This is a genomic window from Aeromonas sp. 160P, assembly GCF_055193095.1.
In genome coordinates this window covers 1937986-2051585 of sequence record NZ_JBUXKV010000001.1, presented here as the reverse complement: position 1 = coordinate 2051585, position 113600 = coordinate 1937986, and the positions used below count along the sequence as shown (strand labels likewise).

Sequence of the window (113600 nt, the reverse complement as noted above, 5' to 3'; positions counted from 1 at the left end):
AGACCATTGATGATCACGTGGGGAGCACTCACCTCTCCCTCAACACTGCCGCCCTGCATGATGCGCAGCACACCACCGATGAGCTGGATGGTGCCATTGATCTGACCGCGCACCTCCAGATCCCCCTCAACCTGCAACTCGCCCTTGAAGCGGGCACCGGCTGCAATCACAGTGGCGCCGGCCGACCCAGTAGCCACACCACCTTTGTTTCTTCCAAACATCCGTACTCTCTCCACCAACCACACAAGCAGAACCAGCGGCATCGGCGCCACTGGCCACAGAAAACAGGGCGACCCCAGCACGTAGAGCAGCAAGGCAGCCCCCCAGCAGAGCCAGACAATATAGAGGAGGTCGCTGCGCTCACGCTGTTGCAGTCGCGCCAGCAGCCTCCCGGCCATCTCTCTCATCACATCAAACCTTTCGCAGCATGGCTGCCGACCAGCATGCCATCGACAACCCGGACCATGGTTAAACGACCAGTTGGCGCGAACTCTGAAGTCCCGCTGATTCAGTCCCGATACAGCCGGGATGCATTAGGATTCGAATTGACTCGAAGCGACATACACTTTCTAATTGACAGCCTGGATCCCTATGACCGCTCACATCATGAAAATTCTGTTGGTCGAAGACGACAAGCTGCTCAATCACCACCTCTCCTCTCTGCTGACCGAAGCCGACAATCAGGTCTACAGCACCGACCAGGCCGGGATTGCACTGCACTACGCCGCCGACTATCCCATTGATGTGGCCATCATCGACCTCGGTCTGCCCGATATGGACGGCCTGCAACTGATCCGGCAACTGCGTGAACGGCAGATCCCCTTCCCCATCATTGTGCTGACCGCCCGTGGCAACTGGCAGGACAAGGTCGAAGGACTGGAAGCAGGTGCTGATGACTATCTGGTCAAACCGTTCCAGAAAGATGAGCTGCTGGCCCGACTCAATGCGCTGGTGCGCCGCAGTGCCGGCTTTATTTCACCCAAGGTGAAGGCCGGTGATTATGAGCTGGACCTCTCCCGCAAGGAGCTGACCATCGCCGGTGAAGTATCTGTGCTCACCAGCTTTGAATACCTCATTCTGGAGTACCTGATGCGCAACGCCCGTCAGGTGGTCTCCAAGCAGCAACTGCTCGACCAGCTCTACGGTGATGGCGAAGGGGACCCCAACACCATAGAGGTGATGGTAAGCCGCCTGCGCAAGAAGCTGGATCCGGAAGGGACAATTCAACCCATCTCCACCATCCGGCGTCAGGGCTACATCTTCAACCTCTCGTGTAACTGATGCTGTCTCATCTGCCGCGCCCCATCAAGATGATCCATCGCTCCCTGCACATCAAACTGCTGCTCAGCTCGCTGCTGGTCATCGCGCTGAGCATGGGGTTTGCGGTGTATGCCCTCTATATTGGTCACATCGAGGAGCAGACCCAAAAAGCCAGCGCCCGGATGCAGGAGAACCTGGCCAAGCTGTTCTCCTCCACCGAACCGGACGACAAGGGGCCCACCGTCGAACTGGGGCGAATGTCCCGCAATGCCGGCGATCGCAACCTCGATACCCTGATCTGCCGGGCGGATGGAGACCTTGTCTGGTCCAGCCTCCATATGCCGGAAGTGATCAAGGCCAAACAGACCATCTGCGTTGATTTGATGCGCTACCTTGGGGGGATGGATCTCGACTACTTCTTCAAGAAGCACACCATCAAGAATGGCGAGAGCTACTTCGTCTACAGCCTGCGCTTTATCCGCAATCCCGGCAGCGGCACCACCGCCTACTACGTGGTGATGATCGACTCGGCCAAGCGCTATCACGCCGAATCCCGCGCCTACCTCTACCAGATTGCCCGTCAGGCCCTGCTCGCCTACCTGCTGCTGGCCGGGCTGCTGCTGATCACCACCTTCTGGAGTCTCGGCTCCCTGCGCACCATTGCCCGCCAGATCGACGATATCCGGGCTGGCAAACGGGATGCCCTCTCCAATGAATTTGAGCGAGAACTGGCCCCCTTGACCGACTCGGTCAACCAGCTGCTGGAGAACGAACGCCAGCAGACCCAGCGCTACCAGCACGCCCTCAACGATCTCGCCCACAGCCTGAAAACCCGGCTGGCGCTGATCCAGATGACCACCCAGGAGATCAAGCTGGGGCGGGAGATCCACGACAACATCAACGAACAGATCCTCACCATGGATCAGATGATCCAGTACCAGCTCAGACGCGCCGTCACCGGCCGTCAGCGCCTTGCCAGCAAGGGCTCCGAACCGGTGCCGCTGATTGAAAAGCTGCTGGCCAGCCTGACCAAGGTCTATCGCCACAAGAAGCTGCAAACCCACTTCAAGTTCGACGACGACGCCCTGTTTCACGGCGAACAGGGCGACCTGATGGAGCTGATGGGCAACCTGCTCGACAACGCCTGCAAGTTCGCCATCAGCGAGATCCGGGTGACAGTGTCTCGCCACCTTGAACGGCTGCATATCGAAGTGGAAGATGATGGCCCCGGCATAGACCCAGCCAAATCGGTGCAGATCTTCCAGCGCGGCGTCCGTGCCGACAGCTCCCCCGGACAGGGCATAGGGCTGGCGGTAGTGACCGAGATCGTCCACAGCTACGGCGGCCAGATCCGGGTCGATGAATCCCCCCTCGGCGGCGCCCGCTTTACCCTGGATCTGCCCTGATCGGCATGGCCCTACGCAGCCAAGCCAGTGATTGCCCTACCAAGGCCCCCGACATCGGGGGCCTTGTCTTTTCTGCACGGCGATCGATTTAATTTATTGATACGGAATTGATTATCGCCCTTCTACCATCTCATTACAGGTTACAAGCGGTATGATGGTTTTACGGTAAACAGCCTCTCACGGGAGGTCACGTTAATGATGAATACAATATTATGAAGATCGTTGGAATGTCTGTTCTACCGACTTTATTACAATATATCTAATTAACACTAAGACATGAGATAGGAGTTAAAGTGGCTGCATGGATATTCTATAAAGGGGCGGTCTAAGCTAGATTTAATTTACATCAATATTAACGATATTTAAATTAAGATGCCCCTGACTTAGAAGGGACATCTTAATTTTATTTTTATTTATTTTTTAATTTCGGCCAAATACTTTGATACCACCGGTACTACGTTCAGAACTACCATACACCTTAATGGAGTCTACGCAACGCTCGGAACCCAAGGAACGCCATTCTGTTTCCTTATTCTCGCGAATCTCTCTATTAAAGTTAATGGTGCGCTTACCGCCATTATTGAAAGTAACGACCATACGCTTTATGTTAACATCACGTTCAGCCTTAATCTTTATTGCATCGGTCATCCGACATGCTGGTATGGGGATTGTGGCTACGCGGCCACCATCCAATAGCACGGTACGACCAAGTGTAAACTGCCCCCCAGCATGAACAGTGGTTGCAGCCAGCAGCAATACACTACCAAGCAGGGCTCGGTTAGACATAGAACGACTTAATATTAATTTCATAAACATGATTTCTCCAATAAAACTTAGAGCACCATAATAATAACAACCATAACTGGAGCTGAACGAGCTTTAAATGCAAAATTAAAACCCACTTATATTCACACCTTTATGTGTTACCGGTAACATTAACAACACCACGACAATATATCTTGTATTTTCACGAGCTGATTAAATAGATTCCTATTAAATTAATCAACGCTCCTGGTTTAAACCATATGTTGGCAGCTGACCGGTATGAATTGGTCACCCTTTATTTACTCACAACATAAGCCTTTTATTATACCGAGGCATATTACTCATACATTACGCTGTTGAATAAATCTCATTGTTTCACGGCTGACCATCTGAGCCAGCCAAGCGTGTCAGCTATCGCTAAGGAAGGTGAAGACAAGTCCCTGATGTGAGATCATTGAGCCCCACTTGGAATTAGCGTCCTTCATGTAACAGCAAGATTACCATCAGGCGACGAGCATGCCCCTTATCACGTGTGGCATGGATGATTTTGTGAATGCGGCGCCGTTGTGGTCGTACCTGGGGTGGTAAGATAGGCATCAACTCAGTCCTTTGGGTGTGGCTTGTTTTGTTTGGTGACTAATCAGATCGCACAAACTGGACTGAGTTCCCTTTTTCCGGTGATCTACTATTCTAGACAGCTATTTAGTAAAACATAAAGACGCTCAATAAAGCTAAGTTAGCCCATGCAAAAGATAGGATAAATAATGAAAAAAGTGATATTGAGTGGTTTTATTATCGTACCACTCTCTGATTTGGCAGTCGTTCATGATGAACTTGATAATCATATTTTTCTCACACATTCTGAAGCAGGCTGCCTGATCTTTGAGGTGACTCAAGACCAACTCAATCCATGCCGCTTCAATGTCTATGAAGAGTTTGCTGATCAGGCTGCTTTTCAAGCGCACCAAGCCAGAGTCAAATCCTCCCGTTGGGGGGAAATAACCGTCAATGTCGAGCGTCACTATACAGTGACGGAGATGGCATAAATAACAACCTTGCCGGACTGACCAAAGCGGTCAACCGGCGCAATCCCTGCGCTCTCGCTCATCTCTACCGCGAATGCCCGATTACGCTGCGCTAATCGAGCCTACGTCATTGCGTTACTTCCACTCTTTGTAATTGAGGCCACTATGATCCGCCCATTATCTACCACCGATTTGGATGCCGCCGTCGAGCTCTGGTATCAGGCATCGCTGCAAGCCCACGACTTTATTCCCGCCACTTTTTGGCGCGAGCAACGGGCGGCGATGCGCGATATTTACCTGCCCGCCAGCGAGAGCTGGGTCTATGAGGAGGATGGCCAACTGCTGGGCTTTATCTCCTGGTATCAGGGGTCTGTCGCAGCGCTGTTTATCTCCCCTGACCAGCAGTCACACGGGCTGGGTCGTCAATTGCTCGAACACCTCAAGACACAATATGAGCGGCTCGCGTTGACGGTTTACGCAGAGAATGAGCAGGCGCGCCGCTTCTATTGCCGCAACGGTTTTAAAGAGGGTGAGTCGCAATTGTGCGCGCACAGCGGCCGCCCCGAACTGATGATGCATTGGCAACGGGGATAATCGGATCGCCAATAGTGATGGCGGGCACGCTGTGTCTGTTTTTTGGCCGCCTTGAATGCCATGACGGCATTCTCTACAATGACGCACTTTTTATTCATTTCAGGTCATATCGATGAGCGATACCAACACCAAACCAGCACTGCCGGATCACCTTGCAGGCAACCCGCGTAGCCCACACCATGTTGCTGAGTGCTTCGAACACCACATTGGTATTCGCCTCAACGGCAAAGAGCGCACCGATGTCGAAGAGTACTGCATCAGCGAAGGCTGGGTGAAGATCCCCTCCCCCAAGGCGCTGGATCGCCGTGGTCAGCCAATCCTGATCACCCTCAAAGGCACCGTTGAAGCCTACTATATCGAAGAGGTTTAACCGCCACTGTCTGTTGCCCGGGCTTATCAAGCCAGCGGCGTCAGTCAGCGCCGTTAACGACCAAGGCCACCTCGCGGTGGCCTTGTTGTTTCTGGCGTCGGTTCAGATCCGTTGCTGGGCGGTGCTTATACCCCCAAGCGGTCACGCAGGCTGTACCAGGCAGCGCCCGCGGCGGTGAAGGGGATACGGAACAGGCGGCCACCCGGGAAGGGGTAGTGCGGCAGCTTGGCAAAGGCATCGAAACGCTCCGCCTGACCGCTCAGCACTTCGGAGAGCAGTTTGCCCGCCAGATGGGTGTAGGTGACACCGTGGCCGCTGTCGCCCTGCATGTAGTAGATGTTGGGGCCGATGCGGCCAAACTGCGGCAGCCGTGACAGGGTGAGCAGGAAGTTGCCGGTCCAGGTGTACTCCACCTTGACCCCCGCCAGTTGCGGGAAGGTCTTGAGCATCTTGGGGATGATCAGCCGTTCGATATCCGCCGGATCCCGCGCGCCATAGACCACGCCGCCGCCATAGAGCAGCCGGTGATCACCGGAGGTGCGGTAGTAGTCGAGCAGGTAGTTGCAATCCTCCAGGCAGTAGTTTTGCGGCAGCAGTGAACGGGCTCGCTCCTCCCCCAGCACTTCGGTGGCGATCACCTGGGTGCCGCAGGGCATGCTCTTGGCGGCGAGCGCAGGCACCAGATTGCCAAGGTAGGCGTTGCCCGCCACCACCACAAAGCGCGCCTTCACCGCCCCCTTGGCGGTTTTGACCAGTGCCGGTTGACCCGGGGTGATGCTGGTGACGGCGGACTGTTCGAAGATCTGCCCACCCAGCATGCGGATCGCTTCGGCTTCTCCCAACGCCAGATTGAGGGGGTGGATATGGCCGCCGCTCTTGTCGAGCAGGGCGCCGACGTAGCGATCGCTCGCTACCACCTCGCGCACCCCCTTGGCGTCGAGCAGCTCCAGTTGATCGTTGCCCCACTTTTGCCAGCGCACCTGCTGGGCCTTGAGCTCGTGCAGCTGCTTCTCGGTCTCGGCGGCAAAAACGCCCCCCTGCTGCAGATCGCACTGGATGTGGTAGCGCTCGATCCGCTCGCGGATGATCTGGGCCCCCTCAAACAGCATGGAACCGAGCAGCCTGGCCTGATCCGGCGGGCAGTTCGCTTCTATGGTGTCGATGTCGCGACTGTAGGAGTTGACGATCTGGCCACCATTGCGGCCGCTGGCGCCAAAGCCGACTCGCACCGCCTCCAGCACCACCACCTTGTAACCCTTCTCCACCAGATGCAGGGCACTGGAGAGGCCGGTATAGCCCGCCCCGATGATGCAGACATCGCACTCCAGCTGCTCGGTCAGTGTCGGGTAGGGCGCGTGTTTATTGGCGCTGGCTGCGTAGTAACTGTTTACATGTTCGGTCATGATCCCTGTTTCCTTACCGGTTCTATTGCCAAACTACTGCCTAGATTAAAAGCTCGCCGGGGTGTGGGCACTGACGATGCGACAGGTCTGCCCCGACGGATTGCTGAAACTGTGGGGCTCGCCGGTGTCGATCACATAGCTGTCGCCCGCAGCCAGCGGATAACTCTGGCCCGCCACCGTCAGGATCACCGATCCCTCCAGCACGGTGCCCACCTCCTCCCCCTGATGTTTTACTTGACCGCCAGTGTCAGTGCCGGGGGGATAGGTCTCCAGCATGAAACCGAGCTGGCGACGGTTGTTGCCGTTGTGCACCAGCTTGAGGGAGACCCCCTGACTGCCCAGCTCGATCAGCTGATCAGCCTTGATCACCACCTCGGGGGTGCGGCTCTCCTCCTCGGCGAAGAAGCGTGATAGCGGCAAGCCGTAGACGGTGAGCAGCTTTTGCAGCGAGGCGACCGAGGGGCTCACCTTGTCCTGCTCGATCATGCAGATGGCGCCGTGGGTCAGGCCACTCAACTCGGCCGTCCGCCGCTGGGATAGCCCGAGCTGATGACGTACCGCCGCCAATCGTTCGCCCATGCTCTGCCGACTTGCGTCGTGCTCTGTATTGCCATGAGCGCCATGCAGGCTCTGTGGCCCGCTCATGGCAGACCGCCTTTCATGCTCTGTTTGCGTCCCTGCAACATCAGCACCTCTCTGTTGTTTCTGGTAAACGAGGCGGGTGGTTAAACGCCCCTGGCGGTTAAATCCGGGTGGTTAACATAGCGGACCAGCCTTCCCTAGCCGTTTGCTATGTTACACAGCCTGACCGTTCATTATTTTGCACACACAAATCCGCTACTTCGCTCACAGCTCCCCTTTTGACGGGGTAAACTGCGCTACACAGCCCATTTTCTAGCATGACGCCCCCCAGAAATTCAAATATATTTAACACTTGAAAAACATTTAAGCTCAATTTATGGTCTTCCTGTGCTTATTATTTTATACGGCAGCGGCGCAGGAAGGGTCGGCTCACTCCGGCAACCAGCTGCTCTGACCCACACTCGAGGCTTGCTATGTCAGTAACATTGTCAGGAACAACCACCGACTCCAGCTTGATCACATCCCGCGCCTATATAGATGGTCACTGGTGCGCTGCCGCCAGCGGCCGCACCTTCGAGGTCACCAACCCCGCCAGCGGTGCCGTCATTACCCAGGTGCCCGACATGGATGCCGAAGATACCCGCCGCGCCATCGCCGCCGCCCACGCGGCGCAACCCGGCTGGGCAGCGCTCACCGCCAAGGAGCGCAGCAACCGGCTTCATGCCTGGTTCGAGCTCATCATGGCCAATCAGGATGAGCTGGCCCGCATCATGACCTGCGAGCAGGGCAAGCCGCTGGCCGAGGCCAAAGGGGAAGTGGCCTACGGCGCCAGCTTTATCCAGTGGTTCGCCGAGGAGGGCAAGCGCGCCTATGGCCGCACCATTCCGGGCTTTAGCGGCGATCGCCGGCTGGCCACCATCAAGCAGCCGGTGGGGGTGGTGGCCGCCATCACCCCGTGGAACTTCCCGATTGCCATGATCACCCGCAAGGCGGGCCCGGCGCTGGCCGCCGGTTGCACCATCGTCATCAAGCCTGCTGCCGAGACCCCGCTCTGCGCGCTGGCACTGGCCGCCCTGGCCGAGCAGGCAGGCATCCCCGCCGGTGTCATCAATATCGTCACCAGCCATCAGGCGAGCGCGGTGGGCAACGAGCTCTGCAGCAATCCGGTGGTGCGCAAGCTCTCCTTCACCGGCTCCACCCGCATCGGCAAGCTGTTGATGCGCCAGTGCGCCGATACCATGAAGAAGCTGTCGCTGGAGCTCGGTGGCAACGCCCCCTTTATCGTCTTTGACGACGCCGACCTCGATGCTGCGGTGGCCGGGGCGCTCGCCTCCAAATACCGCAACGCCGGGCAGACCTGTGTCTGCGCCAACCGCATTCTGGTGCAGGCCAGCGTCTACGACGCCTTCGTCCAGAAGCTGACCGCCGCCGTTGCCACCTTCAAGGTGGGGGATGGCATGAGCGAGGGCACCCAGATTGGCCCGCTGATCAACCCCGCCGCCGCCAGCAAGGTGGCCGAGCTGGTGCAACAATCGGTCGCCGCCGGTGCCGAGCTGCTGCTGGGGGGCGAAGCCCATCCCGCAGGTCCCCTCTTCTACCGCCCCACCATTTTGGGCAAGGTGGATAAAACCAACCCCATCCTGCAGGAGGAGATCTTCGGCCCGGTCGCGCCGCTGGTGCGCTTCGAAACCGAAGCCGAGGCCATCGCCATTGCCAACGACACCCCCTACGGGCTCGCTGCCTACTTCTATGGCCGCGATATCGCCCGGGTCTGGCGCGTCGCCGAGCAGCTTGAATACGGCATGGTCGGCATCAACGAGGGGATCATCTCCACCGAGCTGGCCCCCTTTGGCGGGATCAAGGAGTCGGGTCTGGGCCGCGAAGGGGCCGCCGAGGGGCTGGAGGAGTATCTCGAGACCAAATACCTCTGCTTTGGTGGCATTCGCTAAGGCAGCAGAGGGCCAAGGCATCCTATTCACCGATGCCTTGACCACTTAATCCATCGTTTTGATAGATAGATGCAGGAGTTCGCCCGAAGCGGCAAGGGGCTAAATGTGGCCCACAGTGCCCCGCAAGAGGGCTGCTGCAGAGCAAACCATACGCCGCCGAATGTGCCCGATGGGCCAATCGGCGGTGTTGGGCGCCAGATCGCCCGCCACACATTCAGTCAGGGAATATCGGGGGCTGCGGCCCCTCAGGGAGGAAAGATGAGTCAGTCAGAATCAAACAAAGCGTGGCAAGCGCGCCGCGAAGCGGCGGTGGTCAACGGCGTCGGCACCCTGCTGCCAGTCTTTATCGACCGTGCGCAAAACGCCGAGCTGTGGGATGTGGAGGGTAACCGCTATATCGACTTTGCCTCCGGCATCGCCGTGCTCAATACCGGCCACAACCACCCGAAAGTGGTGGCGGCGGTGCGCGATCAGCTTGAAAAGTTCAGCCACACCTGCTTTCAGGTCACCCCCTACCCCGGCTATATCGAGCTTGCCGAGAAGCTCAATGCCCTAGTGCCCGGCCCGACCCCGAAGCGTACCTTGTTTCTCTCCACCGGCGCCGAGGCGGTCGAGAACGCCATCAAGATTGCCCGCGCCCACACCGGCCGCAGCGGCACCATCGCCTTCAAGGGGGGCTTTCACGGCCGCACCATGATGGGGATGGCGCTCACCGGCAAGGTGGTGCCCTACAAGACCGGCTTTGGTCCCTTCCCCGGCGAGGTCTATCACATCCCCTTCCCCGCCGACTATCTGGGGGTGAGTGAAGAGGATGCGATGCACGCCCTCGAACTCTGCTTCAGCGCCGACATCGAGCCGGGCAGAGTGGCCGCCATCATCATCGAGCCGGTACAGGGTGAGGGTGGCTTCTATCCCGCCTCCCCAAGCTTTATGCAGCGGCTGCGTAGCGTATGCGACCAGCACGGCATTGTGCTGATTTGCGACGAGATCCAGAGCGGGTTTTGCCGCACCGGCAAAACCTTCGCCACCGAGTATGCCGGTATCGAGCCGGACATCATGACATTGGCCAAGAGTCTGGCCGGTGGCTTCCCCCTCTCTGCGGTGGTCGGCAAAGCGGAGATCATGAACGCCGCCAAGCCGGGGGGCCTGGGTGGCACCTATGCCGGTTCCCCCATCGCTTGTGCCGCGGCACTGGCCGTTTTGCAGGTGATCGAAGAGGAGCAGCTCAATCAAAAAGCGTTGGCGCAAGGTGAGCAGATTAAGGTGACGCTGGAACGCATAGCTGAGCGTTTTGACTGCATAGGTCAAATTCGCGGCCCCGGTGCCATGGTGGCCATGGAGCTGGTAAAACAGCGTGATGCCCACCAGCCGGATCCCGACCTCACCAAGCGGCTGGTAGCGGAGGCGGGCAAACGGGGTCTGATCCTGCTCTCATGCGGGGTACGCGCAAATGTTATCCGTTTTCTCGCCCCCCTGACCGCCCCTGCCGCCGTGATTGAAGAGGGGCTGCAACTCCTTGAAAAATCACTGGAGGCCGCACTGGCCTGACCAGCAGCAAAGTGACCGCTCACTTGTGCAAAAAAATGCAGTTTTGCCCCCTTTTTTTCTTGTCAGGGGGGCCCTGCAAATGCACAATGCGCGGCCACTGAAAGAACCGATATAACACAAGGTTATCGGTTCTTTTCTAGACAGTGAACAAACCCATAAACGAGGCCGGATCACCCCCGGAAAAGATAGCGAGATTGGCAGCAATCTCCCGACACCAAGTCTAGTGAGGAACAACATGGGGCATCTCTATGCTTTCCAACCGGCCATGGCCGGTGTGCGTCACCCTGGCGCCTTTGATTCCCGGGCTTCCCTCCCGGTTTCGTTGATGGACCGTGCCACTCTGGCACTGCATGAGGAACATGCATAATGGCGGCCCAACAGGTTGGTCTGAAAAAGACCCTCAAACTGTGGCAGGTCGTGGTTATGGGTCTGGCTTACCTCACCCCCATGGCGGTATTCGACACCTTCGGCATCGTCACCGAGATCACCGAAGGCCATGTGCCGACCGCCTACCTGTTTGCCCTGATCGGCATGCTGTTCACTGCCCTGAGCTACGGCCATCTGGTGCGCAAGTTCCCGTCAGCCGGCTCCGCCTATACCTATGCCCAGAAGGTGTTTCACCCCTATGTCGGCTTTATGGTGGGCTGGACCTCTCTGCTCGACTACATGTTCATGCCGATGATCAACATGCTGCTGGCCAAGATCTATCTGGGTGCCCTGTTCCCGGAGGTGGAGCCCTGGACCTATATCTTCGGTCTGGCGGTAGTGATGACCGCCCTCAATCTGCGCGGCATCAAACTGGTGGCCAACTTCAACAGCCTGATCGTGGTGATGCAATTCGCCATCATCGCCATCTTCATCGGCCTGATCGCCTGGGGCGTTCATAACGGTGAAGGGCTGGGCACCCTTGCCAGCAACCGCCCCTTCTTCTCCGAACAGATCCACATTTCGCCGGTATTGATGGGTGCCTCCATCTTGTGCCTGTCATTTCTCGGGTTTGACGCCATCAGTACCCTGTCGGAAGAGACTCCGGATGCGGATCGGGTGATCCCCCGCGCCATCGTGCTGACGGCGCTGATCGGCGGTGTGCTGTTCGTCAGTACCTCTTATTTTTTGCAGCTCTACTTCCCCGATATCTCCCGCTTCCAGCATCCGGATGCGGTACTGCCGGAGATCGCCCTCTACGTCGGTGGCAAGCTGTTCCAGTCTGTGGTGCTGGTTTGCACCACGGTAGCTGTGCTGGCCTCTGGTCTGGCTTCCCACGCCGGGGTATCGCGTCTGCTCTACGTGATGGGCCGTGATCGCGCCCTGCCCGCCCGCTTCTTCGGCTATATCCATCCGAAGTGGCAGACCCCGGCGTTCAACGTGCTGCTGGTCGGGCTGCTGGCGCTCTCTGCGGTATCGCTGGATCTGGAGATGGCACTGGCGCTGATCAACTTCGGCGCCCTGGTGGCCTTCACCTTCGTCAATCTGGCGGTGATTGCCCACTTCTATGTGAAGCTTGGCCGCAACAAAACCCTCAAGGATCACCTGATGTACCTGCTGCTGCCGCTCTGTGGCGCCGCCTGCATCGGGGTGCTGTGGCTCAACCTCGAGCCCTCCTCCTTCGAGCTGGGGCTGATCTGGGCCGCGCTGGGTGCCATCTACCTGTTTCTGCGCCTGACGGTGTTTCGCATACCGCTGCACAGCGCGGATCAGATTGAAATCTCTCAGTAATCTCTGAGAGATCGATCCTGCACGACCAGAAATACCCTGCTAATCAGCTTGATGCGGTTCACCCCTGTTGTTGCAAGAGGGGTGAATCGGCTGTCGGCCATGATGGTCACAAGCACAGTGGCACAATTCGCCACCCATAACGCGCAAGAGGATAAAGAGAAAGGGATCGCGGGTTGCTACTGCCCAGCAGAGGATACGGGGAGAGGGGGACAGCCATGGCACAGCCCTCTATGACCATGCACAGCGTGAATCCGCTTGCCACTGCAGCGTGGCCATACCAGCCAAGACGCCCCCTCAAGCCGGGGACGCCATCAAGGTCAATTAGGATTTTCGCTATAGGTGTATTGCTTGTACTTCTTGTTCTTCTTGCTGCTCGTCGGGCACTTCATCAAACAGGGGGTGATAGAGCACCTCACCCTGCACACCAGCAAAACCACTCTCCTGCAGCTCCATCGCCATGAAACAGTCAGCGGGCACTTCATAGATGCAGTGCAGGCCAAACTCGCTGGCGGGACGGAAACCGAAACGGCTGTAGTAAACCGGATCGCCGAGTACCACTACCCCTTTCCAGTCCATTTCGAGTGCCGTATCCAGCCCTTCACGCACCAGATCAGAGCCAATCCCCTGGCCTTGCCAATCGGGATGAACCGCTACCGGCGCCAGACCGAGCCAGGGCCCTTCCATGCCGTTAATGGTGATCGGGCTTAGCATCAGGTGCCCCATGAACTCGAACTCTTCCTCTTCGACCATGGTCACCACGGCGGCGCCACATTCGCGCAGACGGTTGACCAACTCAGCCTCTTCGGCACGACCGAAGGCGGCACTGACCAGTTCGTAGACCGGTAACATGTCACCGGGGCGCTCGGTTCTCAACATACAACGTTACTCCTCGTACAGCAGAGCGGGCATTATTCCACACAACTGCTGGTCACTCTGAGTACCTTTGTCCAAAAATGGGAGGGTGGACTCAGGAAAACGAGCGGCAAACTGCTGCTGCAGAGCCAGCAGGGCTGTCGGGGTGACCCTGTTCATCGCCTCGCGGTAGGCCAGCCAAAGGGCGGGCGCCTCTTGTGTCAGCCGTTCGAAGGTCAATTCAGGCGCTTGATGCCAACAGCCATCCAGCTCGTCGGCCAGCTCCGGCAGCTCCACCAGCAGCCGTAACTGCTGATAGCGCATCTGCGGCGAGTAACCGTGGCCGCCCAGCGCCTGCGCCATCAATTGGTTGAACCAGTGCAGCCGCGATGCCCGCTCCTCACGGCTGAGCAGAGCTGGCCCCTGACGCTGCAGCGCCGCTAACTGCAGCAGCCATGCCAACCCCTGTTCATCACTGTCTTTCAGCAACACACCGCCAAGATGGGGCAACTGCTCCGGCTCGGCCTGCTCCAGCAGGGCAACGGGGTAACAGTGCAGATCCAGCGACCGCTCAAGATGCGACGGGCAGTGCAGACCGCAGGGCTCCTCCCCGACCCCGATCTCATCCATAAAGAGCGAGATGGCCAGCTTGCCGTTGGTACTCTGCCGATCCGACGTTGCAGGATCACGCAGGATCGCCACGGCGATCCGCTCATCCGCCAGCCATCTTGTCATGTCGGTTTGTAGCGGCACCGGTAGTGGCAAGGTGCGATCAAGTCGCCAGTAGCTCACTTCGCACGGTTGGCGGCCGCTGATATGGCGTCGTCCGCAATAGAACATACCCAATTTTGTCATCACCCGGCCGGAGGCGAGGTTATCCGGCATATGACGGGCGGTAAGGGCTGGCAGTGTCAGTTGCGCAAACGCAAAGCCCTTGACCAGTTCGGCCGCCCGGGTCGCCAGACTGCGATTCTGCCAGGGCACGCCGACCCACCAAGCCAGCTCGCCATTCCAGTGCAAGGAGATCACCCCGACCAGCGGCGCCGAGCAATCCTCCCCTTGCCCCTCTGGCAAGGTGATGGCCCAGCTCCAGCCCAATCCAAGCGCAGCCTTGCGCCAGCTGAGCGCCAGCCAGTCGCGGGCGGCTTCTGGCGGATAGGGGTGGGGAATATTGAGGGTGTAGCGGGCCAGCACCTCGTCGCTGCAGTAGCGCGCGATCTCGCGATCATCGGCAGCCTGCAGCGGCCGCAGCACCACGCCAGCGGCGTGCGAACCTTCGGCCAACGTCGGTATCATCACCCGGCGCGCCAGCAGGCGATTGAGCACGGCCCCCAAATCGTCCCCGGGGGTGAGCGGCAGATCGGCCCCCACCGGACCAAGGGTCAGCAACCCCTGCTCCTTGGCGAGGGTCACCAGCGAGGTGGAAGCACTGATCAGGATCTGGCGGCTGGGATCGCGATGAAAATCCGCCAGCAGATCCCCATCGAGCCAGGCGGCCAGCAAGGCCCCCGGGCAAAGCAGGTCATCAGGGGGACAGATAGCCCACGGGAGCTGGGCCTGATCGAGGGCAGCCGCCGCCTCTTTGCCCAGTAGCAACTGCCAGCGATGGCCTTGTTGCTGCCAGCGCTGCAACAGCGCAGCCCACTGCGGTTGCCACAGACTGGCCTCGATCAGCAACTCCATCAGCAGGCCTGACAGGCCGCAGGCAGCGTCAGGTGGCGGGGATGAGCTTCGATCCGGGCGATCCAGCTGCGAATAGCTGGCCACCCCTGCAGGGAGAAGATCCCCTCCTCTGCCACGTGGGTGTAGGCATAAAGGGCGATGTCGGCGATGGTCGGCGCATCGCCGCACAGGTAGGGGCTCTGTTTCAGTTGCTGCTCCATCACCGCCAGCGCCTGCTCGCCACCGGCTTTCAGCCCGTCGAGCCGCGCCTCCTGCGATTCGGGGCGGCCGAGATAGTGAACGATAAAGCGGGCCACCGCGATGTAGGGTTCATGGCTGTACTGCTCGAAGAACAGCCACTTGAGCACCTCGGCCTGCTGACGCGGATCGGTTGGCCACAAGGGGCTGCCTTGCGCCAGATAGAAGAGGATGGCATTGGATTCCGCCAGCGCATCGCCTTGGCCAATCTCCAGCACCGGGATCTTGCCATTGGGATTCATGGCCAGAAATGCGGGAGTACGGGTATCCCCCGCCTGAATATCCACCGCGACCCACTCAAGGGGCAGCTCCAGCCAGCGGGCCAGCAACCACCCCTTGTAGCAGTTGCCAGAACGCAGATCACCATACAGACGCATACACACTCCTTGTGAAACCGGATTTGAACAGCGCGATCAGGGAGCCAGACGCTCGATATGCCAGCCATCCCCTGCGCGGGTGTAGTAGAAGCGGTCATGCAGCCGGTGTTCGCCACCCTGCCAGAACTCCACCGTCTCGATCACCACTCGGAAGCCGCCCCAGAAACTCGGCAGCGGCACTTCGCCGTTGGCAAACTTCTGCTTGAGCTCGAGGAACTTGGCCTCCAGCACGCCGCGGGCCGAGATACGGGTCGACTGCTTGGAGACCCAGGCGGCGATCTGGCTATCCTTGGGACGGCTGTGGAAATACTTCATCACCTCGAAGGTGCTCATCTTCTCCACCCGACCGGTCACATGAACCTGTCTGTCCAGCGTGTGCCAGGGGAAGAGCAGGCTGATACGGGGGTTACCTGCCAGCTGCTGCGCTTTGCGGCTGCCCATGTTGGTGTAAAACACCATCCCCTGGGCGTCGTAGTGTTTGAGCAACACGGTGCGCTGCCAGGGCTGACCATCGGCATCCACAGTCGCGACCACCATGGCGGTGGGATCGGTCAGTTTGGCCTCACAGGCCTGCGCCAACCACTTCTCAAACAGCACCAGCGGCTCGCTCGGCAAATCAGCACGGTGCAGCCCGCCACGGCAGTACTCACGGCGCAGATCAGCAACATCCATCATCTTGATTTTCCTTCAAATAAATAATGGTTCCACGACCATCAAGAAAATGATTGCAGGCATTGTGCTCCGCCCGTCTGACGGTGACAAGCCATAACGCAGCGGGCAAGTAGCCGCAGCCAGATAAGCGCAAACCTGGCCTCAGCGAGGGTGTTTGCTCATTTGGGAGAAGCTATCACCGTCGAAAACGGGACTTACCCCAACCACACCGTACATAACCACCTTGCACCACATGACCCTTACACCTATCATTGCGCCGGTTTATCTGTTTTAGAATCTTCCCAAACTACTCGGGGGGTTCATCTTTATCTGGCCAAGGTTAATCTCATGCTTAAGTCCCCACTGTTGCCCCGTTTCGGGGATCTGATCGTTGCCATTGTTGACGATGTGCTGGGCCAGGGTCTCACCCTGGACCGCGCCTATGCCCGTCACTTCTCTGGCATCGAACTCAAACCGCAAGAACAGGCAAGGATTGCCCTGGTCACCGGCGATTTGCTGCGTCGCCTCAGTCTTTATTGTGCCCTGACCGGCATTCAGGTGCGTCAGGCCGAGAAGAATGTCTGGCCGCTGCTGCATGCCTGGCACGCTTTTCACAAAATTGACCAGCCTAACCGCCCCACTCTGGATCGTTTCAATGAAGAGGCCTTTCGCCGCCGTTTAACCGAAGCGAAGAAAAATCCGGTGCTGATGGATGGTTGCCCGAGCTGGCTGGAAAAGCTGGGTAGCGAACAGCTGGGCGAAGCCTGGCCTGCAGAACGTGCCGCCCTGGCCTGGATGCCCAAGCGCTACCTGCGGGCCAACACCCTCAAGTGCACCCGTGAAGAGCTGCAAGCCATCCTGGCCAAAGAGCATGTCACCACAATCCCGGTTGAGGGTGTTGAGACTGCGCTGCAGGTCACCTCTGATACCGCCCTGTTCCGCACCAAGGCCTTTGCCGACGGCTGCTTTGAACAGCAGGACGCTGGCTCCCAGCTGGTCGCAGCTGCGCTGGAAGTGACCCCGGGCATGCGGGTCATCGACGCCTGCGCCGGTGCCGGTGGCAAGACCCTGCACATCGCCGCCATGATGCAGGGCAAAGGCCGTCTGCTGGCGATGGATGTAGAAGAGTGGAAGCTGGAGAACCTCAAGCAGCGCGCCCGTCGCGCCGGTGCCCACAACGTGGAGACCCGGGTCATCACCAGCAGCAAGACCGTCAAGCGCCTCAAAGAGACCGCGGATCGGGTACTGCTGGACGTGCCCTGCTCTGGTCTTGGCGTGCTCAAGCGCAATCCGGATGCCAAGTGGCGTGATACCGCCGAGCGTCTGCCGGTGCTGGTAGCACTGCAAGAAGAGATCCTGCAGCGTTACAGCCAGATGGTGAAGGTGGGTGGTCTGCTGGTTTATGCAACCTGCTCCATCCTGCCTCAGGAGAACCGTCAGCAGGTGGACAAGTTCCTCGCGGCCAACGAGAACTTCCGTCTGCGCGACGATCACACCGTGAGCCCGTCCGAGACCGGCTTCGACGGCTTCTACATGGCCCGTATCGAACGGATCGCCTGATCCGCCCCGATGACCATCTAGACAAAAGCGGCTGCCATTGGCAGCCGCTTTGTTTTGGCTTGCTGACATACTCCCGATGGGGTTACAGCGCAGCAATCGCCTCAATTTCGATCTTCACATCCTTCGGCAAGCGGGCCACTTCCACGCAGGAGCGCGCCGGATACATGGCATCGTGCTCGGTGAAAAAGTCGTTGTAGACCTGATTCACCGCGGCAAAGTCGTTCAGATCCGAGACAAACACCGTGGTCTTGATGATGTTGCGTACCAGGGCGCCTGCCGCCTCGACAATCGCCTGCACGTTTTGCAACGAACGCAGAGTCTGCGCCTCGATGGTCTCGGGGATCTCGCCACTCACCGGATCCAGCGGGATTTGGCCCGAGGTGTAGATCATGTTGCCGGTCACGTTGCTGAGAGTTACGCCCTGTACATAAGGGCCGATGGCACCCGGTGCCGCTTTGGTACTGATAACCTGTCGCATCTTTAGCTTCTCCTTGATTTCATATAAGTGGTCAGCCCGGAGCAAACCCGCTCACTCCGGGCACATCAATCAGATCATGTTGGTGAAGGTTCTGGCAATCACATCCTGCTGCTGCTCGCGGGTCAGGGCGTTGAAGCGCACCGCATAGCCGGAGACCCGGATGGTCAGGCTGGGGTACTTGTCCGGATGATCGATCGCATCGAGCAGCATCTCGCGGTTCATCACGTTGACGTTGAGGTGCTGGCCCCCTTCCACATCCCGCTCGTGATGGAAGTAGCCATCCATCAGCCCCACCAGATTGTTCTCGCGATTGGCGGGCTCCTTGCCGAGCGCTCCCGGCACAATGGAGAAGGTGTAGGAGATCCCGTCCTTGGCATATTTGAACGGCAGCTTGGCCACCGAGGCGAGCGAGGCAACCGCCCCTTTGCGATCCCGACCGTGCATAGGATTAGCCCCCGGCGCAAACGGCGCGCCAGCGCGGCGACCATCCGGGGTGTTACCGGTCTTCTGGCCATAGACCACGTTGGAGGTGATGGTCAGGATTGACTGGGTCGGTACCGCATTGCGGTAGGTTGGCAGCGCCTGGATCTTCTTCATGAAGCGCTCGACCAGATCGCAGGCGATGGAGTCGGCCCGCTCGTCGTTGTTGCCGTACTGGGGATACTCCCCCTCAATCACGAAATCGACCGCCAGCCCGTCCGCATCACGCACCGGTTTGACCCTGGCGTACTTGATGGCCGCCAGCGAATCGACCGCCACCGACAGACCGGCAATGCCGCAGGCCATGGTGCGGTAGACATCCCGATCGTGCAGCGCCATCAGCGAGGCTTCGTAGCTGTATTTGTCGTGCATAAAGTGGATCAGGTTCAGCGCGCTGATGTACTGCACCGCCAGCCAGTCCATAAAGCTGTCGAGACTGGTCATGACGGTGTCGTAATCCAGTACCTCGTCCATGATGGGCGCCACTTTAGGGCCGACCTGGATCTTCAGCTTCTCGTCCACCCCGCCGTTGATGCAATAGAGCAGGGTTTTGGCGATGTTGGCGCGGGCGCCGAAGAACTGCATCTGCTTGCCGATCACCATGGGGCTCACGCAGCAGGCGATGGCGTAGTCATCGCTCTCAAAATCGGTGCGCATGAGGTCATCGTTCTCATACTGCAGGGATGAGGTATCGATGGAGACGCGGGCCGCATAGGTCTTGAAGGCACGCGGCAGTCCTTCCGCCCAGAGGATGGTGAGGTTGGGCTCGGGCGCCGGTCCCATGGTCTTGAGGGTGTTGAGGTAGCGGAAGGCGTTCCTGGTCACCAAAGTGCGACCATCCAGCCCCATACCGCCGATCACCTCGGTCGCCCAGATAGGATCGCCGGAGAAGAGGGTGTCAAACTCCGGGGTCCGCAGGAAGCGCACCATGCGGATCTTCATGATGAAGTGATCGACCAGCTCCTGGGCGTCCTGCTCGCTGATGAGCCCGGCCTGCAAATCCCGCTCGATATAGATGTCGAGGAAGGTCGCGGTGCGACCGAGGGACATGGCCCCGCCATTTTGCGACTTCACCGCCGCCAGATAGGCGAAGTAGAGCCACTGCACCGCCTGCTGGGCCGTGCGGGCCGGGCCGGAAATATCGCAGCCGTAGTTGGCCGCCATCTGCTTGATCTGCACCAGCGCCCGCTGGTGCTCGGACAGCTCCTCACGCTGGCGGATCACCTGCTCCAGCTGCTCGCCACGTTCGAGTGCCGGTTGCAGATCGACAAACTGCAGCTCCCGCTCACGAATTAGATAATTTATGCCATAGAGTGCAACCCGACGATAATCTCCGATAATCCGACCACGGCCATAACCGTCCGGCAAACCGGTCAAAATCCCCGATTTTCGGCAGCGCAACATCTCGGGAGAGTAGACATCGAACACCCCCTGATTATGGGTTTTGCGTAATTCGCTGAAGGTATATTCAAATTCGGGATCCATCTCCCGACCATATGCCTCAAAAGAGCTTTTGATCATATTTACCCCACCAAAGGGGTGCAGTGCTCTTTTCAGCGGCTGGTCGGTTTGCAGGCCAACAATTTTTTCCAGCCCCTGTTCGATATAACCGGGTCCGTGAGCGGTAATAGTCGTGGCAATATTGGTATCAAAATCGACTGGCGCGTGGGTCGCATTCTCGATGCGGATCCCTTCCATCACCTTGTTCCACAAAGTAGTGGTCGCCTCGGTGGCATCCGCCAGAAACTGTTCGTCGCCTTCATACGGGGTATAGTTTTGCTGGATGAAATCACGAACGTCTATCTCGTGCTTCCAGTTTTCACCAGCAAAACCTTGCCATGCCTGGATATAACTATCCTGCTCCAATTGTACATCAATTTTCATTCAATAAACCTCATTCACGATTCATGACATTACAGTTGAAATATTCAGGCACACTCGGCCTGACGGATCTGTTGACCCAGACGAATGGCATCCAGCGCGATCATTTTCTCTTCATTGGTCGGAATAACCGCTGCAAACATTGCCGAAGAGTGCGCAGAAATAACCCGGCATCCCATGGTATTTGGCTGTTTATTTAACTCCTCGCTCATGGCGATGCCAAATACCTGCAGGCGTTCGCACACCAGTTGTCTGATAAGGGCCGAGTTCTCGCCAATACCGCCGGTGAAAATTACTGCGTCCAGCTGGTGCAATGAGGTGGCATGGCCGCCAATATGGCGGGCAATACGGTGAACAAAGGCATGGATCGCCAATTTCGCCCCGGGATGCCCTTCGTGATAAGCCGCCTCCAGCACGCGCATATCGGAAGAGAGACCGGAAATACCGAGCAAACCGGAGTGCTTGTTCAAGACCCGTTCGATATCCTCGATAGATTGCCCGGTCTTGCTGGCAATATAGGCCAGCGCGCCAAAATCAATATCGCCGCTGCGGCTGCCCATAATCAGCCCCTCCAGCGGCGTCATCCCCATCGAGGTATCGACGCTCTTGCCATCCTGCACCGCGCAAATAGAGGCGCCATTGCCCAGATGAGCAATCACCAGACCGGCATCGTTACCATTTAGCCCAAGGAAAGAGACTGCCTGCTCAGCGACATAGCGATGAGAGGTGCCATGAAAGCCATAACGGCGCACACCGTAATCCTGCAAATATTGGTAAGGCAGCCCATAGATATAAGCTTCCGGCTTCAAGGTCTGGTGAAAGCCGGTATCAAATACCGCAATCTGGGGTTGCGCCGGAAATAGCTGACGAGCCGCCATCACACCACTCAGATTGGCGTGATTGTGCAGGGGGGCCAAGGGTGACACCTGCTTTATTTTGGCCAAGACATTTTCATCAATGATCACCGCTTCACTAAATTCACTGCCACCATGAGCAATGCGATGACCAACCAGCGCAATGGCATCCAGCAACTCTCGTTTTTTCAATTCAGCCGCAATGGCAGCCAATGCACAGGTATGACTATTTTCGGCTAAGGGGGTGACTGGCTCTTTATCTACTTTCAATTGGGGATGTGCCGTCTCAATACCATCCGCCATACCGGATATCACTACTTCACAGGATTGACTATCCAGTACGGAGAATTTTACCGATGAGGAGCCGCAATTGATAACCAGAACCAACGAATCAAACTTCATTACATTGCCTCGATATAAATAGGGTCGAGTCACTGCAGCCAGGGCATTTCACCCAAGTGTTTAAACCGCGGGTCAAATAATGGATAGCCTTGCCGATGACACAAATATTTGTGCCAACAAAAACCGCTTATTGATCGCGTCTGACTGCACCATCCAGACCCCGCCAAGGAGGCCTGAATGGTTAATGACTTGCAGAAAAGTTTTTCAGAACAGCTTGGAAACAATATTCAGGATGGTCAGCACACCTATGATGGTGACAAACAGGTTGCTGGCCTGACCTTTATATTTTGCCAGTGCAGGTGTCTTGCTCACCGCATACATCGGCAGCAGGCAGAGCAGAGAGGCGATAATGGGCGCACCCATTGCCTCAATCAGGTCAAGGATGTTGGGGTTGACATAGGCGACCAGCCAGGTGGAGCCCATGATGAACAACATACTGATCATGTTCAGCTTTTTAGATGAGACCTTGGTCTTGTCACCTTGATAGCCAAACTTGAGGATCAAGCCGTTTAACCCTTCCAGCGTCCCCAGATAGTGACCAAAGAAAGACTTGAAGATGGCAACCAGCGCAATAATGGACGCCGCATACTCCAGGGTGGTGGCAAACGTAGACTTGCTGCCAGTCATGGAGGAGAAGTGGTTGGCCAGATAGGAGAGCACCGGAATATTCTGGGCCTTGGCCTCTGCCATGTTTTGCGGTGACAGGGTAAACAGGCAGCTGAAGGCGAAGAACATCACCACGGCAACCATCAACATGCTGGCACCGGAGATGATTTTGGAACAGCGCTTCTCGGTAAAATCGCGACCGAACTCGTGCTCATACTCTTCTCGCTTGGAGACGATGAAAGAGGAGACAATCGGTGAGAAGTTGAAGGAGAAGACCATGATGGAGATGCCAAGCCAGACGGTTACCAGAATACCATCGTGGCCGAGCAGGGATATTTCACTCAGATTGACCTGGTCAAATACCGCACTGTTCCAGTAAGGGACTAACGAGAGAGAGATGACAATCAGACTGGCAATAAAAGGAAACACCAGATAGCTCATCACGCGAACCATCAAATCTTTACCGAAATAGATGACGAACGCCATTACTAGCAGGAGCCCAAGGGCGACCACACCCCGATTGAGCGGCACCATTTGCAGTTGATGCTCCCAGAATGCCATAAAGGTATTGGTGATCGTTACACCATATATCCAGAGCAAGGGGCAGATGGCAAAAAAATAGAGGAAAGTAATGACCACCCCGCCCATCTTGCCAAAATGCTCTTCGACGGTCTCGGTGATATTAGCGGAAGGATTACTACCGGAGAGGCACAATCTGGCGAGAGCCCGATGACAATAGAATGCTATCGGATAGGCAAGCACCATCATAATCAATATCGGAATTAAGCCACCATATCCAGCCCGGATGGGGAAAAATAGCACCCCGGCACCGATTGCTGTACCAAATAGGCCCAATCCCCAGGTTGTATCTGTTTTACGCCAAGCGCGGGTATTTTCTTTTTCTTTGCTGCTAGTAACGACACTGTCTAATATCATGACTGCATTCCTTACAGGCTAAATTGACGAATATTGTTCTGTTCGATTATCTCGACTATACGGGTCAGATCGATATTGCCGCCCGAAATAATGCAGACGGTTTTTTTACCTTCAACATAATGCTGTAGTTTACCGCTTAGCAGGGCTGCAGAAGCGAGCGCACCCGCACCTTCGGTGATGATTTTATTGCGCTGGATCATATCGACCATGCTGTGACGAATATCATCCTCAGAAACCAGGACAATATCATCAACCAGCTGCTTGACGATTTCAAAGGTCATGGATCCGGGTCTTGCTACATCACAACCATCTGCCAAGGTGCTGCTGGTTCTATGATTAGTGATAGCACCGGCATAGAAAGAGGCTGCCATACCGTGCACATTTTCAGATTGCACACCGATAATTCTGATTGTCGGATTGATTGATTTAATAGCCATCGCCACACCGGCAATCAAACCACCACCACCAATCGGGACAATGATGTTATCGACATCATACAGATCTTCGATAATTTCCAAGCCAATGGTTCCCTGGCCTGCAATCACTTTGGCATCATCGAATGGGGGAATAAATACCCGCCCTTCCATTTCTACAATTTCACTGACTTTGGCAATGGTGTCATTGAAACTATTGCCATGGAGGATCACTTGGGCTGAATAATCACTGGTTGCCGCAATTTTTGATTTTGGTGCACAGCAGGGCATGACCACCTTGGCATCAATACCAAGCATGGCACTGGAGAGTGATACGCCCTGAGCATGGTTACCCGCCGAACAGGCCACAACGCCTTTTTGTCGGTCTTCCAGACTTAATGAACTGAGTTTGTTGAAAGCACCACGAATTTTAAAAGAGCCTGTACGTTGCATGTTTTCCAGCTTGAGGTAAACCTCACCATGACAACGTTCACTGATGTAATTTGAGGGTAGTTGCGCGGTCTTGTATATATGATTGGTCAGTCTTTTTTTGGCTTCAGTAATATCATGAAGACCAATGGGCAGATTGCTATACATCTTCATCGCAAATCTCTTTTTATTTATTAATTTGTAGGGTTTTACTTCACAGGACGCAGGGATACTAGGTTTTATCAACTGCAATTAATGTGAGCATCAACACAAAAAAACATGCAAAGAGACTAGCTCATTGTGAAATTATCAAAAAATGTGACAGCAGCAACACTCGAATCCCAATGGATTAGAAAATATAATCAGGCACACTGAGATTATATAATTAACAACTAGCAAACAATGCATTAAAGATTAGGTTTTTTAATGCAAAAAAACGCCCTGCGACTCAGTCCATATGAGCACAGATATCCTGCTCGCGATGTGTGCACTGCCTGGGTCGCCGGCAAATAAAAAAGGGAGCCAATATGGCTCCCTTTTCAGCGATATGAACACTCGCTTACTCGGCGGCGGCGTCATCCTGCTTGTACTTGGCGGCAGTTTCCTTGATCAGGGCCTGCAACTCACCGGCCTGAAACATCTCGATCATGATGTCACAGCCACCGACCAGCTCACCTTCAACCCACAACTGGGGAAAGGTCGGCCAGTTGGCAAATTTTGGCAACTCGGCGCGGATATCCGGATTCTGCAGGATATCAACGTATGCGAACGGCTCGCCACAGGACATCAGAGCCTGGGAGGCCTGGGCAGAGAAACCACAGCTTGGTAGCTTTGGGGAGCCCTTCATGAAGAGAATGATGGGGTTATCAGCCAGCTGCTGCTTAATCTTTTCAATAGTTTCCATAGGTGCCTCACTAGAGCGATTTCGGCAGTCATTCTACTGCAATCTTGTCCGAGTACAACCCGACAAAGGGCCGACAATGATCGAATTACCCAAAGAACAGACGCAGGCTTGATCGCGATCATGGCGCCAATCAAGAGTTGTTAGGCCATCTTTGATGCTGCTACAATCCCTTGGCTTTGGGCTACCCAGCCCCATCATTTTAAAAACAACTCTTTTCAGATATAGAAAAGAGTATGCAATGTCTTGCAACCGTCGCTTTCGCACGGACCAGCCAATGGAGAGTAGAAAATGGCATTCGAACTTCCCGCTCTGCCCTATGCAATCAATGCTCTGGAACCGCACATCTCCCAGGAAACTCTGGAATATCACCACGGCAAGCACCACAACACCTATGTGGTCAACCTGAACAATCTGGTGCCGGGTACCGAGTTTGAAGGCAAGTCTCTGGAAGAGATCATCAAGACCTCCAGCGCTGGCATCTTCAACAACGCCGCCCAGATCTGGAACCACACCTTCTACTGGCACTGCCTCTCCCCGAATGGCGGTGGTGAGCCTACTGGCGAACTGGCCGCGGCCATCAACAAGGCGTTTGGTTCTTTCGCCGAATTCAAAGATGCCTTCACCAAATCTGCCATCGGCAACTTCGGCTCCAGCTGGACTTGGTTGGTGAAGAAAGCTGATGGCTCTCTGGCCATCGTCAACACCTCCAACGCCGGTTGCCCGTTGACCGAAGCGGGTACTACCCCGCTGCTGACTGTTGACCTGTGGGAGCACGCCTACTACATCGACTTCCGCAACATGCGTCCGAAGTACATGGAAACCTTCTGGACTCTGGTCAACTGGGAATTCGCGGCCAAGAACCTGGCTGCCTAATCAGCCCCTCTTGCCAAAACGCCCCGCTCTGCGGGGCGTTTTTTATGGTGAGTGCCAAGACAACCGCGCCATAAATACAAAAGGCGCCCAGCGGCGCCTTGTCTCTTCACTGATCGAGATTACTGATCCAGCTCATCCATATAGTCATCGAGATTGGCATCATCAGCCTGCTCTTGCTGAGACTCTTTCAGCTCAGACTGCTTGCCCGTCACCTTGCCCTGATTGTACTGCAGATAGAAATCCTTGGTCAGCGCATAAGGATCGAGGGCATTGTCGATGATCCGCTCCTGATCGATCAGCTTGGCACGTTTTCCCAAGCCATCCAGAGCCCAATGTGCGAACTTTATCGGGAAAGTCAGCAAGGCATAGGGGAAATAGAGGCTATCAATCGTATCGCCGACCAGCTCACGGGTGGTGGTCGGGCCGTAAACAGGCACCATGATATAGGCGCCGTCACCTATATCAGCCTTGCCCAGCACGGTATCCATCTCCAGCTTGTTGCGCTCGAGGCCGGCATGTTTGGCCACATCGAAGATCCCCAGCAGACCGACCGTGGTGTTGACGGTAAAGCGCCCCAGGTTGGTTCCCGCCCCTTTCAAATCGCCAGTGATCAGATGGTTCACCATGCTGCTCGGTTCATCAAAGTTGGCAACAAAGTTGGCAATGCCATCCTTCACCCCCAACGGAATGTAGCGGGCATAGGCATGTACCACAGGACGTGCCACATAAGGCTCCAGCACATCGTAGTTGACCGCCCACATCGCCCGGTTGGCACCTTGAAAAGGGTCACGCGGATCGGTTGCCGTACTGGTAGCGCCCGGATTATTCATGCCGGGATTGAGATCCAGACTCTCTGGGCCTGGTTTCGGGGGGCCACCGGCACACCCAGCCAGCAATAAAGCTGACAGGAGGGTTCCTGAACGAAAATGCATATGAGAGTCCTGACGTTTTATTTTGATTTATCAGAAGTATAGATAACCCGGCCCCTATCCAGGGGCCGGGTTATCCAAAGACATATTAGAGGGCGTGATCGATACGGATGTCAATCGGTGCAGTAGGAATATCAGCCGTCTTGACCGGCACAGATACCCCTTCAAAGGCCCCTTCCTTGTTCATCACATTGCCACCGCGCGAAAGGCGTGCCTTGAATTGCAGCTCCGGGTAGGCGGCCAACTTGCTGCCTTCCATCATGGCATCGCCATCACCCAGCGAGAGGGTGACCGGCAGCGCTGGTCCGGCGATACGCTTCACTGCGATGGGCATTGGCGGACCATTGGGCACCACCGCAAAGACGAACAGATGGGCATCTTCCGGCATCTGAATGCCGGCCGCCAGGGTGATATGGATGGGGAACTCCCCCTCCTTCACCGCAAACTGCTGCCCTGCCCCTGCCACATCGGGCTCACTGGCTGCGCCAGCGTTTGTCACCTCGATGCCCCGCTGCTTGAGCTGCGCGCGGGCATATTCCATGGAGCGCTCGACCATCACGTAGCGGGGAGTTCCTTTCTCCATCAGCGGCAACATGAGTTGCCAGCGGGTCAATGCTGTCTGGAAATCCTCTTTTTGCAGCGCCATGAAGGCATAGACTGACCGAGCTTCGATATTGTCCGGATCCTGCGCGATAGCGGCCTGCAACAGGGCATCCGCTTGCGCCTCATCCCCCGTCATCATCAGCGCCTGGGCGTAGGGCACCGCCACCAGTGACTTTTGTGGGGCAAGGGTGTAGGCACGCTCCAGCGCTTCACTGGCCATCTCGGGGTCATTGCCATCGAGCGCCATCCGCCCCAGTAGCAACCAGCCGCGATAGTCATTCGGTTCAGCCTTGAGACGGGTGCGCAGTGCCAGCGTGAAATCCAGCAGATCCTGCTCGGTCACCTGGGCATCGCGCTCCACCAGAATGCGATTACTGAGCTCCCCCAGACGGCTGCTGGCATCTTGCCAGCGGCTCACCTCCTGCCAGGAACCCAGTTTGTAGTAGAGCCCAAGGCTCACCACCACCAGCACCACCACACCGGGGATCCAGATCAGACTCTTGCCACTGCGAGCGGTCTGTTCCACATCGGGAATATCATCCAGCAGGCTTCGCTGCAGCTCGACCAGCGAATCGGACTCTTCAGCCAATACACCCTGCTCGCGCTCTTCGCCAATCTCCAACAGCCGCTGGCGATAAAGCTGTTTGTTGAGCGCCGAACGACTGATGCTCTGCTTGCCTTCACCACGCCACAGCGGCACAACCAACACCAGACTCACCAGCACCAACAGGGCCGCGATCACTATCCAAAAGGCGGTCATTGTTTCTCTTCCTCTTTGAGCAACTCGGCCAGACGGCGCCGCTCCTCTTCACTAAGGCCATTGTCCGTTTTCTTGGTCAGCACAGGAGCGCGGCGGCTGCGCATCACGACCACGGCGCCGCCGATGAGGATCACCAGCAAGGGGCCCAGCCACAGGATCAGGGTAGAGGCCATCAGGGGCGGGCTATAGAGAATAAAGTTGCCATAGCGGGCCACCATGTAATCCACTATCTGCTCTTTATCCTTGCCCTCGCGCACCATCTGGTAGGTCTTGTCGCGCAAGTCCTTGGCCAACCCCGCATTGGAGTCGGCGATATCCTGGTTCTGGCACTTGGGGCAGCGCAGCTCCTTGGTTAACTCACGAAATATCTGTTCCTGATTATCGCTGTCGAAGGTATAGACATCGATGGCGGCCATGGCCGGGGCTTGTATGGCCAATCCCAACACCAGCAGCAGGGATGCAATTACTACTCTCATCCGGTTCACCTTCACTTCATGGCATCAAAGATGGGTTTGAGGGTCGACGCCCAATTCTCGGGGTTGATATCCCCCACGTGGCGATAACGAATGATCCTCTGACTGTCGATAAAGAAGGTCTCCGGCGCGCCGTAGACCCCCAGATCCAGCCCCAGCATGCCGTCCGGATCATAAAGGTTGACCTGATAGGGGTTGCCCAGCTCCGCCAGCCATTTGATCGCCTTGTCGCGCTCATCCTTGTAGTTCATGCCAATGATGGGAACACCCTGGCCCGCCAGCTGCTTGAGGTAGGTATGCTCGCCGTAGCAGGTCGGGCACCAGGTGGCCCAGACATTGAGCAACATAGGGCGGCCGGTCAGGATGGTGCGATCATGCTGCTTGTCCAGATCATAAATGTCCTGCAGGGTGAACACCGGCACCTCCTTGCCTACCATCACGGATTCGAGCTTGGTGGGATCGGAATAGAGTCCTTTAAACAGAAACACCGCCCCCAGCAGGAATACGATAAAGGGGATCAGGAATAACCAGGTCTTCTTGCTCATGCCTTGGCCTCCTCTTCACGACGGCCGAAACGATAACGCTTGTCGAGCATCGACAGCACCCCACCGATCGCCATAAAGACACCGCCAAACCAGATCCAGCGCACGAAGGGCTTGTAGTAAATCCGTACCGCCCAGGCACCGTTATCGAGCTGCTCGCCGAGCGCCGCATAGAGATCCCGGGTGATACCGGCATCGATAGCGGCTTCGGTCATTGGCATTCGCGACACTTTATACATCCGCTTCTCTGGCTTGAGCAGGGCGACCTGTTTGCCATTCTTGTGCACTTCCAGCACGCCCTTGAAGCCATCGTAGTTGGGGCCGTTTTTCTCTTTGATCCCGGTGAAGACAAACTCGTAATCGGCAAACTGCACCCGATCACCGGCCTGCATCCGCAGATCCTTCTCGATGCTGTAGTTTTGGGTGCAAGCGATACCTATGATGCTGACCGCCAGCCCCACATGACCCAAAATCATCGCCCAGTGGCTGTTGCCCAGCTTGCGCACCCCCACCTGAAACGGGTGCTTGTGGGTAGCACGGATCCAGGTCTCCTGCACGCTGGTGATGATGATCCAGGCCCCCAGACCAATCCCCACCGCCGCCCACGGCTTGAAGGTCTCGGCAAACGTCAGCGGCAGCACAAAGGCTGTGGCCAGGCTCAGCGCCAACGCGAAGATCACTTTGCCTTTGAGCTCCCCCAACTGCTGACGACGCCAGCGGAACAGCGGGCCAACCCCCAGCAGCAGGGCAAACGGAATGATCAGCCAGCTATAGATGTGGTTGAAGAAAGGAGTACCGATGGAGATGCTGCCCAGCCCCAGCTCCTTGTGGACCAGCGGCAACAGGGTGCCAAGCAGCACGGTCAACAGCGCCGCCATCAGCATGACGTTATTGGCCAGTAGCAGCGTCTCGCGGCTCCACAGCTCGTGCTTGCCGTGGCTCTTCACCTGAGAGCCTTTAAAGGCAAACAGCAGCAAGGATGAACCGACCACCGCCAGCAGGAAGCCGAGAATAAACAGACCGCGGGTCGGATCAGAGGCAAACGCATGCACCGACACCAGCACCCCGGAGCGCACCAGGAAGGTCCCCAGCAGGCTCAATGAGAAGGCCGAGAGCGCCAGCAGCACGGTCCAGGCCTTGAAGCTGGCCCGCTTTTCGCTCACCGCCAGCGAATGGAGCAACGCAGTTCCCGCCAGCCAGGGCATAAAGGAGGCATTTTCTACCGGATCCCAGAACCACCAGCCGCCCCAGCCGAGCTCGTAATAAGCCCACCAGGAGCCCAGCACGATGCCGAGAGTCAGAAACACCCAGGCCGCCATGGTCCACGGGCGCGACCAGCGCGCCCAGGTCGCATCGAGACGACCGGTCATCAAGGAGGCGATGGCAAAGGCAAAGGCCACCGAGAAACCCACATAACCCATATAGAGCATGGGTGGGTGGAAGATCAGACCCGGATCCTGCAGCAGCGGGTTGAGGTCGCGACCATCCACCGGGAAATAGGGCAAGGTGCGGGTAAAGGGATCAGAGGTAAACAGCACAAAGGCGGTGAAACCAATCGAGATCAGCCCCAATACGCCCAGCACCCGCGCCACCGCATCCAGCGGTAATTGGCGACTGAACATGGCCACCGCCGCAGTCCAGCCCCCCAGGGTCAGCACCCACAGCAGCAAGGATCCTTCATGAGCCCCCCACACCGCCGAGATACGATAGGCCAGTGGCAGCAAGCTGTTGGAGTTAGTGGCCACATACTGCACGGTAAAATCGTTGTCGATAAAGGCCCAGGTCAGGCAGAGAAACGACAGCAACAACAGCAAAAACTGGGCATAGGCGAGCGGGCGGGCCGCCGACATCATGCCAAGGCGTCCCCAGCTGGCGCCAAGCAGCGGATAGCTCCCCAGCAGCAGGGCGGTAGCAAAGGAGAGGATCAGCGCAAACTGACCTAATTCCGGGATCATGACGGGATTCCTTTCAATTGAACGGTGACAACAGCCGCATCACGAACGGCAAGCAGAGCAGAAAAGGCAAACACCGCAGGGATCACGGCTTGGCTCCCTTCAACTGCGCCTCGGTATATTCGGGCTTGAAATGCATGCCATTGGTGGCATCGGCCACTTCCGGCGGCATGTAGTTTTCATCATGCTTGGCCAGCACCTCGAACGCCTCCACTGTCGTGGCATCCTTGAGGGTGCCCTGCGCGACAATGCCCTGCCCTTCGCGGAACAGATCCGGCAGGATGCCGTCAAACTCGACGGTCACCAAATGACCACCGTTATCCACCAGCTTGAACGCCACCTTGAGGCTCTGGGGATCCCGCTGCACCGAGCCTGGCACCACCAGTCCACCAATGCGCAGACGCTGCCCCTCTTCCGGCTTGATCTTGTCCGGTCCCTTGCCTTGCACCAGCTCGCTCGGGGTATAGAAGAGGTCGATATTCTGGCTGAGGGCATAGAGGATCAGCCCAATCACCAGGGCGCAACCTGTGCTGATCGCCAAGATGATGGTGAGGCGTTTTTTGCGTCTCGGGTTCATAGGGTGTTCTCCATCTGCCGGGCCGCCATGCGACGAGCCTCACTGGCCTGTTTGCTACGCAACTCCCCCAGCAGGCTGCGGGTCTTGATACGAGTCGAAATGATGATGCCGATCAGGCAAGCGAACGTGACACCAAACGATAACCAGACATAAAAGGCGTAACCGCCCATCGCCATAAAGTCACTGAAAGAGGCAAAGTGCATGCTTACTTCTCCTGCTCGGCAAGCTGTTTGACCCAGGGGCGGTGCCACTCCCGCATCAACAGCTCATTGCGAAACCGCATCAGGGTGAGGGCGCCGAGAAACGCGGCAAACGCCAGGATCATGATCAGCAGCGGCCACAGCATCTCGGGGGAAATGGAAGGTTTATCAAACTTGGTGATGCTGGCCCCCTGATGCAGGGTGTTCCACCACTCCACCGAGTAGTGAATGATCGGCAGATTGATCACCCCCACCAGTGCCAGAATGCCAGCGGCACGGCCTGCGACTACCTTGTCGCTGAAGGCGTTGTAGAGGGCGATGACCCCCAGATAGAGGAACAACAGAATAAGCTCGGAGGTCAACCGTGCGTCCCACACCCACCAGGTACCCCACATGGGCTTGCCCCAGGCGGCACCGGTAAAGAGGGCGATAAAGGTGAACACGGCGCCAACCGGCGCAATGGCCGCCACCGTCATGTCCGCCATCCGCAGTTGCCACACCAGACCGATAAAGGCAGCCACCGCCATGGTGGAGTAGGCCCCCATGGAGAGAATGGCGGAAGGCACATGGATATAGATGATCCGGAAGGAATCCCCCTGCTGGTAATCCGCAGGCGCAAACGCCAATCCCCAGACGGTCCCTATCACAAACGAGAGCAGACTAATCACCGCAAACCAGGGCAACAGGGTACCGGCCAGCTGATAGGCCCGCTCCGGTTTGGCATAAGGGTGCAACCATTTCCACATAGCTCACAAAACCTTTTGTTATTAATCGTTTGGCGAGGCCTACCATACCGACCACGGGGCGGCATCAAATACCCCGAAAGCAATAAGCGGCACTATCCTTGATCCATCGCAACTTTATTTTTCAGAACAATGCTCCGTACGGAGCCACCTCTCTCTTGCCCAACCCATCATCAGTTAAGACTGACCCGCAATGCCGCCGACACGGCCAGCGGCGTCAGCGTCAGGGCGCCAACCAACATGGCTGCCAAGATGGCAAGTTGTCCGCCATAGGGCAAGTGCATTCCCGCTGCATCGATGGCAGAGGTAGCAAAAATCAATACCGGAATATAGAGCGGCAGGATCAGCAGACTGAGCAGCACCCCGCCCTTGCGCAGCCCCACCGTCAGGGCAACGCCCACCGCCCCCAGCAAACTCAGCACCGGCGTGCCCAGTGCCAGCGTCGCGACCACCGCCAGATAGGTGTTCATATCCAGCGACAGCAAGATCGCCAGCAAGGGTGAGATCAGCAGCAGCGGCAATCCGGTCAGCAGCCAGTGAGCAACCACTTTCGCCAGCGCCAGCAATCCCAGTGGATGGGGCATCAGCATCATCTGCTCCAGCGCGCCATCACTGAAGTCATCGCGAAACAGCCGCTCCAGCGACAACATCGCCGCCAACAGCGCCGCCACCCAGATAATGCCGGGGGCAATGCGGGCCAGCAGCTTGGGCTCCGGGCCAATTCCTAACGGAAACAGGGTAATAACGATGAGGAAAAACCACAGCGGATTGAGAATGTCGGAACGCTGGCGCAGAGCCATCAGCAGTTCACGGCGGATCAGGTGCATTGCGGCGCGCAACATAGGGTTACTCCTGCAACAAGGGCGTCAAGGAGAAGGGGGTCAGCGACAGGGTTTTCAGCCGTCCCTGCATCAGGGTCAGATCCTGATGGGTAGTGAGGATCACCATGCCGCCCCGATCTGCGTGGGCCAAAAACAGCTGTTCCAGCACCTTGACCCCCTGCTTGTCGATGGCGGTAAAGGGTTCATCCAGGATCCAGAGCGCCGGTTTGGCTGACAACCAAAGCCGCGCCAAGGCCACCCGACGTTGCTGACCAGCGGAAAGCTGCCCGGTTGGATGCTCTTCAAAACCGGCGAGCCCAACCCGTGCCAATATCTGCCAAAGGTCGGCATCCGCATCTGCAGGATGATGTAACTGCTGGTAGAAGGTCAGGTTTTCAAAGGGCGTCAGGGCCGCTTTGACACCGGGCTGATGGCCCAGATAGAGCAGATCGGCATGATATTCATCACGACAGTGACGAATATTCTCCCCATTCCAGCACACCTCACCGGCAAACGGCTGTGACAGCCCAGTCAACAACCGCAACAGGCTGGTCTTGCCAACCCCGTTGGGGCCTTCAATTTGCACCAGATCGCCGGGTGAAACCGAGAAAGAGAGATGTTCAAACAGAGTGCGATCTTCGCGCACGCAGCTCAGATTGTGAACTTGAAGCAGCATGGGGATAGTTTCAGAGACAATGAAGCGGCCTGCATCTTAACACAGTATTGGGATACGTCTTTTCAAAGATGCAACAATTGAGCGGACTGGCGATCAGGATCACAAACCAAAATGCACCCACTACCAGCCACTTAACGCGACCAGAAACAGCGCCGATCCTGCCATGCAGATCCGCCTTTCTGACTCCTCACCCGCCATCTTGGTGTCGAGTGGTTGGGAGTTGGATGGGGCGAGTTGGATGGGGGTTGGACACCCACCTTTTCCTTTTCGCCCAGACGCTGACAATCAATGCGTCTTGCTCAAAAAGAGGGGTGTCCTTGATGTTGCTTTGCCTTGGTTTTGCTTGAGCACCTGATGCTCGGGGGGATGACCTAACGTCATGCAAAGTGAGTGTCAAAGCGAGCAATCATCGCAGGCATGAGCAGTGAATATTTGGCTGCGGTTTTGACGGTCGGCATTTAAAAACTGACTGCTAGCGAACAACATATTCATGCTCTCGCCCTGCCTCCTATGCACCATAAATGTTGCACTTACTATCTGGATTCATGCCTTACCCACCATAAGGGGTGCAATACTTTTGATATATCGAACTGGCGCTACTCGCACTATTGCTGGCGAAATCAAGCGCCACAACAAATGGACGATAATCACTCTTATCCTGTTCCAATTTAGCCTGGCCACAATAATACCGACCAGCACGGCCGCTCACCGCATACAGATTACGATATGCCAGACTCATGTGTTGTTTATTATCATGGATTGTCTTTATCGCCGAGGGATCACTCTGCATTGCCTGTAATATAGCCTCAGCACTGTCAAAATAGCCTTTTTGGAAGTTATCTTCGACCTGCTTTCGCTCGCTGCTGGAAACCGTGGCCTTTACCCGATCAGGATATTGATCGAATCGCGTCATATGTTTTTGAAAACTGCTCAAGTCATCATAAGAGAGCTTGATGACCTGATAGCTTTTCGCATAGGAACACCCGCACAACGCAGTAGTCATCAATAAAACCACACCCATTTTTTTTAACTTATACATATATCCACACTCAGCACTAATAATTAATCGGATGTTTGTTACCACTTGCTACTATTTTTCATCAAAATTCACTTTGCATAGATTCTAAATGGTGGCGGTTTCAGGAGCTGAGTGCAACACGCTATTGGATTACTATCACCTCTGTCATCACTGCAATCGGGCACTTCCAGCTAAATCGTTTACACGGTCGAATATTCATCAGGTAGGCAATTTCATCCTGTTGTGCCTGATTATTGACCGACCAGTCTGCTCCCTTGGGCAAAACTGCCGCCGCCACCCGTTTGTTGGATAAAAGTTGTTGGAGACAAGCTTGCTGGACACCCACCTTTTCCCTTTCACCCAGACGCTGGCAATCAATGCGTCTTGCTAAAAACGATGGGTCTCCTTGATATTGGCCACTCGATGTTTGCCAATACATCGGCAACAACCGCTGGCCTAGCTCAAATCATGGAGCGCCTTGCCAAGGGGCGGTGTGAGGCGCAGATCCGAGAAGTGCACCGCCAGCCCCTGTCGCTCCGGCGTGCAGCACATCACCCCGACAAAGCAGCGCTCGCTGGGCGGGAACGGGGCGAGGCGCAGCAGCGGCCACACCTTGCCATCAGTGGAATATTGCAGGCGCAGGCAGTCGGCCAGCCGGGTCAGCCGCAGCCAGAAGCGGCGTGGATTGCCGCTGAAAATACCGGTAGCCCAATCAGAGCGCGGATTGGTCAGCACGCTGCCGATCATCGGCTGGGCATCGTTGTACTCGATCCCCGCTTTGAGCCAGTGCGCGTCGTCTTGCAGCAGCATCAATCCCGCCTGATCGTAGAGGGTGGTGAACTCCCCCTCGACGCAGACCTGAAAGGTAAACTCCCCCGCCACCTCGCAGCCATAGAGATGCCCGCTGTGGCGCTCAAAACCATACCAGGTGCTGCGCCAAAAATCGGTCTGCTGGTCTGTCACCACCTGCAAGCCATCGCTGGTCTGGCGCCACTCGGTCGGCTCATTGAGCCAGCGCCACTCTTGCTCTTCCATCATCCTGCTCTACTCCCTTTTATCCCGCGAACTCCCGCACAAATGCAGCTTGCCAACGGCCTCGTCCGGTAACGACAGGTCATGGCTGCGCCGCTGCGGAACCCAAAAAAGGAGTCAATAGTGTCGCCATTGCCGCCCCGATACAAGCCTTGTGCACCCACCCTGCATCTGGCTTGGCAATCGGGCAACAAAAAGGGGAGCCATGCTCCCCCGTTGCAAACCGTGGCGCCGTTACTTGCTCTTTTTGAATAGCATGGCGGTGTATTTGCTCTCTTTGGTGCGTGGAAAGTAGCGATCCTTGTAACACTGCTTTTCACTGCTCTCGCAGTGCACACCATTGCTCAAGGTGTAGCTGCCCATATCGACCCCGTCGGTCGCACCGAACATTTTCACCAGTTTGTCTTGCGCTTTGTCGCCCAGATGGATCTGGGTCAACCCCATGGAGATCCCCTGCTGGTCGGCGCAATAGCCCCCCTTCTTATCGCACAACACACCCGACTCGGGGGAGAAAACCGCAGGAGCGGCCTGAGCGGCCCCGGTCAGCAGCAGAGCAATTAGTGCTACAGATACATTTGTCATTTAAACACCTCAATTAACCTTATAAATCAAAGTGTTAATCTATCACCCAAATCCAATAGCAACCAGCTATGCTGCCCCGCAGCCTGCCCTGTGGAATAACCGGCAGAGCCACCATCTGCAGGTACCACCCGGCAAAGCGCCAGCCAGCACCACTGCCACTCGTTTATGGCGCTGGTACATAGCGCGCGGATGCTCAGATAGCTACGTCACGTTGTGACCGGTGAGGCCAGAAAATGTCATTGCAAGAGAACCGGCAGAGCCTATTGAACCAGCCGTGAGGTCCATCTTGATGGTCCATGGCACATATTGGATGCAGGTATCCATGGGCGGTAGCCTGGGTTTTCGTGGGATGACGTAGTGATCAAAAAGGTGGGTGTCCCATTTTTCGCCAACCCCAATAAAATCAAGGGCCATGGGAATCCTGCGCCTTGCCACAGCGATTTATTGAGCCAGCGCATAAAACATGAATTTTCCGATAGTTACGTCACTCTTTGACTGGTGAGACAAGACTCGATTGGCTTAACATGGCCATCCGGTGCCTACTCATCTGCGATGGGCCACTGCCCTCGCTGGTTAATGGAGCATATTGGAAGCTGTAATCCACGGGCGGTAGCGTGGGTTTTGGTGGCGTTACGCCTCACCCAAAAAGGTGGGTGTCCCAAATTTAAAATTTCGGTTCCAAATTTCGGTTAATATAAATAAGGATTATTAAAATGATTTTTGAAGAAAAAGATATGAGAGATTTGGAGAAAGCAGTAAATTTATTGGAGCAAGATACAATCACAGAAAAAATGACTCAGGTTGTTGGAAAACCAATAGATTACTTGATGAGTAAGCTCCCTAAAGGTACTGAAAAACAAATTCACAACCTAGTAGAAAAAGCACTTCACAAGGCTGCAGACGCGGCTCTGGGGAGCTTAGACAATGAGCCAAATCGCGAAGCATCAACTAAAACAAATAAGCTTTTTGCTGCTGTTTCTGGGGCTGTAGGTGGAGCTTTCGGCTTTACTGCACTAGCTATTGAACTACCAATTTCAACGACAATCATGCTTCGTTCAGTTGCTGACATAGCGAGAAGTGAAGGTTTTGATTTAGAAAAAGTAGAGACGAAGCAGGCTTGTCTAGAGGTGTTTGCCTTAGGTGGGCCATCTGAGGGGGATGATGCTGTCGAAACTGCATACTATGCAACAAGAAGCTTTACCGCTGAGGCTATGCAGATACTGTCCAAAGAACTTGCAGAGATCGCTGCAAGACAAGCATCAGCAAATGCATTTAAAAAATTAACACCAGCACAAACAGGGAAGTGGCTAGCTTCTTTAATAGAAAAAATTGCTGCAAGGTTCGGTGTGGTCATCACAGAAAAGGCGGCAGCACAAGCAGTACCGATTATAGGTGCTGTTGCAGGAGCTACATTAAACGCAATGTTCACCGACTATTACCAAGATATGGCTCGTGGTCATTTTATTATTAAACGGCTTGAAAATAAGTATGGCTTTGAGCTGGTGAAAGCTGAATATACAAGAGTTTCAAGTCTTGCTATGGGAGCCTGTAAATCCAATTGTGTAACCGCCCACGAATAAGTAACTTTTTCAAAAGGATACCTTCGTGGGTAAGCAAATGGACCAAGACAAACTCAAAGCACTGGCCGCTGAGCTGGCCAAAGACATCAAATCTGAAAAAGATCTCGGCACACTCACCCAACAGCTGATCAAGCTCACCGTGGAGACCGCGCTCAATGCCGAGATGGACGAGCATCTGGGCTACGAGAAACACGCCCCACAAGGCCGCGGGACCGGCAACAATCGCAATGGCTATTCCACCAAGCGCCTAAAAGGCCACCATGGAGAGGTCACCATCCAGGCGCCTCGTGACCGTAACGCCTCCTTCGAGCCTCAGTTTGTCCGCAAGGGGCAGTCACGCCTGACCCAGATGGACGACCAGATCCTCGCCCTCTACGCCAAGGGCTTGAGTACGCGGGATATAGTGGACGCGTTCAAAGAGATGTATGACGCCGACATCTCGGCGGGGCTGGTATCGAAGGTGACCGAACGCGTCATCGAGCAGGTCCACGAATGGCAAAACCGGCCGCTGGATCCGCTCTATCCCATCGTCTATCTGGACTGCATTGTGCTGAAGATCCGCGCGAACCAGCGGGTGATCAACAAGTCGCTCTATCTGGCACTGGGCATCAATATGGAGGGGCACAAGGAGCTGTTGGGCCTGTGGCTGGCCGAGACCGAAGGGGCAAAGTTCTGGCTGTCGGTCCTGACCGAGCTGAAGAACCGCGGCCTGGAAGACATCCTGATCGCGTGTGTGGATGGTCTCAAGGGCTTCCCTGATGCCATTGCTGTGGAATATCCTCAAACCAAGGTGCAACTGTGTATCGTCCACATGGTCCGCAACTCGTTGCGCTACGTCTCCTGGAAGGACTACAAGGCGGTGACGGCTGAACTGAAGCAGATCTACCAGTCTGCGACGGAGCGTGAGGCTAAGCAGGCGCTGGCGGCCTTCGGCGAACGCTGGGATAGCCAGTACCCGCAGATAGCGCGTTCCTGGCAGAGTCACTGGGTTAATCTGATCACGCTGTTCGATTATCCCCCCGCGATCCGGAAGGTGATCTACACCACCAATGCGATCGAGTCACTGAACAGCGTGCTGCGCAAAGCGACCAAACAACGGAAGCTCTTCCCGACCGATGAGTCGGCGCTCAAAGTGGCGTTTCTCGCGATACAGCAGGCCTCCAAGAAATGGACCATGCCGATCCAGAATTGGAAGCCGGCCCTGAATCGCTTTATTATCGAGTTCGGTGATCGCCTGAACGGTCACCTGTAATGGAGTGGGCAGTTACACAGAATTATTTACAGGCTCTGCTATGGCCTAACAAATGCTTCAAGAGGGGCTGCACGTAGGCTCGATTAGCGAAGCGTAATCGGACGCTCGCGATACAAATATTTCGTGATATTGCCAGTTGCCTTTAGATACCGACTTTCACCCACAAAAATCCCCCATTACTGGGGGATTTTTATTTCTATCGGTTAGCTCGCGGCCAAGGCTTAGCCCACCAAAAACTCCCTTAACCGGGCAAACTCCGCTGGCAAATTAACGGAGAGCAGCGGCAGCTCGGCGTGTTTGGCGAGCGGGCTAGGCAGCGGCACATCGAGACCCAAGATCTCGTCCACCGACTCCTTGAACTTGGCGGGATGGGCGGTGCAGAGGAACACCCCCACTTCGTCCTCGGCCAGCTGCTCGCCCAGCAGATCCCAGGCAATGGCGCCGTGGGGCTCGCAGAGGTAATCCAGCTGATGCAGGCGTTTCAGCGCATCACGGGTTTCGGCATCGTTACGCATGCCAGAACCCAAGGTCTCCAGCGCCCAGCCTTCACGGCGGCACAGCTCCTCTACCCTAGGCCAGTTGTTGGGGCGGCTGACATCCATGGCGTTCGACAGGGTGGCCACTGTCTGGTGCGGCTGCCACTGACCGGTTTTCAGGTAGCGCGGCACTGTATCGTTGGCGTTGGTGGCGGCGATAAAGCGCTTCACCGGCAGCCCCAGCGCCTTGGCAATCAGGCCTGCGGTGAGGTTGCCAAAGTTGCCGGACGGCACGCTGATAACCGCCTTGGCACGGTCGGCTTTGGGCAACTGGGCCAGCGCTTCGAAGTAGTAGCAAACCTGCGCCAGCAGACGGCTGATATTGATGGAGTTGGCGGAGTTGAGGCCAATGGCCTTTTTCAGCGCCTCGTCGTCAAAGGCATCTTTCACCAGCGCCTGACAGGCATCGAAGTCGCCGTCGATGGCGATGGTGCGGATATTGCCGCCGAGGGTGCAGAAGAGCTTCTCCTGCAAGGGGCTGATCTTGCCCTTCGGGTAAAGGATCACCACTTCGATCCCCTCCAGCCCGAAGAAGGCGTGGGCCACGGCGGCGCCGGTGTCGCCGGAGGTGGCGGTGAGTATGGTGATCTTGTCATTTGTTCTAAAGGTGGCGAGACACTGAGCCATAAAGCGGCCGCCGAAATCCTTGAATGCCAGGGTCGGGCCGTGGAACAGCTCAAGGGCATAAGTGCCATCTTTGAGCTTCACCAGCGGCGCCGGGAAAGTGAAAGCAGCGTTGATAAGCTCGCTGACTTTGGCGGCGGGCACTTCGTCCCCCAGCAGGTGGCTGATGATGCGGGCAGAGCGTTCGGCCAGCGGCAGATCGAGCAGGGCATCTACATCGGCCAGCGGTGCAATCACTTCGGGGAAGAAGAGTCCCTGATCGCGGCCCAGACCCTGACGCACCGCCTGCGCGAAGCTCACCTGTTCGCTGTTGTCCTTGATATTGTAAAGATTCATAGCTCGCTTCCTGTTACCCGTGCCCCGGCCATGTCCAGTTTGCAGACCCGGGCAAATCCATCTTCGTTCTGCACGAAATGTGCTTCCATCCAATCTTTCATCCGCTCGGCCTGCGCCAGATCCTTCATCACCACAAACACGGTGGGACCGGAGCCGGAGATACCGGTAGCCAGCGCCCCGTTCTGGGCCGCCTGCGCCCGCACCTCGGCAAAGCCTTCAATCAGCGCCGCGCGGTAAGGTTCGGCAATCACGTCTTTCAATACGCTGGCGGCCAACCCTTCTTGCCCGGTGTAGCTGGCGTGAACAAAGGCAGCCAAGCGGCGGCCATAGGTGAGGCAATCCTGACGGCGATATTGGGCCGGCAGAATGGCGCGGGCGGCGGCAGTCGACACCACTGTGCCCGGGTAGCAGACCACCCAGTACCACTGCTCGAACACCGGAATGCCCTGGCTGATGACGCCGTGCTCTTCCAGCACCAGCTGCATGCCGCCCAGATAACAGGGGGCCACGTTGTCGTAGTGGACGGAACCGGAGATGCGCCCTTCCATCTCCCCCATCAGCAGCAGCATGTCGTGCTCATTAAGCGGCGCGCCGTGGAAGGCGTTGAGCCCTTCAAGGGCCGCCACCACGCTACAGGCGCTAGAACCCAGACCCGAACCGACCGGCAGGTTCTTCTCCAGCACCATTTCGAGCGGCTTGAGTGTCAGGCCGCGCTTCTCCAGCGCCTCGCCATAGGCCACCCAGCAGTCGAACAGGATATTCTTTTTCGGATCGTCCGGCAGCTTGTGGGCGTAGCGGCCCACGGATGAGAGCGCAAACGCTACGTCAGCCGCTTTCACCTGCACCCGATCGCCGAGCAGAGAGCCATCCACAGGGGCGAGCGCCGCCCCCAGTACATCGAATCCCACGCTCAGGTTGGCGCTGGAGGCGGGGGCGTAGGCAACCACGCTGCCGCCTTCAGTCATATAAGAGGGGTACATGTCTGAACTCATGCTTATAGCTCCTGCTTCCAGTTCTGGGTGCGCAGCACGTCGGCAAAGACGCCCGCCGCAGTCACTTCGGTACCAGCGCCATAGCCGCGCAGCACCAGCGGGATCGGTTGGTAGTAGGTGGAGAAGAAGGCGAGCGCGTTTTCCCCATCTTTGACCTTGAACAGCGGCTCATCGCCACCGACCGCCTTGATGGCGACCTTGCACTTGCCACCTTCAATCGACCCCACATAGCGCAGCACCTTGCCCTCACGCTGGGCCGCGGCGAACTGGTCGCGGAACCAGCCGTCGGCCTCCGGCAAACGGGCCATAAAGGCTTCTACATCGCCACTCACATCGAAGCCGGGCGGCAGTGCCTGCTCCACTTCGACATCGGAGAGCTCCAGCGCCATGCCCGCCTCACGAGCCAGGATCAGCAGCTTGCGCGCCACATCCATGCCGTTGAGATCGTCGCGGGGATCCGGCTCGGTAAAGCCGTTGCCGCGGGCGATCTTGGTCGCCTCGGAGAAGGCCATACCTTCATCCAGCTTGCCGAAGATAAAGGAGAGGGAGCCGGAGAGGATGCCGTCGAAGGCACGCAGCTTGTCACCGGCCTTGATCAGGTTCTGCAGGTTCTCGATAACCGGCAGGCCCGCACCGACGTTGGTTTCATAGAGGAACTTGCGGCGAGTCTGGCGAGCGGTGCGGCGCAGCGCCTTGTAGTAATCGAGCGAGCCGGTGTTGGCCTTCTTGTTCGGAGTGACCACATGGAAACCGGCGGCCAGGAAGTCGGCATACTGGACGGCCACCGCCTCGGAGGAGGTGCAGTCGACGATCACCGGGTTGATGATATGGCTATCTTCCACCAGCTTTTTCACCCCTTCCAGCGAGAAGCTGTCGCGGGCTTCCACCAGCTGTTCACGCCAGTTGGCGAGGTTCAGGCCATCCTTGTTGACCGCCATCTGGCGGCTGTTGGCGATGCCGACCACGCGAAGGCCAGTGCCCTGCTCGGCCAGCACCGGTTGCTGGCGGGCAATCTGATCCACCAGCGCCGCGCCGACGCCGCCGACCCCGACCACAAAGAGGTCGATAAACTGCTGGCTGCCAAAGAAGTTCTGGTGACATGCCTTGATGGCTTCCGCCACCTTGCGATCCCGCACCACGGCGGAGATGGAGCGCTCGCTCGATCCCTGCGCAATGGCGACGATATTGATGGAGGCTTGCGCCAGCGAGGTGAAGAAGCGCGCCGCCATCCCCTTGCTGGTGCGCATGCCGTCACCGATCAGGGAGATGATCGCCAGATCGCTGATGATATCCAGCGGCTCCAGCAGCTGGTTTTTGAATTCCAGCTCGAACTCGCGCTCCAGCACCTTGCGGGTCTTCTCCTGGTCATAGCTGTGGATACAGAAGCTGACGCTGTACTCGGAGGATGACTGGGTGATCAGCACGATACTGACCCCGGCGCGGGAGACGGCGGAGAAGATGCGACCGGCCATGCCGACCATCCCCTTCATACCGGGGCCGGAGACGTTGAACATGCACATGCCGGACAAGTCGGAGATGGCCTTCACTTTCAGGTCATCGTCGCCGCTCTCGGGGCCGATCAGGGTGCCCGCCCCTTGCGGGTTGAAGCTGTTCTTGATGAGGCAGGGAATATGGAACTGGGCCACCGGCGCGATGGTTTTCGGGTGCAGCACCTTGGCGCCGAAGTAGGAGAGCTCCATCGCCTCCTTGTAGGAGAGGGTTTTCAGCAGGTAGGCATCCGGCACCAGACGCGGGTCGCAGCTGTAGCAGCCCTCGACATCAGTCCAGATCTCGCAGCACTCGGCATCGACACAGGCGGCCAGCACGGCGGCGGAGTAGTCGGAGCCGTTGCGGCCCAGTAGCACGGTTTCACCCTTGTCGCTGCCACCGGTAAAGCCCGGCATCAGGTAGAGACATCGCTGCTTTTCTGCCACAACAGGACGTAAGCCCTTGGCGGCAAAGCGCACCCGGGAGGCTTCGATATCGACGTGAGCTTCCAGATAGCCGCCGTCGGTGGCCAGCAACTCTTCCGGTACGATCAGATCCACTTCCAGACCGCGTACCCGCAGCAACTCGTGCATAAAGGCGATGGAGAGGTTTTCGCCACGGCTCAGGATGCGCGCCTGCACGTTGTCCGGGCAGAGGCCCAGCAGACGAATGCCCTGCATCAGCCGCTCAACCTGATCCAGCTCGGCAGTGAGACGGGCCAACAGCGCCTTGTCATCCAGCGCCGGATAGGCCGCCTTCAACCCGGACAGCAGGCGGGAGAAGATACCGTTCACTTCAAACAGGGTGGAACTGGCATCCATGCCGCGGCTGGTCTGCTCCACCAGCGCTACCAGATGATTGGTCACCTTGGCAGGCGCAGACAGCACCAGGGCTACCTGAGATTGGCCGTGGGTATTGACCGCGATATCCGCTACCCGTAAAAAACGCTCTGCATCGGCCAGTGAAGACCCGCCAAATTTCAACACTCTCATCGCTTTCTCTCCCTGTAAATCTATGAAATTAAATCTAAAAACCAATCCAACAAAAAGGCCCGTACTGGGTGGGTACGGGCCTTTTTTGATTTCTGTGCTTGTTCGTCAGCGCATCAACCGGCCCCAGTGCCACCTGTGGTGGTACCGGTAATAATGGTGGTGGTGATGACGTTGGTGAATAACTGCATGACGAACACTCGTTGACGAAGCTGGCTTTTAGCAATACCGCGGCGGGCCTTGGGCTGTCAACTTAAACCTCTTTGCTACTCACGCCCAAATCGGCGCGCAAGGTCTTTGCAGAGCAGGTGGAGCATGTTCAAATCCCGCTGCGGCAGCATGGGTACTCGGTCCATCACCCACTGATGCAGTTTTTCATCCTGCGAAACTCCGAGTTCACCCAGCAATTCTGCTGTTTTGCTTTTCAGCACCCGAACCTGCCCGGCGTTATCAAAATTTTCTGCTACTGCAGCGGCGCCGTCGGCGTTCAGCTCATCCATCAGCTGACTCATCTCGTAGGCGTAGAGCATGATCGCCTGCCCCAGATTGAGCGACGGGTAGCTCACCTTGAGGGGCAGATAGCTGATGAGATCGACCTCGGCCAGCTGCTCGTTGGAGAGCCCCGACTCCTCACAGCCAAAGACGATGGCCACCTTGCCAAGGGAGGGCTTGGCGCGGATCTGCTCGCGGATCTCCCCCGGCGTGAGGTAGTGCTGGTAGCGACCGCGCTCACGGGCAGTGGTAGCGATCACCAGATCCATGTCTGCCAGCGCCTCGGGCAAAGTATCGAACGCCTCGGCCTGGGTCAGGATCTCCTGGGCGCCGTGGGCCACCCAGCTCGCCTCCTCCTCTTCATGTACCCGGCTCGCCACCAGTCGCATGGCATCGAATCCCATGGTTTTCATGGCGCGGGCAGCAGCCCCCACATTCGCAGGACGGGCAGGTGCCACCAGGACAAAATAGAGCTTCATCGGGTTTCCTCACAGGCCAGACGGCCTCTTAAACAGTCGCAAAAACAGGGGCGCAATCTACCGTTTATCCCCGAAAATTGCCACTTGAACAGATGTTTGAATGTTGCCATAGTGGCCAGACGTGTGAACAAATTACACGCAATCCTTCGCGCTATCGGCCCGACAGATCACAAGGAAGAGAGAGATGCAGCAGCCATTGGAACAGGCCGTCGCCGAGACTATCTTGCAACGCTTCGAGTCGTTTTACAGCCGGTTTCTCGAGATAACCCAGGGCAGCAAGAGCCGCTTCGAGAACAGTGACTGGCTGGGGGTGCAGCTCGCCGGACGGGAGCGGATCCGCCTCTATGACCACCATGTGGGGGCCACCGCCAGCTCCATCCGCCAGATGATGGGGGAGCATCACGCCACCCAGGAGCTGCTCAAACGGGTCAAGAGTACCTTCAGCGATCTGCTGCCCCGTTGTGACAACTTCGAGGTGGCGGAGTCCTTCTTCAACTCCGTCTATCGGCGGATCTTTCGCCATCGCAATATCCGCGACGAGAACCTCTATATCCACCCCTTTGTCAGCCGTGGCGAAAAACCTGACTTGAGCGCTTTGCTGCGCATCTATCGCACCGATCTGGCCCACCTGCCGCAGACCTTGAGCCAGCTTTTGGGGGATTACAGCTTCACCCTCCCCTATGAGGACAAGCAGCGGGATATTGTCGACATCCACCGCCATCTTGCCGAGAACGGCCCGCAAATCCTCCATGACGAGCCGTTTGCCATCGAGCTGCTCAAAGAGGTGTTCTACCGCAACAAGGGGGCCTATCTGGTGGGGCTGATCCGGGCCCGGGATCAGGTCTTCCCGTTTATCCTGCCCCTGCTCAGCACCGGCCACAGCATCTATGTCGATACCGTCATCTTCGAGCCGGATCTCGCCTCCATCGTGTTTGGTTTCGCCCGCGCCTACTTTATGGTCTATGCCCGCGAACCGGCACTGTTTGTCGCCTTTCTGCGCCAAATCATGCCCCACAAGCCCGATTACGAGATCTACAACGCCATCGGCTGCCAGAAGCACGGCAAGACCGAGCTCTATCGCCACTACCGTCACCATCTGGCCCAGAGCCGGGATCAGTTCATCATTGCGCCGGGCATCAAGGGGATGGTGATGAGCGTGTTCACCCTCCCCTCCTACGATGTGGTGTTCAAAGTGATCAAGGACGAGTTCACTCCCCCCAAGGATGTGAGCCACGAGCAGGTGAAGGCAAAATACCGGCTGGTAAAACAACACGATCGGGTTGGCCGGATGGCCGATACCCAGGAGTTCACCAACTTCGAGTTTCCGCTGGATCGCATCTCGCCGGAGCTGCTGGCCGAGCTCAAGACGGTGGCGCCGTCGGCCCTTACCATCAGCGACGACAAGCTGGTGATCAAGCACCTCTACACCGAGCGCAAGATGATCCCCCTCAACCTCTATCTCGACAAGGCGGACGAGCAGCAGACCCGGCTCGCGCTGGAGGAGTACGGCAACGCCATCAAGCAGTTGGCGGCGGCCAACATCTTCCCGGGGGACATGCTGTTCAAAAACTTTGGCGTAACCCGTCACGGTCGGGTGGTGTTCTACGACTACGACGAGATCTGCTACATGACGGAGTGCAACTTCCGCCAGATCCCGCCGCCGCGCTACCCCGAGGATGAGCTGTGCGCCGAGCCCTGGTACTCGGTGGCCCCCAACGACATCTTCCCCGAGGAGTTCGCCACCTTCCTGCTGCAAAAGCCATTGGTGCGGGAGATCATGTTGCAGTTGCACAAGGAGATGTTCGACGCCAACTACTGGAAGATGCTGCAGAGCAACATCAAGGTGGGGGTGTTCGAGGATGTCTATCCCTACCGGCGCAAGAAGCGCTTCAAGTATCAGCGCGGCGGCTGATCCCGCATCGCCAACACGAATAGCAGAAATGAAAACGGGGTGGCCCAAGCCACCCCGTTTTGCTAACCGCTGCGCGACTTAACTGCCGCGACGGCGGATCACCCCTTCTTGCATGGTGCTTGCCACCAGCATGCCGTCACGGGTAAAGAACTGGCCGCGCACCAGACCGCGACCGCCGCTGGCGCTCGGGCTGTCTACCACGTAGAGCAGCCAGTCGTCGAAGCGAAAATCCCGGTGGAACCACATTGAGTGGTCGATGGTCGCCACCTGCATCCCAGGCTCCCAGTACGACACCCCGTGGGGCTGCAGGGAAGTGAGCAGGAAGTTGAAGTCGGAGGCATAAGCCAGCAGGTATTTGTGGATCCGCAGATCATCCGGCATCTGGCCATTGGCCTTGAACCAGACGTGGCGCACCGGATCCTGCACCGTCGGCCGAATAGGGTCGACCAGAGTCACCGGGCGCATCTCGATGGGCTGCTCGCAGAGGATCTTGTCCCGCAGGGAGGCCGGGATCAGGTTCTCGTAGGGGCGCACCAGCTCCAACTCGCTCTTGAGCTCTTCCGGCGGGGTGATGCCGGTGGGCATCTGCGCCTGATGCTCGAAGCCGTCGGCGGGCACCTGAAACGAGGCGTTGAGGTAGAAAATCGGCTTGCCGCCCTGAATCGCCTTGACCCGGCGGGTGGAGACGGTCTGGCCGTCGCGGATATTCTCCACGTCATAGACGATGGGACGGGTCACATCCCCCGGACGCAGGAAGTAGGAGTGAAAACTGTGAACCTGACGGCCGCTCTCGACCGTCTGCTTGGCGGCTGACAAGGCCTGCCCCATTACCTGTCCGCCAAACACGGCCCGCAGACCGAGATCCTGGCTCTGGCCCCGAAACAGGCCCTCCTCGATTTTTTCAAGCGCCAGCAACGCCAGCAGCTCATCAAGTACCTTACTCATCGTTCACTCCTCTATCAGAGCCGCACAGGCTAGCAAGAGCTCATCCATGGCGCAATCTTTTGGCTGACGGTTAATGACACCCTAATACAAGAAAGGAGGCTCAATAGCCTCCTTGGTTTATTCACGACTCAACCAGACACAATAATTGTCAGTTATTTGAGAAAAGAGCTTTGGTTATACCCATTTCCAATCCCCTCACTTCGGCCAGCCCTTTAAGACGCCCAATACATGAGTATCCCGGATTCGTTTTCTTTTTCAGATCATCAATCATCTGATGACCATGATCTGGCCGCATGGGAATAAGTCTATTATCACCATTTTTCAGCCGACGCTGTTCTTCACGTACTATTTCCAATACCACATTATACATATCGACATCACCATCAAGGTGAGCCGCTTCGTGGAATGTCTTGGGGTTGTCTTCACGTTTGGTGGAACGTAGATGTGTGAAATAAATACGCTCCCCGTAACGCTTGATCATATCAACCAAATCATTATCCCCACGAACACCATACGAACCGGTACACATGGTAATACCATTGACCTGACTGGGAATTCGGTCAACCAGCCACGCAATATCCTCAATGGTGGAAACAATACGCGGCAACCCCAAGATCGGGCGGGGAGGATCATCCGGATGGACAGCTAAGCGGACGCCTGACTCTTCACACACAGGTACGATTTCATCGAGAAAATAGGCCATGTGCTCCCGCAAACGGTCTTTGTCGATATCCTTGTATTTATCCAACTGTACCTGAAATGCCTCCAGAGTATAGCCCTCTTCGGCACCAGGCAAACCTGCGATAATATTGCGAGTGAGCGTCTCTATTTGCTCCACGCTCATACCGTGAAAATAGCTCAGCGCTTGTTGTTGTTCTTCCTGAGAGTATTCATGAGTCGCGCCAGGACGTTTCAGGATATAGAGCTCAAAAGCAGCAAATGCGATATGATCGAAACGTAGTGCACGGGAACCATCCGGCATCTCAAACTCAAGGTCTGTTCGGGTCCAATCCAGCACCGGCATAAAGTTATAGCAAATAGTATCAATACCACAGGCGGCCAGATTACGGATCGACACTTTATAATTATCAATCCATTGCTGATACTGGCCTGAATGTGTCTTGATCTCTTCATGTACTGGCACACTTTCTACCACAGACCAGGTCAAACCATTTTCTTCGATTAAGGTTTTGCGAGTTAGGATCTCATCCTTACTCCAAATCTGACCATTGGGTATATGGTGCAATGCAGTCACAATGCCCGTTGCGCCAGCCTGTTTTATATCGTTCAAGGTTACCGGGTCATCAGGACCATACCAGCGCCATGTTTGTTCCATATGTTCACCTATATTTTTAATGAAGTGACCCGACCGATACTTTATAAAAGATCGGGACACCGATAATAAAATAAATTTATAGTTTACTGCGAGATGTTATTTCGCCTTGACGGAAATACTGGATAGGAACTGAAGAGATATCCATCAAAGTTGGGGTCATCACTATCAGAAAGCTCCATCAATCTGATTTTTACCTTTTCAAGGTGATGCCACATTGTTTTTTTAGCTGCTTCAGGATCCTTCTTGATCATAGCCGACAGTATTGCTTGGTGATCACCAAACCACTCTTGTCGATATGTCAAATCAGTAATTCTTGCGTGCAATTTTTTCCACATTGGATTATTTTCACGAATATCCCAAGACTGCTTAAACAGCTCAACCAATACACTATTTTGTGTTGCTTCTGCGATAGCTAGATGAAAGATATGGTCGCCTTCCTCACCTTCTCCAGAAATCAAATTTTGTCGTTCCAGCTCCAATGCTTTACGCATTTTTGATATATCATGAGGTGTAGCCTGCAAAGCAGCAAATTCAGCAATATTACTTTCCAACAGCTGTCTTGCTTGTAGCATCTCAAATGGTCCAGCAATGCTTTGAGATACATCAATAGATATGTTGTTTTTCTGCTGAGGTAATTGGATTACATACACGCCAGAACCTTTACGAACCTCAATCAGATTTTCCAATTCCAGCATGATCAATGCTTCTCTAACCACAGTTCTGCCAACACCAAGTTGCTCAGCAATGTCACGTTCTGGTGGTAGACGATCCCCAATTTGGTACTGCCCATCCGACAATTGGTTACGGAGAAACAATCCTACCTCTTGATATGGACGTTTTATTTCAATAGTCATCTGAGTAAAGCCTAGCGATAATAGAAGTAATGTTTGCTATCATAGCGAACGCCCCAAATTGGTCAACCAATCATTATGTGTATGAATGAATCAAGATGAACACATCTTCATCCACTAATCATTTGACACCTTTGATTCGCTCTACCATTGCATCTAGCTGAGGATTGTTCTGCTTGATATCAACATACATTGGCTGAACAGCATCAACAAAGGGGGTTTTATCAACATTGCTGAAAGTAACCCCAGCCTTCTCTGCGCTAGCACGCTCTTGTGCTTCTGACTGAGCCCACAGCTTTTTCATCAACTCAGAAGAATTGGTGGCCGCCGTGTATAACACCTGCTGCTGATCCGGGGTCAATTTATCCAGCGTTTTCGTCGAAACAACCAAGACATCAGGCACCATAGTATGCTCATCAAGGCTGAAAAATTTTGCAACCTCACTATGACGACTCAAGCTAAAAGACGGGATGTTGTTCTCTGCTGCATCAACAACACCTTGCTGCAATGCAGTGTACAGCTCACCATAAGCCAAGGGGGTTGGGTTTCCGCCCAAGGCTTTGACCATAGCAATAGCTGATGGACTAGGCTGAACCCTTATTTTCATACCCTTCAGGTCACTTGGTGAGCTAATCGGTTTCTTGGCATACAGACTACGAGCACCGGCATCGTAATAAGTCAGACCAACGAAACCTGACGCTTTTGTAGAATTCAGTATCTCCCGTCCAATATCCCCCTCTTCGACCTTAAATAGATGCTCTTTGTCACGAAACAGATATGGCAGGTTAAATACAGAGTAAGCAGCGCCAAAAGATTCAAGTTCCGCCGCATTACTCTTAACCATATCCAAAGCACCATTTTGCATCAACTCCATCGATTCACGCTGTGAACCCAACTGAGCATCTGGATAAATTCTAATCACCACCTCCCCGCTGGTTTTTTCACGGACTTCCTTTGCCATCTCAGACATTGCCTTATGTACGGCATGATCACGATTATGGTTGTGGCTCAATTTCAATGTTGTTACAGCCATGGCTTGAGATGACCCAAGCAAGAGCAGAGTTCCAATCACTGTACCAAGCAAAGTTTTAGAAGCATTCATAGGTGACTCTCCCATTAGCCAGAGAGCAAAACGGTGTTTGCTAGCACCCTGACTGGTTGACCAAATTAAGGATTTTAGGTTTATCGGAAGCGATAGTGCCCCCTCCACTTAGGGGAAGTCAAAGTAAAAAGCTAGATTGGTCGACCAGGATCACAGTTTAGAGACGTAAGTAGGTCGACCTGTCCTTATGTGACCGCTATCACTGATACATAAATAGTCACTATCCTATACTTACACCAGCCCAATGGAATCTTTGGTCAACCAATCATGAAGATTCCCACCGAAAAGGACTGATAAGTAATGAAAAAATTTATCTTTCATCTAAACCAGACACTCGCAACATTTACAATTTGCTTGTCTGTCTTTTTAGTTGTTTGTGTCGTGTGGCAAGTATTGTCACGCTACATCTTCGCAGCCCCGAGTACCATAACGGATGAGCTATCTCGCTATTTGTTCATGTGGGTCGCAATGATCGGGGCAGCCTATACCACAGGACAAAAAAGACATCTAGCAATTGACTTGCTCGTCATGAAGCTAAGTGGTAAACGAAAGCTTTTGGTAGAGCTCTTCATTCAAATAGCGATCACAGCTTTTGCGGTCATCGTGCTTATCTATGGCGGTTCAGTTCTAACTATTCAAACCTTAGCCGCAGGCCAGTTGACACCTGCTCTCGGTATAGAAATGGGGTATGTATATTTTTGCCTCCCAATCACCGGCATCTTGATGGTGATTTACTCAATATATTTCATGCTTTTACTTGTGACAAAAAAGCAAAATAGTTTCGATATTTTTCCCGAAAATTGTTAATCCGGATTAAGGTGTAATTTATGGACTGGCAAGTCATTCTCACTTTGTTTGGAAGTTTTGGAGTATTATTATTCCTTGGACTTCCAGTGTCATTTGCAATTGGATTATCTTCGTTATTAACTATCGCAATGACATTACCACTTGATACAGCAATCACAGTCGTGGCGCAACGAATGGCTGTGGGGATGGATAATTTTGCTCTATTAGCGATCCCTTTCTTTATTCTAGCTGGCAATATCATGAATCAGGGAGGTATAGCGGAACGACTAATCAACCTAGCGAAAGTTTTAGGGGGCCGTTTACCAGGTTCACTGGCACATGTAAATATCATGGCCAATATGCTTTTTGGAGCCATATCAGGCTCAGCAGTTGCTTCTGCAGCAGCCGTTGGTGGAACTATGGCACCGATGCAGAAAAAAGAGGGTTATGACCCTGCATTTTCTGCCGCTGTTAACATCAGTTCTTGTCCAAGTGGTTTACTCATTCCACCCAGCAACACCTTGATTGTATTTTCCCTAGTGTCCGGTGGAACATCTATCGCAGCATTATTTTTGGCTGGTTACATTCCTGGTCTTTTGATGGGATTAAGCCTTATGGTTGTTGCTGGTATCATTGCCAAACGTAGAGGCTATCCCGTTTCCCCGAAACCAAGTTGTGCCCAAATATGGGATACCACAGTTAAAGCACTCCCTTCGTTACTGCTCGTTATCCTTATTATGGGGGGGATTATTGGTGGGATATTTACTGCGACAGAGGCATCCGCCATCGCAGTCATATACACGTTAGTATTGGCTGTATTAATATACCGAGAGGTATCACTCAAACAGTTACCAAAAATCGTGCTTGAATCTGCGATTACAACCTCGATTGTGCTATTGCTAGTCGGTGCTTCCATGGGAATGTCTTGGGCTATGGCGAATGCTGACATCCCCTATATGATTTCGGATGCTTTATTGGCCATATCTGATAACCCCTTAGTACTGCTGTTGATAATAAATATTATCTTGCTGATTGTGGGAATTTTTATGGATATGACTCCCGCAGTCCTCATTTTTACACCAATATTCCTACCTATTGCGCTAGATCTAGGAATTGATCCCGTCCATTTTGGCGTAATGATGACCTTTAACTTGGCGATAGGTATTTGTACCCCTCCGGTCGGTAGTGCACTTTTCGTAGGCTGCTCGGTTGCAAACATATCTATTGATAAAGTAATCAAGCCATTATTGCCTTTTTATGCGGCCATGTTCATCTCGTTGATGTTGGTCACATATATCCCACAACTTAGCTTGTGGCTCCCTCAGATCTTGCTTGGCTATTGAGCAAAAAGGATAAAATTAAAATGAATATTTCTGACTATGAGCTTAATACCAGAAAATTAAACGCTATGTATCCACGTAATGCACTAAAAAGCCGCATAGTCCATCTTGGTTTCGGCGCTTTTCATCGGGCACACCAAGCCCTGATCACTCATGAGATGCTGGCTCAAAATGGCGGAGACTGGGGGATCTGCGAGGTCAACCTGTTCGGTGGTGAGGAGCTGATCCGTTCGCTCAGAGCACAGGACCACCTCTACACCGTTCTGGAGAAGGGCGCCGAGAGCGTACAACCCAAAGTGATTGGTTCTGTGGTGGAGTCACTGCATCCCACCTTTGACGGCATGTCCGCCATCCTCGAGAAGATGGCAGAACCGCAAGTCGCCATTGTATCCATGACGATCACTGAAAAAGGCTATTGCGCAGACCCTGCCACCGGGCAGTTCAACCCGCAGCATCCGTTGATCCAGCACGACTTGCAGCACCCTGATGCCCCCACTTCCGCCATCGGCTGCATCGTTGCCGCCCTGCGCCTGCGCAAAGAGCGTGGCCTCCCTCCCTTTACTGTCATGTCTTGCGACAACGTGCAGGAAAATGGTCATGTTGCACGTCAGTCCATTCTGGGATTTGCCGAACTGCTCGATGGAGAGCTGGCATCCTGGATCCGTGAGCAGGTCACCTTCCCTTGCACCATGGTCGACCGCATCGTACCTGCAGCCACCCAGGAGACGCTGGCAGAGATTGAGCAAGCCATCGGTGTTTATGACCCCTGTGGCATCGCCTGCGAGCCGTTCCGGCAATGGGTAATTGAAGATAATTTCGTCAACGGCCGCCCCGACTGGGATCTGGCTGGTGCCGAATTTGTCAGCAATGTCGTACCCTTTGAAGAGATGAAATTGCGCATGCTGAACGGCAGCCACTCATTTCTCGCCTATCTCGGCTACCTCGGCGGCTATGCCCATATCGCAGACACCATGACGAACTCGGCCTATCGCCAGGCTGCACTTGACCTGATGCTCAATGAACAGGCGCCGACCCTGAACATGCCTGTTGGTACGGATCTCGATGGCTATGCCCAACAACTGATCGCCCGTTTCACCAACCCCTCGCTCAAACACCAGACCTGGCAAATCGCCATGGATGGCAGTCAAAAGCTGCCACAGCGTATGGTCGACTCCGTCCTCTTCCATCTGAAGAACGGCAGTGATTACCGGCATCTGGCATTGGGCATTGCCGGATGGATGCGTTATGTCAGTGGTGAGGGAAAAAACGGTGAGGTGATCGATGTCCGGGATCCCCTGCTCAACCGCTTCCAGGCGATCTATGCAGAGCACGGTCTCAGCTGCAACGTGGTCAAACCGTTGCTGGCCATTGAAGCCATCTTTGGCCCGGAACTGCCGCAACAGGGTGCTTTTGTCGATGCGGTCACTCGAGCCTATCAAGGGCTGCTTGACCACGGCGCCCGTCACTGCGTCGCTGCGATCTAATCACCATATCTGGCAACGACCGGGCCAAGGGAGAAATGAATAAATGAAGTCTTTCCTGTGTAAGGATTTTCTGTTGAACAGCGACGCGGCACGTCATCTCTATCATGACTATGCCGCCGATATGCCTATCTATGACTACCACTGCCATCTCAATCCACGGGAGATTGCCGAAGATCGCCGATTCGATGATCTTGGCCAGATCTGGTTGGAGGGCGACCATTACAAATGGCGAGCCATGCGCAGCGCCGGTATCCCAGAAGCACTGATCACCGGCAAAAACAGCAGCAGTCGTGACAAGTTCAATGCGTGGGCACAGACAGTCCCGCAAACGCTGGGTAACCCTCTCTATCACTGGACACATCTCGAACTGCGCCGCCCCTTCGGTCTGGAGGGTATCGCCCTGGCGCCAAACACCGCCGACAAGGTATGGGATCACTGCAACGAACTGCTCGCCACCCCGGCCTTCTCCGCACGCAGGTTGATGCAGCAGATGAATGTCCGCATGGTCGGTACCACCGATGATCCGGTGGATTCACTTATCTATCATCGCCAGATTGCCGAGGACCCCGGTTTTGCTATCGAGGTGCTCCCCAGCTGGCGCCCCGACAAGGTATTCAAGATCGAGCAAGCCGGTTTTGCTGACTACATTGGAGCATTGGGTGCTGCCGCCGATGTCGACATTGCTACCTTTGCCGACTTGCTGACCGCGCTGGAACGGCGCCTTGAACACTTCGCCCAACATGGCTGCCGAGCAGCGGATCACGGTATCGAAGTGGTACGTTATGCACCTGTTCCCTCCGACGCGACCCTGACTCAGCTGCTCCAGCGCCGACTGGCCGGAGAGGTGCTGGACGAATCACAGATTGCCGCCTTCTCCACAGCCGTTCAGGTATGGCTCGGCCGTCAATACGCCAAGCGAGGCTGGGTGATGCAGTTGCATCTGGGCGCACAGCGTAATAACAACAGCCGCATGTTCACCCTGCTTGGCGCAGACTGTGGCTTTGATTCTATCGGAGACAAGCCGTTTGCCTGGGAGCTGGCTCATCTGCTGGATGAGATGGATCAAACCGATGAGCTGCCCAAGACCATCCTCTATTGCCTCAACCCTCGTGATAACGAGGTGCTGGCAACCATGGCGGGCAACTTCCAGGGGGGAGGCATTGCAGGCAAGATCCAGTTCGGCTCAGGCTGGTGGTTCAACGATCAGAAAGATGGCATGCAGCGCCAGCTAGAGCAGCTCTCTCAACTCGGCCTGCTCAGCCAGTTTGTCGGCATGTTGACCGACTCCCGCAGCTTCCTCTCCTACACTCGCCACGAATATTTCCGCCGCATTTTGTGCGACATGGTGGGGCGCTGGATCGAACAGGGCGAGATCCCCAGTGACCTGCAGCTGTCGGGGAAAATGATCCAGGATATCTGCTATCACAATGCCACCCGCTACTTTCAACTGCTAGGAGCACAGGGATGAAACGGATTGCCCTGCTCGGGGAGTGCATGATTGAGCTCAATGGCAAGCCGTTTGGCGACATGCAGCAGGCATTTGGGGGGGATACCCTCAATACCGCCATCTATCTCGCGCGAGCCTCCCAACGCAGCAATATTCAGGTGAGCTATCTGACCGCCATGGGCCAGGATCCTCTCAGCCAGCAAATCATGGCCCGCTGGCAACACGCAGGGATCGACACCGCTGCCGTGCTCATCGACCAGCAGCGTCATCCAGGCCTTTATCTTATCCAGCTTGATGAGCATGGCGAGCGCACCTTTCTCTACTGGCGCAATGATTCTGCTGCCCGCTATCTGATGCAGCATCCGCACTTGCCACGGCTCAAGCAGACCGTCAGCAACGTGGATGCGCTCTATCTCAGCGGCATTTCGCTGGCGATCCTGCCAGCGGCAGATCGACAGGCTCTGCTGCAGTGGCTTGGCGAGCTGCACCGGGCGGGCGTTGAGATCATTTTTGACAGCAATTATCGTCCCGCCTTGTGGCAGAGTCCGGCTGACGCCCGGGCCTGCTACCAGCAACTGCTGGCCATCACCGCGCTGGCCCTGGTCACCGATGACGATGAACAGGCCCTGTGGGGGGACGAGGATGTGACCCAGACCCTGCAGCGACTCAAGGCGGCCGGGGTGCAGCAGGCGGTAGTCAAACAGGGGGCGGCTGGCTGCTGTTATCAGGCTCTGCAAGCCGGGGAGCCCGCCATCACTATCCCGACCCAAGCGGTCAGCAAGGTGGTGGATACCACCTCGGCCGGGGACTCCTTCAATGCCGGTTTTCTAGCAGGCCATCTGCAAGGACGAGCGATCGAAGAGTGCGCCCGCATGGGCCACCGACTGGCGGGGATCGTCATCCAGCACAAGGGGGCGATTATTCCGGAAAGTGCCACCCGCAGCGTCACCGATAGCTTCATCAGGCCACTGGCCAGCCAACCGGCATCACACTAAACGAGGTCAACCGAATGTCATCCATTACTGAACAACTGCAAGCCCTGAAAGTGATCCCGGTGATCGCCATCGAGCAGGCTGAAGATATCATTCCACTGGGGGCGGCACTGGCCAATAACGGCCTGCCGGTTGCCGAGATCACCTTCCGCTCCGCCGCCGCGGTCGAAGCGATCCGGCTGCTGCGCCAAAGCCAACCAGAGATGCTGATTGGCGCTGGCACAGTGCTCAACCGCGAGCAGGTGATCGCAGCCAAAGAGGCGGGTGCCACCTTTATCGTCTCCCCCGGCTTTAACCCCAATACGGTCAAGGCCTGTCAGGAGCTCGACATCCCGATCATCCCCGGGGTCAATAGCCCCAGCACCATTGAAGCAGCGCTGGAGATGGGACTGACAACCCTGAAGTTTTTCCCGGCTGAAGCATCGGGTGGTACTGCGATGATCAAGGCGCTGCTGGCCCCTTATACCCAGCTCAAGCTGATGCCCACCGGAGGGATCTCGACTCACAATATCAATGAATATCTGGCCATTCCGCGGGTCATCGCGTGTGGTGGATCATGGATGGTCGACAAGAAACTGATCGCAGAGAAACAGTGGGAAGAGATCGGCCGACTCACTCATGAAGCGGTGGCACAGGTCCAATAGTATTGCCACAGGGCAACGCGCTTACAAAAAAGGCCCGCACCAGATGGTGCGGGCCTTTTACTTGGCCGACTGCGCGCTCTTTGTCAGCGCGCAGTTCGCAACGAGTTGTCGCTTACTTGCTGCCGGTACCCGAGTTGCGGGTAGAGGCTTGCGGCTTGCGACGGGCGGTGGTGCTGCGGGCGCGCGGCTCCATGCCTTGCATATCCTTGTGACGCTTGACGGCGCGGCGGATCTGGGCGGCCTGCTTGTGACGGCTGGTTTTGCCATCTTGTTGCAGGTCAACCTTGGATTCGGTCTCCGGCTGCAGATGCACCAGACCACGCAGGTAGTTCACTTCCGGCAGTTTCAGCTCCTGCCAGCCACCACGGGGGATGCCACGATCCAGGGTCACGTCACCGTACCGGATCCGCATCAGGCGGCTCACCTGCACTTCCTGTGATTCCCACAGACGGCGCACTTCACGGTTGCGACCTTCGGTCAGGGTGACGTTGAACCACTGGTTCAGACCTTCGCCGCCAGCCGGTTTGATCTTGTTGAACTTGGCGGTGCCATCTTCCAGCTGCACGCCTTTGCGCAGGCGCTGCAGCATGGCTTCGGTGATCTCGCCAAACACACGTACCGCGTATTCACGCTCTACCTGGTGGCTCGGGTGCATCAGGCGGTTGGCCAGCTCACCGTCGGTAGTGAACAGCAACAGACCGGAGGTGTTGACGTCAAGGCGGCCAACCGCAATCCAGCGGGCACCTTCCATCTTGGGCAGACGATCAAACACGGTGGGACGACCTTCCGGATCGTGACGGGTACACATCTCCCCTTCCGGCTTGTGATAAGCCAGCACGCGGCAGATGACCTCTTCCGCGGCACGGGTCTTGATCTGGTGACCATCTACCCGGATCACGGCGTTCACTTCGACGCGATCCCCCAGTGTGGCGACCTTGCCATCCACACTGACCCGACCTGCGGTGATCAGGGCCTCCATCTCACGACGGGAGCCGTGACCCGCGCGGGCCAACACTTTTTGCAGTTTTTCACTCATCGGGGTTACCTGATTGTTGATCGCTGCCACCCTCCGCCATTGGCATGGGGGGCAACGGGGGTTGCAGATCCGGATCCAGCTCGGGGAGCTGTTCCAGACTCTGCAGATTAAAATAATCCAGAAACTCTCTGGTGGTGGCGAGCAGCTCGGGGCGGCCTGCCACCTCTTTGTGGCCGATGCTGCGCACCCAACCACGTTCTTTCAAGGTATTCACTATCTGGCTCGATACCGCCACCCCGCGGATCGCTTCGATCTCGGCACGGGTGATGGGCTGGCGATAGGCGATCAGCGTCAGCGTCTCCATCACGGCGCGGGAATAGCGCGGCGCCCGCTCGCTCCAGAGCCTTGACAGCTCCTCGGCATACTCCTGACGCGCCTGAAAACGCCAACCGGAGGCGACCTCTTTGAGCTCGACCCCCCGCGTACTGTAATCTTGCCTGATCTCGGCCAACAGCAGCTGAACATAGCGGCTGGTGACCGGATAATCCGCCAGCACGCTGCTTTTCAGCTCGCTGACGTTGAGCGGGCGACCGGCCACAAACAGCGCCGCCTCGATCAGGGTTTTTAAACGTTCAGTGGGCAGCGCCATGGTTGCCCTCCTCACGCTGGCTGGCCAATGCAAAATAGATTTGGCCCAACGGTTGGGCCTGCAGGACCCAGATCAGCTGTTCCTTGCACAGCTCCAGCAGGGCCAAGAACGTCACCAACACACCCATGCGCCCCTCTTCGGCACGCAGCACCTGCTCAAGGCGCAAGGTCTGGCCCAACGAGAGCATGGCGAGGATCTCCGCCATGCGCACCCGGGTCGGGATCTGTTCGCGGCGGATCTGGTGATGTTCGAAATGAGTCGCGCGTTTTACCACACTTTGCATATAAAGAGCGAGCTCAACCAGCGAAACATCGGGCGCCAATGGCTTGAGGGCGCCAAAATCGGGGGGCAAGGCGGTGGCGATAAAGATCTCCCGCTCCACCCGTGGCAGCTCATTGAGCCGCTCGCCCCCCACTTTGAACCGCTCGTACTCCTGCAGGCGACGAATAAGGGTAACCCGCGGGTCTTCCCCCTCCTCCTCATCTTCCAGCTCCGGCGCCTTGGGCAGCAGCAGGCGGGATTTGATCTCTGCCAGCCAGGCCGCCATCAGCAGATACTCTGCCGCCAGCTCAAGGTTGAGCCCCTGCATCAGCTCCACATACTCCATGTACTGGGCGGTGATCTGCAGGATCGGCAGGTTGAGGATATCAAGCTGCTGGCGCCGGATGAGGTAGAGCAGCAGATCGAGCGGCCCCTCGAAGGTATCGAGGAACACCTCCAGCGCATCGGGCGGGATGAACAGATCCTGGGGCAGCTCGTGATAGGGCTGCCCCAGTACCCGCGCGATGGGGGATGGGATGGCTTGGGGGAGAACGGACTCCCCCGCTGACTCCGCGACCGGTGCGCCCATCTGGGGCGTGACCGTCACGGAGACAGGATCGGCAGACTCACTCAAACGGGGTCGGATCTCCGGCGCCACGACGACGCAGCACCGGCTCGTCGTCAGAGAAATCCACCACTGTGGTGGGCTGCTCGCCCAGATAACCGCCGTTGACCACCAGATCGATCTGCTTGCCCAGCTTGTCGAAGATCTCTTCCGGATCAAACTCGGCCATCTCGGAGTCCGGCAGGATCAGGGTGGTGGAGAGCAGCGGCTCGCCGAGCGCCTCCAGCAGTGCCTGGGCAATCAGGTTATCCGGCACCCGAATACCAATGGTCTTCTTCTTCTCGTTCATCAGGCGACGTGGCACCTCTTTGGTCGCCTTGAAGATGAAGGTGTAGGCGCCCGGGGTGTTGTTCTTGATCAGGCGAAACGCGCCGTTGTCCACCTTGGCGTAGGTGGCGATCTCGGAGAGATCACGGCACACCAGGGTGAAGTCGTGGTTGGCATCGAGCCGACGGATACGGCAGATGCGCTCCAGCGCCCCCTTGTCACCCATCTGACAACCCAGCGCATAGCCGGAATCGGTCGGATAGACGATGACGCCACCGTTCTGGATGATCTGTACCGCCTGACTGATCAGACGGGCCTGAGGATTTTCCGGATGTACGTAAAAATGCTGACTCATAGCTTGTTCTCGCAATGGGGGCAGCAATACCTGCCCGCTCGTATGGTCACGGGTTCCAGACCCATGACACTACCTTAACCTGTTTGTGGCCACTTCACCTGCTTGCGGCCACCTCGTTGGCGTCGTTAGCGGCTCGCCAGCAGCTCGGCCTGTTGCTCGGTGGTGAGCCCAAAGTGACCGGGATAGGCCAACCAGACGGGCATCCCCTCTTTGGGCAACCAGAGGTGGCGGCCCAGCTCGGTCCAGTTGGAAGGGAAGTGAAAATCCGATCCCACCGAAATACACAGGTCGTGATCCTTGGCCCACTGACCGAGGTTGGCCCGCTCCTGCGGGCTCTGCTGGGGCAATGACACCTCCATGGCATCACCACCGGCCGCCTTGAAAGCCACCAGCAAACGCTTAATCCACTTGGCGGTGAGACCATAGCGGCTGGGGTGAGCCAGAACCGCCAGCCCGCCAGCGGCGTGAATGGCGCTGATCGCCTCGCTCATCTCTGGCCATTCGGCCGGAACATAGCCTTTATTGCCCCGGCTCAGGTACTTCTTGAATACCTTCTGCATGTTGTCGGCCACCCCGCGCGCCACCAGCACCCGGGCAAAGTGAGCCCGGGTCACGGCGGCCTCACCGGCCAGCGCCTTGGCCTCTTCATAGGTGCCGGGGATCAGGCACTTCTCCAGACGACGCCCAATTTCCAGTGCCCGCGCCTCGCGACGGGCCCGTTGGCCAGCTAAAAATGCCACCAGCAGCGGATTTTTTTCATCCACCCCCAGCGCCACGATATGAATTTCGTGGTGCTCCCAGCCGGTGGAGATCTCGACCCCGCTCACCAGTCGCAGCGGCAGTTGCTCACTCTCGATAGTGCGGCGCACTTCATCAAGGCCATCAAGGGTGTCGTGGTCAGTGACTGCTAACACCTCGACCTGTTTTTCAGCGGCGCGGCGCACCAGGTCGGCTGGGCTCAGCACCCCGTCGGAGGCAGTAGTATGGCAGTGCAGATCGAATCTCATCAGGTAATTCCGCTCTCGTGGTCAGGTCACCATTCATGGCAAATCGGTGAAAGAAGGCTAAAAAGCGACTTGACTTGGCCGCGGCTTTATCGTTTTCTGTAGGCACTTCATTGCAAACATCTTTTTACAGGATTTTATCATGCAAACGACAATCACCCTGAAAGCAAGCTGGTGGTGGCACACTCCCTGACATGCGGGCGTGTGGTCGTTGCTGTATCTGTAATCTGACAGCAAATTAAGAACCCAAATAAAAAGCCCGCTGACCCCAGCGGGCTTTTTTATTATCCGGCAAATGGACCTGTGATGAAACCGAGAATTCAGACAAGAACACTGACCTGGCGATGGCGCCCCTGATGAAACCGCCTAAACCAATTTAATTTTCAAGGAATTCAATGTCATGAACATCGGTAAAACGCATCACACGCAAGGGAACGCACTATGACAGCCACACATCGCCTTCCTCTGGGTGAATTTGATACCCTCAAACTCAACGCCCCTTATGTGGCTGATCCGCTGGCGCTCTATACCCGCCTCTGTCAGGGTCGCCCCAACAACCTGCTGCTGGAATCGGTGGAGATCGACTCCAAGGCCGGTAAACAGAGCCTGCTGCTGGTAGATGCCTGCCTGCGCATCGAGTGCCATGGCCGCACCGTGCGGGTGCGCACCCTCAACGACAACGGCGCCCAGTTGCAGAGCCTGCTGGCCGAACGGCTGCCTGTGGTGGTGGCACGCTCGCTAGTAGATGGCGAGTTGCAACTCGACTTCCCGGCCTCCGATCGGGAGCAGGATGAAGACTCTCGCCTCAAGGGGAGCAGCGTGCTGGACGTGCTGCGCACCCTGCAACAGGAGCTGCAGTGCCAGCTGGGTAAAGAAGCTCTGTTTATGGCGGGCAGCTTCGCCTATGACCTGATCGCCTCTTTTGAAGATCTGCCAGAGGTGCCGGAGGGGAGCAACAACTGCCCCGACTACTGCTTCTATGTGGCCGAGACCCTCATTACCATCGACCATATCGCGCGCTCTACCCAACTGCTGGCCTGCATCTTCGGCGGCGACAGCGACGAGAGCCAGGTAGACGACAGATATACCCGCTTGAGCGAACGGCTCACCGACTTCAAACAGCTTTGCCAGCAACCCCTCTGCGCCGAGCTGACCACCCAGCCCCTGACCGGTGGCATGAGCGTGGACAAGAGCGACAAGCAGTTCTGCGCCGAGGTGGAGAAGCTCAAAGGCTTCATCCGCCGTGGCGACATCTTCCAGGTGGTGCCGTCCCGCTGCTTCTCCCTGCCCTGTCCAAGCCCGCTGGCCGCCTATCGCCGCCTTAAGCAGACCAACCCCAGCCCCTACATGTTCTACGTGCAGGATGAAAACTTCACCCTGTTTGGTGCCTCGCCGGAGAGCGCGGTGAAATTCTGCGCCGCCAACCGCGACGTAGAAATGTACCCCATCGCCGGTACCCGCCGCCGCGGCTTGAACCCGGATGGCAGCATCAACCGGGATCTGGATGGCCGCATTGAGCTGGAGCTGCGTCAGGACGAAAAAGAGGTGGCCGAGCACCTGATGTTGGTGGATCTGGGCCGCAACGACATCGCCCGCATCTCCGAACCCGGCACCCGCTACGTCAAGGAGCTGCTGAAAGTGGATCGCTACAGCCACGTGATGCATCTGGTCTCCAAGGTGGTCGGCACCTTGCGCTCCGATCTTGACGCCCTGCACGCCTATCAGGCCTGCATGAACATGGGCACCCTCACCGGCGCCCCCAAGATCCGCGCCAGCGAGCTCATTCGCATGGTGGAAGGCAAGCGCCGCGGCAGCTATGGCGGCGCCGTCGGCTACATCAACGGCGCAGGGGAAATGGATACCTGCATCGTCATCCGCTCCGCCTTCGTCAAGGATGGCGTGGCCCATGTGCAGGCCGGTGCCGGGGTTGTCTATGACTCCAAACCCCAGGCCGAAGCGGACGAGACCCGCGCCAAGGCGGCGGCTGTACTGGCCGCCATCGCAGCCAGCCATGGCACCTCTCTGCAAGCCCTGAGCGCCCAGCAGGAGCAACATAAGGACGTGAGCCATGACTAACATCTTCCTGCTCGACAACTTCGATTCGTTTACCTACAACCTAGTCGACCAGTTCCGCTCCCTAGGCTATCCGGTGCGGATCTACCGCAACAGCCTGCCGGCCAGCCGCATCATGAGCGAAATTGCCGCCTGCGAAGGGGATGCGGTGCTGGTGCTCTCGCCGGGGCCGGGCGCCCCCCACGAGGCGGGCTGCCTGATTGATCTCATCAAGCTGGCTCGCGGTCAGGTGCCCATCCTCGGCATCTGCCTCGGTCATCAGGCCCTGTGCGAAGCCTACGGCGGCACTGTCGGCGCGGCGGGCGAAATCGTCCACGGCAAGCGCTCCCTGATTGAGCACAACGGCCACGGCGCCTTCGCCGGCCTGCCGAGCCCGCTGCCAGTAGCCCGCTACCACTCGCTGGTCGCCACCTATGTGCCGGAAGAGCTGACGGTGATTGCCCACTATCAGGGCATGCCCATGGCCATCGAGCAGCAGGACGACAGGGTGCTGGGCTTCCAGTTCCACCCGGAATCCATAATGACCTCGGAAGGGGCCCGTCTGCTGACTCAGGCGCTCGCCCATATCACCCGCCCAGAAAGCATTTTTTCGACACGCGGCGCGCGTTAAGGTAAGGAGACCAACATGCATCATCATCTCAACACCCTCTATCAGGGTCAGTCTCTGAGCCGTGAAAGTACCCGCGACGCCTTCGGGCAAGTGGTACGTGGTGAAGTGGATCCCATAGTGCTCGCCAGCCTGCTGACCGCCCTCAAGATCAAGGGGGAGACACCGGAGGAGATCGCTGGCGCCGCCGAGGCGCTGCTGGCGGAAGCGCGCGGCTTTCCGCGTCCGGACTACGAGTTTTGCGACATAGTCGGTACCGGTGGCGATGGCCTCAACACCATCAACGTCTCCACCACCTCGGCGCTGGTCGCCGCCGCCTGCGGCCTGAAAGTGGCCAAGCACGGCAACCGCTCGGTATCGAGCAAGTCGGGCTCAAGCGATCTGCTGGACAAGATGGGCATCAAGCTCGACATGAGCCCGGTGCAAGCGCGCCACTGTCTGGACGAGCTTGGCATCTGCTTCCTGTTCGCCCCCCAGTATCACGCTGGCGTGCGCCACGCCATGCCGGTGCGGCAGGCCCTCAAGACCCGCACCCTGTTCAACGTGCTGGGGCCGCTCATCAACCCCGCTCGCCCCACCTATCAGCTGATGGGGGTCTATGCCCCCGAGCTGGTGCGCCCCATCGCCGAAACCCTGCTGGCACTGGGACTGAAAACCGGTATGGTGGTTCACGGCGCCGGGCTCGACGAGATTGCCATCCACGGCCCGACCCAGGTGGCCCAGATCCGTGACGGCGAGATCCGCGAATTTATGATCACCCCGGCTGATTTTGGCCTCGAGACCTATCCGGTCAGCGCCATTCAAGGGGGAGAACCGGAAGAGAACCGCGCCATCACCGCCGCCATTCTGGCAGGGCAAGGCACCCCGGCCCACAACGCCGCCATCGCCGCCAATGTGGCCCCGCTGCTGCTGATGTCGGGCAAGGCGAAGGATCTCAAGAGCGCGGCGGCACAGGTGCTGGCAGTGCTCGCCAGCGGCAAAGCGGCAGAGCTGGCCGCCCGGCTCGCCACTTTGAGCCATCAGGAAGCGGGCCATCAGGAGGCATGATGTCAGCAACCATGTCGCACAGCACTCATTCAGAACGCCCGCAGGGCAAGAGCCAGTTTCGCAAGGATAACGAGATGTCAGACCTTATTGCCCCCCATGCTTTTCTGAACATGGCCTCCATCAGCCAGACCATTCTCGGCAAGATCGTGGCGGCCAAACAGGAGTGGATCGCCGCCCGCAAACTGGCCCAGCCGCTGGAGAGCTTCCAGAGCACGCTGACCCCAAGCGATCGGGATTTCGTCGGCGCGCTCAGGGCAGGCTCCACCCGCTTTATTCTGGAGTGCAAGAAGGCCTCCCCCTCCAAGGGCTTGATCCGCGACGATTTCAGCCCGGAGGCCATCGCCGACATCTATGGCAAATACGCCACCGCCATCTCGGTGCTGACCGATGAGAAGTTCTTTCAGGGGGATTTCGCCTTTTTGCCGCGAGTGCGCGCCCGCGTCAGCCAGCCGGTGCTGTGCAAGGATTTCATGATTGACCCCTATCAGGTCTATCTGGCCCGCCACTATCAGGCGGACGCCATCCTCTTGATGCTCTCGGTGCTCACCGACGAGGGCTATCGCGCCCTGTTCGCGGTAGCCAAAGAGCTGGGTCTTGGCGTGCTGACCGAAGTGAGCAACGAGGAGGAGCTGACCCGTGCCATCGCGCTGGGCGCGCCCGTGATTGGCATCAATAACCGGGATCTGCGCGACTTGAGCGTCGATCTCAACCGCACCAAACAGCTGGCCAAAGACATTCCCGCCGATCGGGTGGTGATCAGCGAGTCCGGCATCAACCACCGCGCTCAGGTGGCGGATCTTCGCCCCTACGCCAAGGGCTTTCTGGTGGGATCCTCTCTGATGGCAGAACCGGATCTGGAAGCCGCAGTGCGCAAGCTCACTCTGGGTCAAAACAAGGTGTGTGGCCTGACCCGCGCCGAGGATGCCGCCGCCGCCCATCAGGCTGGCGCCGTGTTCGGCGGCCTTATCTTTGTGGCGAAAAGCCCGCGCTACGTGGACATCCCCGCCGCCCGCGCCGTGATGGCGGGGGCGCCGCTCTGTTACGTCGGGGTGTTTCGCAACGCCATGCCCGCCACCATAGTCCAGACGGTGGAGGCGCTGGGACTGGTCGCGGTGCAGTTGCACGGGGATGAGGATGCCGCCTATATCGAGGCGCTGCGCCCGCAACTGCCAGCTGGTTGCCAGATCTGGAAAGCCATAGGCGTCTCTCTTGGCAAAGAAAGCGGCGAGCCGCTGCCCGCCCTCGATTATCCGGCGGATCGGTTGTTGCTGGATACAAAAGTGGGCAGCCAGAGCGGCGGCACCGGTCAGGCGTTCGACTGGGCCATGCTGGCCACGCTCGACAAGAGCAAACTGATGCTGGCGGGTGGGCTGAACCCCGACAACGCCCTGCAGGCGGCAGAGGTCGGCTGCCTCGGCCTTGATTTCAACTCGGGGGTAGAGAGTGCCCCGGGCCAGAAAGATCCACACAAGCTAGCTGCGGCCTTTAGCGCCCTGCGCGGCTTGTAACAATGCCCTTCGCCTCTTTGAAAGCGCAGAGCGATAACACCGAATTTAATATTGTCTTTTTGATTCAAGGTATAAGGAAGAAACCATGACCCTGCTCAACCCGTTTTTTGGTGAATTTGGCGGCATGTATGTGCCCCAAATCCTCATCCCCGCCCTGCTTCAGCTGGAAAAAGCCTTCGTCGATGCCCAGAAAGACCCGGCCTTTATCGCCGAATTTCAGGAGCTGCTAACCGAGTATGCCGGTCGCCCGACCCCGCTCACCCTGACACGCAATTTGACCAAGGGCACCAAGACCCGCCTCTATCTCAAACGTGAAGACCTGCTGCACGGCGGCGCCCACAAGACCAACCAGGTACTGGGTCAGGCGCTGCTGGCCAAGCGGATGGGCAAAACCGAGATCATCGCCGAGACCGGCGCCGGTCAGCATGGCGTCGCCACTGCGCTGGCCTGCGCCCTGCTCGGCCTCAAGTGCCGGGTCTATATGGGTGCCAAGGATTGCGAGCGCCAGAAGCCCAACGTCTTTCGCATGAAGTTGATGGGGGCCACCGTGATTCCGGTGCACTCCGGCTCCAGCACCCTCAAAGATGCCTGCAACGAGGCGCTGCGTGACTGGGCTGCCAACTACGACTCCGCCCACTACCTGCTTGGCACCGCCGCCGGTCCGCACCCCTTCCCCACTATCGTGCGGGAGTTCCAGAAGATGATCGGCGAAGAGGCCAAGGCCCAGTGCTTCAAGAAAGAGGAGCGCCTGCCCGATGCGGTGATCGCCTGCGTCGGCGGCGGCTCCAACGCCATCGGCATGTTTGCCGACTTTATCGACAACAAAGAGGTGCGTCTGATCGGGGTCGAGCCGGGTGGTCACGGCATCGAGAGTGGCGAGCACGGTGCGCCGCTGGGGCACGGCAGCAAGGGGGTTTTCTTTGGTATGCACTCCTACCTGATGCAGGACAAGCAGGGGCAAATTCAGGAGTCCTACTCCGTCTCGGCGGGGCTGGATTTCCCCTCCGTCGGCCCGCAGCACGCCCATCTGGCTTCCATCGGCCGCGCCGAGTATGTCTCCATCACCGACAAGGAGGCGCTGGACGCCTTCCAGGAGCTGGCCAAATCCGAAGGGATTATCCCGGCGCTGGAGTCCTCCCACGCGCTGGCCCACGCCCTCAAGATGGCCCGCAGTGAACCGGAGAAAGAGCAGGTGATCATCGTCAACCTCTCCGGCCGTGGCGACAAAGATATCTTCACCGTCGCTGACATTTTCGAGAAAGAAGGAACCTTGTCATGAACCGTTACGCACAACTCTTCTCCCGTCTGGATGCGGTCAATCAGGGCGCCTTTGTGCCGTTCGTGATGCTGGGTGACCCCACCCCCGAATTGTCGCTGGCCATCGTTGATGCGCTGGTCGCAGGGGGTGCTGATGCCCTCGAGCTCGGCATTCCCTTCTCCGATCCGGTAGCGGACGGCCCCACCATTCAGGGCGCCGCCTTGCGGGCGTTTGCCAGCCACACCACCCCGGACGACTGCTTCGAACTGCTCGGCCGCATCCGCGCCAAGTATCCGCAGCTGCCCATTGGCCTGCTGGTCTACGCCAATCTGGTCTATGTGCGCCACATCGACGGTTTTTATGAAAAGTGCCAGCAGGCAGGCGTGGATTCGGTGCTGGTCGCCGACGTGCCGGTACAGATGTGCGCCCCCTACAAGGCAGCCGCCGACAAGTTTGGCATCGACAGCATCTTTATCGCCCCGCCCAATGGCGATGCCGAGACCCTGAAACAGGTGGCGGAGCTCGGCAGTGGTTACACCTATCTGGTGAGCCGTGCTGGCGTCACCGGTGCCGAGACCAAGGCTGGCATGCCGGTGGATGGTCTCATCAACACCTTGCGCGAGTTCAAGGCCCCCCCCGCCCTGCTCGGCTTTGGCATCAGCGAACCGGCTCAGGTGCGTGAAGCTATTGCCGCAGGCGCCGCCGGTGCCATCTCAGGCTCCGCCGTGGTGAAGATCATCGAGACCCACCACCAGAACCCGGAGCATATGCTCACTCGTCTGAAAGAGTTTGTGGAAGGGATGAAGGCCGCGACCAATCGCTAAGATCGGGTATGGGGTCAGCAGTCTGTGACCCTGAGTTGCCAGTTCACATAACCGAACAAGGGAGCCTGACCGGCTCCCTTTCTTTACCCCCTCTCCCTCTGGGAGAGGGCTGGGGTGAGGGCAGCTTTGCATTCCCTGCCAAATGAGTTGCTCACCAACCGATAACTAATTTATTGATCCAACACAGATTCCTACCAAAACCCGCTTCTCAACGCGCCCCCTGCCCCCTTAAGATACCCGAATGACAATCAACCTCTCGGAAGAACACCATGACAGCGATTGTTGCTTTCTCGCAGGTTAACAACAGCGAACTGGGGGCTGTCACTCAGGGGCGGTAGCGTGGTTTTTTGTAAGTTGGCGCAGAGTGTAGCAAGCCCAACAGGGGAGTCTTATTGCGCCAACCAAATCGGGATAAACAAGAATGTGGCAAAACCGTAAAACAGAGTTTCAGATATATTCACGGTAAACGTTGGGCTTCACTTCGTTCAGCACCAACCTACGATTTTTAGCCCAATATACGAGATGAAAAACAAGAGAAAATTAGGGCATCCCAGTGTTGCCATTACTCGCCGCTGTGCACGTCGTTACACAAAAGGAGAATATCTATGCCTCTACAGATGGCAAGCGAACTTAGATTCCCAATGGGAGTGACGATAGCTTTAGACAGAGGTGCCGTTGATGATTTTCTATCTTTAATGAAACGAGTTTCATCACCTATTGGCGCTAAACATTTAATAGAAATATATAAACAGCACTTTTGTAAAGTATCAGGTGATTGTTACGCAAAGAGTTCTAGTTTGGAATGGGCTGAATCTGATCTGACCTATCAAGCTAAAAATGCTTCACAAGATGCTCCAAACTTTATTGCAGCTGTTTACGATGCATTTGAGGTTATAAATAACCAAGGTGCAGCCGCGCCTAGTGAACAACACATTAATAAAATTCTTATAGTGCATCAAATACCATTTTTAATCACAAACGGAAATCTCATTAATACGGGAGGGGTAGTAGCTGCACCTGAAGTTGATGAAACAATTTCTAGTATTGTTGCGAGAGCATTGGGTGATGCAAAAGCACTAATAGGCACTGTAGACGCATCTAGTGCTATTGATAGAGCACATACGGCATTACATGGGTACTTGACTCAATTGTGTAATGAAAACAACATCACGCTTCCGCACGATCCCACGGTCTCCAAAGCCTTTAAGTCATTGCGTGACCTTCACCCAGCCCTGCAGGCTTCGGGGAATCGTGCTAGTGAAGTTTCTAGAGTACTAAATTCCTTTGCTGCATCAATAGATGCTTTTTCTACACTGAGAAATAAAGCCAGTCTTGCACATGTAAATGAGTTACTTGAACTACCGGAAGCTACTGCGATTGTAAATGCTATGTATACTGTTTTTCGCTATATCCAAGACAGCTTAAATCGCCATGAGAAAAAATTAAGGCCCCCATCTTTCTGATCACTCCCAAATCTCAAATCTAGGACACCCACCTTTCTGAGCAAGGCGTAGCATAGCCAACATTCAAAAAGATGGGTGTCCCAACTCTACTGCATCTCAGCCCCAAAAGTTAACGTTGGAAGATTTGAAAAGTTGCATGACAGAAATAAGCCAAAAAACAAAACAACTGGCCACACTCTGCTTTTCCCTGTTTCTGATCAGACTCGGATTTCGCGCCTTTGGCTATGACCTGCTTTATCACAATCCGAATGATCCCTACGGTATATCGGATTTGATTGAAGTGGCGTTAGCCATCATTTATCTGGCGAGTCTGGGTCTTTGCATACTGCATGCCCTGTGGATATTGCTCCGACACTGGGTTCAAGGTGCCTTGGAGGCATCAGCCCTGCTCGCCCTCTGTGCCGCCCAGTGGCACAGTTATGACTATCTTCATCACTTGGCCGCCAGTCTCAGCATCTCCTAGGCCCCCTTCTCCACACCCGCCATCCCATCAACACCAGCATCAACAAAACCCCCGGCAACCAGACCCAGTAGAGCTCGGAGAAAAAAATCAGGACACCGACCTTTCTGAGCAAAACGCTACACAGCCAGTACAGAAAAGGTGGGGTCCCGGTTTTGTTGACCACTACGTATATATCCCGCGACCACCGCCTCCTGGCTCACACCAGCCACCTCATCATCGATCAGCGGTTCAGCCAGTAGATCCCGGGCGATGGCACAGTGGGACTCGTACAGGTGATCCAGCCAATGCTGGCGTTGCATCACATCCCCCCGCGAGTCAGAGCGTCATAAAAAAGCGAGTGTCCCAAATTTATCGGCCAAGGTAGTATCACCTCTCAGGCTCACGCCGTTACGGGCTTGGTTGATACACATGAACCGGGATAAAGCAGACAGAATGACGATTGATGGCCGGTTTTGCCGCTGGTTACTCCTCCTGACCAGCGTGTTCTCCAGTGTCGCCCTCTGCCGCCCCCTGGAGCCGCTGCCGATCGTGACGACCCCCTTCCCCCCCTATCAGATGGAGGTAGAGGGAGAAGCGACGGGCATCTCCACCGAGATAGTCCAGGCCATCATGGCCGAGGCCGGTATCGACTACCGGATCCGCTTCTACCCCTGGAGTCGTGCCTATCTGCTGGCCCAACAGCCGGTCCCCACCCTGATCTACAACCTGGGCCGCACCAGGGAGCGGGAGACCCAATTTCAGTGGATCGGTGCCATCACCCCCCATATTGTCTATCTGTGGCGCCGGGCCGATCGTGATGATATCCGGCTAACGCACCTGGCCGACGCGGCCCGCTACCGGATCGGCGTGCTCAAGAATGATGTCAAGCGCAGCTATCTGCTCGAGCAGCAGATCCCGGAGAGCCAGTTACCCCTGGTGCCCAGAGACGAGCAGAATGTGCAGAAACTGATGCGGGGACGGATCGATCTGATGCCCTACGACGAGGGGGCCTTCATCTATCACCTCAATGAGCTCGGCTATCAAAGTGAGCAGGTCAGCAAAGCACTCTGGCTGAAAGATATCTCCGGCGAGCTCTATCTGGCCGCCAGCCTGTCGACCCCCCCGGCGCTGGTTGAGCGCCTGCAACTGGGTTGGAAAATGGTCAGAGAGAAGGGCATCTATCACCAGATCCTGGCGCGTCACCATCTGGTTGCCACACCCCGGCAAGCGTCCCCCTGACGACCTCAGATCTCCCTGCTCATATATCACAAGTGTGGGGCTTGATTGTTGGGCTTGATATGCTGCCAAATTAGGAAACGAAATTAGGACATCCACCTTTCTGAGCAAGACGCTGCACAGCCAGCATACAAACAGGTGGGAGTCACAGCTTTTGATCAGTGTCAGGAGCAGGCAGCCCTGCTGCCCGATCTTCAGCGGTAACCAGACCAACGAAAAAGACCCCCTCTGCCCAACGGCAAGAGGGGGTCTTTTGTTTGAGCCGCTGACTAACCGGCTATCGGGTCACCATCAGGCCAGTGAGACAAAGATCCCGGCCAGGGTGGCGCTCATCAGGTTGGCCAGGGTGGCGGCCAGCACCGCCTTTAACCCCATATTGGCCACATCGTGACGGCGCTCCGGTGCCATGGTGCCGATAGAACCAATTTGCACCGCAATAGAGCCCAAATTGGTGAAGCCGCAGAGGGCAAAGGTAATGATGATCTGGGTATGGGCACTCAAGCCATCCTTGATCTGGACAAAGTCCAGATAGGCGACGAACTCGTTCATGATCACCTTCTGACCAATCAGCGAACCTGCCGCCATCATCTCGCTGGCAGGCACACCAATCAGCCAGGCCACCGGGGCAAACAGATAACCCAGCAGCTGTTGCAAGGAGAGATCGGCCCAGCCGAACCAATCACCCACGGTAGTAAGACCGGCGTTGATCATGGTGATCACGCTGACAAAGGCCAGCAGGATGGTGCCGATAGCCACAGCGATCTTCATGCCGTTCATGGCACCACCCGCCAGCGCATCGATGGCGTTGCTGTAATCGCTCTTGTCCAACGGGATCTCCTCTTGATCGCACACTTGCTGCTGCTCGGGCACCAGCAGTTTTGCCATCAGGAGACCGCCCGGCGCCGCCATAAAGGAGGCAGCAATCAGGTATTTGAGATCTACGCCCAGCGCGGCGTAACCGCCCAGCACCGAGCCAGCCACCGAGGCCATGCCGCAGGTCATCACCGCAAACAGTTCGGAGCGGGTCATGCTGGCAAGGAAGGGGCGAATCAGCAGCGGTGACTCCCCCTGCGAGAGGACGATATTGCCGGTGGCCACCAGGGATTCAGCACGGCTGGTGCCGAGCAGGCGGTGAATACCGCCCCCCAACACCCGGATCACCCACTGCATGATGCCGAAGTGATAGAGCACGGCGATCAGGGAGCTGATAAAGATCACCAGCGGCAGCACCCGCACCGCGAAGATAAAGCCGTTGCTGGCCAGATCGCCAAACACAAAGCTTATCCCGCTATCGGCAAAGCCGAGCAGGGCAGAGACGCCATTGCTCATAGCACCAAGAATGGCTTGGCCGGGGGGGAAATAGAGTACCAGCGCGGCAAAACCGGTCTGCAGGGCGAGCGCACCCAATACCGTGCGCCAGCGGATAGCGCGGCGGTTTTCACTGGCCAGCCAGGCAATAAACATCAGGGCCAGTATACCGACCAGACTCAATAACAGTGTCATCTTGCACCTATGAAGAGAGGAGTTTCATATGGCAAGTCTGCAGACAGGTATCGCGGAAGATCGGACGGGAGAGGTGCCGACCCACGCGACACGCAGACCACAAACCTACAGGTTAGTGGCGGGTCCCATCCTGGGGTCATTCACGTTCCGGGTGACAGCATGTATCGGGTGACGCCAGCGCCGTCGCAGGGGGAGATGCAGCCGGGTGGCAGGTCGGGCGGCGATGGTACAGTGATCTCCATCACATAAAAAGCGGTAAAACGCCAGGATAGCAGAAATTTTTAAAACCAGAAAAAACCTGACTCACCGAGTGCTGGGCTTGCCGCAGCCCTTTACTACCAAGGGGCTGGGATCGACAAAGCTTGCCTTATTGTCCTCCCAGCCATCTCGGCTATTTGCAGATGACGCTAGTCACTGCTGCACCAATCCTGTTTTATCTATTGGCTCAATGTGTTAGCGAATATCTACAGGTCTGCAAACTCGGGGATATGGGCACGGCCACGGCTTTCGAGAAATTCGAGCAGGGCACGGGGGGAGCGCACCAGGATCCGCTCCAGCGGGAAACCGGCCTCGGTCACCAGACGGTGGCAGTGGTCAAAATCACCGAGGCTGAAGGCGACGTGGGAATCGGAGCCGAAGGTGAGATAGGCCCCCAGATCCCGCGCAGCTTCCACGATGGCGCGGCAGTTGCCTTCACTACCCGGGCGCGAATGAATGAAGGAGGAGTTGTTGATCTCCAGCGCCACTCGATAGTCAGCCGCCGCCTTGACCACCGCCTGAATGTCGATGGGAAATGAGGGGTTACCCGGGTGGCTGATCATGTCAACCCGGCCGCTCTTGATGGCGTTGATCATCGCCTGAGTGTGGGCGGCCTGATCGCAGGGAGGGAATACCTGTTCATGAAAGCCCGCCATGATCATGTCGAGGCGCGATTCGTAACGCTCAGGGAAGTCGATCTCCCCCTCCAGGTTTTTGATGTTGGCTTCGATACCCCGCAGGATCCCGACGCCATCCACCACTCTTGGCAGTATTGGCAAGTTGGCAAAGTGCCAGACATGAGGGGCATCCGCCATCTCGGGGCCGTGATCCGTGGTGGCGAACAGCTTGATCCCCTTGGCCTTGGCTATCGGCAGATAGTCGTGGATGGTGCTGTAGGCGTGGGTGCTGGCAATGGTGTGCGTGTGGGTATCGACCGGGTACTTCATCTTCTCTCCCCTCATATTTTGAAGGGGCAGCATAACAAAGAGCGGCAGCTTGGGCCACGCCAGTGCTTGCCACACTTTGTCACAAAATACCGCGAAGCTGACATAGTCTGAGGGGCTCTGGCTGGCATACTGCCCCCGTCGATACAGCCTGAACTCGCATCGATAGTTTGCCGTCAGGATGACGCGAACTCACTTTCCCCACCGTCGCACCCTGCGGCGGTTTTTTTTTGCCTGCAAACCGCAAACCAGTAACAAACGCGCAAAAAAAGGCCCAACTAGCATGGTGCAGGTTGGGCGAGACTTAATGTTTAATTGCAGTGGCATAGATATAGAGTCCGGCTTTTTGACTAAGTTCCGCCCACTTTGCTTTTTTCATCGAAAAACATTCCGCTAACACTTATTCACATTCCCTTGACACTTCACGTTATGAAACGTACTTTTTAAACATTCGTTTAAGTGAGGTGACCAGTGAGTAAAATCGATACCAAAAACCGTATTCTCGATGCCGCTGAAGTGCTGTTTGCCGAGCGGGGATTCGCCGATACCTCTTTGCGTCTGATCACCAGTGAGGCCGACGTCAATCTGGCGTCGGTGAACTATCACTTCGGCTCCAAGAAGGAGCTGATCCAGGCGGTGCTCGACCGCTACATGAGCCTGTTCATGCCCGATCTCGATGCCCGCCTGCGGGTGCTGATGGAGCAGGAGCAGCTGACCCTGCTGCAACTGTTTGAAAGTTTTGTCGAGCCGCTGATGAAGCTATCGGCGGTGCGCACCAACGGCCCGGCCATCTTCATGCAGCTGCTGGGACGCGGCTATATCGACAGCCAGGGCCACCTGCGCCGCTTTATCACCGCCCACTACGGCCCCATTCTGATGCGGATCACCCAGGCGATCTCCAAGGCCAATCCGGCCCTGTCGCCGGCGGATCTCTTCTGGCGCCTGCACTTCACCCTGGGCACAGTCGTGTTCACCATGGCCTCCGCCGATGCGCTACGCGACATCGCCCTGGCCGACTTTGGCCAGCAGCTCGATGTGGAAGGGCTGGTGCGCAACGTTATTCCTTATCTGGCGTCCGGAGTCGGGGCGCCCGTGGAGTCGACCAGGCTCTCCCTGGCTGTGTAACAACCAACAACAAATCAACGGAAACAGTGAAATAGAAGGAACTTCGGTATGATCACATTGCTTGTCCTGCTGGTGCTGGCGATAGCCGTTGTGCTCGGCGTGCCCTCCATCCGTAAAAAGGTGGTAACCCGTCCGGTGTTCGGCATCTTCAAAAAGATACTGCCGCCCTTGTCAGCTACCGAGCGGGAGGCCATGGAAGCCGGCTCCGTCTGGTGGGATGGCGAGTTGTTTCGCGGCAACCCCGACTGGAAAAAACTGCACGGTTACGGCAAGGCCGAACTGAGCGCCGAAGAGCAGGCCTTTATCGACAATCAGGTCGAAACCCTGCTCGCCATGGTTGATGACTTCAAGATCGTCAACGAAACCAAAGACCTGCCGGAGCCGGTGTGGGACTATCTGAAGAAGGAAGGCTTCTTCTCCCTGATCATTCCGAAATCCTACGGCGGCCGTGAATTCTCGGCGATTGCCAACTCCACCATAGTCACCCGCATCGCCACCAAGAGCCTGAGCGTGGCGGTCACCGTCATGGTGCCCAACTCCCTCGGCCCGGGCGAGCTGCTGATGCACTACGGCACCCAGGCCCAGAAAGATTTCTGGCTGCCGGGGCTGGCCAATGGCAAAGAGGTGCCCTGCTTCGCCCTGACCGGGCCGGAAGCGGGCTCAGATGCGGGTGCCATTCCTGACAAAGGCATTGTCTGCAAGGGGATGCACAAGGGTGAAGAGGTGCTGGGTATTCGCCTCAACTGGAACAAGCGCTACATCACCCTGGCGCCCCGCGCCACCGTGCTGGGCTTGGCGTTCAAACTCTATGACCCGGAAAAACTGCTGGGTGACAAGGAAGAGCTCGGCATCACCTGCGCGCTCATCCCCACCAGCCACCCGGGCGTGCGCGTTGGCGATCGCCACTACCCCATGGGTCTGGCGTTCCTGAACGGCCCGACCTTCGGCAAGGATGTGTTCATTCCGCTCGACTGGATCATCGGCGGCCCGGATTACGCTGGCCGTGGCTGGCGCATGCTGGTGGAGTGTCTCTCCGCCGGTCGTGGCATCTCGCTGCCTGCCCTTGGCACCGCTTGTGGTCACATGGCAAGCCGCACCGTGGGCGCCTACTCCTACGTGCGCAAACAGTTCGGCATGTCCATCGGCAAGTTTGAAGGGGTGCAAGAGGCGCTGGCTCGCATCGGCGGCCTCACCTATCAGCTGGAAGGGGCCCGTCGCATGACCGCAGGTTCCCTGGATTTGGGTCAGGCACCGGCCATAGTCACCGCCATCTCCAAGTACCACATGACCGAGATGGCGCGCCAGATCATGGATGACTCCATGGACATCCACGCCGGTCGTGCCATCCAGCTCGGTCCGAAAAACTACACCGGCTACGCCTACATGGGTATTCCGGTCGCCATCACGGTGGAAGGGGCCAACATCCTGACCCGTAACCTGATGATCTTCGGGCAAGGGGCGACCCGCTGCCACCCTTACGTATTTGCCGAGCTGGAAGCAGCCGCCGACACCGACGTGGAGCGCGGTCTCGAGAAGTTCGATGCCCTGCTGCTGAAGCACATCGCCTTCGGTACCGGCAACTTCTTCGGCGCCCTGTTCCAGGGGCTGACCCTGGGTCAGTTCAACAGCGCACCGGTGGCTGGCGAAACCGCCCGTTACTACAAGCAGCTGTCGCGCATGAGTAAAGGGCTGGCCCTGTGCGCCGACGTCTCCATGCTGATGCTGGGTGGCGATCTCAAGCGCAAGGAGATGATTTCCGCCCGTCTGGGTGACGTGTTGAGCCACCTCTATCTGGCCTCCTCTACCCTCAAGCACTACGAGGATCAGGGCCGCATGGTCTCCGATCTGCCGTTCGTGCAGTACGCGGTGGAGCGCAACCTCTACCTGATTGGCAAGGCGTTCGAGGGCTTCTTCCAGAACTTCCCGAACAAGGTGGTGGGTGCCGTGCTCAAGCGGGTGGTTTTCCCGTTCGGCGTCGGTTACAAGATGCCGGCAGACGATCGCTGCCACGCCATCTGTCTGGCCATGATGAAGCCGGGCGAGTTCCGCGACCGTCTGACCGCCCTCTGTTATGTGGGCAAGGACGATGCGGATCCGGTTGGCCTGATGGAACGCGCCTTCCAGGCCATGGTCGCCGTTCAGCCCTACGAGAAGAAGCTGGTGCAGGCCCAGAAAGAGGGCAAACTGCCCCGCAAGATGGCCCTGCCGGAGCTGGTCGCCGCCGCGCTTGCCGGTTCCATCCTGAGCAAGGACGAAGCGGACAAACTGCTGGCCGCCGATGCCCTGCGCTACGAAGCGATTCAGGTAGACAACTTCGCCCCGGGCGAGCTGGAAGGATTCTCCCAGCCACACAAGGTCGATCACGCAGCCTGATCCTGACAGCACTCCGTTATGACGCAACGGCCCTTCGGGGCCGTTTTTGTCATATTAAAGCCCTCTTTTTACTGTTCGTACATACAGTGTGCAGCCAAACTGGCCGCAGTTTGCTATCTTGGCGACCATCACTCGCCTTTAGAGCAATCACAACCCATGAGCATTATTTTGGGCATAGATCCGGGATCGCGGATCACCGGCTACGGGGTTATCCGGGTGGTGGGCGGCAAGGCCGAATATCTCGGCTCTGGCTGCATCCGCACCGATTGCGGCGAACTGCCAGCGCGCCTCAAGCAGGTTTATGATGGGGTATGCGAGATCATCACCCAGTTCAAGCCTACCGAGTTTGCCATCGAGCGGGTCTTTATGGCCCGCAACGCCGACTCGGCCCTGAAACTGGGACAGGCCCGGGGCAGCGCCATCGTCGCCGCAGTCAACGCCTATCTGCCAGTGAGCGAGTACTCCGCCACCCAGATCAAGCAGGCGGTAGTCGGCACTGGCGGCGCCGCCAAGGAGCAGGTGCAGCATATGGTGACCCATCTGCTGAAACTCTCCGCCACCCCGCAGGCAGATGCGGCGGATGCACTCGGCGTCGCGCTCTGCCACCTGCACACCCGCCAGAGCCTGATCAAGATGGCAGGCCGCGCCAGCAGCTCGGTACGCGGCCGCTATCGCTGAGCCCTTGCTCACCCGCACGGCACATTGCTATCGATAAATAAAAACCGCCCCGGCAGCTAGCCGGGGCGGTTTTGTTTGGCCGTTTTGTTTGCCCGCTTAGCGCGCCGAGACGGTGATGCTGGCGAGATCGATCAGATTGACCGCTCCCTTTTGACCTCCCGCATCGTTGTAGGTGTCGTTCGCCTTCAGATAGCTCATGTTGTAGAAATCGCTCACCCGGATGTCATACTCCCCAGCGGGCAGATCCACCACGAACGGCGTCGAGTCACGCAGCGGTTTGAGGTCGCCCTCTTTCATCACATGGGGCATCTGCACCATGCCGCTGGCGACAACCTGGCCACCGCTCACCACCGAGATCCGTTTCACCCCGTTGGTCACCCCCAGATTGATGGCATGCTGGGCATTGCTGTATTGCAGGCGAATGGTGCGCTTGCCATCGAGCTTGACCCCCTGCACCAGCAAGCTGTCGTCGGGGCGGCCCCAATCCTTGAGGTAAGGAACGGGAATGGCCCCATCGGCGGCGCTCACGCTACCGGTATGGGAGACGTTGGCCCCATCGATGGCGATATGTTGCAGCGCAGGCTGATAGCACACCGGCTTGGCATGATGGGAGCGGTTGCCGGACTCCGGATAGACTGCCTCGGCACTGTAGCAATAGGCCTTGCCCGGCTGCAGTGCCATATCGTCGACCCAGCTGGTCGCACTATTCAGCCCGGAGGCTACCAGCTTGCCATCCCGATAGATGTTGTAGCTGATCGCCCCCTTGTTGATATTGTCCTGCAAGGCGATCATCAACTTGCCCTGCTGCTCGCTGACCCCCAGCAAGGTTGGCTCGGTCGGAGCAAACACCTGCCGATTCTCGACATCCAGCGGCGCCACATCCTTGATCAGGCGGATCCCCTGATCGTCAGCCACGGCGGCACCGAGCGTCACCTCAATCCGGTTGCTGGTGGCCAGCATACCTTCATTGATCAGCTCGCCCACCGGGACGCCATTGTGCGTCATGCTCTGCACCGGATAGTAACTGCCCTCCCCGCCCAGCTCCGGCAGGTGCAGCACTATGTCAATCTGCTTGCCACGGTAGGTCAACCCCTTAAGCGCAGCCTCAGGCTTGGCCCCCATCAAGCGGTGCAGGTGGGAGGTAATGAACGGCTTGATCCGGATCCCCCCCTCTTCCACTTTGTAGCCGAAGGTGGTGTCGGTCACCATGCCAAGGTAACCCCCGACAGACCAGAGCTGGCGCTGGGAGTTAATCACCGGCCCCGTCAAATCGGGATGGGTCAGATCCATCAGGGAGGGTTGGCCGGATAACCACTCAAGATTCTCCATGTTGGAGAGGTTCAGCGCGGCACCGCGCATCAGGGAGTCGATATGGTGATCGACCACGGCAACGTTCTGCACCAGGGCCGCCGCCTTCAGCCCGTAGGCGGAGACGAAGGGCCAGATCGCGCGGTTATGGTAAACCGGCATATCGGGTTGCTGCGGGAAGTAGACAGGCGCGCCATAAGGGCCCATGGGGTAACGACTGATAATCTCTTTGGCCTGCACCTCATCGGCAATACCGGCCAGAATGGCGAGGGATTCCCCCAATAGATCAAACTTGTAGGCCGGGCTCTGATCGGTACTGGTGTTGATCAGGCTGGCATACATCTTCTCGTCAGCCAGCCAGAAAGCACGATTGATCGCCAGTTTCAGCTCGCCCGCCCACTGGTTATAGCGGCTCGCCAGCTCATCGTGACCCAGTTCGCCCGCCACCCGCGCGGCCAGCAGCAACCCCTGATAGTGGGTCACGTTGGTGGAGAGGGATTTGCTCATGCCGATGTGGGCAATATCTGCGGTGATCCACTTGGCATAGGTCTGGTCGCGCCAATCGAGAAAGGATTGCTCCCCCACGTAGAGGCCATCTGCACTATCGAAGGCGGCCAGACGATCACTCTCTATGGTGTTGCTCAGCCCTTCAAAGACCTCGGGCAAGAACGCGCTGCGCTCGGCATCCGGCAGGGCGGCCAGCACCCGCTCGGCCCCCAGGGCCCAGCTCATGCGATCGGTACTGATGGGCCAGCTACCCCCCGTGCCGGTATCCTGAATGATCTGGCGTCCTTGCGGGATCAGGTTGTCCAGCTCGCTTTTCAGCTCGGCTCTGAAATCAGAGAGCTTGAACTGCAGGGAGTTGCGCGCACGCAGAGGATCAAGCACCCCCAGCCCCAGATCGGTGGCGTAGGAGAGATCCCGCGTCCAGACGTAATGCCACTTGGCGCCGGTTTCAAAGCAGTCGCAAGGGATCGCCTGCCCACCGTTGTAACTGCCATCCTTGACCTGAGCCACGCTGTTCTGGCGCATCTCGTGAGCGGCCAGCGCAAACAGGGCATCAAACACCATGTTGCCGGAGCGCAGGCGGGGCAGATCGGACTGCTCCTGATAGGTGGTAAAGTTCTCGCCCGGATCACGCAACTCCTGAGTGGTCGACTGCGCATAGCTGCGATACTCGTCACTGGCCTGCTTGACCGAGAAGGTTGCTGTTTCCGTCACTCCGGGCTTATAGGTCTCATACTCGCGCTTCTCGATAAGCTCATGCCCTTCATGGGGATTGATCATGCCAAGGTCACCCTCCCCTGCGACGCTAACCTGCAACAGGGGGGCGTTCTCATCCTGGCTGGCATCCAGCAGGAACTTGTAGTACCCCTCCTGCTCCACCCGCACTGTTGCCAGTTGGCACTGAGCATCGCAGCGCTGCATCTTGACCGGGTTATTCAATGCAATGACGGCATTGAGCCCAAAACCGATCCCGTCCTGCGCCGAGGCAATCTTTATCTTGTGCTCACCTGCCGTCAGCTTGGCTACCATCACATACTGCTTGTCCCCTTGATAGACCATCTGCAGGACGGGCTCCAGATTGCCATCAATCCCTTTCAGATAGAGACTCTCGCTGTAATTGGGGTCATCACGGACCATGGTGAACTCGATGGCCGGTGCAGCCAGATCGGCATTGGTCACCTTGACCTGAATGTCGAGCAGCCCCTTTTCCGTCACCACCAGACGGTTGTTCTGCCCGTTGCTCTGGTAGTACATGGGATAGACCTGACCGGGGAAGATGCTGGTCTCCTTGCGGGAATCCGCAGAGAAATCGGGATATTTGGTCCACTCGGGGCCAGCCACTTTGAAGGGGGACATACCCGAGTTCATCTTCAGGTTGTCCAGACGATAGACACCCTCCTTGAAGGTCAGTTTGAACTTGTCCTCACGACCCCAGCCGCTAAATTCACCAACCATATAGAGATCAAAATCCCAAGGCGCCTTCACCTCGGGTTTGACCTCGTGATCGTTGCCGCTGGATGAGCTGTCGTTACAACCGGACAAAAGAACCCCGCCGCAGCATAACGCCACGGATAAAGCCAATGGACGAATTTTCATATTTTCCCTTCGTTACTTTTTTGTTTTTTTATTGAAACAGCATTGAGTAAAACCGTTTTTGCCAGTCTACGTGGTCAGCATTCACCAGAAAAATAGACCGCGACACCAGCGACATAGATAACATCTATAACCAGGTAAAATTACGTGATCGCCCGCACCAAACCGGCTATCGAATGGCAAAAATGAATTGGATACAACGTGAAGGGAGCCACATAAAAAATAGCCCGTCAGCGAAGGGGAATAATTGACAGCCCATGGTGATTACACTAGCTTGGCGCACCACCAGACCATGACCGGACGCCATGTTAGTGGACAAACATCTAAGACAATTTATTGAAGTGGCCACCCACAAAAATGTCAGTCTGGCAGCCAGGAAAATGGGGCTCAGCCAACCGACGCTGACGCACAACATGAAAAAGCTTGAGGAGAGTCTGGAGACGACCTTGCTAGTCAGACACGCTGGCGGCGTGACGCTTACCGCCGCCGGAGAGCTGCTGCTGGAGCAGGCGCGCGTAATGCAGCGGATCTACGATGATACCCTCAGGCAGCTGGCCACCCTGCGCGAGCGCACCGCGCGGCCGCTGAACGTGGGCACCGGACATGCGTGGTGGCAGCCGGTATTGCAACCTGTCAGCGCCCGCTATCAGCAAGCCAACCCATCCTGCGCCATCAACATTGAAGTCGGCAACCATCTGCGCCTGCTCGATCTGCTGTTGGGCAATCATATCGATCTGTTTCTCGGACATGAAATTCACGGGCTGGCCAAAAATTACAGCCTGATATTTATCCCGCTATTTATTTCTCATGATGGGGTATTTGTCAGAGCGGGCCATCCCCTCACAGGGAAAATATGCAGCAAGCAGGATCTGGTCGATTATCCCAGCCTGCTGGTGACGCCGGATGAGGATAAATATCTGCATCTGGTCGATGATTTGGCGCGAAAAAAACAGGAACGCGCCGCCATGAAATTGAATGACAAAATCATTTACAGCAGCAACTCCCTGCTCACCAGTATTGATATTGTCAATAGCAGCAATGCTGTCATGCCTTATCCGGTGAGCATGGCCGATTATTTTTCCAGATTCGGCATCGGCACGCTGCAAATGAGCGAAGAGTACAACAAGGGGACTATCGGCATTTATATCCCCCGTGAGAAGATTGATGAGCCCCACATTCAGATGTTGTGCCAAGACATTCAGGCTCAAGTCACCCACAATAGCCCCTTAATCGCCACCTTCTGAGCCCGCAGCAACCGCGCCGGGCTCCGCCATAAAGATCACAGGCTGGATGAGTCAACACCTCACCCAGCCAGATGCACCAATCCCTACCCCAGCTCCCCCAGCGCGCCGATCAGGGCGTCGAGTCCTTGATCGACCTTTGAGCGCGGGCAGCCGACGTTGAGGCGGATATAGCCTGTGCCTTCCGGGCCGTAGGTGTCGCCGCGCATGATGGCGACCCGGTATTTCTCCACCAACAAGGTTTGCAGCGCATCCATCCGTTCGGTGGTGTCGATGCCAAGGCCGCGCAGATCAATCCAGGCGAGGTAGGTTCCCTCGGGCACCCGATAGTCGATGACGGGGAAGGCGGCATTGAGCCGCGCCGCCACATGGGCGAGGTTGCCGTGCAGATAGCTTTTAAGGGCATCAAGCCACTCACCGCCGTCGCGATAGGCGCTGATATGGGCCAGTACCCCGAGAATGGGCGGCGATGAGAGGCCATGGGCCGCCTTGAGCCGCTGCAGATAGGCGGCCCGCGCCTCAGCGTTGGCAATAAAGGCGTAGGCGCCGCCAAGGGCCGGAATATTGAAGGATTTGGAACCCGAGCTCACCAGTGCCCAGTGATCGTCCGGTGCTACCTCACTCCACGGCAGGTAGCGGGCAAAGCTCACATCCATATGGATGTCGTCCGAGATGACCTTGACCCCGTGGCGCTGGCAGATGGCGGCCATTCTGCTCAATTCATCCCGCGTCCAGACCCGGCCGGTGGGGTTGTGGGGGCTGCAGAGCAGCAAAATCCGGCAATCGGGGCGGGCGGCCTGTTGCTCGAAGCAGGCCCAGCCGATCTGGTAACTCCCCTGCTCTTTTTTAAGCGGGCAAGGCAGCAGCACCCTGTCGTTGGCGGCCAGCATATTGCCGAAGGCGTCGTAGGCGGGGGTATGCACCAGCACCCCTTCGCCCGGCGCCGACCAGAGGCTCACCAGCTGGGCAATCACATAGATGACCGAGGGGCCGTAGACCAGCGTCTCCGGGTCGAGGGTCGCCCCGTAGCGCTGGGCAAACCAGTCGCTCACCGCCCCTTTGAAGTCGCCATGATTCCAGCGGCTGTAGCCAAATACCCCGTGTTCGAGCCGGGTGGCCAGGGTCTGGCGAATGCAGGGGGCGGTCGCGAAATCCATGTCGGAGATGGTAAAGGGGAGCAGGTCGGCGTGGCCAAAACGGTCGGCTACATAGTCCCACTGGGTGCAGTAGGTGCCGTGGCGGTCGATCTGGTGATCGAAGTCATAAATATTGTGCATCTAGTTTCTCCCTCCATAAACAGGAGACATATTGGGAGAGGCAAAGAGGGGGGCTTGCGCCCCCCGTTCGAATGTCATTGGCCGGTTCAGGCCCCCATCAGGCTCTGCAGCTGGTTTTTCACCAGATGCACCTGCGGGCCGATCACCACCTGCAGGTTGTGCTCGTCGAGCTTGATCACCCCGATGGCGCCGTTCGCCTTCAATACCTTGTCATCGACCCGGCTCATGTCCTGCACCGACATCCGCAGGCGGGTGATGCAGTTATCGAGCGCCAGGATGTTATCAGCCCCGCCCAAGGCGTTGAGGATGATTTCACCGTTGTAACCGCTGTTGCCTGCCTTCTTGCCCGCGGGCTGGGCAGCCTCGCTGGTCTCAATCTCGCGGCCGGGGGTTTTCAGGTTAAAGCGCACGATGGCGAAGCGGAACACGCTGTAGTAGATGGCAAACCAGATGGCGGCCGCGACCGGCACCAGATACCACTTGGTGGCGGTGCCTTGCAGCACGCCGAACACCAGGAAATCGATGAGGTTACCGTCGGTGTTGCCGATGGTGACGCCGAGCAGCCCCATGGTCATAAAGCCCAGACCCGTCAGGATGGCGTGAATGACGTAGAGCACCGGCGCCACGAACAGGAACAGGAACTCCAGCGGCTCTGTGATGCCGCCGATGACGCAGGCTACCACACCGGAGACCAGCAGCGCCTTGATCTTGCCGCGATTTTCCGGGCGGGCGCAGTGATACATAGCGAGCGCCGCACCCGGCAGGCCGCCGAGGAAGGCAGGCATCTTGCCCTGAGAGAGGAAGGAGGTGGCAGAGACCGAGAAGCCGGAAGTGTCGGCGCAGGCAAGCTCGGAGTAGAAAATATTGAGCGCGCCGCTCACCTCATTGCCGCACACCAGTTGAGTGCCGCCCGCTTCGGTAAAGCGGATAAGCGCCACCAGAATGTGGTGCAGACCGAGCGGCAGCAGCAGACGCTCGCCAGTACCGAACAGGAAGGGGCCGAAGGGACCGGCGTGGGAGATAAGCGCCCCGATACCGTTGATGCCAGCGGCAAACCAGGGCCAGGCGAACGGCACCACCAGACCGACCACTCCCAGCACCAGCACTGTGATGATGGGCACAAAGCGGGCACCGCCGAAGAAGGCGAGCGCATCGGGCATCCGGTAGGTGTAGAAACGGGCGTGCAGTTTGGCGACGATCACCCCGACGATGATGGCCCCCAGAATCCCGGTGTCGATGGAGCTGATACCGAGGATCGATTTCACCCCGTAGGCCTTCTCCGCTGCCGCATCACCGATGACGTTGGCCACGGTGAGGTAGAAGTTGATGGAGAGGTTGAGCGCCGCATAGCCGACGAAACCGGCAAAGGCCGCGACTCCCTTCTCTTCCCGCGCCAGCCCGAGCGGAATGGCCACCGCGAACATCACCGGCAGGTAGATAAAGGCCACCAGCCCCACCTTGGTCATCCAGAGGAACAGCAGTTGCAGCACGGTATGGTCGAGGAAGGGCATGCTCTGCTTGACCGCATCGCTGGTGAGCGAGCTACCGACACCGAGCAAAATGCCCGAGAAGGCCAGCAGGGCGACCGGCAACATAAAGGTCTTGCCGAGGCTCTGCAGGAACTCCCAGATGGTGGATTTGGCTTGGGGCTTGGCCATGAAACGGCTCCTTGTGAATAAACAGCAATGTCTGTGGCTGCCCTCCCCCAGCTCGAAGCAATGTCGAAGCAGAGGCGCGGGTCAGCATCAGGTTTTGCTGGATGATAAATCGTTTTATCAGCCAACAAGTGCCGACAGGATCACAGAATGAAGGGGCTGGCTGGCAGGGAGATCCAAATTTGTGAGCCGGATCGGCCCAACGGTGATGTAACGTTTCACTTGAGCATCTGAGCAGGTATGCTGGGGCCTCGCACTCAACCAGCCATCGCACCCCGTTCGCCCTATGCCATCCAAACCGCTCGTCTCGAAAAACGTCAAGATCACCGATGTCGCCCAGCTGGCAGGGGTTTCGGTTACTACCGTCTCCATGGTGCTCAATGGCAAGGGGCGCATCTCGCCAGCCACCGCCGAGCGGGTGCAGCAGGCGATCAAGCAGCTCGACTACGTGCCTAACAGCGCCGCAGCCAACCTGCGCAGCCAGCAATCCAATCTGGTGGGGCTGATCCTGCGCGACATCACCGACCCCTTCTATACCGAAGTGACCGCCGGGGTGAGCGAAGTGCTGGAGCAGCAGGGCTACCTGCTGTTTCTGACCCAGTGCGGCCACAGCCCGGAGCGGTTGCAACAGAGCATCCAGTCCCTGTCACGCCAAGGGGTGGCGGGCATTATCTTCAATCCGGTGCGCGGCGCAGCGGCCAAGACGCTGGAGACCCTGATCGATTCAGAGCTACCGGTGGTGTGCGCCGCCCGCTCCTACTATCGGGATGACGTGGACTTTATCGGCCCCGACAACACCCACGCCGCCAAGCAGGCCACCACCTACCTTATCGAACAGGGTCACCGCCATATCGCCTACGTCGGCGGACGGGCCGACTCCCTCACCCGCGCCGAGCGCATCGGCGGCTACTGCGCCAGCCTGCTGCAATACGGCCTGCCCTTCAAACCGGAGTGGGTGCTCGAATGTGAGCGCACCCAGCGCAGCGCCGCCGACACCATAGCCCAGCTGCTGCACCAGCACCCCAAGGTGACCGCCGTGCTCTGCCACTATCCCGAGGTTGCGCTCGGCGGCATTTACGGCGTTGAGGCGAGCGGACGCACCGTGGGCAAGGACAACTACATCGGCCAGCAGGTGGCCCTGCTCGGCTTTGACGACGTGGCGGAGGCCGAACTCACCACCCCCGCCCTCACCTTCGTCAGCTCACCGGCGCGGGAGATTGGCCGTCAGGCGGCAAAGCGGCTGCTGACCCGGATGCAGCAACCCGAGCTTGCCCCCAACCGCCATATCATCACCCCTAATCTGCAGAAGCGGGAGTCGGCTTGAGTTCCCGCCACTTAGGAGATGAACATGAGTTGGCCCGCCAATCGGCAAGCAAGGGCATCTCTCTCCAATCTTCCAGGAAACCATTTCTCGACAAAGCTCACATGCGTGACTAATTGCAGGCAAGTCTTCTGGCCTGATTGAAGCCAACTTTTATATGATGAAGTCATTAGGTACACCCGCAGCGATTCATCTCTCTACGGGTAGTTCCCACTCTCTTTGTAACCAGCAAGGGATCATGCAATGGGTGAATTGAATCGTCATGGCCAGCCAGTCGCTAACTACAATGCAGCACGCAACCGCGACAAACAGTTGAATAATCTGATGGGGATTCTGGATGGCATAGTCGCAGACAGTGTCATCGATGAGCAGGAGATCCTTTATCTGGATACTTGGCTCAAAGAGAGTACCAGCCTCAACGGCTGGATCTTTCGTGAGCTACGGGAAATGGTCGCTAATGTGCTGCAAGACGGTAAGTTGTGTGAAGAAGAAAAAGTCCACCTTATGAGTGCACTTCCTCGTCTGATGGAAACATATCGTCATCTACCGGGCGTCGACTTCTATTCAGAGGAATCAGACAAGCTATTACTCGAGGGGCTCTGTCAGGGGTTGATTGGAGATCAACAGCTGTCCGATGACGAGATCCATTACCTGAGTTGGTGGATGAAACAAAACAGCATGCTGAGGGCCCACTATCCCGGAAAACAGCTGTATCAGACGGTGGAGCGCATCCTTTTGGATGGCATCATTACTGCCGAAGAGAGAGAGGAGTTGCAGCAACAATTAATGTTGTTTATCGGCAATCCCTTCGAGCAGGGGGCTGTCACTGGTATGGCGACCAAGATGGCCATCAGTGATTCCGAAATAGATACCCTATATGACTGTACTGTCTGCTTCACCGGCATGTTTCTTTCCGGTACACGCCGACAGTGCGAGGAAACTGCCTTGCTATTGGGTGCAACTCCCCAAGACTCTGTCACCCAGAAACTTGATTACCTCATCATCGGTGAGCTCAGTTCGCGGGATTGGCGCTTCTCCTCATACGGCAGAAAAATCGAAAAAGCCATGTTGTTGCAGGAGAAAGGACACTCGGTACGTATCGTCACCGAAGAAGCCTGGCTTGCCCATGCCAACACTCTGCACGAGTCGGCTTGAACCTTACATCACGGCGGGGGCTCACGCCCGCGCCTTGATAATTCACTTCTTCTGCTAGCCAACCGCACGTCAAAACGTGAGGCTGCTCACTGCGCTGGCAAGGCGAGATTGAGAGCCAAGTGGAGAGGAATATGATGGGCGTCCACTCTCTTCACGAGCCCCTTTATGAGCAACCCGCACGACCAGAACCCGCCGAGTGAAATCCATCGCTGTGACAAATGCAGGGAGCGCACCCGCCATATCGTGGTATTGGTGCCACGGGATCACAGCCAGGATGTGATGCCCAAAGAGCCGCGCAAAGCCTTCTGGCAAGCCTTTCGCTCCAGCAGCCTGACCAACGCGGTTTTCGGCCAGACCCTCGCCTATCAGGCCACCCATGTGCGCCATCTGATCTGCGAGTGCTGCGGCGAGAAGTTTCTGGAGTATTGAGTGGCAGTGCTTTCCAACAAGGGGGGAAGTTCTGCCTGCGGTCACCGCACCAAGCGGTCAGATAGCATCCATTGAGTAAGCAATTTATTGATCTTTGGCAAATTTTTGCCCAACTGCGGTTTTACCCTACCCCTGTCTCGACTAATATGCCCCACTTGGCAACCACTCTTGCAGAGATAACCCTGTGCAGCCGTTTCGCCACCCACCACATCGCCGGATGACCGCAGCAGGCTGGAGGCTGTAATCCACGGGCGGTAGCGTGGGGTTTGGCCGCTTTATGCAAATCAATACTCAGGTACGTCGAAGCGTAAAAATTATTGCTTGCACAAGAGGTCACCCCTTTTATTTTCTCTAGTCAGCATTTCTAATGGATTTAATAACGACAATTTTTACCGCCATTTTTATAAACGGTTGAAGTTGATGTCAATGCTAAATAGTGAATGAATAGGTCTAGTTATTTTAAAAAAAGATAGTCCTTCTTTTTATCAAATACTCCCAGACATCAGATGATATTTCTCTAGCAGAATATATTTCGTTAGCAATAAAACCAAAAGGAATGAAAATTGAATAACAGTGAAATAATTGCAACGTCTGCCGCAATAATTGCATTTTCAACGACAATTGTATCTATCTGGCAGGGTTTTTTAAATAGACAATACTATAGGCTATCCACAAGGCCACACCTGATAATAGATCAAATTTCGTATCAAGACATACCGATGGAGTTCATTTTAAAAAATAATGGGTTAGGCCCGGCGACAATAATTAGCTTTGATGTGATAATCGATGGTTGTTATATAGAAACTACCGAATGTCCAGTGACAAAAGCATTATCGGCTCTTGAGGTAACAGGAACAAATAACTCTATACATACTATAACTGAAGGTGAAGCTATCTGCATGGGGGGAGAGGTAACGATCTTGAAGATTGAGGATGAACCATACCCTAACGAAATAATCTCAGCAATAAAAGAACTCGATAAATGTGTTAAGTTCAAGGTTGTGTATGAATCAATATATGGTGAACGTTTTACCTACTTAGGAAATTGCTGAAGACCAAAATTCAATAAAGACATCCCAGCTCCCATATTAATCTTCGCATTCTTAGTTCGTAGGTTCGATCAATGAAGCATTTTCGGTAACTCGTATAATCGCCTCTACCTTCTAACCACCACACTTTCTGTGACCAAATAAGCGGTGCAATTCACTCCGTTCATTGCACCCTACGGTACTACAACTTTAAATATCAAGACAAAAAATTATGAAAGCACGCGTAATTTATTTATTGTTTTTCCTCGGATTATCCAGCCAACTCTCATTTGCTAATGAAGCCAGCTCTCAAGTGCTACCCCAGAAAGAGGACTACCCTGCACCAGCCGGATATAAAGGTAAACCAGCCAAGCTTTCACTCGACTCTGAATTGGCCAGAACATTCCGTACCCGACTTACCGCGGCTTTGTCACAAAAGCCTGTATATGCTGGTGAGTATGTACTGACAGGCTGGGGATGTGGTTCATCAGGTTGTTATAATCAAGTCCTTGTCAACAAACGCACGGGCAAGGTAGTAGATGCGGTATTTAATGCCTATAGCTCATATGATGTGAGTAATGATTCTGATACCCGTGTGGGAGAATGGATAGAGTCTCCCCAAATTGATAGCCGCCTTCTCACAACGATTAAAGTTGAAAATAGTCAAGATGGAAAATCTTTTATTTATTACACAAATTATTACATTATTGATAAAAACCAGCTCACACTTATAAAAACTGTCCAAGACAGAAAATAAGCTACGAAGCAACACTTTACAAAGATTCACGCAGAAGAATAAATTACCATGAAATATCTTATCATCATTACAGCTTTATTCTTATGTTTCTCCGTCTCTGCAAAGACAAACTCATCTTATATGATTGACGGAGTAAAAATTGAAATACAAAAAGAGAATGACTGTTATTATTTTTTGGCTGCAGGGAAAGAGAAAGAAAAACTGATATGTGTAGATGATGAACTGCAATCTGACATTATCAGAAAAGATTTCAACTTTGACGGTTACAAAGATATCGCCATTACTAACTCTCTTGGTATGGTAAATACTGTCTTTTATGTATTCTTGTATGAAAATATAAATACGACATTTAAAGAATTAAAATTTGCGAATTATAAAATGTCAACCTCTGCCTGCGGGGTTCTCTATAACCTTGCAGTTCGCTCAGACGAGCTTTCTTTGGTTAGCTCTTGCCGCTCCGGCCCTGTATGGTATTACGATACTTACCAATATAATTCACAAGGTGAACTCTGGCTATATAAAACAACAGAGTATCAGATCCAAAACTCCGAGATTGAGACCTTCCCTCTTTACGAGCACACATTTAATCAGAAGGGTAATAAACTGGACACCGTTGCGATTGACTTTGATGGCAAGAAAATTCTCTGGCCAGTCACATCCGAGAAAGTGTTTCTCTACTCATCACCTGAAAAAACATCAAAGACCAAAGCCTATCTAATTCATAATGACAAAGTAGAAATCCTCGAGCAGAAAGAGGATTGGATTAAAATTCGCTTTACCTCCAGAAAAGGTCCTCTTGTCCGCTGGCTTTATCTTCCAGAAGCGATAGCCAAAAGTTAACCTGCAAACTTGAATTTTTAAGCGCATTCAGATTCTCGCGTAATCAATATCAATCCTGTAGGGTGCAATAAGCGCAGCGCATTGCATCTCTACTTTCCAGCCTCCAGATATCTGTTCCAGAAAAGAGCGCTCATAGATGAAACGTATTCTGATTATTGGCAACTCGGGATCGGGCAAGAGCTGGTTGGCGGCGCAGCTGGCTAAGCGGTTAACTATCCGCGAGGTCAATCTCGATACCCTTGTCTGGCAGCCGGGCGGCTTTAACCAAAAACGGCCCCAGCATGAGATTGACCATGCCATTCAAATACTTGCCCAAGAGCCTGAATGGGTGGTCGAAGGGGTATTTGGTGCCCTGGCCGAACAGCTGCTTGATGCCGCCGATATCTTGCTCTTTCTGGATCTCGACTGGTCGGTATGCCGGGATTCACTGCTATCGCGCGGTTCACAAAGCGCCAGGCAACGCGATGAAACAGCAGCCGAAGAGAACTTTCAACAACTGCTGGTATGGGCATCGGAATATGCGCAGCGAGCCAGCAAAAGCTCCCGCCAATTCCATCGCGAACTGTTTGAACGATTCCCAAACGATAAGCGCTGTTTCACGACTCGCGAAGCGGTAAATAGCTATCTCACGCAACTGGCCATTCATAGCGAACGGGGAACTGGATGACGCAACACGAGCTGGCAAAGATGGGAATCACCCAGGTTCGAATAGCGAAGCGTATTCGAACATTCACGTAATCACCTCGGCCTTCCAGACGCCACACTTTGTGTTACCAAACAAGCGGTGCAATTCACTTCGTTCATTGCACCCTACGGCACTTTTGATAGTTGCCTCACGAACGTCCGATTACGCTGCGCTAATCTACGGGCTAGCCTGCATCAGGTCGCCACTCCAGATAGTCCGGATTGGCGACAAAACCGATCCGCTCATAGAGGGGACGCCCCTGATCGCTGGCATGCAGCCACACCTTGCCCAGCTCACGTGCCTTGGCATAAGCAGTAATTGCATCGAGTAAGGCGGTGGCGAGCCCCTGCTGACGCCATTCCGGTAGGGTATACATGTTGAGCAGATACCCCTCCACCCCCGCCAGATTGCCGGGATAGGGTGGCCGCACAAACAGCGCCAAGGTGCCCGCCGCCACAATCTGCGGATCCGCCCCCTGCTTGGCGGCCTCGGCCAGCCAGGAAAATGCGCTCTCGCCTCCCGCAGCCCGGGTAAAGTAATCAAAAGTCGCCTGCCACAAAACCGGATCTGCCTGTGGGTGGTCCAGCTCCCCCACTTCGCAAAAAAGCCTCATGCGCAATTCCACCAACGCGGGAATATCCGCCGCCCTTGCCTGACGAATGATCATCGATTGCTCCTTGCTCTCTGTAATGGGGGTAACGTGGGCAACTATATATGACAAAGAGCGCCTTATGGCGCTCTTTGTCATTGGTAACAGACCGGATAAATCAATCCCTACGGCGCGTTAGCCAGTGATCAATTCAGGCCCGTAGGTTCGAATAGCGGAGCGTATTCGGACATTCGCATAATCACCTCTACCTTCCAGCCATCACACTTGCTGTTACCAAATCAGCGGTGCAATTCACTTCGTTCATTGCACCCTACGGCGCTACGGCACTGTCATTGGCTTTCGGCTTGATAAATTTGGCCGATGCTTTTGCAACAATGATCCCGCCGACCGACGCTACGGCATTCAGGCGATAGATACCGCGACGCTGATCGACTATTCTGGCCGACAGCGCTACCTTGCTGCCGATATCGATAGGAGCAATAAAACGAACGGTCAGCTCCGCTGTTAATCCCCTTATTCCCCGTTGCAGCAAAGCATGTGTCATCACCGCATCGAGCAGGGTGCTGGTCATGCCGCCATGCAAAATATCGCTGTAACCCTGATGGCGCTCGTCGGCAATAAACAGCCCTTCCGTCGCCCCTTCCTCCCCTTGGTAAAAGCGAATTCCCAGTGAGTCCGGGTTATGAATGCCGCACACCATGCAACGGGCATGGGAGATCATGGTCTCTTGACCGGGTGCTTCAGCTCATGCCGGAACTCGTCATTGTGTCTGACAATTTTCCAGCCATACATCACCAGAAAAGTCGCCAGTAGCAGGGATGACAAAACCCCGAACAGGAACCCTGCCGACTGCAGTAACAGCAGATCCGGAAATGCCTTGCGGCAGGCAATCGCCGCCCCCGTCAGCCCCATGATGATTGAAAACAGTGTGACAGGCATATGTGCAATCTTGGTTATGGAGGGGATTCGCTTACCCTCTTTCAGGTTTTCCATCAACTTTCCCCTCCAATTCGGCCTAGTGGTTGTGCTTACTCTTCACAACATTTTTTGTGGTTGCGCTGACGGTTACCCTGACAGCCCTGCTGTTGTCCGGAGGCTGACTTGCAGCAACCCCCTTTGCCAAGGCGACCACGGGGAGCGCATTGATGGATCCCCTTGCCGCGATGGCCTGTCCCCTCGGCGCAGCGGGATGCGCTGCCCTGTTCAGCGGATGTCAGCTCGGTCAGATTGCCCGACTCATTACTCAGCATGTCGGCTATAGCGAGACGCCCCTGACTGGCCTGATAGACGACAAGCCCGCTACCCAGCAACTTGCCAAGCATCTTGCTGCCAATATTTTTCAGCACGATACGACATGCCCCCTGAGCCAAGAACAGCTCCGCCAGCGTGCCCTTGCACTCGTTGGCAGCCACCGGATTGGCGATCTCTGCCAGGGATCTCCCCTGTTCATCTACGAATACAAAGCGCTCTGCCTTGGCAAAATGTCCTGCGATATGGTCGTCATTCATCGGAATGGCTGTGATGATGGTCATTTGACCTCCTGCTATCACTGTTGATATTCAGGCCCTGCCCCTTGCCACTCTGCGCTCGTCCCCTTGTTCAGGTGCTTCCCGCAGGCTTGCCGGTTGGCATGGCCATGTTCCCAGCCTCTTGCAGCAACCAGATGAAGAGCCGTACGCATCAACTTTTACTGGTTTAGTCACGCATCATTCAGCTCGATAAGAGTCTGATCATGACGCCGCCGTAATTGGCATATGCCATATATACACCTAGTTTATGGCATATGCAATAAACTGTTTTTTCTAATGAAGACGTTCCGGAACTCATGCCCTCCTGCTCGGGCATCATTCAACGCCGCGCCAACCCGCTATCACGCGGGGTAAAAGACAGGAGAGAAATGGTGGTTTTGTATGAGAAGGGTCACATCTGACGGCGCGGTTAAACCACATATAAATCATGCGTATAGCTCAAATAGCGAAGCGTATTCGGACATGTGTGTAATCAACCCGGCAGGGTGCAATAAGCGCAGCGCATTGCACCTCCACATTCCGGCCACCACTTTTTCTGTTACCAAACAAGCGGTGCAATTCACTTCGTTCATTGCACCTTACGGCATTGTGATCGGCACGACAGGGGCAAGAAAAAGAAAAGGCGGCCCGCAGGCCGCCCGGTATTACTGACCTAACAGCTGGTAGATCCCATGATTGGCAAACTTGGGATCGTTGGGCACCACCCCTTCCACTCGTTTCAGAGTCGGGCCTGCCAGCTTCTCGACCTCGGGGTTTGGCGAGGAGTAGAAGTAGACCTTGGTCTTGGCGGGCAACGGCTTCAGATGCCAGTTGTTATCGGCTTTGACCTCAAAACCGGCCGGGTTGGCCCTGGTCAGCTCTTTCACATAGGCAGAGAGCACTTCACGTGTTTCCATCGGATCTTCGTGTACCAGCACCTTGCCGTTGATACCCGGGAAGCTGCCACCACCGCTGGCGCGGTAGTTGTTGGTGACCACATAGAAGTTCTGCTGCGGATCGATCGGTTGACCCTTGTAGGTGAGTTGGCTAATCCGCTCACCGTCGCTGATCTTCTTGCCATCCTGGTTATAGCGAGCGGGCTGGGTGACATCCACCTCGTAGCGCACCCCTTTGATCGCATCGAGGTTGTAGGGACGGAAATCATCAACCACCAGCCACTGCGCCTGATCGGAATTCAGGTCGATCTGACGATACTGGACGGCACTCTTCTCTAGCCACTCTTTCACGGCGGCACCATCGACTTTCACTACCTGCACGGTATTGGGGAAGACATAAAGATCCGCAACGTTGCGCCCTGAGATCTCACCCGCCTGCACCCAGGTGTAGTCGTTGGGGCCGTTGCGCCCGCCACGGAAGGGGGCCGCCGCCGACAGCACCGGCAGGTCTTCCTTGAGGCCGCAATTAAGCCCGTTCTGCTTCAGACACTCCGCTTTAATCTGCTCGACGTGCCACTGCTGGGCATCGCTCACGATTTGAATGGAGGCATCATCCAGTGCGACGGAGAAGAAGCTCTGGATCGGTGAGATCAACTTACCGATGGGCAGGCTCAGCCACTCAATGGTCTCATCGTGAACGGTCTGGATCAGATTCACGACCCCCTGATCCTCCTCACCGCTTGGCAGCGTTTTGATCTTGCGCAGTTCGGAGTGGCTCTCAGCCACCTGCCAACGCCCATCCTTGTGGGTCAGCTTGAGATCAATGATGCCAAGGTGGTTGCCGGTCACGCCGGGCATAACCGCCGGGACACCGGCAATCTTGCCTGTTTTGTTGTCCACGTTCTCGATATCGGGATACTCACCCGGGAAGGCTTTGTGGGCATGGCCCAGCAGCAGGGCGTCCAGCCCCTTCACCTGAGCAAGATAGATAGCGGCATTCTCCATCAAGGGCTCTTGCGGTGTGCCGGTAATACCGGAGTGCGCCGCAATCACCACCAGATCGGCCCCCTTGGCACGCATCTCGGGAATATAGTGCTCGGCGGTCTCGACCATGTCAGCCACCACCACCTTGCCCTCGAGGTTGTGCTTATCCCACTGGAGGATCTGGGGCGGGTTCACCCCCAACACACCGACCTTGATGGTCTGCATATTGCCGTTGGCATCTTTTACCTGACGATCCAGCAACACATAGGGTTTGAAGTGCTGGGGCATGGCATTCCAGTCGATCTTGCCATCACTGCCGCGCTTGAGGGTGTTGCCATCAAACACGTTGGCGTTCACGACCTGGTAGTTGGCAGCAGAGAGGGTTTTCGCCAGATACTCAAGGCCATAGTTGAATTCGTGGTTGCCGAGGTTGCCCACGTCATATTTCAGCTCGTTGAGTACCTTGATGGCGGGGTGACCTGCCGACTTGTTCAGATAATCGGGGTCGCCCTTGTATTGGGCAAAGACATAGTCAGACAGGGGAGTGCCCTGGATCAGGTCACCGTTGTCGATCAGCAGGTTGTTGCTGTTCTCGTCACGGGCCGTCTTGATCAGCAAGGCCGTGCGGGCAAGACCCAGTGAGTCATCTCGTTTGTTCTGGTAGTAGTCGAAGCTCAGCAGGTTGGAGTGAATGTCGGAGGTCTCCATCAGCCGCAGATTGACATCACCGGGGGTGCTGTCGTCACTGCTTTGGCATCCGGAGAGCGCAAGCAGTACTGCCACCGCGCTCAGTTTGAGAGTGAAGTGCATGGTTATTTTTCTCGCTTATTGTTAGTGCCAGTCGAGGCATCCTACCGCCTGCTGGCGTGTATATCTGTGATCTATGTGGATTTATAACCATGATAACCATATTAAAATTCACAGTTTCCTATATGTGCAGCATTTTAAACTAACAGGTGCAGTGGTTATCCAATGCTATCGGCGTCATGTGGATCGACAAGCCGCACTCTGGCACCTATAAGCCAATCCTGATCATCGCCCTTCCCTGCCACCCGACGACACACTTTACTGGGTTGATCGCCTCCAGCGTCTTTGCCTCTTTTTACTTGTGCAGTTGCGCCACGCCTCTGTCACTCCTTCCCCTCAGCCGCCATGGCCGGTGCCGCACACCTATCCCCCAAGCGTGTTTAATACGTAAAAAAGCCCTACCAACAGGCAGGGCCAAGTACAAGATGCGAGCAACATCCGGCTAGCAAGATGGCTCAAATGTGGTGCGTCTGCTGGCCGCAGAGAGATAAAAAAAGAGAGACAGCCGCAGCTGTCTCTCTTTTTTTTAAATAGCGTGAAGGGGCTTTAGTAGAAGATCCGCTCGCCGCGTTCGCTCATTTTGAGCCACACCGGCTTGGTGCTGGTTTTGTTCCAGATCCGGTGCAGATAACTGTAAAAGCGGGCGCGATCACTGCGAAACAGCATCACGGGGAAAGCCAGAGTCCCCACCAGCAGTACATAGATGCGACGAAGAATAATCTGAGTCAGGGAAAAGGGATGAAACATGATGCAACTCCTACTGGTAAGACCACTGAGTAAAGATTACTCCTCCCCATGTAGGATTACTACAAAAATGACCTCTTTTTTCATAAAAAAGGGCGCTTTGATGGATTTTATGACAACAATTTACGTCATTAACCAACAATTAACACATTTGCGAAAATCGTGCGCTTTGCCACAGTTATCACTGGCGAAACATGGTGAAGGAACACACAGATGAAACTGACAGAAGTAGCAATGCTGGCGCTGATGGCAGCCCTGAGCTGGACCCAACTGGAGGAGTGGCAACTCAATAGAGACGATGCCATCGTGTTGTCGGAACCTGGCGTACCCACCGTCAGTCTGTGGCAATGTGGTGCGCTGAAACAACGGATTGCGGATCTCAGCCAACACAGCGCCGAGGTGCAGTTTCAATATCGGGGGCAAAACATGGCGGATGTGAACCACTATCTTGAGCGGGAGTGGAAACAGGCAGGATGCGAACAACTGCTGGTGCAGCAAGGGTACTGACCACGAGGAACTAATAAGGGATTTTATTAAAAAGGAGAGGAAGAATATGGAGGCACGTTCCGGAGTCGAACCGGACTAAACGGATTTGCAATCCGCTGCATAACCGCTTTGCTAACGCGCCATGCTGACAAGACTGATTGTCTTGAAAGTGATATCCATCGTTGGTGCGATGGAAAATTGGAGCGGGAAACGAGACTCGAACTCGCGACCCCGACCTTGGCAAGGTCGTGCTCTACCAACTGAGCTATTCCCGCTTTACTGCCGCGTGCCAGTTGCCTGACAACGAGGCGAATTATACGTATCACGAGCGCCAGCACAACCCTTTTTTGTCATTTTAAGCCCCCTGGCCAACTGTTTGCTCAGGGTTTAAACGGTTTGCTGTAAATTTCCTCACCCAGCTGTGACCCACCAAGCGAATTTGGGATAAAGTCATTGAAATGATTAGGCTTTAGTTCGAAACTTGAACGGCTTAATAACCGGATTCTCAATTGAAAATCACAAGATGAAATGGATCTTCAAGCTTCGTGGACTCAGGCCGCAGCTAATGCTGGCTTTTTTCATGTTGGGGATGGTGCCATTCCTGGTCATCACCCTCTTCTTCCTCTACAGCCACGGCAAGGACCTCACCACCCAGACCTCCAACCATCTGGTCTCGGTCCGTAATATCAAGAAAAGTCAGCTCGAGGATTACTTCAACAACCTCAAAGAGCAGATTATCAACTTCTCCCAGCAGGACTTTGCCGGTAACAGTATCGGCCGCTTCTACGGTTTCACCGGCGCCTTCGAAAAGCTCGGCACCACACCACAGGAAGCCCGCTCCCGCGCCCAGGCCCGCTATCTGCCTGGCTCCTGGGATCAACTGCAAAAACCGGAACCCCAGGTGGAGATCGAGCCCTCCATCAGCGCCGTGATCCTGGCTGATGAAATGTATGGCCGGGTCCATCAGCGCTTTCATCGCGGCTATGCCGATATGGTGCGCAAGTCCAACTACAGCGACATCTTTCTGGTGGATCTCAACGGTGACGTGGTCTATTCGGTCACCAAGCACCCGAACTTTGCCACCAATCTGCTCTCCGGCCCCTATCAGGCCAGCGGCTTGGGCCAGACCTTCGCCAAGATCAAGCGCCGCCTCGATGGTGGCCAAAAGCCGCAGCAGATTTTCGAATTCACCGATTTTGGCCGCAATGAACTGACCGGCCAGATAGTGGCCTACATGGCAGCCCCGGTGATGCAGTACGACTATGTACGGGGCGTGGTGATTTTCGAACTGCTGCCAGACAAGCTCAACCAGATCATGGCGGAGCGGGAAGGACTGGGAGAAACCGGCGAGACCATTTTGATTGGCCCCGACAAACGGATGCGCGCCGATGCCTGGCTGGCACCGGAGTTCAGCGTCGAGAACAGCTTCAGCCCCAATTTCAGACCATTACAAACCCCGCTGATCACCAAAACGCTGTCGGGTGAGCAAGGGGTCGGACTGTTCAGATCCTATCAGGATGACGAAGTGCTGGCCGCCTACACCCAGGTCAAGGTGTTCGACACCGAGTGGGCCTTTATCGCCGAAGTGTCGACGCGGGAGGCTTATGGCCCGATCCGCCAACTCGAGACCCTGGTGATTGTGCTGGGGGCTGGCTCCCTGCTGCTGCTGATCCTCTTCTCCCGCTGGCTCTCTCACTCCATTACCGCGCCGCTGCGCTCCCTGACTGCGGCTGCCGAGCAAGTGGCTGACGGCGCGCTGGATCACCCGATCGCCATTGCCCGCACCGGCGATGACATCGACCGGCTGGCGGAAGCATTTCGCCATATGCAGCGTTCGGTCAAAGAGAAGATTGAACTGATCGAGCAGCAGACCCAGGAGTTGCAACAACAGGTCAAGCTGACCCACAAACAGAACCTCAGCCTGCAACAGGCCGACAAGCTCAAAGATGAACTGCTGGCCAACACCTCCCACGAGTTGCGCACCCCCATTCACGGTATCAAGGGGATGGCAGAGTCGATGCTCGCCAGCCAGCAGAGCCTCACGGAAGGGCAGCAAAAGCAGCTTGGCCTCATCATCAAGAGTGCCGACGGCCTGGCCCGGCTGGTGGACGATCTGCTCGACTACCACCAGATGCGTTACGGCCAGCTGGAGATCCACCCTCAGCCAGTCTCTTCCAAGGGGGTCATCCGGCTGGTGCTGGATCTCTGCCAGCATCTGGTGCAGGCCAAACCGCTCACGCTGGTGGATATCAGCCCGGCCGAACTGCCGCCGGTACAGGCCGATGAACAGCGACTCGAACAGGTGCTCTACAACCTGGTGGGCAACGCCATCAAGTACACACCACAGGGCAAGGTGGTACTCAGTGCCATCGTGGAAAACAACTTCCTGCGCATCAAGGTGACCGACACCGGCATCGGCATCGCCCAGGATTATCTGGAACACATCTTCGAACCGCTGGTACAGATGAGCCCGGAGGTGAGCAAGCAAGGGGCGGGCCTTGGCCTCTCCATCACCCGCCAGCTGGTGCATCTGATGGGAGGCGAGCTGTTCGTCGAGAGCGAGCCGAGCGTCGGCTCCACCTTCGCCTTTACTCTGCCGCTGGCCACCGGCAAAGCCGCCAGCCTGACTCTGGACAGCCGCCAGATCGAACATCAACTGGTGCGCCAGCAGCCGCTGATCCTGCCGGACTGGGAGAGCGATGATCTGCCCCCGCCCCCTGCGGATGCGCCGCTCATTCTGGTGGTGGATGACGAACCCATTAATTTGCACATCCTGCGTCATCTGCTGCAGCCCTGCGGTTACCGCATTCTGCCCAGCAGCGACGGCCACGATGCACTGGCCAAGCTGGCCGAGGAGCCGGTCGATCTCATTCTGCTCGATGTGATGATGCCGACCCTCTCCGGGTTTGATGTTTGCCGCCGCCTGCGCCAGCAGCACCCGAAAGAGATGCTGCCGGTGCTGCTGCTCACCGCCCTCAACCAGCCCAAGGATATCGAAGAGGGCTTTGGCGCCGGTGCCAACGACTATCTGGTCAAACCCTTCTGCAAGGAGGAGCTGTTTGCCCGGGTCAAGGCGCTGCTGGAGGCCAAGGCTGGCCGCGCTTCACTGGTTGAAAACCGGCTGCTGAAACAGGAGATCGAACATCGCCTGACCCTGCAGGATCGGCTGCATCAGGATCAGCAGCGGCTGCTGGCCCTGCTCGGCGAAGGGGCCGACCCCATGGTCTTCATCGACGAGCAGGGTACAGTGCTGTTTGCCTCCCGGGTGTTGGCGCGCTTGCTGGGCCAGGAGCCGACAGCCATGGAGGGGCAACGCCTTGATGAGTGGCTGGCCACCCCGCTGCAACAGCAGTGGCCCAACCTTGCCAGCGAGCGGGAGCACAATCTGGAGTTTCTGGTGGCCGGGCAGAAAGACCTGCTCCATGCCCGTGCCCTGCCCATCGCACTGGGGGGACAAGCGGCCTTTGCCCTCACCCTCAGCACCGAGCTGCGTCAGGATGAGAACCGGGTGATGGCGCTGGAAAATGCCCTCAAGAACCTCTCGCGGCAGGCCATCATCGAGGATGAGCAGCTGCTGGGCGAGTTGAGCCGCCTTGGCGGCGAGTTCCGCTCGCTGGCCGATGACCTCATTCGCCAGCAGGATGACGAGCCGCTACGCCGGGCGCTGGTAGAGACCATGCAGCTCACCCTGGATGCCTGGCAGCAGGGCACCGGCAAGGGCAAGATCGTGTTGGCGGAGAAGAGCAAGCTGTGGCGGGTCTATATGGACAGATCCAGCCCGCAGACCCGCACCCTCGATAAATACCTGAGTCTGGATACCCTGCCCAAATCACCGCGCTGGAAGACAGTGGTGGCCACCACCGAGTACGTGCTGGGTCACTGCCCGCTCAATGACCACCAGCGCCAGCAGCTGCAACACAGCGCCCAAACCCTGCGTCAACTCGCCAATCGCAAGGTGTGACCCTGTGCCCGAAACGGGCGCTGGGTCACAGTTGGCAAGCCGGTTTCTTTTTGCGCAAAACAAAGCCTCGTAAAGCCCTGCGACAGCGAGCAGATCCAATTCACAAATTTGTCATCTACCGCTTTTTTACCGCCACTTCTTACGCGAAAGCAAATAACATAAAGCCATGATTTTAAACTGATAAAAACAGATTTTGACGGGTTTGACGTAACCTCGTCAATTTTTACGGAAACAACGAAATCAATAGTTGTTGTTTTTCTGTTAAGTCTGGTTTGCTAAGGGCGTTGGAAAACAGAACGACAAAGGTTAGACACCTGACCAACACCGAGGGCCGACCTCATCAGCATGCGACGTCGGTGCTCACACAAAACAAGGCGAATCCCTCAGGAATGCCAAAAAATAAGAAAGGAAAACATATGCTTGCCAAAGTATCCAAAATCTCTACCGCTGTAATGCTGGGAACCATGATGCTTGCCGGCGCTGCCAGCAACGTCATGGCCGCAGACAACAAAACCGTACTGACCATGGTCGCGCAACAAGAGACCGCCTGGGTCAAGAACTTCAACCCCTTCCTGCAAGCGGGCCTGCTGCACACTACCCGCCACTTCATCTATGAGCCATTGGTGATCTTCAACGATATGCAAGGGGGCAAACCCGTCTATCGTCTGGCCACCAACTATGCGTTCAGCGATGACCTGAAATCCGTCACCTTCGATCTCCGTGACGGCGTGAAGTGGTCTGACGGCGAAGCATTTGATGCCGATGACATCATCTTCTCCTTCAATCTGGTCAAGGCCAACAAGGCGCTGGATGAGCGCTCAATCTGGACCCAGATCAAGAGCATCGAGAAGCTGGCTCCCAACAAGGTCAAGTTCGAGCTGGCCGAGGTCAACACCAACGTGGTGAATGATCTGGTGCTGGTACCCATAGTGCCGGAGCATCAGTGGAAATCGGTGCAAGACCCGGTTGCCTTCACCAACGACAAACCGGTCGGTACCGGCCCATTCACCGAAGTGGACAACTTCTCCGCCCAGCTCTATACCCAGTGCCGCAACCCGCACTACTGGGATAACGCCAACCTGGCCATCGACTGCCTGCGTATGCCGCAAATGGCCACCAACGACCAGGTGCTGGCTGCGGTCATGAAGGGTGACATCGACTGGTTCGGCTCCTTCGTACCGGACATCGAGCGCCTCTACGTCGGCAACGATCCGAAGAACAACAAATACTGGTTCCCGGCCTCCGGCACCGTAGCGTTTAACGTCAACTTCCAGACCAAGAACCCGGGTAACAACGAAGCCTTCAACGACATCAACTTCCGTCGCGCCTTCTCCATGGCGATGGACCGCCAGTCCATGGTGGATATCGCGGGCTACGGCTACCCCACCGTCAACGAATACCCGTCAGGTCTGGGTAAAGCCTTCGACTCCTGGAACAACCCGGAAGTGGACAAGAAGTACGGCAAGTACAACAAGTTCGATCTGGAAGCGGCCAAGGCCATGCTGAAAGAGGCCGGTTACAAGGATTGTGATGGCGACAAGTTCCTCGACACCCCGAGCTGCAAAAAGATCGAGTTCAAGGTACTGGTGCCGAACGGCTGGACTGACTGGGTCAACACAGTACAGATCGGCGTAGAAGGGCTGCAGGCACTGGGTCTGAACGCCAAGACCTCCACCCCGGAAGCCACCGTCTGGACCGAGAACCTGATCACCGGTGACTTTGACGTGGCGCTGCAGGGCTACTTTGCCGGTGCCAACCCGCACAAGTACTTCGAGACCGCGTTCCACTCCCGCAACATGGGTGACCGTGGCAACCGCTTCGCGGCCCCCCGCTTCAAGGATCCCGCGCTCGACACATTGATCGACGACTTCACCCAGACCGCCGATGCGGCCAAGCAGAAGGAGATCATGTTCGCCATTCAGGATCGTGTTGGTGCCAACCAGACCATTATTCCGGTCTTCAACAACCCGACCTGGTATGAGTACAGCACCAAGCGCTTCAACGGCTGGTTCAGTGCTGATAACCCGGTAGCCAAACCTCAGCTCCACCCGGACACCCCTGAGCGTCTGCTGCACGTGTTGTCCCTCAAGCCAAACAGCTAAACAATCCGGCCCCCTGCGGGGGGCCATCTTCCCCGTTAATCCCCTTCTTGCCCGGCTCTGCCGGGGTTGGGGTAGCTATACCCGACGCGGGGCAGGCTTGCAGTAAAAGGTACTATCATGGGATTCATACTGAGACGATTTTCCTTCTATCTGGTGGCCTTTCTGGTCGCCGCCACCATCAACTTCCTGTTACCTCGAGCCATGCCTGGCGATCCTGTCTCCGTGATGTTTGCCCGCGCTGGCGCCATGATGGAACCCGCCGCCCTGGAAGCCCTCAAAGCCACTTTCGGTTTTGTTGACGGCCCCATCGGCACCCAATTTCTCACCTATGTGAAGAGTGTCTTCACCTGGGATCTCGGCACCTCGGTGCGTTTCTACCCGCAGCAGGTCTCTGACGTGCTGGGCCGTGCCATTGGCTGGACCCTGTTTCTGGTCGGCACCTCCACCATTCTGAGCTTCTCCATCGGTTCCATCGTCGGCATCTTCGCCGCCTGGTATCGCGGTGGCCGGATGGACAGTATTCTCTCCCCGCTCACCCTGGTGATGCAGGCCATTCCGCCGGTGGTGGTCTCGCTGCTCGCCCTGTTCCTGTTCGGGGTCAGCCTGGAGTGGCTGCCCATCGGCTACGCCTACAGCCCGGAGATCCCGGCGGACTTTGGCTGGGAGCACATCAAGAGCATCATGACTCACGCCATCATGCCGGTGCTGACCCTGGCCATCGTGCAGGTGGGGGGCTTCCTCATCACCATGCGCAACAACATGATCAACCTGCTCGGTGAGGATTACATCACCATGGCCAAGGCCAAGGGACTCTCCAGCAACCGGGTGATCTTCAACTACGGCGCCCGCAACGCCATACTGCCGAGCGTTACCGCCCTCTCCATGGCACTCGGTTTCGTCATTGGTGGCTCCCTCATCACCGAGGTAATCTTCAACTATCCGGGGCTGGGACTGACCCTCTATCAGGGCATTCTGGCGCGCGACTACCCGCTTATTCAGGGGCAGCTGCTCATCATGACCATCACCATGCTCACCTTTAACTTCCTAGCCGACGTGCTCTACGTCTTCCTGGATCCCCGTCTGCGTTCAGGAGGCAAATAAGATGCGTATGCCGACTATTCTGAAAATCTTGTTGGGCAACCGCAAAGCCGCCTGCGGCCTCGCCATAGTAGTAGCCTTCGTGTTGATGGCCATCTTTGCCCCGATACTGGCCAGCAACGAGCCGACCAAACGGGTGGCCCGCCCGCACCAGCCACCCAGTGCCGAGTTCGTGATGGGGTCCACCCGCATGGGCCACGATATCTGGGCCCAGTTCACCAACGGCGCCCGGATCTCGCTGCTGGTTGGCTTCAGTGCCGGTATCCTGGTCTGCACCCTGGCGGTGGCGATTGGCATCACTGCCGGTTACTTCGGCGGCATGATCGATGAGTGCCTCACCTTTTTGATGAACGTGGTGCTGGTGATCCCCAACCTCCCCTTGCTACTGGTGCTGGCGAGCTTTATCGGGGAGGCGTCACCGACGGTGATTGCCGTGATAATAGGGTTGACCTCGTGGGCCTATGGCGCGCGGGTGATCCGCGCCCAGACCCTGGCCCTGCGGGAGAAAGAGTTCGTCATCGCCGCCGAAGTGCTGGGTGAGCCGGCCTGGCGCATCATTCTGGTGGAGATCCTGCCCAACCTCATCTCCATCATCGGGGTGAGCTTCATCGGCTCGATCATCTACGCCATCGTCACCGAAGCGACCCTGGAGTTCCTGGGGCTCGGCGATCCGACCGTAGTGAGCTGGGGCATCATGCTCTACAACGCCCAGACCTCCAGTGCCATCCTGATCGGCGCCTGGTGGGAGATCCTGGCACCCTGCTTCGCCATAGCTACCCTGGGCGCGGGCCTGGCCCTGCTCAACTTTGCCATCGACGAGATCGCCAACCCGCAGCTGCGCTCCCACAAAGGGCTCAATCGCTGGAAGAAACTGGCCACACCGGTCGCAACACCGCTCTCTGCAGCACAGGAGAAGACAGCATGAACAAGCATCCCCTGCTGTCAGTACGCAATCTTTGCGTCGACTACATCACCGAAAATGGCGACGTGCGCGCCGTCAACTCGGTGAGCTTCGATATCAGACAGGGCGAGATCTTCGGTCTCGCCGGTGAGTCGGGCTGCGGCAAATCCACCGTCGCCTTCTCGGTGGCCCGGCTGCACAAGCCGCCCGCTTACATCAGCGGCGGCGAGATCCTGTTCAAGGGGGAGAACATCCTCCACTACAACGAGGAGCGGCTGCGCTCCTACCGCTGGCAGCAAGTATCAGTGGTGTTCCAGTCCGCCATGAACGCCTTGAACCCTGTGTTGCGGATGGAGGAGCAGTTCTGCGACGTGCTGCTGGCCCACAACCCCGGCATGACCCGTTACGAGGCGATCAAGCGCGCTCAGGAGCTGCTCACCATCGTCGATATCCACCCGAGCCGGCTCAAGGATTACCCCCACCAGTTCTCCGGCGGCATGCGCCAGCGGCTGGTGATCGCCATCGCCATGGCGCTCAACCCCGAACTGCTGATCATGGATGAACCAACCACGGCGCTCGATGTAGTGGTGCAGCGGGAGATCCTGCAGAAGGTGTACGCCCTGAAAGAGAAGTTCAACTTCTCCATTCTGTTCATCACCCACGACCTCTCCTTGATGGTGGAGTTCTGCGATCGCATCGGCATCATGTATGCGGGTGAACTGATTGAGGTTGCCCCCTCCAAGGCGATCCTGACCGCGCCGCTACACCCCTATACCAAGGGGCTCGGCAACTCCTTCCCGCCCCTGCACGGGCCGAAGAAGGTGCTCGAAGGGATCCCGGGCACCCCGCTCAACCTGCTGGAGGTGCCAGTCGGCTGCCGCTTTCAGGCCCGTTGCGGCAAGGTGCACGATCGCTGCCGTCAGGAGTACACCCAATTGGCCGAGATCCGCCCCGGCCAACAAACCGCCTGCCACCTCTATGAAGAGCAGGGGCGGCAACAAGATTCCGTGATCTATCTGGACAAGGCCGCTGGCTGTTAAGGATGTCTGTCATGCAAATCGCCAAAACCGATGCACCCATCATCGAAGTCCAGCACCTCTACAAGGACTTCCCCATCAACTCCAATGCCATCAAGAGTGGCAAGATGCGGGCACTGTCCGACATCACCTTCAACCTGCACCGGGGCCGCGCCCTGGCGGTGGTCGGGGAGTCGGGCTCCGGCAAGAGCACCATCGCCAAGATCATCGCCAAGATGTACAAGCTCAGTGCCGGGCGCATTCTCTATCGCGGCCACGATCTGGAGGAGTTCAACAAGGGCACAGCCCTGCTGGACTATCGCCAGAGCGTGCAGATGGTGTGGCAAGACCCGTTCGGTTCGCTCAACCCGACCCACACCATCTATCACCACATCGCCCGTCCCCTGCTGCTGCACAGCAAGGTGATCGACAAAAAAGATCTGCCGGAGATGGTTTACACCCTGCTGGAGAAGGTGGGGTTGACCCCCGCCAAGGCAACGGCGGCCAAGTACCCCCACCAGCTCTCCGGCGGCCAGCGCCAGCGGGTCAACATCGCCCGCAATCTGGCGGTGGAGGCGGAAGTGGTGCTGGCGGACGAGCCCACCTCCATGCTCGACGTCTCCATTCGCATCGGCATCCTCAACCTGATGGAGCAGATGAAGAACGAACTGGGGGTCTCCATGCTCTACATCACCCACGACATCGCCACCGCCCGCTATGTGGCGGAAGATCTGGCGGTGATGTATGTGGGACACATGGTGGAGTGGGGGGAGGTGGACGAGATCCTGCACCATCCGCAGCACCCCTACACCCAACTGCTCATCTCGGCGGTGCCCGACCCGGAGAAGAGCATCCATGCCGAGCTGGAGGGTGGCCGCAGGGGGGAGATCCCGCTCTGGACGCCGGAATCCTGCGGCTGCCCGTTTGCCGGGCGCTGCAATCAGGCGATGCCCCGCTGCAAGGAGACGCTGCCTGCTATCACCAAGCTTGCCGACAACCACTTCGTGCGCTGCTACCTCTACGAGTGAGGGTGAGCCTTATACCGGCCGGACAGCCGTGTCCGGCCATGCCTCGATACGGGGTAGCCACAACCCCGTGATGTGCCTCACCGTTCGCCGGTGAACCACAGGAGTAATACCTTGATGGAACTCTTGATCAATCAAGTGGGCTACGAGTGCGACGGGCACAAGGTAGCCCTGCTGCAAACCTCCCCCGCCCATGATCTCGGCGGCTATGTCAGGCTGCAACGCCTTGATGATGGCCAGATCCTGTTTGAAACCCCGCTGCAAGCGGCCGGCAGCGTCCCCGGCTGGCAGGGCCGCGCTTACTGGCGGGCCGACTTCTCCGCATTCCAGGAGCCCGGCCACTACCGGCTGGAGGCGATCACAGCCCCCATAGGCGCAGCCGCTACGGAGCAGCGCATTGTCTGCTCTACCCGCTTCGCCATCGGCCAGGATCTGCTGGCCAGCCGTTGCCTCTCCGATGTCATTCACTACTTCAAGGGGCAGCGCGCCAGCGGTACCTTCGATCGGGCCGACCGCAGCGCCCGCCTGTTTGGCACCGATCAGCACAAAGATGTGCACGGCGGCTGGTTCGATGCCAGCGGCGACATGAGCAAATACCTGAGTCACCTCTCCTACGCCAACTACCTCAATCCCCAGCAGACCCCCATGGTGGTGTGGGCCCTGCTCAAGTGCCGGGAGCTGCTGGCCCCGCGCCGCGATATCGACGGGGTGAACCTCTGCAAGCGACTCAATGACGAGGCGCTGCACGGCGCCGATTTCCTCTGCCGGATGCAGGATGAGTCGGGCTTCTTCTACATGACCCTGTTCGACAAGTGGAGCAAGGATCCGGAGCAGCGCGAGCTGTGCGCCTACGCCACCCAGCAGGGGATCAAGTCCGCCAACTGGCAAGCCGGTTTCCGCCAAGGGGGCGGCATGGCTATCGCCGCGCTGGCCCGCGCTGCCCGCGAGGGCATCAGCGGCGACTTCGATGCCAGCCGCTACGCCGAGGCAGCCAAACGCGGCTACCAGCACCTGTGCCAGCACAACCTCGCCTATCTGGATGACGGGGTCGAAAACATCATCGACGACTACTGCGCCCTGCTGGCGGCGGTGGAGCTGACCCGCACGTTCGGATCCGAGTGGCTGGCCGAGGCGAGAGCCCGCGCCAGCAAGCTCTGTGCCCGCCAACGCATCCATCCGGAGCTGGGTCACTACTGGTCGGCCAACGAGGATGGCTCGCGCCCCTACTATCATGCCGCCGAAGCGGGCCTGCCGGTGCTGGCGCTGCTGGAATATTTAGGCGTAGAGCCGGATCATGGGCACAAGGCTCAAGTGCAAACCGTAGTGGAGCAGGCGCTGGCCGCCGAGCTGGCGCTCTGCGCCCGGGCGGGCAACCCCTTCTCCCTCGCCCACCAATATGTGAAAGGTGTGGATGAAGCACCGCGCGTCAGCTTCTTTATCCCCCACCACAACGAATCCGGTTACTGGTGGCAGGGGGAGAACGCCCGCCTCGCGTCGCTGGCGACCATGGCCTTTGCCGCTGCCCGTCACTTCCCCCGCCAGAGCCAGCCACTAATCACTTACGGCCAGCGCCAGCTCGACTGGATCCTCGGGCAAAACCCGTTCAACGCCTGCATGCTGGCGGGCCACGGCATCAACAACCCCGCTTATACCGCCGGTTATCCCAATGCGCAGGGGGGGATCTGCAACGGCATCACTGCCGGGTTCGATGACGAAAACGACGTGGCCTTTATCCCGGAGGCTTACAAGGATCGGCTGGATCAGAACTGGCGCTGGGGCGAGCAGTGGATCCCCCACGCCGCCTGGTTTGCCCTGGCCATCAGCTGGCAGAGTGCCCTGAGTGATCGAAATGAGCAGGGAGGTCGCCATGATTGAGTACTGGGTCGGGGTCGATGGCGGGGGCACCCACACCCGCGCCCGCATTCGGGATCGGGCGGGCAAGCTACTCGGCGAGGGGCGGGCGGCAGGCTCCAATCTGGAGCTGGGTATTGCCCATGCCCACGCCAATGTACTGGCCGCCATCGCCAGCGCCCGGATCACTGCCGGGCTCGGAATAGAGAGCGAACAGCAGATGGGGGTCGGGCTGGCGCTCGCCTCCGCCGAGCTGGCCGACTGCTATCACGCCATGCTCGCCATGCCATTCCCCTTTGCCAGCGTCCAGCTCACCTCCGATGCCTTCGGCGCCTGCCTCGGGGCTTTTGGCGGCCGGGAGGGGGCCATTCTGATCGCCGGTACCGGCTCGGTAGGACTGGTTTATCAGGAGGGGCAGATCCGCACCTGCTCCGGCCGCGGCTTCCCCATTTCAGACATAGGCAGCGGCGCCTGGCTGGGGCTGCGCGCCATCCAGCAATCCCTGCTCTGCCACGACGGCATTCTGCCCCCCAGCACCCTGGCGGTGCGGCTGCTTGATCGCTTCAAGCGGGATCAGGCGGAGGTGGTGCGCTGGGCCGCCCGCGCCATTCCGGCGGACTATGGCCACTTTGCCCCCTGGGTGTTCGATGCAGCCAGCGATGGTGACGAGCTCGCCAACCAGCTGCTGGACGAAACCTGCGAACAGCTGCGGATCCTGCTGGAGGGGATGACCCAGCTCGGTGCCAGACAAATAGCCCTGCTGGGGGGAATTGGCACTCGCCTCGCCCCCCGTCTCGGCCAGCTTAACCTGATCCCCCCCCAGGCAGATGCGCTCGATGGTGCCATCCTGTTTGCCCAATCGAAGGATTTTCCATGTCTACACCCCTGATCCACACCCAGGTCGCCCGACGTGACGGCGACGATGTCTGGTTCACTTTCGCCTTGTCCAGCTTGCCGGGCACCCGGTGGAAGCTGCACTTCTGTCTGGCTCGCCATATCGACCCCGACTCCTTGCAAGGGGGCGAGCTGGAGCGCCAGAGCGGCAGCTACAAGGTGATTGTCCCGAACGCTGGCAGCAGTGAGCTGCGCTTTTGCTGCCGTAAGACCCCCATCAAGAAGATCTCCGACATGCCGCAGGGGTTCTTCCTCAGCTTGCCGGAAGCCACTACCGGCGCCCAGCTGCTGCCGGTGACGCTGGCGGCGCAAGATCTCGCGCTGGAGAACCCGGCCAGCCACAAACCGGACCTGCCCGAGGTCGACCCCGAGAGCGACGAACCTCTCTACGGCATAGTGCCGCAACCGGCCCATCTGGTGCTGCTGGAGGGGAACTTCCGCTTGGCCGAGCGGGCCCATGTCAGCGCCCCCCGCGATGTACCACGACTGCTGGCTCACTTCAACGAGCTGACATCACTGGCACTGGAGCAGGATCACGACGCTGAAATCCGGCTGACCGAGGCCAAGCTGGCTCCCGAAGCCTACCAGCTCACCATCACGCCGCAGGAGGTGGTGATTGCCGCCGCCGACGAAGCGGGCTGGCGCCACGGGCTGGTAACCCTGGCCCAGTGGTATCTGCAACATGGCGAGAGCCTG

102 protein-coding genes, 2 tRNA genes and 3 pseudogenes (2 of these 107 only partly in view) are annotated in these 113600 nt (G+C 56.7%); 50 read left to right on the top strand and 57 right to left on the bottom strand.

What is annotated here, in order from left to right:
• A protein-coding gene (locus ACY8FN_RS09695; RefSeq protein WP_257123420.1) for a bactofilin family protein crosses the window boundary here: on the bottom strand, window positions 1-407 show its 5' portion. It extends 274 nt beyond the left edge of the window; 407 of the gene's 681 nt are visible here — the first part of the coding sequence; its start codon is at window positions 405-407; the stop codon falls past the left edge of the window.
• A gap of 199 nt (window positions 408-606) precedes the next feature.
• Between ACY8FN_RS09695 and ACY8FN_RS09690 the strand changes: the two genes are divergently transcribed.
• Together ACY8FN_RS09690 and ACY8FN_RS09685 are read left to right on the top strand one after the other, a co-directional pair.
• On the top strand, window positions 607-1281 hold the full coding sequence (locus ACY8FN_RS09690) for a response regulator (protein ID WP_461600260.1): 675 nt from the start codon (window positions 607-609) through the stop codon (window positions 1279-1281).
• Complete coding sequence (locus ACY8FN_RS09685; protein ID WP_463099866.1) at window positions 1281-2666, top strand: ATP-binding protein; 1386 nt, start codon at window positions 1281-1283, stop codon at window positions 2664-2666. The genes ACY8FN_RS09690 and ACY8FN_RS09685 overlap by 1 nt, the downstream gene beginning before the upstream one ends.
• A 420-nt stretch (window positions 2667-3086) precedes the next feature.
• Here the strand turns inward: ACY8FN_RS09685 and ACY8FN_RS09680 are convergent, their stop codons facing one another.
• Both ACY8FN_RS09680 and ACY8FN_RS09675 read right to left on the bottom strand, forming a co-directional pair.
• On the bottom strand, window positions 3087-3482 hold the full coding sequence (locus tag ACY8FN_RS09680) for a DUF2541 family protein (RefSeq protein ID WP_240038525.1): 396 nt from the start codon (window positions 3480-3482) through the stop codon (window positions 3087-3089).
• 423 nt (window positions 3483-3905) lie between these two features.
• Window positions 3906-4028 (bottom strand): annotated as a pseudogene (locus ACY8FN_RS09675) (IS630 family transposase); the annotation flags it as partial.
• A gap of 167 nt (window positions 4029-4195) precedes the next feature.
• On the opposite strand from ACY8FN_RS09675, the gene ACY8FN_RS09670 reads away from it, so the two are divergent.
• From ACY8FN_RS09670 to ACY8FN_RS09660, 3 genes are all read left to right on the top strand, one after another.
• Window positions 4196-4477, top strand: coding sequence for a putative quinol monooxygenase (locus ACY8FN_RS09670; RefSeq protein ID WP_101317248.1), 282 nt, complete (start codon window positions 4196-4198; stop codon window positions 4475-4477).
• A 144-nt stretch (window positions 4478-4621) separates the two neighbouring features.
• Entirely contained in the window at window positions 4622-5050 is a 429-nt protein-coding gene (locus ACY8FN_RS09665) for an N-acetyltransferase (protein ID WP_463099865.1), read from the top strand.
• Window positions 5051-5162: 112 nt separating this feature from the next.
• Window positions 5163-5420: a DUF3297 family protein gene (locus ACY8FN_RS09660; RefSeq protein WP_068977037.1), complete on the top strand. Its 258-nt coding sequence runs from the start codon at window positions 5163-5165 to the stop codon at window positions 5418-5420.
• Window positions 5421-5545: 125 nt separating this feature from the next.
• Here ACY8FN_RS09660 and ACY8FN_RS09655 read toward each other — a convergent pair whose 3' ends face one another.
• Complete coding sequence (locus tag ACY8FN_RS09655; protein WP_463099864.1) at window positions 5546-6823, bottom strand: NAD(P)/FAD-dependent oxidoreductase; 1278 nt, start codon at window positions 6821-6823, stop codon at window positions 5546-5548.
• 45 nt (window positions 6824-6868) lie between these two features.
• Window positions 6869-7468 (bottom strand): HTH-type transcriptional regulator PuuR, encoded by a 600-nt coding sequence (gene puuR, locus ACY8FN_RS09650; protein WP_101347569.1) that lies wholly within the window; start codon window positions 7466-7468, stop codon window positions 6869-6871.
• Window positions 7469-7878: 410 nt separating this feature from the next.
• Here puuR and ACY8FN_RS09645 point away from each other — a divergent pair, with 410 nt between their 5' ends.
• The 3 genes from ACY8FN_RS09645 to ACY8FN_RS09635 all read left to right on the top strand — a co-directional run bounded on the left by ACY8FN_RS09645 (window position 7879) and on the right by ACY8FN_RS09635 (window position 12618).
• Window positions 7879-9354 carry an NAD-dependent succinate-semialdehyde dehydrogenase gene (locus ACY8FN_RS09645; RefSeq protein WP_463099863.1) on the top strand — a complete coding sequence of 492 codons (1476 nt, stop codon included), beginning with the start codon at window positions 7879-7881 and terminating at the stop codon, window positions 9352-9354.
• Between the two features lie 258 nt (window positions 9355-9612).
• Window positions 9613-10902 carry a 4-aminobutyrate--2-oxoglutarate transaminase gene (gene gabT / locus ACY8FN_RS09640; protein ID WP_463099862.1) on the top strand — a complete coding sequence of 430 codons (1290 nt, stop codon included), beginning with the start codon at window positions 9613-9615 and terminating at the stop codon, window positions 10900-10902.
• A 366-nt stretch (window positions 10903-11268) separates the two neighbouring features.
• Complete coding sequence (locus ACY8FN_RS09635; protein ID WP_463099861.1) at window positions 11269-12618, top strand: APC family permease; 1350 nt, start codon at window positions 11269-11271, stop codon at window positions 12616-12618.
• Window positions 12619-12951: 333 nt separating this feature from the next.
• Here ACY8FN_RS09635 and ACY8FN_RS09630 read toward each other — a convergent pair whose 3' ends face one another.
• Genes ACY8FN_RS09630 through pdxH form a run of 4 tightly spaced genes read right to left on the bottom strand, consistent with a single transcriptional unit; the run spans window position 12952 to window position 16442 of the window.
• Window positions 12952-13494: a GNAT family N-acetyltransferase gene (locus ACY8FN_RS09630; protein WP_139426595.1), complete on the bottom strand. Its 543-nt coding sequence runs from the start codon at window positions 13492-13494 to the stop codon at window positions 12952-12954.
• 6 nt (window positions 13495-13500) lie between these two features.
• The gene (locus tag ACY8FN_RS09625) at window positions 13501-15153 is read right to left on the bottom strand and encodes a GNAT family N-acetyltransferase (protein WP_463099860.1); all 1653 of its coding nucleotides are present in this window, start codon (window positions 15151-15153) and stop codon (window positions 13501-13503) included.
• Window positions 15153-15767, bottom strand: a complete 615-nt coding sequence (locus tag ACY8FN_RS09620; RefSeq protein ID WP_463099859.1) for a glutathione S-transferase family protein — start codon at window positions 15765-15767, stop codon at window positions 15153-15155. The genes ACY8FN_RS09625 and ACY8FN_RS09620 overlap by 1 nt, the downstream gene beginning before the upstream one ends.
• A gap of 36 nt (window positions 15768-15803) precedes the next feature.
• Window positions 15804-16442 carry a pyridoxamine 5'-phosphate oxidase gene (pdxH, locus tag ACY8FN_RS09615; RefSeq protein ID WP_463099858.1) on the bottom strand — a complete coding sequence of 213 codons (639 nt, stop codon included), beginning with the start codon at window positions 16440-16442 and terminating at the stop codon, window positions 15804-15806.
• Between the two features lie 324 nt (window positions 16443-16766).
• On the opposite strand from pdxH, the gene ACY8FN_RS09610 reads away from it, so the two are divergent.
• A complete protein-coding gene (locus tag ACY8FN_RS09610; RefSeq protein ID WP_068977046.1) occupies window positions 16767-17978 on the top strand; it encodes an RsmB/NOP family class I SAM-dependent RNA methyltransferase in 1212 nt (403 codons plus the stop codon).
• 82 nt (window positions 17979-18060) lie between these two features.
• Here the strand turns inward: ACY8FN_RS09610 and ACY8FN_RS09605 are convergent, their stop codons facing one another.
• The 6 genes from ACY8FN_RS09605 to ACY8FN_RS09580 form a co-directional block, all read right to left on the bottom strand.
• A complete protein-coding gene (locus tag ACY8FN_RS09605; protein ID WP_463099857.1) occupies window positions 18061-18456 on the bottom strand; it encodes a RidA family protein in 396 nt (131 codons plus the stop codon).
• 69 nt (window positions 18457-18525) lie between these two features.
• Entirely contained in the window at window positions 18526-20820 is a 2295-nt protein-coding gene (gene pflB / locus ACY8FN_RS09600; RefSeq protein ID WP_463099856.1) for a formate C-acetyltransferase, read from the bottom strand.
• A 44-nt stretch (window positions 20821-20864) separates the two neighbouring features.
• Window positions 20865-22073, bottom strand: coding sequence for a propionate kinase (gene tdcD, locus ACY8FN_RS09595; protein WP_463099855.1), 1209 nt, complete (start codon window positions 22071-22073; stop codon window positions 20865-20867).
• 204 nt (window positions 22074-22277) lie between these two features.
• Window positions 22278-23615, bottom strand: a complete 1338-nt coding sequence (gene tdcC / locus ACY8FN_RS09590; RefSeq protein WP_139691349.1) for a threonine/serine transporter TdcC — start codon at window positions 23613-23615, stop codon at window positions 22278-22280.
• An 11-nt stretch (window positions 23616-23626) separates the two neighbouring features.
• Window positions 23627-24631 (bottom strand): bifunctional threonine ammonia-lyase/L-serine ammonia-lyase TdcB, encoded by a 1005-nt coding sequence (tdcB, locus tag ACY8FN_RS09585; protein ID WP_101325274.1) that lies wholly within the window; start codon window positions 24629-24631, stop codon window positions 23627-23629.
• Between the two features lie 385 nt (window positions 24632-25016).
• Window positions 25017-25361 carry a Grx4 family monothiol glutaredoxin gene (locus tag ACY8FN_RS09580; RefSeq protein WP_042020708.1) on the bottom strand — a complete coding sequence of 115 codons (345 nt, stop codon included), beginning with the start codon at window positions 25359-25361 and terminating at the stop codon, window positions 25017-25019.
• A gap of 288 nt (window positions 25362-25649) precedes the next feature.
• On the opposite strand from ACY8FN_RS09580, the gene sodB reads away from it, so the two are divergent.
• Window positions 25650-26234 carry a superoxide dismutase [Fe] gene (sodB, locus tag ACY8FN_RS09575; protein ID WP_101325276.1) on the top strand — a complete coding sequence of 195 codons (585 nt, stop codon included), beginning with the start codon at window positions 25650-25652 and terminating at the stop codon, window positions 26232-26234.
• 119 nt (window positions 26235-26353) lie between these two features.
• Here sodB and ACY8FN_RS09570 read toward each other — a convergent pair whose 3' ends face one another.
• The 14 genes and pseudogenes from ACY8FN_RS09570 to ACY8FN_RS09505 form a co-directional block, all read right to left on the bottom strand.
• Complete coding sequence (locus tag ACY8FN_RS09570) at window positions 26354-27166, bottom strand: MlaA family lipoprotein (protein WP_463099854.1); 813 nt, start codon at window positions 27164-27166, stop codon at window positions 26354-26356.
• Window positions 27167-27251: 85 nt separating this feature from the next.
• On the bottom strand, window positions 27252-28526 hold the full coding sequence (gene ccmI, locus ACY8FN_RS09565) for a c-type cytochrome biogenesis protein CcmI (RefSeq protein ID WP_463099853.1): 1275 nt from the start codon (window positions 28524-28526) through the stop codon (window positions 27252-27254).
• A complete protein-coding gene (locus tag ACY8FN_RS09560) occupies window positions 28523-29002 on the bottom strand; it encodes a cytochrome c-type biogenesis protein (protein ID WP_101325278.1) in 480 nt (159 codons plus the stop codon). The genes ccmI and ACY8FN_RS09560 overlap by 4 nt, the downstream gene beginning before the upstream one ends.
• Window positions 29003-29013: 11 nt before the next feature.
• Window positions 29014-29544 (bottom strand): DsbE family thiol:disulfide interchange protein, encoded by a 531-nt coding sequence (locus ACY8FN_RS09555; protein ID WP_463099852.1) that lies wholly within the window; start codon window positions 29542-29544, stop codon window positions 29014-29016.
• On the bottom strand, window positions 29541-31496 hold the full coding sequence (locus tag ACY8FN_RS09550) for a heme lyase CcmF/NrfE family subunit (RefSeq protein ID WP_463099851.1): 1956 nt from the start codon (window positions 31494-31496) through the stop codon (window positions 29541-29543). Before ACY8FN_RS09550 ends, ACY8FN_RS09555 begins: the two co-directional genes overlap by 4 nt.
• A gap of 82 nt (window positions 31497-31578) precedes the next feature.
• Window positions 31579-32070 (bottom strand): cytochrome c maturation protein CcmE, encoded by a 492-nt coding sequence (gene ccmE, locus ACY8FN_RS09545; protein ID WP_098968855.1) that lies wholly within the window; start codon window positions 32068-32070, stop codon window positions 31579-31581.
• Window positions 32067-32273: a heme exporter protein CcmD gene (ccmD, locus tag ACY8FN_RS09540; RefSeq protein ID WP_101317281.1), complete on the bottom strand. Its 207-nt coding sequence runs from the start codon at window positions 32271-32273 to the stop codon at window positions 32067-32069. Before ccmD ends, ccmE begins: the two co-directional genes overlap by 4 nt.
• Before the next feature lie 2 nt (window positions 32274-32275).
• Window positions 32276-33016, bottom strand: coding sequence for a heme ABC transporter permease (locus tag ACY8FN_RS09535; protein ID WP_098968854.1), 741 nt, complete (start codon window positions 33014-33016; stop codon window positions 32276-32278).
• Window positions 33017-33186: 170 nt separating this feature from the next.
• A complete protein-coding gene (gene ccmB / locus ACY8FN_RS09530) occupies window positions 33187-33855 on the bottom strand; it encodes a heme exporter protein CcmB (RefSeq protein ID WP_042020690.1) in 669 nt (222 codons plus the stop codon).
• 4 nt (window positions 33856-33859) lie between these two features.
• Complete coding sequence (gene ccmA / locus ACY8FN_RS09525; RefSeq protein WP_042020688.1) at window positions 33860-34510, bottom strand: cytochrome c biogenesis heme-transporting ATPase CcmA; 651 nt, start codon at window positions 34508-34510, stop codon at window positions 33860-33862.
• Between the two features lie 550 nt (window positions 34511-35060).
• Window positions 35061-35549 carry a hypothetical protein gene (locus tag ACY8FN_RS09520; protein ID WP_463099850.1) on the bottom strand — a complete coding sequence of 163 codons (489 nt, stop codon included), beginning with the start codon at window positions 35547-35549 and terminating at the stop codon, window positions 35061-35063.
• A 121-nt stretch (window positions 35550-35670) separates the two neighbouring features.
• Window positions 35671-35811, bottom strand: a pseudogene (locus ACY8FN_RS09515) (IS30 family transposase); the annotation flags it as partial.
• Window positions 35812-35984: 173 nt separating this feature from the next.
• The gene (locus tag ACY8FN_RS09510; protein ID WP_463099849.1) at window positions 35985-36566 is read right to left on the bottom strand and encodes a DUF1349 domain-containing protein; all 582 of its coding nucleotides are present in this window, start codon (window positions 36564-36566) and stop codon (window positions 35985-35987) included.
• A 228-nt stretch (window positions 36567-36794) separates the two neighbouring features.
• Window positions 36795-37142, bottom strand: coding sequence for a YcgJ family protein (locus ACY8FN_RS09505; RefSeq protein ID WP_463099848.1), 348 nt, complete (start codon window positions 37140-37142; stop codon window positions 36795-36797).
• Window positions 37143-37855: 713 nt separating this feature from the next.
• Between ACY8FN_RS09505 and ACY8FN_RS09500 the strand changes: the two genes are divergently transcribed.
• Together ACY8FN_RS09500 and ACY8FN_RS09495 are read left to right on the top strand one after the other, a co-directional pair.
• Window positions 37856-38722, top strand: coding sequence for an EcsC family protein (locus ACY8FN_RS09500; protein ID WP_463099847.1), 867 nt, complete (start codon window positions 37856-37858; stop codon window positions 38720-38722).
• A gap of 37 nt (window positions 38723-38759) precedes the next feature.
• On the top strand, window positions 38760-39974 hold the full coding sequence (locus ACY8FN_RS09495; protein ID WP_463099048.1) for an IS256-like element ISAs3 family transposase: 1215 nt from the start codon (window positions 38760-38762) through the stop codon (window positions 39972-39974).
• Between the two features lie 221 nt (window positions 39975-40195).
• Here the strand turns inward: ACY8FN_RS09495 and thrC are convergent, their stop codons facing one another.
• The 4 genes from thrC to ACY8FN_RS09475 form a co-directional block, all read right to left on the bottom strand.
• On the bottom strand, window positions 40196-41470 hold the full coding sequence (gene thrC, locus ACY8FN_RS09490) for a threonine synthase (RefSeq protein ID WP_463099846.1): 1275 nt from the start codon (window positions 41468-41470) through the stop codon (window positions 40196-40198).
• Window positions 41467-42462 (bottom strand): homoserine kinase, encoded by a 996-nt coding sequence (gene thrB, locus ACY8FN_RS09485; protein ID WP_463099845.1) that lies wholly within the window; start codon window positions 42460-42462, stop codon window positions 41467-41469. The genes thrC and thrB overlap by 4 nt, the downstream gene beginning before the upstream one ends.
• 2 nt (window positions 42463-42464) lie before the next feature.
• Window positions 42465-44942, bottom strand: coding sequence for a bifunctional aspartate kinase/homoserine dehydrogenase I (gene thrA, locus ACY8FN_RS09480; RefSeq protein WP_463099844.1), 2478 nt, complete (start codon window positions 44940-44942; stop codon window positions 42465-42467).
• Window positions 44943-45205: 263 nt separating this feature from the next.
• Window positions 45206-45910, bottom strand: coding sequence for a tRNA/rRNA methyltransferase (locus ACY8FN_RS09475; RefSeq protein ID WP_148610611.1), 705 nt, complete (start codon window positions 45908-45910; stop codon window positions 45206-45208).
• A 184-nt stretch (window positions 45911-46094) separates the two neighbouring features.
• Between ACY8FN_RS09475 and aceK the strand changes: the two genes are divergently transcribed.
• Complete coding sequence (gene aceK, locus ACY8FN_RS09470; protein WP_463099843.1) at window positions 46095-47822, top strand: bifunctional isocitrate dehydrogenase kinase/phosphatase; 1728 nt, start codon at window positions 46095-46097, stop codon at window positions 47820-47822.
• 78 nt (window positions 47823-47900) lie between these two features.
• Here the strand turns inward: aceK and tesB are convergent, their stop codons facing one another.
• The 4 genes from tesB to ACY8FN_RS09450 all read right to left on the bottom strand — a co-directional run bounded on the left by tesB (window position 47901) and on the right by ACY8FN_RS09450 (window position 52056).
• Entirely contained in the window at window positions 47901-48767 is an 867-nt protein-coding gene (tesB, locus tag ACY8FN_RS09465; protein ID WP_042020670.1) for an acyl-CoA thioesterase II, read from the bottom strand.
• A 148-nt stretch (window positions 48768-48915) separates the two neighbouring features.
• Complete coding sequence (uxuA, locus tag ACY8FN_RS09460) at window positions 48916-50103, bottom strand: mannonate dehydratase (RefSeq protein WP_463099842.1); 1188 nt, start codon at window positions 50101-50103, stop codon at window positions 48916-48918.
• An 83-nt stretch (window positions 50104-50186) separates the two neighbouring features.
• Window positions 50187-50957 (bottom strand): FCD domain-containing protein, encoded by a 771-nt coding sequence (locus ACY8FN_RS09455; RefSeq protein ID WP_139691333.1) that lies wholly within the window; start codon window positions 50955-50957, stop codon window positions 50187-50189.
• A 118-nt stretch (window positions 50958-51075) separates the two neighbouring features.
• The gene (locus tag ACY8FN_RS09450) at window positions 51076-52056 is read right to left on the bottom strand and encodes a TRAP transporter substrate-binding protein (protein WP_139691332.1); all 981 of its coding nucleotides are present in this window, start codon (window positions 52054-52056) and stop codon (window positions 51076-51078) included.
• A 300-nt stretch (window positions 52057-52356) separates the two neighbouring features.
• Between ACY8FN_RS09450 and ACY8FN_RS09445 the strand changes: the two genes are divergently transcribed.
• From ACY8FN_RS09445 to ACY8FN_RS09420, 6 genes are read left to right on the top strand one after another with little or no spacing between them, the layout of a single operon-like run.
• A complete protein-coding gene (locus ACY8FN_RS09445) occupies window positions 52357-52863 on the top strand; it encodes a TRAP transporter small permease (protein ID WP_139691331.1) in 507 nt (168 codons plus the stop codon).
• Window positions 52864-52883: 20 nt separating this feature from the next.
• Window positions 52884-54185 (top strand): TRAP transporter large permease, encoded by a 1302-nt coding sequence (locus ACY8FN_RS09440; protein ID WP_463099841.1) that lies wholly within the window; start codon window positions 52884-52886, stop codon window positions 54183-54185.
• Window positions 54186-54205: 20 nt separating this feature from the next.
• On the top strand, window positions 54206-55666 hold the full coding sequence (locus ACY8FN_RS09435; protein WP_463099840.1) for a fructuronate reductase: 1461 nt from the start codon (window positions 54206-54208) through the stop codon (window positions 55664-55666).
• A gap of 43 nt (window positions 55667-55709) precedes the next feature.
• The gene (gene uxaC / locus ACY8FN_RS09430) at window positions 55710-57134 is read left to right on the top strand and encodes a glucuronate isomerase (RefSeq protein WP_463099839.1); all 1425 of its coding nucleotides are present in this window, start codon (window positions 55710-55712) and stop codon (window positions 57132-57134) included.
• The gene (locus tag ACY8FN_RS09425; RefSeq protein WP_463099838.1) at window positions 57131-58108 is read left to right on the top strand and encodes a sugar kinase; all 978 of its coding nucleotides are present in this window, start codon (window positions 57131-57133) and stop codon (window positions 58106-58108) included. Before uxaC ends, ACY8FN_RS09425 begins: the two co-directional genes overlap by 4 nt.
• 14 nt (window positions 58109-58122) lie before the next feature.
• Window positions 58123-58749 carry a bifunctional 4-hydroxy-2-oxoglutarate aldolase/2-dehydro-3-deoxy-phosphogluconate aldolase gene (locus tag ACY8FN_RS09420; protein ID WP_463099837.1) on the top strand — a complete coding sequence of 209 codons (627 nt, stop codon included), beginning with the start codon at window positions 58123-58125 and terminating at the stop codon, window positions 58747-58749.
• 112 nt (window positions 58750-58861) lie between these two features.
• On the opposite strand, the gene rluB is transcribed toward ACY8FN_RS09420, so the two are convergent.
• The 5 genes from rluB to rnm all read right to left on the bottom strand — a co-directional run bounded on the left by rluB (window position 58862) and on the right by rnm (window position 62889).
• Window positions 58862-59785: a 23S rRNA pseudouridine(2605) synthase RluB gene (gene rluB / locus ACY8FN_RS09415; protein WP_042020669.1), complete on the bottom strand. Its 924-nt coding sequence runs from the start codon at window positions 59783-59785 to the stop codon at window positions 58862-58864.
• On the bottom strand, window positions 59778-60374 hold the full coding sequence (gene scpB / locus ACY8FN_RS09410) for an SMC-Scp complex subunit ScpB (RefSeq protein ID WP_042020667.1): 597 nt from the start codon (window positions 60372-60374) through the stop codon (window positions 59778-59780). Before scpB ends, rluB begins: the two co-directional genes overlap by 8 nt.
• A complete protein-coding gene (locus ACY8FN_RS09405; protein WP_420898169.1) occupies window positions 60358-61269 on the bottom strand; it encodes a segregation and condensation protein A in 912 nt (303 codons plus the stop codon). The genes scpB and ACY8FN_RS09405 overlap by 17 nt, the downstream gene beginning before the upstream one ends.
• On the bottom strand, window positions 61262-61882 hold the full coding sequence (locus tag ACY8FN_RS09400; protein WP_042020663.1) for an L-threonylcarbamoyladenylate synthase: 621 nt from the start codon (window positions 61880-61882) through the stop codon (window positions 61262-61264). Before ACY8FN_RS09400 ends, ACY8FN_RS09405 begins: the two co-directional genes overlap by 8 nt.
• Window positions 61883-62007: 125 nt before the next feature.
• Window positions 62008-62889 carry an RNase RNM gene (rnm, locus tag ACY8FN_RS09395; RefSeq protein ID WP_139691325.1) on the bottom strand — a complete coding sequence of 294 codons (882 nt, stop codon included), beginning with the start codon at window positions 62887-62889 and terminating at the stop codon, window positions 62008-62010.
• Window positions 62890-63327: 438 nt separating this feature from the next.
• Between rnm and ACY8FN_RS09390 the strand changes: the two genes are divergently transcribed.
• The 8 genes from ACY8FN_RS09390 to ACY8FN_RS09355 all read left to right on the top strand — a co-directional run bounded on the left by ACY8FN_RS09390 (window position 63328) and on the right by ACY8FN_RS09355 (window position 72129).
• Window positions 63328-64962, top strand: coding sequence for an anthranilate synthase component 1 (locus ACY8FN_RS09390; protein WP_139691324.1), 1635 nt, complete (start codon window positions 63328-63330; stop codon window positions 64960-64962).
• Entirely contained in the window at window positions 64955-65569 is a 615-nt protein-coding gene (locus ACY8FN_RS09385; protein WP_139691323.1) for an aminodeoxychorismate/anthranilate synthase component II, read from the top strand. Before ACY8FN_RS09390 ends, ACY8FN_RS09385 begins: the two co-directional genes overlap by 8 nt.
• Window positions 65570-65584: 15 nt before the next feature.
• Entirely contained in the window at window positions 65585-66613 is a 1029-nt protein-coding gene (trpD, locus tag ACY8FN_RS09380) for an anthranilate phosphoribosyltransferase (protein ID WP_139691322.1), read from the top strand.
• Window positions 66613-68121, top strand: a complete 1509-nt coding sequence (trpCF, locus tag ACY8FN_RS09375) for a bifunctional indole-3-glycerol-phosphate synthase TrpC/phosphoribosylanthranilate isomerase TrpF (protein WP_162515532.1) — start codon at window positions 66613-66615, stop codon at window positions 68119-68121. Before trpD ends, trpCF begins: the two co-directional genes overlap by 1 nt.
• Window positions 68122-68206: 85 nt before the next feature.
• The gene (gene trpB / locus ACY8FN_RS09370) at window positions 68207-69400 is read left to right on the top strand and encodes a tryptophan synthase subunit beta (protein ID WP_463099836.1); all 1194 of its coding nucleotides are present in this window, start codon (window positions 68207-68209) and stop codon (window positions 69398-69400) included.
• Window positions 69397-70203 (top strand): tryptophan synthase subunit alpha, encoded by an 807-nt coding sequence (gene trpA / locus ACY8FN_RS09365; RefSeq protein ID WP_429232725.1) that lies wholly within the window; start codon window positions 69397-69399, stop codon window positions 70201-70203. Before trpB ends, trpA begins: the two co-directional genes overlap by 4 nt.
• Window positions 70204-70808: 605 nt before the next feature.
• Window positions 70809-71666 carry an abortive infection family protein gene (locus ACY8FN_RS09360; protein WP_463099835.1) on the top strand — a complete coding sequence of 286 codons (858 nt, stop codon included), beginning with the start codon at window positions 70809-70811 and terminating at the stop codon, window positions 71664-71666.
• Between the two features lie 115 nt (window positions 71667-71781).
• A complete protein-coding gene (locus ACY8FN_RS09355) occupies window positions 71782-72129 on the top strand; it encodes a hypothetical protein (RefSeq protein ID WP_463099834.1) in 348 nt (115 codons plus the stop codon).
• On the opposite strand, the pseudogene ACY8FN_RS09350 reads toward ACY8FN_RS09355, so the two are convergent.
• Both ACY8FN_RS09350 and ACY8FN_RS09345 read right to left on the bottom strand, forming a co-directional pair.
• Window positions 72116-72211 (bottom strand): annotated as a pseudogene (locus tag ACY8FN_RS09350) (metal-dependent hydrolase); the annotation flags it as partial. The gene ACY8FN_RS09355 and the pseudogene ACY8FN_RS09350 sit on opposite strands and share 14 nt — an antisense overlap.
• Window positions 72212-72245: 34 nt before the next feature.
• Entirely contained in the window at window positions 72246-72428 is a 183-nt protein-coding gene (locus ACY8FN_RS09345; RefSeq protein WP_463101208.1) for a hypothetical protein, read from the bottom strand.
• A gap of 133 nt (window positions 72429-72561) precedes the next feature.
• Between ACY8FN_RS09345 and ACY8FN_RS09340 the strand changes: the two genes are divergently transcribed.
• A complete protein-coding gene (locus tag ACY8FN_RS09340; protein WP_463099833.1) occupies window positions 72562-73347 on the top strand; it encodes a substrate-binding periplasmic protein in 786 nt (261 codons plus the stop codon).
• 288 nt (window positions 73348-73635) lie between these two features.
• Here the strand turns inward: ACY8FN_RS09340 and ACY8FN_RS09335 are convergent, their stop codons facing one another.
• Both ACY8FN_RS09335 and ACY8FN_RS09330 read right to left on the bottom strand, forming a co-directional pair.
• Window positions 73636-74847 carry a NupC/NupG family nucleoside CNT transporter gene (locus tag ACY8FN_RS09335; RefSeq protein ID WP_042020650.1) on the bottom strand — a complete coding sequence of 404 codons (1212 nt, stop codon included), beginning with the start codon at window positions 74845-74847 and terminating at the stop codon, window positions 73636-73638.
• Between the two features lie 464 nt (window positions 74848-75311).
• Entirely contained in the window at window positions 75312-76052 is a 741-nt protein-coding gene (locus tag ACY8FN_RS09330) for a phosphatase (RefSeq protein WP_101347659.1), read from the bottom strand.
• 468 nt (window positions 76053-76520) lie between these two features.
• Between ACY8FN_RS09330 and psrA the strand changes: the two genes are divergently transcribed.
• The 3 genes from psrA (at window position 76521) to ruvC (ending at window position 80225) form a co-directional block, all read left to right on the top strand.
• Complete coding sequence (gene psrA, locus ACY8FN_RS09325) at window positions 76521-77174, top strand: TetR family transcriptional repressor PsrA (RefSeq protein ID WP_463099832.1); 654 nt, start codon at window positions 76521-76523, stop codon at window positions 77172-77174.
• A 48-nt stretch (window positions 77175-77222) separates the two neighbouring features.
• The gene (locus ACY8FN_RS09320; RefSeq protein ID WP_101347661.1) at window positions 77223-79547 is read left to right on the top strand and encodes an acyl-CoA dehydrogenase; all 2325 of its coding nucleotides are present in this window, start codon (window positions 77223-77225) and stop codon (window positions 79545-79547) included.
• A gap of 156 nt (window positions 79548-79703) precedes the next feature.
• Window positions 79704-80225, top strand: a complete 522-nt coding sequence (gene ruvC, locus ACY8FN_RS09315) for a crossover junction endodeoxyribonuclease RuvC (RefSeq protein WP_033136529.1) — start codon at window positions 79704-79706, stop codon at window positions 80223-80225.
• Window positions 80226-80321: 96 nt separating this feature from the next.
• Here the strand turns inward: ruvC and ACY8FN_RS09310 are convergent, their stop codons facing one another.
• Window positions 80322-83423, bottom strand: coding sequence for a hypothetical protein (locus ACY8FN_RS09310; RefSeq protein ID WP_463101151.1), 3102 nt, complete (start codon window positions 83421-83423; stop codon window positions 80322-80324).
• A 521-nt stretch (window positions 83424-83944) separates the two neighbouring features.
• On the opposite strand from ACY8FN_RS09310, the gene ACY8FN_RS09305 reads away from it, so the two are divergent.
• The gene (locus ACY8FN_RS09305; RefSeq protein WP_463101150.1) at window positions 83945-84877 is read left to right on the top strand and encodes a LysR family transcriptional regulator; all 933 of its coding nucleotides are present in this window, start codon (window positions 83945-83947) and stop codon (window positions 84875-84877) included.
• Between the two features lie 83 nt (window positions 84878-84960).
• Here ACY8FN_RS09305 and ACY8FN_RS09300 read toward each other — a convergent pair whose 3' ends face one another.
• Both ACY8FN_RS09300 and malX read right to left on the bottom strand, forming a co-directional pair.
• On the bottom strand, window positions 84961-86151 hold the full coding sequence (locus ACY8FN_RS09300) for a MalY/PatB family protein (protein ID WP_463099831.1): 1191 nt from the start codon (window positions 86149-86151) through the stop codon (window positions 84961-84963).
• An 86-nt stretch (window positions 86152-86237) separates the two neighbouring features.
• Window positions 86238-87809 carry a maltose/glucose-specific PTS transporter subunit IIBC gene (gene malX, locus ACY8FN_RS09295; protein WP_463099830.1) on the bottom strand — a complete coding sequence of 524 codons (1572 nt, stop codon included), beginning with the start codon at window positions 87807-87809 and terminating at the stop codon, window positions 86238-86240.
• 283 nt (window positions 87810-88092) lie between these two features.
• Here malX and ACY8FN_RS09290 point away from each other — a divergent pair, with 283 nt between their 5' ends.
• The 7 genes from ACY8FN_RS09290 to ACY8FN_RS09260 all read left to right on the top strand — a co-directional run bounded on the left by ACY8FN_RS09290 (window position 88093) and on the right by ACY8FN_RS09260 (window position 94003).
• On the top strand, window positions 88093-89130 hold the full coding sequence (locus tag ACY8FN_RS09290; RefSeq protein WP_463099829.1) for a Mal regulon transcriptional regulator MalI: 1038 nt from the start codon (window positions 88093-88095) through the stop codon (window positions 89128-89130).
• Window positions 89131-89370: 240 nt separating this feature from the next.
• Window positions 89371-90282 carry a BRCT domain-containing protein gene (locus ACY8FN_RS09285; RefSeq protein WP_139719061.1) on the top strand — a complete coding sequence of 304 codons (912 nt, stop codon included), beginning with the start codon at window positions 89371-89373 and terminating at the stop codon, window positions 90280-90282.
• Window positions 90283-90447: 165 nt separating this feature from the next.
• Window positions 90448-90711 carry a hypothetical protein gene (locus tag ACY8FN_RS09280; RefSeq protein WP_463099828.1) on the top strand — a complete coding sequence of 88 codons (264 nt, stop codon included), beginning with the start codon at window positions 90448-90450 and terminating at the stop codon, window positions 90709-90711.
• Between the two features lie 563 nt (window positions 90712-91274).
• Complete coding sequence (locus ACY8FN_RS09275; protein WP_463099827.1) at window positions 91275-91763, top strand: hypothetical protein; 489 nt, start codon at window positions 91275-91277, stop codon at window positions 91761-91763.
• 208 nt (window positions 91764-91971) lie between these two features.
• Complete coding sequence (locus tag ACY8FN_RS09270) at window positions 91972-92496, top strand: hypothetical protein (RefSeq protein WP_463099826.1); 525 nt, start codon at window positions 91972-91974, stop codon at window positions 92494-92496.
• A 48-nt stretch (window positions 92497-92544) separates the two neighbouring features.
• Window positions 92545-93336 (top strand): XAC2610-related protein, encoded by a 792-nt coding sequence (locus tag ACY8FN_RS09265; RefSeq protein ID WP_463099825.1) that lies wholly within the window; start codon window positions 92545-92547, stop codon window positions 93334-93336.
• 136 nt (window positions 93337-93472) lie between these two features.
• Window positions 93473-94003, top strand: a complete 531-nt coding sequence (locus ACY8FN_RS09260) for a P-loop NTPase family protein (protein WP_463099824.1) — start codon at window positions 93473-93475, stop codon at window positions 94001-94003.
• A 202-nt stretch (window positions 94004-94205) separates the two neighbouring features.
• Here the strand turns inward: ACY8FN_RS09260 and ACY8FN_RS09255 are convergent, their stop codons facing one another.
• The 4 genes from ACY8FN_RS09255 to ACY8FN_RS09240 form a co-directional block, all read right to left on the bottom strand.
• Entirely contained in the window at window positions 94206-94688 is a 483-nt protein-coding gene (locus tag ACY8FN_RS09255) for a GNAT family N-acetyltransferase (protein WP_463099823.1), read from the bottom strand.
• A 253-nt stretch (window positions 94689-94941) separates the two neighbouring features.
• Window positions 94942-95352: a PaaI family thioesterase gene (locus ACY8FN_RS09250; protein WP_101325345.1), complete on the bottom strand. Its 411-nt coding sequence runs from the start codon at window positions 95350-95352 to the stop codon at window positions 94942-94944.
• Complete coding sequence (locus ACY8FN_RS09245) at window positions 95349-95624, bottom strand: SLAC1 family transporter (RefSeq protein WP_240037802.1); 276 nt, start codon at window positions 95622-95624, stop codon at window positions 95349-95351. The genes ACY8FN_RS09250 and ACY8FN_RS09245 overlap by 4 nt, the downstream gene beginning before the upstream one ends.
• Before the next feature lie 35 nt (window positions 95625-95659).
• Window positions 95660-96163 carry a NifB/NifX family molybdenum-iron cluster-binding protein gene (locus ACY8FN_RS09240; protein WP_101325346.1) on the bottom strand — a complete coding sequence of 168 codons (504 nt, stop codon included), beginning with the start codon at window positions 96161-96163 and terminating at the stop codon, window positions 95660-95662.
• Window positions 96164-96541: 378 nt separating this feature from the next.
• Between ACY8FN_RS09240 and ACY8FN_RS09235 the strand changes: the two genes are divergently transcribed.
• Window positions 96542-96811, top strand: coding sequence for a hypothetical protein (locus tag ACY8FN_RS09235; RefSeq protein ID WP_463099822.1), 270 nt, complete (start codon window positions 96542-96544; stop codon window positions 96809-96811).
• Here the strand turns inward: ACY8FN_RS09235 and ACY8FN_RS09230 are convergent.
• Window positions 96805-98829 carry a bifunctional 2',3'-cyclic-nucleotide 2'-phosphodiesterase/3'-nucleotidase gene (locus tag ACY8FN_RS09230; RefSeq protein ID WP_463099821.1) on the bottom strand — a complete coding sequence of 675 codons (2025 nt, stop codon included), beginning with the start codon at window positions 98827-98829 and terminating at the stop codon, window positions 96805-96807. The genes ACY8FN_RS09235 and ACY8FN_RS09230 overlap by 7 nt on opposite strands.
• A gap of 543 nt (window positions 98830-99372) precedes the next feature.
• A complete protein-coding gene (locus tag ACY8FN_RS09225; RefSeq protein WP_042020622.1) occupies window positions 99373-99573 on the bottom strand; it encodes a YbfA family protein in 201 nt (66 codons plus the stop codon).
• A gap of 210 nt (window positions 99574-99783) precedes the next feature.
• Between ACY8FN_RS09225 and ACY8FN_RS09220 the strand changes: the two genes are divergently transcribed.
• Complete coding sequence (locus tag ACY8FN_RS09220; RefSeq protein WP_101325348.1) at window positions 99784-100077, top strand: hypothetical protein; 294 nt, start codon at window positions 99784-99786, stop codon at window positions 100075-100077.
• Between the two features lie 47 nt (window positions 100078-100124).
• Here ACY8FN_RS09220 and ACY8FN_RS09215 read toward each other — a convergent pair.
• Together ACY8FN_RS09215 and ACY8FN_RS09210 are read right to left on the bottom strand one after the other, a co-directional pair.
• Window positions 100125-100198 (bottom strand) — tRNA-Cys (locus tag ACY8FN_RS09215).
• Between the two features lie 57 nt (window positions 100199-100255).
• A tRNA-Gly gene (locus ACY8FN_RS09210) sits at window positions 100256-100331 on the bottom strand.
• Window positions 100332-100579: 248 nt separating this feature from the next.
• Between ACY8FN_RS09210 and ACY8FN_RS09205 the strand changes: the two genes are divergently transcribed.
• From ACY8FN_RS09205 to ACY8FN_RS09165, 9 genes are all read left to right on the top strand, one after another.
• Complete coding sequence (locus tag ACY8FN_RS09205; RefSeq protein ID WP_463099820.1) at window positions 100580-104017, top strand: hybrid sensor histidine kinase/response regulator; 3438 nt, start codon at window positions 100580-100582, stop codon at window positions 104015-104017.
• Between the two features lie 416 nt (window positions 104018-104433).
• Window positions 104434-106119, top strand: coding sequence for an ABC transporter substrate-binding protein (locus ACY8FN_RS09200; RefSeq protein WP_463099819.1), 1686 nt, complete (start codon window positions 104434-104436; stop codon window positions 106117-106119).
• A gap of 117 nt (window positions 106120-106236) precedes the next feature.
• The gene (locus ACY8FN_RS09195) at window positions 106237-107220 is read left to right on the top strand and encodes an ABC transporter permease (RefSeq protein WP_101318277.1); all 984 of its coding nucleotides are present in this window, start codon (window positions 106237-106239) and stop codon (window positions 107218-107220) included.
• A 1-nt stretch (window position 107221) separates the two neighbouring features.
• Window positions 107222-108142, top strand: coding sequence for an ABC transporter permease (locus tag ACY8FN_RS09190; protein ID WP_101325352.1), 921 nt, complete (start codon window positions 107222-107224; stop codon window positions 108140-108142).
• A complete protein-coding gene (locus ACY8FN_RS09185) occupies window positions 108139-109158 on the top strand; it encodes an ABC transporter ATP-binding protein (protein ID WP_463099818.1) in 1020 nt (339 codons plus the stop codon). The genes ACY8FN_RS09190 and ACY8FN_RS09185 overlap by 4 nt, the downstream gene beginning before the upstream one ends.
• An 11-nt stretch (window positions 109159-109169) precedes the next feature.
• Complete coding sequence (locus ACY8FN_RS09180) at window positions 109170-110162, top strand: ABC transporter ATP-binding protein (RefSeq protein WP_101318281.1); 993 nt, start codon at window positions 109170-109172, stop codon at window positions 110160-110162.
• Between the two features lie 114 nt (window positions 110163-110276).
• Window positions 110277-112034 carry a glycoside hydrolase family 9 protein gene (locus ACY8FN_RS09175; RefSeq protein ID WP_463101149.1) on the top strand — a complete coding sequence of 586 codons (1758 nt, stop codon included), beginning with the start codon at window positions 110277-110279 and terminating at the stop codon, window positions 112032-112034.
• Entirely contained in the window at window positions 112027-112899 is an 873-nt protein-coding gene (locus ACY8FN_RS09170) for a glucosamine kinase nucleotide-binding domain-containing protein (RefSeq protein WP_463099817.1), read from the top strand. The genes ACY8FN_RS09175 and ACY8FN_RS09170 overlap by 8 nt, the downstream gene beginning before the upstream one ends.
• A protein-coding gene (locus ACY8FN_RS09165; RefSeq protein ID WP_463099816.1) for a beta-N-acetylhexosaminidase crosses the window boundary here: on the top strand, window positions 112884-113600 show its 5' end (the start). It continues 1164 nt past the right edge of the window; the window shows 717 of its 1881 coding nt (coding positions 1-717); the start codon lies at window positions 112884-112886; the stop codon falls past the right edge of the window. Before ACY8FN_RS09170 ends, ACY8FN_RS09165 begins: the two co-directional genes overlap by 16 nt.

What these genes read in the sequence shown, in the direction of transcription:
- ACY8FN_RS09690 (WP_461600260.1), top strand. Translation starts at nt 607, where the DNA reads ATGAAAATTCTGTTGGTCGAAGACGACAAGCTGCTCAATCACCACCTC.
- ACY8FN_RS09685 (WP_463099866.1), top strand. Translation starts at nt 1,281, where the DNA reads ATGCTGTCTCATCTGCCGCGCCCCATCAAGATGATCCATCGCTCCCTG.
- ACY8FN_RS09680 (WP_240038525.1), bottom strand. Translation starts at nt 3,482, where the DNA reads ATGTTTATGAAATTAATATTAAGTCGTTCTATGTCTAACCGAGCCCTG.
- ACY8FN_RS09670 (WP_101317248.1), top strand. Translation starts at nt 4,196, where the DNA reads ATGAAAAAAGTGATATTGAGTGGTTTTATTATCGTACCACTCTCTGAT.
- ACY8FN_RS09665 (WP_463099865.1), top strand. Translation starts at nt 4,622, where the DNA reads ATGATCCGCCCATTATCTACCACCGATTTGGATGCCGCCGTCGAGCTC.
- ACY8FN_RS09660 (WP_068977037.1), top strand. Translation starts at nt 5,163, where the DNA reads ATGAGCGATACCAACACCAAACCAGCACTGCCGGATCACCTTGCAGGC.
- ACY8FN_RS09655 (WP_463099864.1), bottom strand. Translation starts at nt 6,823, where the DNA reads ATGACCGAACATGTAAACAGTTACTACGCAGCCAGCGCCAATAAACAC.
- puuR (WP_101347569.1), bottom strand. Translation starts at nt 7,468, where the DNA reads ATGAGCGGGCCACAGAGCCTGCATGGCGCTCATGGCAATACAGAGCAC.
- ACY8FN_RS09645 (WP_463099863.1), top strand. Translation starts at nt 7,879, where the DNA reads ATGTCAGTAACATTGTCAGGAACAACCACCGACTCCAGCTTGATCACA.
- gabT (WP_463099862.1), top strand. Translation starts at nt 9,613, where the DNA reads ATGAGTCAGTCAGAATCAAACAAAGCGTGGCAAGCGCGCCGCGAAGCG.
- ACY8FN_RS09635 (WP_463099861.1), top strand. Translation starts at nt 11,269, where the DNA reads ATGGCGGCCCAACAGGTTGGTCTGAAAAAGACCCTCAAACTGTGGCAG.
- ACY8FN_RS09630 (WP_139426595.1), bottom strand. Translation starts at nt 13,494, where the DNA reads ATGTTGAGAACCGAGCGCCCCGGTGACATGTTACCGGTCTACGAACTG.
- ACY8FN_RS09625 (WP_463099860.1), bottom strand. Translation starts at nt 15,153, where the DNA reads ATGGAGTTGCTGATCGAGGCCAGTCTGTGGCAACCGCAGTGGGCTGCG.
- ACY8FN_RS09620 (WP_463099859.1), bottom strand. Translation starts at nt 15,767, where the DNA reads ATGCGTCTGTATGGTGATCTGCGTTCTGGCAACTGCTACAAGGGGTGG.
- pdxH (WP_463099858.1), bottom strand. Translation starts at nt 16,442, where the DNA reads ATGATGGATGTTGCTGATCTGCGCCGTGAGTACTGCCGTGGCGGGCTG.
- ACY8FN_RS09610 (WP_068977046.1), top strand. Translation starts at nt 16,767, where the DNA reads ATGCTTAAGTCCCCACTGTTGCCCCGTTTCGGGGATCTGATCGTTGCC.
- ACY8FN_RS09605 (WP_463099857.1), bottom strand. Translation starts at nt 18,456, where the DNA reads ATGCGACAGGTTATCAGTACCAAAGCGGCACCGGGTGCCATCGGCCCT.
- pflB (WP_463099856.1), bottom strand. Translation starts at nt 20,820, where the DNA reads ATGAAAATTGATGTACAATTGGAGCAGGATAGTTATATCCAGGCATGG.
- tdcD (WP_463099855.1), bottom strand. Translation starts at nt 22,073, where the DNA reads ATGAAGTTTGATTCGTTGGTTCTGGTTATCAATTGCGGCTCCTCATCG.
- tdcC (WP_139691349.1), bottom strand. Translation starts at nt 23,615, where the DNA reads ATGATATTAGACAGTGTCGTTACTAGCAGCAAAGAAAAAGAAAATACC.
- tdcB (WP_101325274.1), bottom strand. Translation starts at nt 24,631, where the DNA reads ATGAAGATGTATAGCAATCTGCCCATTGGTCTTCATGATATTACTGAA.
- ACY8FN_RS09580 (WP_042020708.1), bottom strand. Translation starts at nt 25,361, where the DNA reads ATGGAAACTATTGAAAAGATTAAGCAGCAGCTGGCTGATAACCCCATC.
- sodB (WP_101325276.1), top strand. Translation starts at nt 25,650, where the DNA reads ATGGCATTCGAACTTCCCGCTCTGCCCTATGCAATCAATGCTCTGGAA.
- ACY8FN_RS09570 (WP_463099854.1), bottom strand. Translation starts at nt 27,166, where the DNA reads ATGCATTTTCGTTCAGGAACCCTCCTGTCAGCTTTATTGCTGGCTGGG.
- ccmI (WP_463099853.1), bottom strand. Translation starts at nt 28,526, where the DNA reads ATGACCGCCTTTTGGATAGTGATCGCGGCCCTGTTGGTGCTGGTGAGT.
- ACY8FN_RS09560 (WP_101325278.1), bottom strand. Translation starts at nt 29,002, where the DNA reads ATGAGAGTAGTAATTGCATCCCTGCTGCTGGTGTTGGGATTGGCCATA.
- ACY8FN_RS09555 (WP_463099852.1), bottom strand. Translation starts at nt 29,544, where the DNA reads ATGAGCAAGAAGACCTGGTTATTCCTGATCCCCTTTATCGTATTCCTG.
- ACY8FN_RS09550 (WP_463099851.1), bottom strand. Translation starts at nt 31,496, where the DNA reads ATGATCCCGGAATTAGGTCAGTTTGCGCTGATCCTCTCCTTTGCTACC.
- ccmE (WP_098968855.1), bottom strand. Translation starts at nt 32,070, where the DNA reads ATGAACCCGAGACGCAAAAAACGCCTCACCATCATCTTGGCGATCAGC.
- ccmD (WP_101317281.1), bottom strand. Translation starts at nt 32,273, where the DNA reads ATGCACTTTGCCTCTTTCAGTGACTTTATGGCGATGGGCGGTTACGCC.
- ACY8FN_RS09535 (WP_098968854.1), bottom strand. Translation starts at nt 33,016, where the DNA reads ATGTGGAAATGGTTGCACCCTTATGCCAAACCGGAGCGGGCCTATCAG.
- ccmB (WP_042020690.1), bottom strand. Translation starts at nt 33,855, where the DNA reads ATGTTGCGCGCCGCAATGCACCTGATCCGCCGTGAACTGCTGATGGCT.
- ccmA (WP_042020688.1), bottom strand. Translation starts at nt 34,510, where the DNA reads ATGCTGCTTCAAGTTCACAATCTGAGCTGCGTGCGCGAAGATCGCACT.
- ACY8FN_RS09520 (WP_463099850.1), bottom strand. Translation starts at nt 35,549, where the DNA reads ATGTATAAGTTAAAAAAAATGGGTGTGGTTTTATTGATGACTACTGCG.
- ACY8FN_RS09510 (WP_463099849.1), bottom strand. Translation starts at nt 36,566, where the DNA reads ATGATGGAAGAGCAAGAGTGGCGCTGGCTCAATGAGCCGACCGAGTGG.
- ACY8FN_RS09505 (WP_463099848.1), bottom strand. Translation starts at nt 37,142, where the DNA reads ATGACAAATGTATCTGTAGCACTAATTGCTCTGCTGCTGACCGGGGCC.
- ACY8FN_RS09500 (WP_463099847.1), top strand. Translation starts at nt 37,856, where the DNA reads ATGATTTTTGAAGAAAAAGATATGAGAGATTTGGAGAAAGCAGTAAAT.
- ACY8FN_RS09495 (WP_463099048.1), top strand. Translation starts at nt 38,760, where the DNA reads ATGGACCAAGACAAACTCAAAGCACTGGCCGCTGAGCTGGCCAAAGAC.
- thrC (WP_463099846.1), bottom strand. Translation starts at nt 41,470, where the DNA reads ATGAATCTTTACAATATCAAGGACAACAGCGAACAGGTGAGCTTCGCG.
- thrB (WP_463099845.1), bottom strand. Translation starts at nt 42,462, where the DNA reads ATGAGTTCAGACATGTACCCCTCTTATATGACTGAAGGCGGCAGCGTG.
- thrA (WP_463099844.1), bottom strand. Translation starts at nt 44,942, where the DNA reads ATGAGAGTGTTGAAATTTGGCGGGTCTTCACTGGCCGATGCAGAGCGT.
- ACY8FN_RS09475 (WP_148610611.1), bottom strand. Translation starts at nt 45,910, where the DNA reads ATGAAGCTCTATTTTGTCCTGGTGGCACCTGCCCGTCCTGCGAATGTG.
- aceK (WP_463099843.1), top strand. Translation starts at nt 46,095, where the DNA reads ATGCAGCAGCCATTGGAACAGGCCGTCGCCGAGACTATCTTGCAACGC.
- tesB (WP_042020670.1), bottom strand. Translation starts at nt 48,767, where the DNA reads ATGAGTAAGGTACTTGATGAGCTGCTGGCGTTGCTGGCGCTTGAAAAA.
- uxuA (WP_463099842.1), bottom strand. Translation starts at nt 50,103, where the DNA reads ATGGAACAAACATGGCGCTGGTATGGTCCTGATGACCCGGTAACCTTG.
- ACY8FN_RS09455 (WP_139691333.1), bottom strand. Translation starts at nt 50,957, where the DNA reads ATGACTATTGAAATAAAACGTCCATATCAAGAGGTAGGATTGTTTCTC.
- ACY8FN_RS09450 (WP_139691332.1), bottom strand. Translation starts at nt 52,056, where the DNA reads ATGAATGCTTCTAAAACTTTGCTTGGTACAGTGATTGGAACTCTGCTC.
- ACY8FN_RS09445 (WP_139691331.1), top strand. Translation starts at nt 52,357, where the DNA reads ATGAAAAAATTTATCTTTCATCTAAACCAGACACTCGCAACATTTACA.
- ACY8FN_RS09440 (WP_463099841.1), top strand. Translation starts at nt 52,884, where the DNA reads ATGGACTGGCAAGTCATTCTCACTTTGTTTGGAAGTTTTGGAGTATTA.
- ACY8FN_RS09435 (WP_463099840.1), top strand. Translation starts at nt 54,206, where the DNA reads ATGAATATTTCTGACTATGAGCTTAATACCAGAAAATTAAACGCTATG.
- uxaC (WP_463099839.1), top strand. Translation starts at nt 55,710, where the DNA reads ATGAAGTCTTTCCTGTGTAAGGATTTTCTGTTGAACAGCGACGCGGCA.
- ACY8FN_RS09425 (WP_463099838.1), top strand. Translation starts at nt 57,131, where the DNA reads ATGAAACGGATTGCCCTGCTCGGGGAGTGCATGATTGAGCTCAATGGC.
- ACY8FN_RS09420 (WP_463099837.1), top strand. Translation starts at nt 58,123, where the DNA reads ATGTCATCCATTACTGAACAACTGCAAGCCCTGAAAGTGATCCCGGTG.
- rluB (WP_042020669.1), bottom strand. Translation starts at nt 59,785, where the DNA reads ATGAGTGAAAAACTGCAAAAAGTGTTGGCCCGCGCGGGTCACGGCTCC.
- scpB (WP_042020667.1), bottom strand. Translation starts at nt 60,374, where the DNA reads ATGGCGCTGCCCACTGAACGTTTAAAAACCCTGATCGAGGCGGCGCTG.
- ACY8FN_RS09400 (WP_042020663.1), bottom strand. Translation starts at nt 61,882, where the DNA reads ATGAGTCAGCATTTTTACGTACATCCGGAAAATCCTCAGGCCCGTCTG.
- rnm (WP_139691325.1), bottom strand. Translation starts at nt 62,889, where the DNA reads ATGAGATTCGATCTGCACTGCCATACTACTGCCTCCGACGGGGTGCTG.
- ACY8FN_RS09390 (WP_139691324.1), top strand. Translation starts at nt 63,328, where the DNA reads ATGACAGCCACACATCGCCTTCCTCTGGGTGAATTTGATACCCTCAAA.
- ACY8FN_RS09385 (WP_139691323.1), top strand. Translation starts at nt 64,955, where the DNA reads ATGACTAACATCTTCCTGCTCGACAACTTCGATTCGTTTACCTACAAC.
- trpD (WP_139691322.1), top strand. Translation starts at nt 65,585, where the DNA reads ATGCATCATCATCTCAACACCCTCTATCAGGGTCAGTCTCTGAGCCGT.
- trpCF (WP_162515532.1), top strand. Translation starts at nt 66,613, where the DNA reads ATGTCAGCAACCATGTCGCACAGCACTCATTCAGAACGCCCGCAGGGC.
- trpB (WP_463099836.1), top strand. Translation starts at nt 68,207, where the DNA reads ATGACCCTGCTCAACCCGTTTTTTGGTGAATTTGGCGGCATGTATGTG.
- trpA (WP_429232725.1), top strand. Translation starts at nt 69,397, where the DNA reads ATGAACCGTTACGCACAACTCTTCTCCCGTCTGGATGCGGTCAATCAG.
- ACY8FN_RS09360 (WP_463099835.1), top strand. Translation starts at nt 70,809, where the DNA reads ATGCCTCTACAGATGGCAAGCGAACTTAGATTCCCAATGGGAGTGACG.
- ACY8FN_RS09345 (WP_463101208.1), bottom strand. Translation starts at nt 72,428, where the DNA reads ATGCAACGCCAGCATTGGCTGGATCACCTGTACGAGTCCCACTGTGCC.
- ACY8FN_RS09340 (WP_463099833.1), top strand. Translation starts at nt 72,562, where the DNA reads ATGACGATTGATGGCCGGTTTTGCCGCTGGTTACTCCTCCTGACCAGC.
- ACY8FN_RS09335 (WP_042020650.1), bottom strand. Translation starts at nt 74,847, where the DNA reads ATGACACTGTTATTGAGTCTGGTCGGTATACTGGCCCTGATGTTTATT.
- ACY8FN_RS09330 (WP_101347659.1), bottom strand. Translation starts at nt 76,052, where the DNA reads ATGAAGTACCCGGTCGATACCCACACGCACACCATTGCCAGCACCCAC.
- ACY8FN_RS09320 (WP_101347661.1), top strand. Translation starts at nt 77,223, where the DNA reads ATGATCACATTGCTTGTCCTGCTGGTGCTGGCGATAGCCGTTGTGCTC.
- ruvC (WP_033136529.1), top strand. Translation starts at nt 79,704, where the DNA reads ATGAGCATTATTTTGGGCATAGATCCGGGATCGCGGATCACCGGCTAC.
- ACY8FN_RS09300 (WP_463099831.1), bottom strand. Translation starts at nt 86,151, where the DNA reads ATGCACAATATTTATGACTTCGATCACCAGATCGACCGCCACGGCACC.
- malX (WP_463099830.1), bottom strand. Translation starts at nt 87,809, where the DNA reads ATGGCCAAGCCCCAAGCCAAATCCACCATCTGGGAGTTCCTGCAGAGC.
- ACY8FN_RS09290 (WP_463099829.1), top strand. Translation starts at nt 88,093, where the DNA reads ATGCCATCCAAACCGCTCGTCTCGAAAAACGTCAAGATCACCGATGTC.
- ACY8FN_RS09285 (WP_139719061.1), top strand. Translation starts at nt 89,371, where the DNA reads ATGGGTGAATTGAATCGTCATGGCCAGCCAGTCGCTAACTACAATGCA.
- ACY8FN_RS09280 (WP_463099828.1), top strand. Translation starts at nt 90,448, where the DNA reads ATGAGCAACCCGCACGACCAGAACCCGCCGAGTGAAATCCATCGCTGT.
- ACY8FN_RS09270 (WP_463099826.1), top strand. Translation starts at nt 91,972, where the DNA reads ATGAAAGCACGCGTAATTTATTTATTGTTTTTCCTCGGATTATCCAGC.
- ACY8FN_RS09265 (WP_463099825.1), top strand. Translation starts at nt 92,545, where the DNA reads ATGAAATATCTTATCATCATTACAGCTTTATTCTTATGTTTCTCCGTC.
- ACY8FN_RS09260 (WP_463099824.1), top strand. Translation starts at nt 93,473, where the DNA reads ATGAAACGTATTCTGATTATTGGCAACTCGGGATCGGGCAAGAGCTGG.
- ACY8FN_RS09255 (WP_463099823.1), bottom strand. Translation starts at nt 94,688, where the DNA reads ATGATCATTCGTCAGGCAAGGGCGGCGGATATTCCCGCGTTGGTGGAA.
- ACY8FN_RS09250 (WP_101325345.1), bottom strand. Translation starts at nt 95,352, where the DNA reads ATGATCTCCCATGCCCGTTGCATGGTGTGCGGCATTCATAACCCGGAC.
- ACY8FN_RS09245 (WP_240037802.1), bottom strand. Translation starts at nt 95,624, where the DNA reads ATGGAAAACCTGAAAGAGGGTAAGCGAATCCCCTCCATAACCAAGATT.
- ACY8FN_RS09240 (WP_101325346.1), bottom strand. Translation starts at nt 96,163, where the DNA reads ATGACCATCATCACAGCCATTCCGATGAATGACGACCATATCGCAGGA.
- ACY8FN_RS09235 (WP_463099822.1), top strand. Translation starts at nt 96,542, where the DNA reads ATGAGAAGGGTCACATCTGACGGCGCGGTTAAACCACATATAAATCAT.
- ACY8FN_RS09230 (WP_463099821.1), bottom strand. Translation starts at nt 98,829, where the DNA reads ATGCACTTCACTCTCAAACTGAGCGCGGTGGCAGTACTGCTTGCGCTC.
- ACY8FN_RS09225 (WP_042020622.1), bottom strand. Translation starts at nt 99,573, where the DNA reads ATGTTTCATCCCTTTTCCCTGACTCAGATTATTCTTCGTCGCATCTAT.
- ACY8FN_RS09220 (WP_101325348.1), top strand. Translation starts at nt 99,784, where the DNA reads ATGAAACTGACAGAAGTAGCAATGCTGGCGCTGATGGCAGCCCTGAGC.
- ACY8FN_RS09205 (WP_463099820.1), top strand. Translation starts at nt 100,580, where the DNA reads ATGAAATGGATCTTCAAGCTTCGTGGACTCAGGCCGCAGCTAATGCTG.
- ACY8FN_RS09200 (WP_463099819.1), top strand. Translation starts at nt 104,434, where the DNA reads ATGCTTGCCAAAGTATCCAAAATCTCTACCGCTGTAATGCTGGGAACC.
- ACY8FN_RS09195 (WP_101318277.1), top strand. Translation starts at nt 106,237, where the DNA reads ATGGGATTCATACTGAGACGATTTTCCTTCTATCTGGTGGCCTTTCTG.
- ACY8FN_RS09190 (WP_101325352.1), top strand. Translation starts at nt 107,222, where the DNA reads ATGCGTATGCCGACTATTCTGAAAATCTTGTTGGGCAACCGCAAAGCC.
- ACY8FN_RS09185 (WP_463099818.1), top strand. Translation starts at nt 108,139, where the DNA reads ATGAACAAGCATCCCCTGCTGTCAGTACGCAATCTTTGCGTCGACTAC.
- ACY8FN_RS09180 (WP_101318281.1), top strand. Translation starts at nt 109,170, where the DNA reads ATGCAAATCGCCAAAACCGATGCACCCATCATCGAAGTCCAGCACCTC.
- ACY8FN_RS09175 (WP_463101149.1), top strand. Translation starts at nt 110,277, where the DNA reads ATGGAACTCTTGATCAATCAAGTGGGCTACGAGTGCGACGGGCACAAG.
- ACY8FN_RS09170 (WP_463099817.1), top strand. Translation starts at nt 112,027, where the DNA reads ATGATTGAGTACTGGGTCGGGGTCGATGGCGGGGGCACCCACACCCGC.